Source organism: Taibaiella sp. KBW10, from assembly GCF_003852495.1.
Classification (GTDB): domain Bacteria; phylum Bacteroidota; class Bacteroidia; order Chitinophagales; family Chitinophagaceae; genus Edaphocola.
On the sequence record NZ_QAJI01000007.1, the window covers coordinates 1 to 115,343 of the forward strand.

96 protein-coding genes and 2 tRNA genes (1 of these 98 running past the window's edge) are annotated in these 115,343 nt (G+C 42.4%); 35 read left to right on the forward strand and 63 right to left on the reverse strand.

The features are described from left to right. Window positions 1–2,147 (reverse strand): SdrD B-like domain-containing protein (locus DBR32_RS13955; protein WP_148089217.1); only part of this gene is annotated, 2,147 nt, incomplete at its 3' end. 335 nt (window positions 2,148–2,482) lie between these two features. On the opposite strand from DBR32_RS13955, the gene DBR32_RS13960 reads away from it, so the two are divergent. Beyond that, a complete protein-coding gene (locus tag DBR32_RS13960; protein WP_124636985.1) occupies window positions 2,483–2,677 on the forward strand; it encodes a hypothetical protein in 195 nt (64 codons plus the stop codon). A 403-nt stretch (window positions 2,678–3,080) separates the two neighbouring features. Beyond that, window positions 3,081–4,742, forward strand: coding sequence for a T9SS type A sorting domain-containing protein (locus tag DBR32_RS13965; RefSeq protein WP_124636986.1), 1,662 nt, complete (start codon window positions 3,081–3,083; stop codon window positions 4,740–4,742). Between the two features lie 353 nt (window positions 4,743–5,095). Here DBR32_RS13965 and DBR32_RS13970 read toward each other — a convergent pair. The 29 genes from DBR32_RS13970 to tssO (DBR32_RS14110) form a co-directional block, all read right to left on the reverse strand. Further along, window positions 5,096–5,167: transfer RNA gene (locus DBR32_RS13970), tRNA-Met, on the reverse strand. A 174-nt stretch (window positions 5,168–5,341) separates the two neighbouring features. Then, the gene (locus DBR32_RS13975; RefSeq protein WP_124636987.1) at window positions 5,342–5,791 is read right to left on the reverse strand and encodes a DUF4274 domain-containing protein; all 450 of its coding nucleotides are present in this window, start codon (window positions 5,789–5,791) and stop codon (window positions 5,342–5,344) included. A gap of 13 nt (window positions 5,792–5,804) precedes the next feature. Next, the gene (locus DBR32_RS13980) at window positions 5,805–9,938 is read right to left on the reverse strand and encodes a DUF6531 domain-containing protein (protein ID WP_124636988.1); all 4,134 of its coding nucleotides are present in this window, start codon (window positions 9,936–9,938) and stop codon (window positions 5,805–5,807) included. Between the two features lie 17 nt (window positions 9,939–9,955). Continuing rightward, complete coding sequence (locus DBR32_RS13985; protein WP_124636989.1) at window positions 9,956–11,293, reverse strand: hypothetical protein; 1,338 nt, start codon at window positions 11,291–11,293, stop codon at window positions 9,956–9,958. Window positions 11,294–11,295: 2 nt separating this feature from the next. After that, window positions 11,296–13,470, reverse strand: coding sequence for a type VI secretion system Vgr family protein (locus DBR32_RS13990; RefSeq protein WP_124636990.1), 2,175 nt, complete (start codon window positions 13,468–13,470; stop codon window positions 11,296–11,298). Window positions 13,471–13,555: 85 nt separating this feature from the next. Continuing rightward, window positions 13,556–14,038 carry a hypothetical protein gene (locus DBR32_RS13995; protein WP_124636991.1) on the reverse strand — a complete coding sequence of 161 codons (483 nt, stop codon included), beginning with the start codon at window positions 14,036–14,038 and terminating at the stop codon, window positions 13,556–13,558. Between the two features lie 6 nt (window positions 14,039–14,044). After that, entirely contained in the window at window positions 14,045–14,512 is a 468-nt protein-coding gene (locus tag DBR32_RS14000; RefSeq protein WP_158606003.1) for a T6SS effector amidase Tae4 family protein, read from the reverse strand. 388 nt (window positions 14,513–14,900) lie between these two features. Next, entirely contained in the window at window positions 14,901–15,689 is a 789-nt protein-coding gene (locus tag DBR32_RS14005; protein ID WP_124636993.1) for a hypothetical protein, read from the reverse strand. A 2-nt stretch (window positions 15,690–15,691) separates the two neighbouring features. Then, a complete protein-coding gene (locus tag DBR32_RS14010) occupies window positions 15,692–18,739 on the reverse strand; it encodes a peptidoglycan DD-metalloendopeptidase family protein (RefSeq protein ID WP_124636994.1) in 3,048 nt (1,015 codons plus the stop codon). A 20-nt stretch (window positions 18,740–18,759) separates the two neighbouring features. Beyond that, window positions 18,760–19,260, reverse strand: coding sequence for a DUF4280 domain-containing protein (locus DBR32_RS14015; protein ID WP_124636995.1), 501 nt, complete (start codon window positions 19,258–19,260; stop codon window positions 18,760–18,762). A gap of 59 nt (window positions 19,261–19,319) precedes the next feature. Beyond that, entirely contained in the window at window positions 19,320–20,282 is a 963-nt protein-coding gene (locus DBR32_RS14020; RefSeq protein WP_124636996.1) for a LysM peptidoglycan-binding domain-containing protein, read from the reverse strand. A 105-nt stretch (window positions 20,283–20,387) separates the two neighbouring features. Continuing rightward, entirely contained in the window at window positions 20,388–20,783 is a 396-nt protein-coding gene (locus DBR32_RS14025; protein WP_124636997.1) for a hypothetical protein, read from the reverse strand. A 2-nt stretch (window positions 20,784–20,785) separates the two neighbouring features. Further along, window positions 20,786–22,219: a hypothetical protein gene (locus DBR32_RS14030; RefSeq protein WP_124636998.1), complete on the reverse strand. Its 1,434-nt coding sequence runs from the start codon at window positions 22,217–22,219 to the stop codon at window positions 20,786–20,788. A gap of 2 nt (window positions 22,220–22,221) precedes the next feature. Beyond that, complete coding sequence (locus tag DBR32_RS14035; protein WP_124636999.1) at window positions 22,222–24,111, reverse strand: type VI secretion system Vgr family protein; 1,890 nt, start codon at window positions 24,109–24,111, stop codon at window positions 22,222–22,224. Between the two features lie 255 nt (window positions 24,112–24,366). Then, window positions 24,367–24,774 carry a type VI secretion system tube protein TssD gene (gene tssD / locus DBR32_RS14040; protein ID WP_124637000.1) on the reverse strand — a complete coding sequence of 136 codons (408 nt, stop codon included), beginning with the start codon at window positions 24,772–24,774 and terminating at the stop codon, window positions 24,367–24,369. 290 nt (window positions 24,775–25,064) lie between these two features. Further along, the gene (locus tag DBR32_RS14045) at window positions 25,065–25,574 is read right to left on the reverse strand and encodes a hypothetical protein (protein ID WP_124637001.1); all 510 of its coding nucleotides are present in this window, start codon (window positions 25,572–25,574) and stop codon (window positions 25,065–25,067) included. Window positions 25,575–25,687: 113 nt separating this feature from the next. After that, complete coding sequence (locus tag DBR32_RS14050) at window positions 25,688–27,040, reverse strand: DUF5458 family protein (protein WP_124637002.1); 1,353 nt, start codon at window positions 27,038–27,040, stop codon at window positions 25,688–25,690. 48 nt (window positions 27,041–27,088) lie between these two features. Next, on the reverse strand, window positions 27,089–27,691 hold the full coding sequence (locus DBR32_RS14055) for a type VI secretion system contractile sheath small subunit (protein WP_199724516.1): 603 nt from the start codon (window positions 27,689–27,691) through the stop codon (window positions 27,089–27,091). Window positions 27,692–27,716: 25 nt separating this feature from the next. Then, window positions 27,717–28,859 (reverse strand): hypothetical protein, encoded by a 1,143-nt coding sequence (locus DBR32_RS14060; RefSeq protein WP_124637003.1) that lies wholly within the window; start codon window positions 28,857–28,859, stop codon window positions 27,717–27,719. 29 nt (window positions 28,860–28,888) lie between these two features. Continuing rightward, window positions 28,889–29,809, reverse strand: coding sequence for a TssN family type VI secretion system protein (locus DBR32_RS14065; RefSeq protein ID WP_124637004.1), 921 nt, complete (start codon window positions 29,807–29,809; stop codon window positions 28,889–28,891). Between the two features lie 37 nt (window positions 29,810–29,846). Further along, window positions 29,847–30,800 carry a hypothetical protein gene (locus DBR32_RS14070; RefSeq protein WP_124637005.1) on the reverse strand — a complete coding sequence of 318 codons (954 nt, stop codon included), beginning with the start codon at window positions 30,798–30,800 and terminating at the stop codon, window positions 29,847–29,849. Window positions 30,801–30,805: 5 nt separating this feature from the next. Further along, window positions 30,806–32,692: a type VI secretion system baseplate subunit TssF gene (locus tag DBR32_RS14075; protein ID WP_124637006.1), complete on the reverse strand. Its 1,887-nt coding sequence runs from the start codon at window positions 32,690–32,692 to the stop codon at window positions 30,806–30,808. Between the two features lie 25 nt (window positions 32,693–32,717). Next, window positions 32,718–33,158 carry a GPW/gp25 family protein gene (locus DBR32_RS14080; RefSeq protein WP_124637007.1) on the reverse strand — a complete coding sequence of 147 codons (441 nt, stop codon included), beginning with the start codon at window positions 33,156–33,158 and terminating at the stop codon, window positions 32,718–32,720. After that, the gene (locus DBR32_RS14085) at window positions 33,151–34,020 is read right to left on the reverse strand and encodes a lytic transglycosylase domain-containing protein (protein ID WP_124637008.1); all 870 of its coding nucleotides are present in this window, start codon (window positions 34,018–34,020) and stop codon (window positions 33,151–33,153) included. The genes DBR32_RS14080 and DBR32_RS14085 overlap by 8 nt, the downstream gene beginning before the upstream one ends. 11 nt (window positions 34,021–34,031) lie before the next feature. Beyond that, window positions 34,032–36,518, reverse strand: a complete 2,487-nt coding sequence (locus DBR32_RS14090; protein WP_124637009.1) for an ATP-dependent Clp protease ATP-binding subunit — start codon at window positions 36,516–36,518, stop codon at window positions 34,032–34,034. Window positions 36,519–36,521: 3 nt separating this feature from the next. After that, window positions 36,522–38,879, reverse strand: a complete 2,358-nt coding sequence (gene tssR, locus DBR32_RS14095; RefSeq protein ID WP_124637010.1) for a type VI secretion system protein TssR domain-containing protein — start codon at window positions 38,877–38,879, stop codon at window positions 36,522–36,524. After that, window positions 38,879–39,793, reverse strand: a complete 915-nt coding sequence (locus DBR32_RS14100) for a PKD domain-containing protein (protein ID WP_124637011.1) — start codon at window positions 39,791–39,793, stop codon at window positions 38,879–38,881. The genes tssR and DBR32_RS14100 overlap by 1 nt, the downstream gene beginning before the upstream one ends. 17 nt (window positions 39,794–39,810) lie before the next feature. After that, a complete protein-coding gene (gene tssO, locus DBR32_RS14105; RefSeq protein WP_124637012.1) occupies window positions 39,811–40,338 on the reverse strand; it encodes a type VI secretion system TssO in 528 nt (175 codons plus the stop codon). Window positions 40,339–40,379: 41 nt separating this feature from the next. Then, window positions 40,380–40,904, reverse strand: coding sequence for a type VI secretion system TssO (tssO, locus tag DBR32_RS14110; protein WP_124637013.1), 525 nt, complete (start codon window positions 40,902–40,904; stop codon window positions 40,380–40,382). Between the two features lie 153 nt (window positions 40,905–41,057). Between tssO (DBR32_RS14110) and DBR32_RS14115 the strand changes: the two genes are divergently transcribed. From DBR32_RS14115 to DBR32_RS14130, 4 genes are all read left to right on the forward strand, one after another. Next, complete coding sequence (locus DBR32_RS14115; RefSeq protein ID WP_124637014.1) at window positions 41,058–41,717, forward strand: LuxR C-terminal-related transcriptional regulator; 660 nt, start codon at window positions 41,058–41,060, stop codon at window positions 41,715–41,717. 847 nt (window positions 41,718–42,564) lie between these two features. After that, a complete protein-coding gene (locus tag DBR32_RS14120; protein WP_124637015.1) occupies window positions 42,565–43,908 on the forward strand; it encodes a hypothetical protein in 1,344 nt (447 codons plus the stop codon). 348 nt (window positions 43,909–44,256) lie between these two features. Beyond that, the gene (locus tag DBR32_RS14125) at window positions 44,257–44,763 is read left to right on the forward strand and encodes a Crp/Fnr family transcriptional regulator (RefSeq protein WP_199724518.1); all 507 of its coding nucleotides are present in this window, start codon (window positions 44,257–44,259) and stop codon (window positions 44,761–44,763) included. 64 nt (window positions 44,764–44,827) lie between these two features. Continuing rightward, window positions 44,828–45,835, forward strand: coding sequence for an NAD-dependent epimerase/dehydratase family protein (locus tag DBR32_RS14130; RefSeq protein WP_124637017.1), 1,008 nt, complete (start codon window positions 44,828–44,830; stop codon window positions 45,833–45,835). Between the two features lie 340 nt (window positions 45,836–46,175). Here DBR32_RS14130 and DBR32_RS14135 read toward each other — a convergent pair. After that, a tRNA-Met gene (locus tag DBR32_RS14135) sits at window positions 46,176–46,247 on the reverse strand. A gap of 95 nt (window positions 46,248–46,342) precedes the next feature. On the opposite strand from DBR32_RS14135, the gene era reads away from it, so the two are divergent. The 4 genes from era (at window position 46,343) to DBR32_RS14155 (ending at window position 49,303) form a co-directional block, all read left to right on the forward strand. Next, window positions 46,343–47,224 (forward strand): GTPase Era, encoded by an 882-nt coding sequence (gene era / locus DBR32_RS14140; RefSeq protein ID WP_124637018.1) that lies wholly within the window; start codon window positions 46,343–46,345, stop codon window positions 47,222–47,224. Continuing rightward, the gene (locus DBR32_RS14145) at window positions 47,214–48,104 is read left to right on the forward strand and encodes a 1-aminocyclopropane-1-carboxylate deaminase/D-cysteine desulfhydrase (protein WP_124637019.1); all 891 of its coding nucleotides are present in this window, start codon (window positions 47,214–47,216) and stop codon (window positions 48,102–48,104) included. The genes era and DBR32_RS14145 overlap by 11 nt, the downstream gene beginning before the upstream one ends. 64 nt (window positions 48,105–48,168) lie before the next feature. Next, window positions 48,169–48,912 (forward strand): hypothetical protein, encoded by a 744-nt coding sequence (locus tag DBR32_RS14150; protein ID WP_124637020.1) that lies wholly within the window; start codon window positions 48,169–48,171, stop codon window positions 48,910–48,912. Window positions 48,913–48,970: 58 nt separating this feature from the next. Then, window positions 48,971–49,303 carry a dihydroneopterin aldolase gene (locus DBR32_RS14155; RefSeq protein WP_124637021.1) on the forward strand — a complete coding sequence of 111 codons (333 nt, stop codon included), beginning with the start codon at window positions 48,971–48,973 and terminating at the stop codon, window positions 49,301–49,303. On the opposite strand, the gene DBR32_RS14160 is transcribed toward DBR32_RS14155, so the two are convergent. The 8 genes from DBR32_RS14160 to DBR32_RS14195 all read right to left on the reverse strand — a co-directional run bounded on the left by DBR32_RS14160 (window position 49,300) and on the right by DBR32_RS14195 (window position 56,927). Next, window positions 49,300–50,313: a VWA domain-containing protein gene (locus tag DBR32_RS14160; protein WP_124637022.1), complete on the reverse strand. Its 1,014-nt coding sequence runs from the start codon at window positions 50,311–50,313 to the stop codon at window positions 49,300–49,302. The two genes, DBR32_RS14155 and DBR32_RS14160, sit on opposite strands and share 4 nt — an antisense overlap. Next, on the reverse strand, window positions 50,313–51,212 hold the full coding sequence (locus tag DBR32_RS14165) for a hypothetical protein (RefSeq protein WP_124637023.1): 900 nt from the start codon (window positions 51,210–51,212) through the stop codon (window positions 50,313–50,315). The genes DBR32_RS14160 and DBR32_RS14165 overlap by 1 nt, the downstream gene beginning before the upstream one ends. A 60-nt stretch (window positions 51,213–51,272) precedes the next feature. Then, on the reverse strand, window positions 51,273–52,142 hold the full coding sequence (locus DBR32_RS14170) for a DUF58 domain-containing protein (RefSeq protein WP_124637024.1): 870 nt from the start codon (window positions 52,140–52,142) through the stop codon (window positions 51,273–51,275). Window positions 52,143–52,218: 76 nt separating this feature from the next. Beyond that, window positions 52,219–53,178 (reverse strand): AAA family ATPase, encoded by a 960-nt coding sequence (locus DBR32_RS14175; protein WP_370453706.1) that lies wholly within the window; start codon window positions 53,176–53,178, stop codon window positions 52,219–52,221. A 243-nt stretch (window positions 53,179–53,421) separates the two neighbouring features. Beyond that, window positions 53,422–54,735: a M48 family metallopeptidase gene (locus DBR32_RS14180; RefSeq protein WP_124637026.1), complete on the reverse strand. Its 1,314-nt coding sequence runs from the start codon at window positions 54,733–54,735 to the stop codon at window positions 53,422–53,424. A gap of 52 nt (window positions 54,736–54,787) precedes the next feature. Next, window positions 54,788–55,384, reverse strand: a complete 597-nt coding sequence (folE, locus tag DBR32_RS14185) for a GTP cyclohydrolase I FolE (RefSeq protein ID WP_124637027.1) — start codon at window positions 55,382–55,384, stop codon at window positions 54,788–54,790. Window positions 55,385–55,396: 12 nt separating this feature from the next. Beyond that, the gene (locus DBR32_RS14190; RefSeq protein ID WP_124637028.1) at window positions 55,397–55,807 is read right to left on the reverse strand and encodes a 6-carboxytetrahydropterin synthase; all 411 of its coding nucleotides are present in this window, start codon (window positions 55,805–55,807) and stop codon (window positions 55,397–55,399) included. A gap of 142 nt (window positions 55,808–55,949) precedes the next feature. Continuing rightward, window positions 55,950–56,927 (reverse strand): T9SS type A sorting domain-containing protein, encoded by a 978-nt coding sequence (locus tag DBR32_RS14195; RefSeq protein WP_233559750.1) that lies wholly within the window; start codon window positions 56,925–56,927, stop codon window positions 55,950–55,952. A gap of 164 nt (window positions 56,928–57,091) precedes the next feature. Here DBR32_RS14195 and mqnB point away from each other — a divergent pair, with 164 nt between their 5' ends. From mqnB to DBR32_RS14215, 4 genes are all read left to right on the forward strand, one after another. Then, complete coding sequence (gene mqnB / locus DBR32_RS14200) at window positions 57,092–57,775, forward strand: futalosine hydrolase (RefSeq protein ID WP_158606005.1); 684 nt, start codon at window positions 57,092–57,094, stop codon at window positions 57,773–57,775. Between the two features lie 30 nt (window positions 57,776–57,805). Continuing rightward, window positions 57,806–58,231, forward strand: a complete 426-nt coding sequence (locus DBR32_RS14205) for a DUF2007 domain-containing protein (RefSeq protein ID WP_124637031.1) — start codon at window positions 57,806–57,808, stop codon at window positions 58,229–58,231. 8 nt (window positions 58,232–58,239) lie between these two features. Then, entirely contained in the window at window positions 58,240–60,171 is a 1,932-nt protein-coding gene (gene dnaG / locus DBR32_RS14210) for a DNA primase (protein ID WP_124637032.1), read from the forward strand. Window positions 60,172–60,233: 62 nt separating this feature from the next. After that, a complete protein-coding gene (locus tag DBR32_RS14215) occupies window positions 60,234–61,376 on the forward strand; it encodes an NAD(P)/FAD-dependent oxidoreductase (RefSeq protein WP_124637033.1) in 1,143 nt (380 codons plus the stop codon). Window positions 61,377–61,601: 225 nt separating this feature from the next. On the opposite strand, the gene DBR32_RS14220 is transcribed toward DBR32_RS14215, so the two are convergent. The 5 genes from DBR32_RS14220 to gpmI form a co-directional block, all read right to left on the reverse strand. After that, complete coding sequence (locus DBR32_RS14220) at window positions 61,602–62,702, reverse strand: lipase family protein (RefSeq protein WP_124637034.1); 1,101 nt, start codon at window positions 62,700–62,702, stop codon at window positions 61,602–61,604. Between the two features lie 150 nt (window positions 62,703–62,852). After that, window positions 62,853–63,569, reverse strand: a complete 717-nt coding sequence (locus DBR32_RS14225) for a phytanoyl-CoA dioxygenase family protein (RefSeq protein WP_124637035.1) — start codon at window positions 63,567–63,569, stop codon at window positions 62,853–62,855. A gap of 307 nt (window positions 63,570–63,876) precedes the next feature. After that, window positions 63,877–64,377: a YkgJ family cysteine cluster protein gene (locus DBR32_RS14230; RefSeq protein WP_124637036.1), complete on the reverse strand. Its 501-nt coding sequence runs from the start codon at window positions 64,375–64,377 to the stop codon at window positions 63,877–63,879. An 11-nt stretch (window positions 64,378–64,388) separates the two neighbouring features. Next, window positions 64,389–65,192 (reverse strand): type I methionyl aminopeptidase, encoded by an 804-nt coding sequence (gene map / locus DBR32_RS14235; RefSeq protein ID WP_124637037.1) that lies wholly within the window; start codon window positions 65,190–65,192, stop codon window positions 64,389–64,391. Between the two features lie 17 nt (window positions 65,193–65,209). Further along, window positions 65,210–66,736 carry a 2,3-bisphosphoglycerate-independent phosphoglycerate mutase gene (gpmI, locus tag DBR32_RS14240; protein WP_124637038.1) on the reverse strand — a complete coding sequence of 509 codons (1,527 nt, stop codon included), beginning with the start codon at window positions 66,734–66,736 and terminating at the stop codon, window positions 65,210–65,212. A gap of 261 nt (window positions 66,737–66,997) precedes the next feature. On the opposite strand from gpmI, the gene DBR32_RS14245 reads away from it, so the two are divergent. From DBR32_RS14245 to DBR32_RS14255, 3 genes are read left to right on the forward strand one after another with little or no spacing between them, the layout of a single operon-like run. Further along, window positions 66,998–68,038 carry a serine hydrolase gene (locus tag DBR32_RS14245; RefSeq protein WP_124637039.1) on the forward strand — a complete coding sequence of 347 codons (1,041 nt, stop codon included), beginning with the start codon at window positions 66,998–67,000 and terminating at the stop codon, window positions 68,036–68,038. Between the two features lies 1 nt (window position 68,039). Continuing rightward, complete coding sequence (locus DBR32_RS14250) at window positions 68,040–68,534, forward strand: SRPBCC domain-containing protein (RefSeq protein ID WP_124637040.1); 495 nt, start codon at window positions 68,040–68,042, stop codon at window positions 68,532–68,534. Window positions 68,535–68,594: 60 nt separating this feature from the next. Beyond that, on the forward strand, window positions 68,595–69,377 hold the full coding sequence (locus DBR32_RS14255) for a hypothetical protein (RefSeq protein WP_124637041.1): 783 nt from the start codon (window positions 68,595–68,597) through the stop codon (window positions 69,375–69,377). Window positions 69,378–69,451: 74 nt separating this feature from the next. Here the strand turns inward: DBR32_RS14255 and DBR32_RS14260 are convergent, their stop codons facing one another. Further along, entirely contained in the window at window positions 69,452–70,138 is a 687-nt protein-coding gene (locus tag DBR32_RS14260; RefSeq protein WP_124637042.1) for a redoxin domain-containing protein, read from the reverse strand. Between the two features lie 19 nt (window positions 70,139–70,157). Beyond that, window positions 70,158–70,718, reverse strand: a complete 561-nt coding sequence (locus tag DBR32_RS14265) for a TlpA disulfide reductase family protein (RefSeq protein ID WP_124637043.1) — start codon at window positions 70,716–70,718, stop codon at window positions 70,158–70,160. 190 nt (window positions 70,719–70,908) lie between these two features. On the opposite strand from DBR32_RS14265, the gene DBR32_RS14270 reads away from it, so the two are divergent. Both DBR32_RS14270 and DBR32_RS14275 read left to right on the forward strand, forming a co-directional pair. After that, on the forward strand, window positions 70,909–71,217 hold the full coding sequence (locus DBR32_RS14270; RefSeq protein WP_124637254.1) for a helix-turn-helix transcriptional regulator: 309 nt from the start codon (window positions 70,909–70,911) through the stop codon (window positions 71,215–71,217). 7 nt (window positions 71,218–71,224) lie between these two features. Beyond that, on the forward strand, window positions 71,225–71,722 hold the full coding sequence (locus DBR32_RS14275; RefSeq protein WP_124637044.1) for an SRPBCC domain-containing protein: 498 nt from the start codon (window positions 71,225–71,227) through the stop codon (window positions 71,720–71,722). A gap of 73 nt (window positions 71,723–71,795) precedes the next feature. Here the strand turns inward: DBR32_RS14275 and DBR32_RS14280 are convergent, their stop codons facing one another. From DBR32_RS14280 to DBR32_RS14300, 5 genes are all read right to left on the reverse strand, one after another. After that, window positions 71,796–73,196, reverse strand: coding sequence for a phosphoglucomutase/phosphomannomutase family protein (locus tag DBR32_RS14280; RefSeq protein ID WP_124637045.1), 1,401 nt, complete (start codon window positions 73,194–73,196; stop codon window positions 71,796–71,798). Window positions 73,197–73,227: 31 nt separating this feature from the next. Further along, window positions 73,228–73,950, reverse strand: a complete 723-nt coding sequence (gene dapB, locus DBR32_RS14285; protein WP_124637046.1) for a 4-hydroxy-tetrahydrodipicolinate reductase — start codon at window positions 73,948–73,950, stop codon at window positions 73,228–73,230. 5 nt (window positions 73,951–73,955) lie between these two features. After that, on the reverse strand, window positions 73,956–74,693 hold the full coding sequence (locus DBR32_RS14290) for a DUF2071 domain-containing protein (protein ID WP_124637047.1): 738 nt from the start codon (window positions 74,691–74,693) through the stop codon (window positions 73,956–73,958). Window positions 74,694–74,798: 105 nt separating this feature from the next. After that, entirely contained in the window at window positions 74,799–77,240 is a 2,442-nt protein-coding gene (locus DBR32_RS14295; protein ID WP_124637048.1) for a PIG-L family deacetylase, read from the reverse strand. A gap of 31 nt (window positions 77,241–77,271) precedes the next feature. After that, the gene (locus DBR32_RS14300) at window positions 77,272–79,812 is read right to left on the reverse strand and encodes a M1 family metallopeptidase (protein ID WP_158606006.1); all 2,541 of its coding nucleotides are present in this window, start codon (window positions 79,810–79,812) and stop codon (window positions 77,272–77,274) included. A 58-nt stretch (window positions 79,813–79,870) separates the two neighbouring features. Between DBR32_RS14300 and DBR32_RS14305 the strand changes: the two genes are divergently transcribed. The 3 genes from DBR32_RS14305 to DBR32_RS14315 are packed head-to-tail and all read left to right on the forward strand — an operon-like array spanning window position 79,871 to window position 84,097. Further along, entirely contained in the window at window positions 79,871–80,920 is a 1,050-nt protein-coding gene (locus DBR32_RS14305) for a hypothetical protein (RefSeq protein ID WP_158606007.1), read from the forward strand. Beyond that, window positions 80,889–83,315, forward strand: a complete 2,427-nt coding sequence (locus tag DBR32_RS14310; protein ID WP_124637051.1) for a hypothetical protein — start codon at window positions 80,889–80,891, stop codon at window positions 83,313–83,315. The genes DBR32_RS14305 and DBR32_RS14310 overlap by 32 nt, the downstream gene beginning before the upstream one ends. Before the next feature lie 5 nt (window positions 83,316–83,320). Further along, window positions 83,321–84,097 (forward strand): polysaccharide deacetylase family protein, encoded by a 777-nt coding sequence (locus DBR32_RS14315; protein WP_124637052.1) that lies wholly within the window; start codon window positions 83,321–83,323, stop codon window positions 84,095–84,097. Window positions 84,098–84,206: 109 nt separating this feature from the next. Here the strand turns inward: DBR32_RS14315 and DBR32_RS14320 are convergent, their stop codons facing one another. Beyond that, window positions 84,207–85,376 (reverse strand): AIR synthase-related protein, encoded by a 1,170-nt coding sequence (locus DBR32_RS14320; RefSeq protein WP_124637053.1) that lies wholly within the window; start codon window positions 85,374–85,376, stop codon window positions 84,207–84,209. Between the two features lie 152 nt (window positions 85,377–85,528). Between DBR32_RS14320 and DBR32_RS14325 the strand changes: the two genes are divergently transcribed. From DBR32_RS14325 to DBR32_RS14345, 5 genes are all read left to right on the forward strand, one after another. Then, the gene (locus tag DBR32_RS14325; protein ID WP_124637054.1) at window positions 85,529–86,974 is read left to right on the forward strand and encodes an MBOAT family protein; all 1,446 of its coding nucleotides are present in this window, start codon (window positions 85,529–85,531) and stop codon (window positions 86,972–86,974) included. Window positions 86,975–86,976: 2 nt separating this feature from the next. Then, window positions 86,977–87,957 (forward strand): hypothetical protein, encoded by a 981-nt coding sequence (locus DBR32_RS14330; protein WP_124637055.1) that lies wholly within the window; start codon window positions 86,977–86,979, stop codon window positions 87,955–87,957. 33 nt (window positions 87,958–87,990) lie between these two features. Further along, a complete protein-coding gene (locus DBR32_RS14335; protein WP_233559751.1) occupies window positions 87,991–89,010 on the forward strand; it encodes a quinone-dependent dihydroorotate dehydrogenase in 1,020 nt (339 codons plus the stop codon). 32 nt (window positions 89,011–89,042) lie between these two features. Further along, the gene (fbp, locus tag DBR32_RS14340; protein WP_124637056.1) at window positions 89,043–90,047 is read left to right on the forward strand and encodes a class 1 fructose-bisphosphatase; all 1,005 of its coding nucleotides are present in this window, start codon (window positions 89,043–89,045) and stop codon (window positions 90,045–90,047) included. A gap of 165 nt (window positions 90,048–90,212) precedes the next feature. Beyond that, window positions 90,213–90,911, forward strand: coding sequence for a fibrobacter succinogenes major paralogous domain-containing protein (locus DBR32_RS14345; RefSeq protein WP_124637057.1), 699 nt, complete (start codon window positions 90,213–90,215; stop codon window positions 90,909–90,911). Between the two features lie 171 nt (window positions 90,912–91,082). Here the strand turns inward: DBR32_RS14345 and DBR32_RS14350 are convergent, their stop codons facing one another. From DBR32_RS14350 to DBR32_RS14380, 7 genes are all read right to left on the reverse strand, one after another. Next, window positions 91,083–92,282, reverse strand: a complete 1,200-nt coding sequence (locus DBR32_RS14350; protein WP_124637058.1) for a bifunctional 3,4-dihydroxy-2-butanone-4-phosphate synthase/GTP cyclohydrolase II — start codon at window positions 92,280–92,282, stop codon at window positions 91,083–91,085. A gap of 176 nt (window positions 92,283–92,458) precedes the next feature. Continuing rightward, entirely contained in the window at window positions 92,459–95,578 is a 3,120-nt protein-coding gene (locus DBR32_RS14355) for a DUF2723 domain-containing protein (RefSeq protein WP_124637059.1), read from the reverse strand. Window positions 95,579–95,775: 197 nt separating this feature from the next. Then, window positions 95,776–96,555: a LytTR family DNA-binding domain-containing protein gene (locus DBR32_RS14360; RefSeq protein ID WP_124637060.1), complete on the reverse strand. Its 780-nt coding sequence runs from the start codon at window positions 96,553–96,555 to the stop codon at window positions 95,776–95,778. Window positions 96,556–96,619: 64 nt separating this feature from the next. Then, window positions 96,620–99,526: a histidine kinase gene (locus DBR32_RS14365; protein WP_158606008.1), complete on the reverse strand. Its 2,907-nt coding sequence runs from the start codon at window positions 99,524–99,526 to the stop codon at window positions 96,620–96,622. A 345-nt stretch (window positions 99,527–99,871) separates the two neighbouring features. Beyond that, window positions 99,872–100,516: a hypothetical protein gene (locus DBR32_RS14370; RefSeq protein WP_124637062.1), complete on the reverse strand. Its 645-nt coding sequence runs from the start codon at window positions 100,514–100,516 to the stop codon at window positions 99,872–99,874. Between the two features lie 35 nt (window positions 100,517–100,551). Continuing rightward, on the reverse strand, window positions 100,552–101,097 hold the full coding sequence (locus DBR32_RS14375; RefSeq protein WP_124637063.1) for a hypothetical protein: 546 nt from the start codon (window positions 101,095–101,097) through the stop codon (window positions 100,552–100,554). 75 nt (window positions 101,098–101,172) lie between these two features. Continuing rightward, window positions 101,173–102,420: a metallophosphoesterase gene (locus tag DBR32_RS14380; protein ID WP_233559752.1), complete on the reverse strand. Its 1,248-nt coding sequence runs from the start codon at window positions 102,418–102,420 to the stop codon at window positions 101,173–101,175. 132 nt (window positions 102,421–102,552) lie between these two features. On the opposite strand from DBR32_RS14380, the gene DBR32_RS14385 reads away from it, so the two are divergent. Further along, window positions 102,553–103,380, forward strand: a complete 828-nt coding sequence (locus DBR32_RS14385) for a DUF2911 domain-containing protein (RefSeq protein WP_124637065.1) — start codon at window positions 102,553–102,555, stop codon at window positions 103,378–103,380. A gap of 277 nt (window positions 103,381–103,657) precedes the next feature. Next, the gene (locus DBR32_RS14390; RefSeq protein WP_124637066.1) at window positions 103,658–104,056 is read left to right on the forward strand and encodes a DUF6252 family protein; all 399 of its coding nucleotides are present in this window, start codon (window positions 103,658–103,660) and stop codon (window positions 104,054–104,056) included. Window positions 104,057–104,155: 99 nt separating this feature from the next. Here DBR32_RS14390 and DBR32_RS14395 read toward each other — a convergent pair whose 3' ends face one another. Both DBR32_RS14395 and DBR32_RS14400 read right to left on the reverse strand, forming a co-directional pair. Then, window positions 104,156–104,653 carry a hypothetical protein gene (locus tag DBR32_RS14395; protein WP_124637067.1) on the reverse strand — a complete coding sequence of 166 codons (498 nt, stop codon included), beginning with the start codon at window positions 104,651–104,653 and terminating at the stop codon, window positions 104,156–104,158. Window positions 104,654–104,793: 140 nt separating this feature from the next. After that, complete coding sequence (locus tag DBR32_RS14400; RefSeq protein WP_124637068.1) at window positions 104,794–105,564, reverse strand: rhodanese-like domain-containing protein; 771 nt, start codon at window positions 105,562–105,564, stop codon at window positions 104,794–104,796. Window positions 105,565–105,688: 124 nt separating this feature from the next. Between DBR32_RS14400 and DBR32_RS14405 the strand changes: the two genes are divergently transcribed. The 6 genes from DBR32_RS14405 (at window position 105,689) to DBR32_RS14430 (ending at window position 113,356) form a co-directional block, all read left to right on the forward strand. Then, window positions 105,689–107,053 (forward strand): NAD-dependent succinate-semialdehyde dehydrogenase, encoded by a 1,365-nt coding sequence (locus tag DBR32_RS14405; RefSeq protein ID WP_124637069.1) that lies wholly within the window; start codon window positions 105,689–105,691, stop codon window positions 107,051–107,053. Between the two features lie 128 nt (window positions 107,054–107,181). After that, a complete protein-coding gene (locus DBR32_RS14410) occupies window positions 107,182–107,955 on the forward strand; it encodes a cyclase family protein (RefSeq protein ID WP_124637070.1) in 774 nt (257 codons plus the stop codon). Window positions 107,956–108,002: 47 nt separating this feature from the next. Continuing rightward, window positions 108,003–108,347, forward strand: coding sequence for a DMT family protein (locus DBR32_RS14415; protein WP_124637071.1), 345 nt, complete (start codon window positions 108,003–108,005; stop codon window positions 108,345–108,347). A 66-nt stretch (window positions 108,348–108,413) separates the two neighbouring features. Further along, window positions 108,414–111,353, forward strand: coding sequence for a pitrilysin family protein (locus DBR32_RS14420; RefSeq protein ID WP_124637072.1), 2,940 nt, complete (start codon window positions 108,414–108,416; stop codon window positions 111,351–111,353). Window positions 111,354–111,515: 162 nt separating this feature from the next. Beyond that, window positions 111,516–112,286, forward strand: a complete 771-nt coding sequence (locus DBR32_RS14425; protein WP_124637073.1) for an MbnP family protein — start codon at window positions 111,516–111,518, stop codon at window positions 112,284–112,286. Between the two features lie 2 nt (window positions 112,287–112,288). Beyond that, on the forward strand, window positions 112,289–113,356 hold the full coding sequence (locus DBR32_RS14430; protein WP_124637074.1) for a cytochrome-c peroxidase: 1,068 nt from the start codon (window positions 112,289–112,291) through the stop codon (window positions 113,354–113,356). A 94-nt stretch (window positions 113,357–113,450) separates the two neighbouring features. Here the strand turns inward: DBR32_RS14430 and DBR32_RS14435 are convergent, their stop codons facing one another. Together DBR32_RS14435 and DBR32_RS14440 are read right to left on the reverse strand one after the other, a co-directional pair. Next, a complete protein-coding gene (locus DBR32_RS14435; RefSeq protein ID WP_124637075.1) occupies window positions 113,451–114,017 on the reverse strand; it encodes a hypothetical protein in 567 nt (188 codons plus the stop codon). Window positions 114,018–114,077: 60 nt separating this feature from the next. Continuing rightward, window positions 114,078–115,343: the end of a transglutaminase domain-containing protein gene (locus tag DBR32_RS14440; protein ID WP_124637076.1), read on the reverse strand. 1,350 nt of this gene lie beyond the right edge of the window; 1,266 of the gene's 2,616 nt are visible here — the last part of the coding sequence; its start codon lies beyond the right edge, outside the window — the gene reads right to left on this strand; it ends in the stop codon at window positions 114,078–114,080.

Sequence of the window (115,343 nt, forward strand, 5' to 3'; positions counted from 1 at the left end):
TCATTACCCGTCACTCCACCAACCTGTTCTCCTGTATTTACCCAGTTTGAAGGCAAGGCAACCGATGGATTACTGCTGCCTATAGCGGCATTGGTGGTGCTGATAACGGCTGTATAAGTAGTGTTTTCAGCGGCCTTGTTGAAGGTAAAGCTACCGGTAGCCGTCACTGTAGCAGTATCGATGATAAGCCCGGCGCTATTGAGCAGGTAAGCATATAATTGTTGACCGGAGGGCTTATTGATACCGCTACCATCTACCATGTCATTGCCATTCATAGCATCAACATCATTAAACACATTACCTTTAATAATACCCAAAAAAGGAAGATCCAAAATCGCGGCATCGCTTGATTCTTTGCCTGCATTATCCGTTATTTTAAAACGGATTCTAACCTTAGAAGGTCCTGCAGAGGAAGGGTCAACAGCAATATTTTGTGTGGGCTGTCCCTGTGCATTTGTTGGAATAGAAACCCCATCAGCAGGAAAGTTTGCTGCCGTATAAGTTACATTGTTGATCGTAATGCTGGTAATGCCAAAGGGGAAAGTAATGATGCGTAATGACGTTAATGTACCCCCGTCCGGATCGGTACCACCGAATTCGGTGGCCGGTACTGTTGCGCTATTGGTACCGCCGGGGTTATGTTGCGCAGCGGCAGTATTACTTGTAGGTGTTGGGAGCTGTTCTATACCAAAGTCTGCATTGCTGATGGAGGTACTGCTAATGGTTATGGCAAAACTTCCATTTGCAGTACCATCTCCGGCTGTGGTAATGCCTTCAGCAGTATTAGCCCAACCGGAAGGTAAAGAAGCCGCCGGTGCCGCCTGCCCTACCGTACCTGCAGTCGTACTTAATATTATGCTATAATCGCCGGGAGTTACATTGGTAAACTTATATTGTCCGGAAGTATTAACCGGGACGGTAGCCACTACATTTCCAGCTCCATTGACCAAGAGTGCATTTAGCGCATTTATAGCATTAGTAGGGATACCATCAATTGTACCCCCATTAATGTCATTATATACCGTACCACTTAGGGTTACCAGTGTATTGTAATCAACCGTGATGGTAGCCGCATTGGAAGTCAGTTTGGCATTATCCGTTACCGTGTAATTGATCGGTGTAGGATTAGCTGTAAAACCCGATTGTGGTGTGAATGTAACCGCACCGGTACTGCTGTTCAGTGCCCAGGTACCCTGATTAGGTACGGTAAAGCCGGTTACATCGCCCTGAGCATCGGTAGTGATACCCGTTGCTCCTGATGGTGCCACCAAACTGAGGCTGTCTTTAGACAATGTTCCGCCGTTAGGGTCACTATCATTGCTCAGTATATTCGATACCGTAGCAACAGTACCTGGTGTCTGGTTATTCAGGTTGTCATTCGTAGCGGTCGGTTTATAGTTCAGACCGAAGTTGACACCTGATACATTACTGTTACCTACGGTTACATTCGTACTGCCATCAAGTGGTGTCGCATCGGTAGAACCTACATTATTATAACCTCCGCCTACACTTAACACTACGGTATAGTTACCCGGAACCAGGTTGCTGAAGGTATAATTACCACTTGCATCTGTTGTATTAGCACTAGCATATACACCATCTTTCTGAAGGGTTACACCTACATTAGGGAACACCGTACCGTCTGGCGTACCGGCATTGTTATCATCATATACTGTGCCGGAAATTTCTGCATTCTTAAGTAATCCCGCATCTTTGTATAAATATGTTGCGGTAAAATTATGGGTACCGGTTTTGCCGGTGTTTACATTACAAGCCGACCATTGATCTTGCGGTACGCCCGCGGCACCTTGTGTTGTATAGCCTGTATATCCCGCGGGAACGGGAATGGGAAATTGTACAAAGTACATGCCTGCCGTAACATTATTGAAGGCGTACATGCCATTGGCATCTGTAGTGGCTGTCGCAGTTGGCGTAGCATTATCAGCCACATTATCTCCATTCGCATCTGCAAACAGTTTTACCGTTACGTTGCTTACTCCGGGCTCTCCACTATCTTGCCGGCCATCGCGGTTTACATCGTACCATACCCTGTCTCCTATGGTAATGGTTTGCGCCTGCACTTTTTGTTGCGATAAGCATAATAAACTTGTAGCTATCAATGCAGCTCTGATCACTTTTCTTTGCATAAAGGGGGGGGCTTTATTTTATAATATTCTGATTTGATAGATATAGTATTAATTTCCTTAAATAGCTACCAGAACATAGTCGTCAAATCGACAAATTATCTTAATTACTAATTCACAAAATTGAACTATTTCAAAGAACCTGACAATCACCCAACAGGGTGAAAATGGTTGCCAGTATGTTAATAAAAAAGGTAGCGACTTTGCGAATAGCTCTCCCCTATTGTTTTAGAGACAAAGTGTTTTTAACCAAATACCAATACCCTTTATTGCAAATCCGGAGTTCAAAACCCATTGACAAAATACGCTTTCAATGGCACTACAAATAAATACCGTACATGTTGAATATGGCGAGCAATCAAAATGAAGCAGCCGGTATACTTTTGCCTTTTCTGTTATTTGATCATAGAATTTTAAAAGACGGCAGCTATCCCGTAGCGATTACCGAATACATAGATTGTACTATACGGATTATCGGGTATAAACGTGCCCGGAAAAACCACTGTAGAATGGAAGAAAAGACAGCTACATGATGTTAGAAAACACAATTGAACGGATGTCGTAGCGAGCCATATCTATGAATGCTGCTACGGGGGTGAAACGAGCTATTATTGGCTTGATATTGAAGGGTATCAAAAAAAACAAAATCTCTATATAAAAGGTTCAGAACCTCATCGCAATCTGCCTTTATTCAATTTTGCCGGCTATTCTTTATAAACGGTATATAATTTAAAGCTTCCCAACCACCTCGGTTATTTTATTGTCTTGTTTAATGTACTATCATATTCACAAATTTGAGAATATTCTATTTATCATAATATAATCATACTATGCTGAGACCTGCTATATTGAACCGTTCCCCTTGAGCATTTGTGATATTTATCCTTCAAAAAATTGCTCCCTTCAAAAACATGTAAACAACCAAAAACGAAATTCATGAATAGATTTAAATTCTCCCTTCCCCTTCTGCTCTTATCCATAAATTCACTTTCTGTAACGGCACAAACCTTTATCCCTCCGGCGGCACCTTCTTTCCTAAATGGTATATTCGCAGGTGCAAGACCAGAGATGACATCCTGCTATTCTCAGCGGAATATCAACACTGTCCAATTTGGAATGACGGATCTGTATGTAGGCAGTTGGAGTACAAACGATCCGGGTCTAACAAACAGCGAAGTCACTTACTGTTTTTCTGTACCAGGTACACCTGGTACACCAATTGCCTCGCTCACGACCGGCAGGATCCAATATACGCAGCCAGTTGCTGACCTTGAGGTAGGTATGGTGTATGATAATAACTATGGCGAGGATGTTTTGCTGGTAGCCTATTATGAATTTGGAACCGGCCATCAGCTCGACATTTACCGGATCAATGGCCCGGCATCCAGCCCGTTTACTAAAGTATCTACTATTCCACTCTCTTCATCTTCTTCTTATGGGCGTATTCGGATGGATAGCCACTTAGGGTATGGCGTCGTTATTGTCTGGGAGCATCCCGGTAACGGTATAGAAACAATAGTATGTAATAATGGTAATTGGAGTGGTACAGCACAGCTTGCAGGAACTTTGGATGAAATGGGACCAGACGTTGCTTTCAGCCACAGTACGCCAGTTTTAAATTTACACTTTGTATATAAGAACAGAAATACCAACGATATAACAGAATCTGTCCTTCCATGGTCTCAGGTATTGGCTATCCCGTTTGGGAATACCATTAATTTGACCCCGCAAATAGAAGACGTTAATACTGCACCAGCAGACATATCAAACCTTACAATAGATTGCCCAGATCACTATAGCAATGAAAACTGGGCTTATACTTATACAGATGGCGCTAGAGTATACGTGAGATTTGTAAATTACTTTGCAGCGGAAACTCCTACTACTGAAATAATCAACCCCGACCTGGTATCTTATTGGAAGGCAAGAACCCCTACGATTCACTATGGTGATGGCGCCTTGACAGGACAGTCTGGAAGGGTTATGGTGGCATGGTACAGTCCGTATAATGGTGGCGACTCCCATTATTTGGCTCAGGAGTTTGATGAAAACCTAAATGTGCTTAATCCTACAACGCCAAATGAATATTACAGACTTCCGAGTAGTGTTGCTGCATGGACTTACACCAGATCGGGAGTTGCATTTAGTAAAATGAGTGATGCTATAATGGTGCCTTTGTACCTGTACACTACCTATATTACTGAAGTATTGAACAATGGGACTTACCAGCTTCACCATGCCTTCCATGACTTTGCTACCACAAATGCTTTCAGAGGGCAGCCGATTGCCCAAACGCCATACGAAGTATGTAAGCAACATAGAACCAAGGCAATTGTCAGGACAATTAATACACCTGCGTATCCCAATCCTTTTTCGCATGGCTTCAATAATAGTTTCAGCTTAACGGAAAGCAGCCAGATTACCCTACAGGTTGTAGATATCAAGGGATCGGTATTAAACGAGCATACTGAGCATAGACCGAGCGGCACCCATACTATCAAAATGGATAATATGGATAAGCTGGCAGCCGGCACTTATTTTTTAAACACTTTTATTAATGGTAAAAAGACAGGTACCCAAACGATTATTAAAAACTAATTATCAGTCATAATATTAATGAAATAGGGCGCTCTTTGAGTTGCCCTATTTCATTAATATTATTCGACTTATTTTAGAAATTGAATTTACACGCTCCTTGGATCAGCGTATATAGGCGTCTTCCCGCATTGCCATACTTCTATAGTGGGGTATCCAAAATCAGACACGGCATTTTAACTTAAATGAGATAAAGGCCACTACTGTGCAGCAGATAGTCTTTTTAATGAGGATGAAAAATAAGTATAATTAGGTTTATGCCGCTGATATTAAAAGTCTACCGAGCTTGGCTAGCAATAAATTAAAGACATAAAAAAACCGGAAAAGTGAATTGTTATTTCACCTTTCCGGCTAAGTAGCGAGGGCTGGAATCGAACCAACGACCTTCGGGTTATGAGCCCGACGAGCTACCGCTGCTCTACCTCGCGCTGTTGAGAGTGCAAAAGTAGGACATTTTATCGATAATACAACACTCCGTAAAAAATAATCAGCATATTTAAATTTGCAATATAGCATTACGCGCATGTAAGCACCCATTTGGTCTGTCCTTTTGTTATGTACAATAGGGATATACGCCACAGGCCTGGGCTAGCGATTATCCGCTAATCATAAAGGTCTTCAATTTCATTAAACAAATCTTCGGGTATACCCTCGATAAAGCCCTCGGGATAGGGCACTTCTTCGCCAGACAGTTTTTGATACATTAATTGCGGTATTGTATTTTTCGCTTCTTCTTTTACGTAAGTCGTCCAATCATCCCCTTCATCATCCTGAGGATTGAAAGCAAAAAAATGCTGTTTGTAATAACCAGTACGGTAATTTTCTTCTATACGTTTCTTATTTGAGAAATCCCTACCCGGATTGGATTTCCAATAGATCATCAATATGGTTGCCTTATCTGTATCGGGATTAGCGACCAACCAGTCTATGAAAGACATATAGTTATCCCAATTCCAATCTATGACCATCTGATGCCATACTTTAGGGTTTTGTTTTTTTGCGAAATCAATGATCTTATTTAGAGCGATTTCTTCTATTTGCTTTTCTTCCATAAAAAAATAAGTTTTAATGGCACTTAATAGGATTACCCGAATGAGTTCTTTTACTTAATCTTGCTCTTTCAGCCTTCTGAATTTTACTGATCTCTTTTCGTGCTTTTGTTTTACTAATCTGATTATTATTAAATCTATCAGAAACAGATTTGACTTTAAGTTCCATATCATCATTAATATCAGGATGTGAGCCTCTATGATAATAATCAAATCCATGTTGGTTTGCAATGCCTTCATTTTTGGGTAGATACACGCCATTGTTGGCTAAGTCTTTTGCACCTCCTAAACCAATATCGTCAAAAAATTGCTGATTGCCTACCCATACTTCATGTGGAATGACATGATGCGCTTGAAAATCGCCTCTAACAAAGGGATTCATGTTATGCGTCATGCCTGCCTTATTCATATTCCGACCCAGGGTTCCACTACCCTCGCTTAATCCCAAAACATCTAACCAGTTATTGGTATCGTGTACATATCCATAAAGCGCTAATCCTCCCCGTAACCTAATCGGATCCTGACTCAGGTATAATCCCGAGTTTGGATCATAATAACGGAAGCGATTATAACATAATCCCGTCTCCGCATCAAAATACTGCCCCTGGTAGCGCATAGCTACAAAATTGGCAATACCCGTTTCTTTCCTGACACCTCCGTATATATTCAGCTCCCGCTCCCAGATCAGTGCTCCATTACTATCAAAAGCCTGTATAGGTGTACCTAAATAATCAGATACTATACTAAACCTTTCTCCATTTATTAGTTTCGCTATCGGGCTAAAATTCCCCTCTTCATACACCCAGGTGGTAATATTTTCTGTTGGCTCTGCTTTATCGTAAAACAACTCGCCCAGTGCACCAACCAATAATTGCGGCCGCTCGGCTGTATCGTAATCCCACTCTTGCAACAGCACATTACCCTCCCAAAGATAACGGATTATTCTATTTCCGGTAATCTTGGCGGCGCGCCGTCCCAAAGCATCATACTCGAAGCTACAGCGGCTGCCATCGGGCTTTTGCACGCATTTGAGCATCCCGTTGGCATACCAGGTATAGTGCCGGCAGCCGGGCTGCCATTTTTTACCGGGATCTTTGCCGTGCAGGGGGAAGGGGCTTTGCAGCTCGAGGTTACCCAAGGTATCATAGTAGTAATGCCAGCGTTGGTCTTTATCCAGCCGTCCACCCCGGGTATAAGCCCTGTCGGTACGATCCGGAGTCTCATACAGGTTACCTACTTCATCAGGTGTCTTAAATTCTATTTCGTTGCCACCCGGTTTTGCACTCACCAATTGGTTAAGCGCATCATAGCCGTAGGTAATGGCCTGCCGGTTAAGCTGGTTGATGCTTTGTACCAGTTGGTTGGCAGCATTCCATTGGTAACTGCGTTTATAGCTTTCTCTGCCGGTTCCGGTTTGTACGGTATGGGCTATGGGCCTGCCGCTGCTATCGTATGCAAAGTTGCTGTGTACACCACCGGTAAATGCGTAGGCGGTGGCCTGGCCGCGGGTATTGCGGGTTATATGCGTTTCCCATAGTTGTTCCCCGTTCCTGGCCTGTATATGGTTGAGTTGTCCCAACTGGTTATATTGCTGTGTTATATCGGCACCCAGGGTACTGCCTATGTGCCCGCGCTGTCCGGCATCATCATAAACACTGGTAATGGTATGTCCTTTATCGGCTATACCCCGGCGCTGGGTTTCGGATACAATACGGCCGTTGTTGTCGCGCTTCAGGGCAATATAACTGTGTTCATTTTGTGCCGCTATGAGCAGACCGTCTTTATCGTAACTATAGCTTTCCCAGCTGCCATCTGCATATTCGGCATAGCTGATCTGCCCTTTGCCATTGTAACGGTAGCGGGTATGCTGCCCGCCCGGGCCTTTAATACCTAAGACCCTGCCGGCTGCACTGCGCAGGTAATGCCGGGTAAGCTCGTCAAAGCCGGTCTCGGCAATAATATCGCCGGCGGCATTGCGGCTAAAGGTATAGGTTTCGTGGTGCTCGTTAACCACTTTGGTGAGACGTTCCATCTTATCATATTGGAAACGTACCTGAGTACCTCCCTGCCGGCTTTTTACGAGGCTGCCAAGTGGTGTGTAATCAAAGGTGGCTATAGTTTCGCCATTACGATCCAGCTCTGTTACCTCATCGTAAGCATTGTAGTGCAGCTGCTGCTGGTTGCCATCGGGTTGTACAATGGCTATTACCCTACCAAGATCATCATACCGATAGCGCAATATGCTGCCCTCAGTATCTATGACATGCAATACCTCACCTAAAAGGCTGTACTGCCATTGCGTGCGCAACCCGGCCTCATTACTCAGCTCAATCAGGTTGTAAAACCGGTCGTAGTGCAGGTTTAAGCTTTGTACTCCTCTGCTGATGTGTTCCGGCAGGCCGGCATCGTTATATTGGTATTGTGTTACGGATCGGTCGGGATGTATGACCGCCCTGACCAGTTTACTATCTTCATAATAGGTAAATACTTCCTGGCTGCCCCCGGGACTGATATTAACGAGCAGGCGATCCTGCTCATCATACAGAAATTGCTTCGCAGTGCCATCGGGATAATGAATGCCACTCAGGTATCCTTTATCAGTATAGGTATAGCCGGTGATATTACCATCCTCATCTACTTCCCTATAATGCTCCATATACTCGGTATACTGGAATATTTTTGTGCCTCCGAGAGGATTAACGATGCGCTGCACCAACTGGTTTTCGTCGTAATGATAGATAGTTGTGGCCCCGGTAGCATCGGTAATTTTATTATATCCTTTTTCGGGATGGTATTCGAGCCAACCTTCCTGCAGGCCGCCATCGCCCCAGGTATGGGTACAACGCCCCAGCTCATCATAGACCCAGTAGAAGCTTTGGCCGTTACGATCGGTCTTTTTCACCATTTCATATCCGGTATACTGTATACGGGTGCTCTGACCAAGTGCATCGGTGATCGTGGTCATATTGCCGGCTGCATCGTAAGCATAGGCAACTTTTCTTTCCTCCAAGGGACCTATAGATATGGTAGCCGCCAAAATGCGCCCACTGGCATCGGTATCGATCATGATATTGCGGCCTGCACTATCGGTGATTTTCTTTAATAGCTTGCCCTGATATTCCAGGTGGATCGCACAATTGCTTTCATTCGTTATCCTTGTGAGTTTATAATAGCCGGTCGTTTGCGGTGTAAACAGATAGCTAAGATTTTCTTCATGATGAATGGCCTCAAAATGGTCTGTATAACGTTTTAAGGTAACTTTTTCCTGGCGCAGGTAAAAGGCATCTCCCACAGCAAGGTTGGGAAAAGCGACTACCCTTCCGTCTGGCATACGCAGACCCAGGGCCTCTTCTTCGGGATAGTATTGAATTTCCCTGTCGTATTGCCAATGACATCCATGACCCAACATGCCTTGATAGTCTGAATCGGAATACCAGCTCCGTTTCCAATCAAAGGGAATGGGCCCGGGCAGGCTAAAGTCGGTACCATCGTATACTACAGCACCGTTTACAAAATTGACGGGCTCGAAGCCTGCATGGCAGAGCGCACGGCTAAGCCAGTTGGGGCCGACCGCATTTTTAAGTAGTTTGTTGAATAATTTCTTGCCATATTTCATAATGGCACCGAAGCCAAAGCCCATGACCATGTTCTTCAGCATACCTCCCCAGTCGGGCACATAAGGGCCTCCCACATTTACAGGGGCGCCGGTAGGGATGGGCAAAGAAAAGGAAGTAGGAGCAAACAAGGTGGGCACTACTTTCCAGAATTTTTTCTTACCCGGCTGCAGTGATAAGGGGATACCGATATCGTTACAAGTCATGACCATATAGCCTTTGGGCGACAGGCGGCTGCCGTCTGCATAGCTATTCTGGCTGGCAAAGAAGTTGGTTGATTCATGCCCGATAATGGGTGTCATTACCCAGGGTGGTGTAAATAGCGGTATATGCACCAAGGGAATGATAATCCCGCTGGTATCGGACACGCCTCTTTTTATACCATTTACATGTACGGTGCCGCCGATAAAAGGCACATAATCCATAGGATCTAATACCAGCCCGATGTACGGGTGGAAAGGATTGAAAGGCGGCAGTGTGGTAAAGTGTATGTCAATACCTATGACAGGCGTAAAATGATTATCTGTTAAGAGCATGCTGACAATAGTTTTATTTATGAAACATATTCTTCCGGCGCTACTGCCAGATGCTTTTTGGCATTTCGCTGCCAGTCTTCAGTATAGAGCCAAGCCATGCGTTGCTCTATCTCCTTTTTTTCCGCTTCCGGCAATACATTCTTCTGCAAATAATAATAGGCAATGACTGGAAAACCGGAAGTACGTAACAATTCATCTTCTAATGGATAAGCCATAAGAAACCCTTTGTCCGCAAGATCCTTTACCAGATCCCGTTCATGCTTTCCGGCCACCAAAAGGGCATTTTGATAGGCGCCTATGGCCGCCACGGTCTGTTCATACCGCTCGAGTATATCGGCCTGTGCCCGAAAACTGGCAATACTTTCTTTATATTTTTTCAGGATGCTTAAGTAGGCTCCTTTGTAGCTATGGAACTGCGCAATCATACCAACGGCCGACAACCTGGCCTGTTCATCATCCAGCATCGATTCGCAGATCTGCAGGCCATTATTCAGTAGTTTTTCAATCCGCTCACTTTCCTTAAAGCCAAAGAGGAAGCCTGCATATACAATATGGGCTGAGGCCCAGAAAAGCTTATTACCACTACTCTGTGTGGCCAGCAAAGCTTTGTCACCCCATTCTTGTACACCGCTTAACCGGCCTGCTTTAGCGGCCGCTCCCATTTCAAACAGACAGGTTCTGAACATTACCTGCGGATCGTCAGGGTTGCCAGAAGTAGCCAAATTCCGGTAAATATCACCGGTATCAAAAAGGCCTTCTGCTTTTATGCTGATTCTGTCCGGAGTGTTTTTTCCAAAAAGATAATCGTATTGTTGCGCTCCGGGATCATCTATCAGCATAAGGGCCACGGTCTCCGGTAACTGCCGGTATAATTTCAATATCCATTCAGCAAACTGGATATGGTCCGTAACGGCATAAGGCATAAGCCCCACAACCATTTTTGCCGGCTTTCCTTCATAGCGTTTGAAACTATGTAACATATCGGCCAAAAGTGTGATCTGGTCACTTTCGCTTGCATTGGCGGGTAGTGCTGCCTGGCGGATTTTGAAATCGGGGTAATCGACCCAATCAGGCACTTTACCTTGCTCCAGGTCGGTACCAAATATATGTAACCAATCGCTGAGCAGTGCGCTGCCATAGCTGTCTGAAGATTCGAATGGCGTCAGCATGACAATAAAGCTTTCTTCCAAACTACCATGCGGGGTTGATTCTAATTTTAAAAACCCTTTAAAAATATCAATATCTTTTTTTTCGACCAGCCATCTTACAAGCTTGTACGCCCGATCCACTACAGACCGGTTCCACTGTTCCTGAAGCCGCGAAATGGCAAATGCTATGGGGTTATGCTCATTCATGATTAATTGATATTAACGGTAGCCCCTTGCACTGCGGTAATTCCATCTGCTTTTACCGTCGTAACGGCGCCCTGGGCCGTAAGCGACCCTGTTGCTTTCACATCTGTCGTACCGCCGGAATCGACGGTAGCTTTGGTATCGCTTTTCACGGTTACATCATTCTTGCCGGACAATAAGGTTTTCAACCCTTTTATTTCTATCTTGGAGGAGTCGCCACCAGATTTGGCGATCTCAATCTCGTCTGCATAGATCGTGATCTTATCCCCTTCCAGGGTAATGCTGGCTTTTCCATTTGTCAGCTCAACTGTTTGAGAAGAAGTAACGGTCACTTTATTGTTCCCATCCACGACTACGGAATTGCCTCCTGTTTTATCTACAATAGATATGGCACCGCCATCATTAAGACTTACGGTATGCCCGCTTTTGGAACTAAAGCTCTTTACATTATTTTCGCCGCCGCCGCCGCCGCCTACTTTTCCGGTGAACATGCCCCCCATAACATAAGGCCTGTCCGGATGGTTGTGTACAAAGCCCACCATTACCTGGTCCCCCACTTCGGGTATCGCCATAAATCCACGGTTCTTACTTACTTTACCACTGCTGCCGGCATCCGGTGTCATGACACGAATCAGCTCAGAATAGGCGTCGCCCTGCTGCCAGTCGAACTGTACCTGTACCCTTCCCTGATTATCTTTATCGGTATTGGACTTTATGGTGGCCAGTTGTGGCTCAGCTATCGGTGTCTGGAACCTGGGACGGGGCATATAGCCCGTATCGGCTCCTATGGCTTCAAAGTAGCCCACATAATTCCCTTTTGTATCTACAGAATGTACGACCTCAATAATCATCAACCGGGTGAAATAGTTACTTTCTTTGGCCCCGGCCTTGCGCATTTCCATCTCTACGGTACAGCCAGGGTATAAAAAGGGTACCGAGGTTCTGCCCGAAGTGGTAAATACATTTACGGCAGCACTACCGGCCGTACTCTTCTGCGCGGCCTCTACATCTTTACCTGTGCGTGCTTTTATCGGTGCTACACGTAGCGAAGGGGTTGTGAATACTTTTTCTGAAATGCTCTGTGCATCTTTTCCTAATGTGGATTGGTGGCTGATACTGGTTTTACCCGCGGTCAACTTCTCATCCTGGGCACTGTTATACCCATAAAAACTCGGGGATACATGCACCGCCTTAATGTTAACTTCTATTTCGTCTACATCCCGGCCAAAAACCAGCTTTATGGCTTTTTCGGGTGGGGGCATTTTACCAAAATGCAATATCTTTCCGTCGTAATAGAACTGCTCCCCATACGCTTCTGCAGTGCGTGCAAGAAAGTTGTAATGTGTCTCATCGTATTGGCAACTATAGCCCACGGTATCATAAGCAGGCTCTACACGGGTTTCATAATCGCCACCCAGGCCTTCTTTCAGTACAGATTGTACAATACTGCTCAGACTCATCGGGCTTGTACCTCCAAAGCTTTGTATATGTGGCGCGCCATCCAAAAGGTAGGTAGGACTATAGCCGGAAATAACTATATTTCCCATATTCCCATGCTCCCGGCTGAGCCCAACCCTGGTCACGATACCTATAAAATCACGCTCAGGGCTACCTGTCAGGTTCTTATAGGAGAGGGTTACGGTAATACGTTTACCCAACATGCCCTGCGCTTCGGCCAACTGATGGTCTTGGGGCGTACCCAATGCATCATAATCGAGCGTGAGGGAAAAGCTATGATGGTGTACAGCACTTTGGCTCATTTGAAAATGCTTGTAATGACGGATCATTTGCCCGTCTATAACGATTTTTAGCAAAGTAAGGTGCGATACGCCCAGCATATCGGCTGCTACAGCGGCAAAGCTATCGGCCGTATTAGGAACAGGATTCCCGCTATTCATCGTGCTATCGCCACCGGGATTAATTCCGCCACCTGCAGGATTAAATCCCGATGGACTTGTGTTTGCAAAAGCACCCGCCGCCTGCTGCGCCATACCTGTATATCCAGCCACCTGGCCGGCTATCTGCGCACCCTGCTGTACCTTTTCTTTTGCAGCTTCTGCTTTTTCTCCTGCGGCCTCGGCCGCTTTATCCACTGCCTGGTCTGCAGCGATACCGGCTACCTGTCCAGCCAGATCCTTAGTACCCGGTAAGGGCTGTCCTGGTTTATTATCTTGAAACATAAGCTTTTTGTTTTAGCGTTTGTGTTTGCTTTAATCACTTATTATTGATGCCTTATGCGGGCAGGTATACGCGGGGTAGTTATGGTCAGGGTTCAAGGGAAAAGCCATCTTCAGCATAGTAAGGATCTCTATGGGTCTTCAGGTCTACCGGCTTGTTGTATCGTTTCCGCAATTGTATCTTCTGTCCATCCAACTGCAGGTTCAAATGTTTGTCTTCTGCTTGTAGGCTTGCCCCAGATTTGTATTGGGCATGGCTTCCATAGGTAAGGGCTTGTAGCGACTGATACGTTTTGGCAGCATCACTCCATACAAAGTCGGCATCCAGGAAAAGCTCCGTGCCGATCTTATATTTGACCAGTATGGTATCTCCTATCACGGCATCTATACGTATGGCCTGCACCTGTTCTTTACGAGTAGTATCGCCTTGTGTGCCATCAAGTGTATATACATTTCCCACAAGGTCTTTATTCACCTTTTGTGCTGTCGCTTTGCAACTGGAAAGGCAGCCCAATATCAGGCCTATAATACCACAGATAATCATTTTCCCGATCGGCATTTCCAACTTCATGTTCTGTTATCTTTTATGGTTTGCAATGTATTTACCGTCTATATATTCCCAAAAGTATATGAGCTTGTTATCATAAAATCCGCTCCCGATTACGCCATTGGAGATCACATCTATATGTCCCGGCCCATCGCCGCCCCTGTTGGGATGGGCAAAATAGATGATCCCGTTTTTGGTAATAAAATCTATCTTCTTCCACTGCCCTGTGGGATGCTTATACTCTTTGGGCGCTCCGAGCCGGTCTGTACCCGATAGCCAGTCGGCCAGTGCCTGTGCGCTAGGCTGGTGCACAATACCGTCTGTATGACTATGGGTTTCCCGAAACCGGGAAGAGCCCGAAACACTAATTTTATTTTTGTGCAGTGTGATACTCATGCGTATACCGCACTCATTATCCGCCCTGTTGCAGTGTTCGCTAGGTGTAGCAGGATAATGCGCCATAAGCTGTGACGGAGCGGGAAATGTACTTTTTGACATAGTATGCGGGTTGGTCATTCAACAATAAATATCTCTCAAATATGTCTTATTATTCTATACGAAGTTAACAATTAAAATCCTATGGAAAAGCTAAGAAACCTTTTGTTAATCCAAGATTTGATTGCCTCAATAATATCGTTGTTTCCAGATTGATAATTTCAAAAAAGGTTGCTCCCCTTCAGAGGTGATCTAAATTGTGATAAGGTCTTTTTTATATTGTATATATGATTTCTGGCCTTGATGCTGTAGCGTGTATCGTATCAATTTTCGGTGCTCTTGCTTGTGTCAATATTTTCCTGTTCATATACTGTCCTTTTCCGGTTGCTTTATCTTTTGAGGAAACGCCAAGAATGGTGTTCGCATCAATATCGAAGGTCTAATTGCAGCATTATTGATTCTTCTTTAGCTTGTAGCTTGTAATTTCACCCGTGATTTTATTCAGTAGGTCACTGGTAAGCATAACCTCATCATTTTTTCTTGTAATTGAAAATTTTGAGTTGATGTTATCCTTTTCGCGTAAAACGATTTTATTTGGATTACGCTCCAGAATAAGCAAATCTTTATCTAAAATCTCCTTATAGCTATCTAATCGAAAAGTTACTTTATTACCTTCAATATTAATATTAATCATCGCGTATGCACGTGGATCAGCAGATTCTTCTTTAATCCGAAGAAAATTGCATTCATATTTGCCATTCCAACTTTGACTTTTCGCACTGTTATTCAATGCAAAGTCCCATTTTTTTAAAACTTTATCTTTATCCAGCAATAAGATTGAATATCCCTCTTTTTGATTTCTTGTTTCGACTTTATGATTTGCAGCATTATACCCATTAAATTCAAAGACATCAATTATTTTATACAATTCCTGATCTTCATTTGACAGCAACTTTTCTATACTGAACAAATAGCGCTCTTCATTATTTTTTTTATAAATAGAATAAGTTAAGCTATCATTCTCCTGTATCTTATCTGATTTGAGAGAAGTGTAGGTATTGAGTTCATCACCGGAATAAAATTCCTTTCCAACATAAAGTTCCTCTTTACGATCTGTTTTACTGATTTCTTTAGCAGCAATAACTTTCGCAGGATCTACATTTTGGGCATTTTGTGCATTTTGCGCTTTACAATTAGTTAGGATTAATATTAAAAAAATCCACTTCAGTTTGATGATCATTTTCATGGTTGATTTTCTTGATTAGGAGTTTTATTAACGTCTGTGTCTAATTCTGAAATATTGCTAAGTGGATCTATTCGCCCACCAGTTCTTGCACTCGTTGTGCGTAATTCAAAGTGCAAATGCACCTGATTTGCATTGAGCGCTGTAGCCGAAGAGCCGGTTTTTCCGCTTTTCCCAATGGGATCGCCAGCTTTAACTTGCGTCGGATTACCACTGCTATCTTTTGCTACGATATCTACCGAACTTAAATGAGCATAGAAAAAATAATATGTAGTACCATTGTACTCCCCTTTTAGATTGATGCATTCTCCATAACTTCCTGAAGTATATATTTCATTGACTTCACCATCTACACAAGCATAAATCTGGGTTCCTGTCGGTGCATATAAATCCAAGCCATCATGTTTTCCTTTACTTCTACCGGGAATGTTGCTGCTGTGAATACTTCTTTCCGGTGCCCATACTGAATACCAACCACGTAATTGCGGATTGTCTACCGGATGGTGCCAATTGGAATCACCTGTAGAATTCCCGCCACAATTGCAAGGGATATCAAATGTTTTCAAAAATCCTTTTTCCAAATGTAGGGGACTGTTTCCGGCCAATTCATCGGCAAAAAATTCATCGAAATGTTCTAAAACTGTCTTCATTGGTGTTACAGGTTGTGGTTCCCCTTTAAATAAATACCTGCTGTTATCCCCTTTTTCCGGTAAACTTGCCCAAATTCTGCTGCCTCTGCCTCTGATAGAATTTTCCGTTTGACCACTCAATAATATACTCAATAAATCTGAACATCCGGGATGATGTTTCATTAATAAAACAGAAAATTTGTCTTGATTTTCTTTACTAAATGAGTTGATATTATACTGTGTTTTTTTCGCAGCGTATTGAGCATCATCCCATGTATCTTTCATTACCTGATAGGCTCCTGCTGCTGTAGATCCTCCATAATTTATTCTAGGATGATCACTTAAATCGGTAATTAAATTACCGCCAAAACCGGTGGTATATCCTTTCTCAAAATCATGCGGAACATAAATTGTCGCTTTTGTTACTTTATCTTTTGCTTTAATGATCTCACCTGTTCCCTCACCTACCCGCAGCGTTCTTAAGAAAGCTCTAATTCTTTCTTCACATTCACATTTTTTTCCTATCTCGAAATAAGCACCATCCTGTTTCAGGAATTCTTTATCATGTTGTTTTTCACCTTGCGCCTGTGCCTGCAAGTACAACAACTCTTTTTCTTTTTTATAGAGCTTAAAGGAGATGTTATCGCCCTGATTATAAGCTTTTATGCCCAATACTTTTTCTATGTCTTCGGCATATGCGATCTTACCTGCCTCTATTTTAGGATTTCCGCGCAAACCACCCTTCGCATTTTTAAGAACGCTACCGGCAATAGATTTCTTTTCATTTTCATCATCTATAGTTAGTGCCCCGGCAAAAGTATAGGTATAGGTTCCGTCTTCTTTTCCTTTCAAAAGCTTTTCCTTCCATTGTTCCAACTCTTCATCGGATTTTGGCCTCAACTGTATTGGTATTTTAACCATGCCGTTCTCTACCGTTCCGGTAAAGGTGCTTTTTTCTGTCCCTTCCACTTTCGCCTTACTGTCTTCCATCTGCTGTTCTGTAATTTCCAGAACAGGGAGCGCTGCGCCTGCAGAACCTTTGAGTATACCGTCTTTTTCTTTAATGGTTATCGTAGCCTGCTTGCCGTCCAGCAAATAGGTGGTAGCCACCAGGTAGACCTTATCTTCCAGTGGTGCACTTTGAATCTTCTTGAATTCCGGCCCCAGTTTATAAGTGGCAAAACTGACCTTATCTCCTTTGTTGTACGTATCTTTTGTCAGGGCTTGTTTTATGGCTTCGGCAGTTGTGTATTCCTTTTTAGCCGTCAATGCTTTAAGCTCCGGCTTATTGAGGATGATACCGGCAATGCGCTGCTTTTCCGCATCCGTTGCCGTTTTATTTGCATTGCTTCCTATAGTGTATTCAAAGGTTCCTGCCGCTTCACCAGTCTGTTTGGTATATTCTTTCTTCGCAAAATAAGCATTAGTCAGCCCTTCTATTTTTTCTTCCTGTACTGTTGTGGCACTCTTTCCACCTGTTGGCGCTGGTGCCGGATCAACACCCAGACCCGATGCCGGTACGGTGGTTTGCTGCTGAACCGGAGCAGGGCCTGTAGTACTTGAAGCACCCGGCTGTGCCGGAGCAGTAGTCTGCGGTTTATTTGCAGCAGCCGGCGGGTTAGGCCCCTTTGCCGGGGTTTGCGGGGCAGGAGTTGGTTGCGCCGGTAAGCGTGATTGCTTTGGAGCGGCTTCTGTATGTTGCGGTGTATTATTATTTTGCGCGGGTGCTACCTCATCGGTAACTTCCTGCTGGTGACCATATTTTGTTTTCGCGCCATAGCCTTTTACCAGTAAGTAATATTCATGTGTTTCCCCTTCAAAAAGGCTTTTATTGGCTTTGATGGCCCAACCGGGATCAAGCACAAAGCTGAAAGAAACAATCCCATTTGCCTGGCTTACTTTATAAGATTTGTCTGCTCCCCAGATATTTTCATTGTCCGCGGCACTATGGCCGGTATCGGATACCGTATCCCTTTCCCAAAGACCGACCTTCAGGGTTTCTCCCAGCATATTGATGGTCTCTATCTCTGCTTTAACCGTCTGGCCATATTTTGGCGGTTTACTAAACCGCTGACCATTAGTATCGGTCAGGGTGATCCGTTTGATACTGCGTTCCCCCGGCACAGGCATCACGATCATGCCCGGAGGCTCTTTAATCTCGGGCTGATCTATAAATGCTTCCACTAAAAGCTTTTTTCCATACCATTTTTGCGGAAAAGTAAAGGATACCCTGCGACCATGCTTCTGCGTGCCCCTGAGTTCCCGCCACTTACCGCTATCTTCCTGCGCATAGAGCTTCCATTTGATGTCCTGTTCATTTTTAACGACTGTGCCGGGATATAAAGCGGCTACTTCATAAAAATGCTCCTGGTCTATCCGTGGTAATTTTTCTCCTCTTATAGATGCAATACCTTTCATAAAGCCTGTTATGTTTTAGTTTAATAGTACTCAGCTGTATCGTCTGTCCTTTCTTTGAAGTCTTCCATATTGACCAGTGGATTGATCTGCTCCATCGTTGTATTGTCTGCCTGCTGTACGTTTTGCTTGCTCATTTCGGGTCGCTGACCATGATCCTTTACGGTAATTTTTCCGCCTACGGTACATTGCAGTTCGGATATTTCGGTAAGGCAGGTGTTGCCCATAACTTTAACCGGTTCGTATGTCTTCTGCCAGGTACCGGCCGGAGCATAAGCGCAAGGCAGATAACCACCGGAACTGGGCCTGAGCTTACATTTACCAAAGCTGGGACCGGAGGGTTGAAACTGAAGATCTTTATGGGTAACGGCCAAATAACCGGCATCGCCAGCCTCATCATTCCAATAATGCTTCTGGTGGGTGCTTACCTTGAATTGGGGAAACTGATCTCCCTTGTCGCAACAGGCCTTACCTTTCTGAATGACCAGGTGCTTGCCGGTATGTTCTGATGAAGCGTCTGCCATATGTTTTCTTTTTTTAGGTATGTTAATTTGCTTTCTGATGCGTGGTTCGATGACATCTACTACTCCGCTTCCAGTTCTATAAAGCTTTCCTTCTGTATGTCTCCGGAAAGGGCGCGGGTATGTACATTGGCCGACCAGATGCTTCCGTCTTTCCGGCTGAGTATATACTTCCCTTCGTAGAACAGGTTTGCCTGATCATCGCCGAATGTAGTACCGGCCAGGGATTGGAGGAGCGGTATGCTATCGGTATAGTCCAATGTGGCTACTTCCTGCTGTATGCGTACAGGCATCCCATCCGGCGCTAAGTTCAACGAGAAGAAAGAAAATCCCTTATTAAATGTTGCCCTTATCGGGGCAAAAAAGGTCTTTATAAAGGGGTCTTGTCTCATTCTTCTGTCTACCAGGTGCTGTTGAAACAATACGTAACCCAGATCTTCTATATACGCTGCAGCATAGGAGTCAGGAAAAGCATCGGACAATGCCGTCTTTATTTCCGGCCATCGTCCCAACACCTGTGTATCAATACCGATTTGCTGCAAGCCCCCTTTTTGGTTAAGGGTAATCAGCAAAGGATTGATCGCCTCGCTACAGGCACTGGCCAGCTGGCTGATTTTCGTCTCTTTACCAAACCGATAATGACTCCGGGACCAGGAATACTGCTGGTAACCGTGATCTGAGCGAAGCCATTGCAATTGCACGCGATATTGAAAACTGCCCTTATCCTGCCCTTCAATGTTGTTGCGCACTTTTACCTGATAAGTCCGGTTAAGCTGCTCTGCCTTCCATTCCAGAACCGGATTTGCTTCGGGAAGCCAAAACGGTGCATCCCTCCGGGCATTATATTGTTCTATTTCGGTGAGCTTGGGAATCAGCAGCCGTTTGCCCGGCTCCAACTCTTCTGTAATCCTGTCCGGTGGCAAACATTGTGTATTATTATATTCTTTAAGATACACGGGGTTTTCCAAGCCGATTTCCTGCGCCAGCCTGGCCAGTGTATCCCCGTTTTTAATATAGTGAAACATAGTAAGCGCTTTTAAATCTCCAATAACATTCCGATACTGTATGTAAGCTATTTAACTAATCTTCTATTTTCTTAAACCAAAAATCGATTTTCCTAAACCTGAGGACTATAATTTATCCAGATAAATAAGGCCCAGGTCTGTGGTATCTTTATCAGTAGTGGGTGTATGTTTCCTATAGTTCCTTACATCAATCATGACCTTTTTAAAGCCCTTTTTTTCGATAAAAAAGTTATAAGATACCTGCCTTTGCAGGTGCATATCCTTGTAATTATTTACGGTCAGCTTTCCTACAAAAAAATTGCCATCATTTTTTGTGCTGATTGTATCAAAAGCATTAAATGCATTTTTATCTACATATATTTTCACATTATCAAGGGGTGTTTTATCCGAAGACGATACAATCTTTCCTTTCACCGGCTCGATAAGCAGGTATTGCCTGCTTATACAGGCACCTGTAGAGAGGAACATTATACCTATCAATATGGTGGATACTTTTCCCATTGCTATTTTATTTTTATTTTGGTCAGCCAGATTACTTTCAGAAGATCGAATTCAGAAATTACAGTTCTGGATATATCGTAATAGTCGTGATAATATTTCATCAGGTCGATTTCTCCTGACTTGGGTATGTATGTCGCGTCTTCATCCGGATCCTGTATGATCATACTCCAGTGGGATGTACCCTTATGGGTTTTGGAATAAACGCCTCCGCCATAAGCCAGCAAGATCTCATGACCGATTTCATGCGCAGCAACCATTTTGAAATCATCAATATCGGCAGTCTTGTAATACCAGCCTTTATTTTTGTATAGTGCTTTGTTCTGATCTGATTTTTTCCAGTCACCATAGTATAAGTACCCCTCGTAGAAATACAGGATTCTGGACATTTCCCAGTTACGGGACCGCCCTTCTTCGGTATTGGTCTGGTAAATAATTTTCGGTGCGGCAAGCCCTTTGCTGTTGTCTGTCTGCGCCGTTACAGAAACCTCATAAAGCTCATTATCAATACGCACACCTTTCCCTATATTTCCGGCATTCCGGGACCAAAACCGGGCTATACCATCCAGTGCAAGCTTTTCTATATCAGCATAGGCTCTCTGAGTACTTAAGGGGACTCGGTTATAATAGGCAAGTGCTTCGGCAGAGACCTTATTTCCCCTATCCAGACCCTCGTTTCCCCCATCTTCCAAATCCACTTTCAGACTGGTTTCTACCTTTTTATTAGTCTTATCTATTTTCACATCCACCCAGTTTACGCCTTTACGGGAGACATGAAAGGTCGCTTCTTTGCTTTTGCTAATACCACCCTTTTTTCCGGTAACCTTTGCTGTTAAGGTTTTATCATTGAAAATACTGCTGTCATAGATGCCCTGATTATCGAAACCATCCCAAAGCAAGACATAAGTGCCTATCTTGGTATAATCGTCTACCGATACATTAAAGGAAGCATACACCGGTTTCCAATCCCATATATTTTTAGGATTGGTGGGATCAAATTCCGGCTTCTGTTCTTCTATCTTTTGCATTAGCAAAGGATACTTCCTGGCCGTTATCACTATTTCCGGAAGATTGGTGATCGCATATATTTCCTTACCATCGGCATCCAGTATTTCAAATTTCAGGGTATCTACATTGCTCTGGCTCAAAGAAAAATTAAAGGCGAAAAAGGCATTTTCGAAGTTTCCCTCAAAATCGAGTATTCCTAAAGGCACGACGGTAGTATGCGGACCATCTTTCTTTAAAGAGAACTGCATATCAAAGTCTTCATTTACATTACTGCCCAGCCGTTCATAATCACCATAAGAAACACCCTCTTCCTGCCCTTTTTCCCGTACTTCATCAGCAGCATTGGTCACGATACTGCCTTCGGCCGAGATATTATAATCTCCGCCTATTATTTTGGTGTACTTCCCTTTTACAATCCTGATCCTGGACATGATCAATAATTTTTGCTTTTTTCACCACTGTTGTTTTTCACTACCGACTGTGCATTTTTGTGTATGCTTTTGCCGGAGCTGAATTCAATATCTTCATGTGATAGCTCATTCCGCTCTTTCTTGGTCTCGCTATGCACATCACCATCAATGATCTCCATAAGCTTACCGGTAATGAACATGCTGGTATCACCCAAAACCGTCGTGGTCTTCATCATCCCCACACTTTGGGTATTGTTCATCCCTACCGCCTGCGCATTATTCATCCCTACTGTAGTACTCATATTTTCGCCAACATTGATGAACATATTTTTACAGTTCAAGGTCATTGTTTCGGGCGCTGTAATGGTAATATTACTACCTGTGGTATCCAGATGTATCTCATTACCGCTCTTGTCGGTGATTACTATACTTTCATCTTCAGTAAAAACGATCCGGTGCCCGCTACGGGTTTGTATGGACTTCACTCTATTATCGGTATTTCCCCCCAGACCGGTACGGCCATGAAAGATACCTCCCATTACAAAGGGACGGTCGGGATGCTGGTGTACAAAACCTACCATCACCTGATCACCTGCTTCCGGGATAAAAACATGCCCCCGATTCTGGGTGATCCGGTCGGTACCGCCGGCATCGGGCATTACGACCCTTATCCACTCGGTCTGCTCATCACCCTGCTGCCAATCCATTTTTACCTGCACCCTGCCCTGTCCCAGCGGATCGGCATTGGATAATACCTCTGCGACCTGAGCTTCTGCTTTGGGCAGGTGATAATCCTGGCGCGGTAAGAATCCGGTATCGGCTCCTATGGCTTCAAAACTTCCTTTATAATTGCCGAGTATATCTACTTCATGGTTTACCGAGGTGATCATCAGCTTTGTAAAATAACTGGTGTCTTTGCTTTCTGCCTGCAGCATCTCCATCTCGACCAAACAGCCCGGATAAAGAAACGGAACGGTAGTGGTACCACTAGTGGTGAATACGTCTACAGACCGGCTTCCCGCAAGGTGCTGTTGGGCGGTGGCAATATCTTTATGGGTATGCGCTTTAAGCGGTGCAATACCCAAAGCGGGTGCTTTAAATACGCTAGAGCGCTCATAAGCCTGCTTGCCGAGTGAGGAAACATGGGTAATGCGGCTTTGACCGGCACTTAGCTTCTCATGCTGGCTGCTGTTGTATCCATAATATTCGGAATTGACATGCAGCACTTTCATGGCTACTTTTATATTGTCTACTTCTCTACCAAAAGCAAGCTTTACGGGCTGATCGCCGGAGGGCAGCTTTCCAAAATGCAAGGTCTGTCCGTCATAGAAAAATTCTTCTCCATAACAATCAGCCAGGCGTTGGAGGTAGTTGAAATGTGTTTCTTCGTATTGGCAACTGTAAGAAAAGTTGGCGGTATTGTTGCATTCGATCCGGTACTCATATTTACCATTGTCCCAAGCCTGCTTGATAACAGAATCGACGATGGTGGTGAGTACAACCGGCTCTGCACCACCGAAACTTTGTATATGTGGTGCGCCATCCAACAGTATTGTAGGGCTGTATCCTTTTAAAATAATATTACCGCGGTTACGATGGCTGCGGCAAAGCCCCACTTCGGTGATCACACCCACAAAATTGCGTTCCCCGCTATTAGCAATATTTCTATATGCAAAAGTGATATGAATACTTTTTCCCAATAGTTTCTGCGTACTGTTGAGATCTTGATTTTCGGGACTACCCAGAGAATCATGATCCAGCATCAGCTCAAATTCATGATGGCCTCTTGTGCTTTGATTAAGGTGCAGGGACTTGTAGTGTTTAATAGCATTCCCTTCTACCACTATGGTCAGTTGGGTAAGTGCGGCTAATCCCAATCTGTCGATACCCGAATTAGAGTGTTGTGGATACATAAGCTTGTGTTTTCGGTTTAGTGTGAAACTAAGTATCTTTTGTTTTGACTTAGAAAATTAAGCTATAAGTTCTAAAGCACAAATCATTAAAAGTCAATTTTTTTATAAAATTGGATATGCAGGTATAAGAACCTGAACAACTAATCGTATAAAACCGAAAATAGCTGCCGGTAAGTACATCGGAGCTTATACTCCGGATACTTAGCAGCAGCTATAATTGGGTAGTTTCTGGCTACTTTTAAGTGTACCGTATACTTACGCTCCTGGCCATACACCTTCGTAAGCTGCTGTACCGTAGTTGATTCTCTCAGCGCTAATCACAAAGCTAATCAACATGGAATTGCTATCTACGGCATCGAAGTCCAACTCATGGTCTACAACATAGCCATTTTCCCAGTTCAACGTGATAAGTGTACCTTCTTCATGAGATTTGTTGAAAGTAACTTCTCCGTTTGTAGGTTTGTACTTCCCGTTCAGTAAACTTTCCAGGATATCAGATTTGTCTGTGGCTTCGATCGTAACTTTGATCAGCGCATTAGACGGATCGGAAGCCACACGGCCGGATACATCTACAGAACGTCCTACTTTGTAGGTCATTTTTAATACTTTTGATGCTTCACCGCCATTGAACTTTAATACGGCTCTTGAATTGTTCTCTGCCATTTGATTAAGATTTTAAAAGGTTAGTGTTTTGGATATTTCCTAAAGTAAAGATACATTTTACCCTACCCGATTTCCAAAATACAGAGGCCTTTTCTCATATTTTGTAGTAGAATTACTATATTATATTTCATAATATATCAAACAAAACAAGCCATGGATAAGCATTTCGCTAAAAAATGCTATTTATGTGATAAAACAATACTTCCCTTATCTGTGCTTAATGTGAAGTATGGTATCGATATTGCAAAAGGAGGCTGTAAGGCATTTAGGGAGCACTTTTGAGGCGTATGCTATCCTTTTAGCACCGGTGCTTTTTTTAGCCAGCGGTATTTGAGGTTAGCACTTTGACGCAGTACGCTTTTGGGAGACAAGGTATCCAGAAAAATATAAACCGGCTTATTTTTATAGGCGCTAAAATCCAGTCTTTCGGTGGCGATAAACCGCAAAGGAAATTTGATTATCGTTGCGGTGTCAGACTTGAGCATGGTCTCTGCCTGGTTTACCTGATACAGGTATTGCAGACCACCCCTTCCATCCGTGCTGTCTATTGTCACTATGGAAGTAGTCAAAACGACCACGGCACTTCGCTGTATAGCTTCCTCTTTGTTCAACCTTGCGGCAGGATGTTGAGCTGTATGTTCTTCTGTAAACAATTGATATTTATTGTCAACCGGTTTCTGCTGTAAGCGGTCATTTCCGGAATTACAGCCAAAGCCAAACACGAGTATACCGCAAAACAGGAAAGGTTTTGAAGCTTTACACAGGATCGTTATACAGGAGCTAAGGGCATTATTAAACATCGCAAAAAGACAATAATATTTGAAGCACAATGTAATGAAAAAAAAGGAGACAGGAACGATATCCCTGCCTCCGTTTTTTTATTTTTATTTAATGATCGTTTGGAGCAAATGCTTTACTCCTGCTCATATTCAGAGGACCATTCATTGCCATCATCACCTTTATGACCATCGAGCTTGATCACAAAACTTTTTGTTGGGAAATAAGGGGTAAGCCTAATGTCCAGCCATACGCGATCTTTCTGCACTTTATCTTGTTCAAAACGTACGATCTTGAATTTTTCAATAAGCTTATCAGGGCCTTTAATATCATCTAAGAAGCGCACAATCTGCCTTCTCAAATCATCTTCATTTTTGGCACTCCAGTTTTCAAATGCTCTTCTGTTCAGGAAGTCCAATAATACTTTGGTTACATAGTCGAATACGCGCACCACTGAATAGGTCTGCAGACCGATATTGTCGCCGGAAAACAGTGTTTTGGCAGAAAAGGCCATGATCTTACCATATTCGTTCACCATAGGTACCAGACCCATTTTTTCTAATTGGGAGATCTCACTTTTTTTCAGTTCAAATTTTACGGCATCCACTTCATTGATGCTGCCATGCTTCTTACCTGCTGCTACCTGAGACATTAGTGTTTTGTGTATCTTACCTGCCAGCGATGTGGAAGGGGGTACATATACATTGTCTTCTTCTCCGACCTCTTCTGCTTTGCCCCTGCCTACAAGCCAGTTGCAGGTCATGATCACATTACTTCTATGCAGCTCACCACCGGTAAGGTTTGCATCATGAAATAGATCTACGACATCATCCGGCTTATCTAAATCGGCAAAGTCGGTCACCAACATCACTTTGTTCTCGTTACAGACTTTGGCCCATTTTTCAACAACTTTATTAGAACCTAAGTAACCCGGAAGAACCAGGACAGAATAGTTGTCGCGGAGGTCGAGACGGTCATAATATTGTTTGAGTTCGGCACCAACATGGTCTATAAACAGCGGGTTATCCAAGTCCGTAATCTGATCCATGCTCGCATTCACAATATTGACATTATCGACTTTGTCTAATTCTGTATTTTTATAAAACTGGGCTACGGTTCTGTAAGAGGTTTCCAGCTCTCTGGATTGCTCCAAAGCATTCTTCAGATTTTTCTTCAGCATCTGATCTGCCGACTGCGCTTTGCTCTTGCAGCTTTCTACCATATCTTCTACCGCCTGATTGCCGTCCAGCAATTCCAGCCAAAGGTTTATTTTTTTCAGTAGGTCTTTACGTTCTTCTTTTTTATTACTATCCGTCAGGAAAATCTGTTTCCGGGCTTTACGATCCGGATTCATATTGGCGACGCCGTCTACCACAGATTCTACAAAACTGAACCCTCCTACTTTAGCAAGGGGATTAGGGCCCGTTTTCTGTTGTATTTGCTGCTCCTGGTTTGGATTATTAGCAGCTTGTTGTTGCGGGTTAGACATATATCTTATGTTTAGTTTTATTAGTAAATAGGTTTAAATAATACGTGATTAACCGTTTTGCTCCAATTCTGCTGCCACTGCTTTCAGTGCCTGTATCAGGGCTTCTTTAGATCCACCATCGGCCAGTACATTACGCAGCACTTTATTGTTGCGCAGCTGACGGATGATCTTATTGAATTGCTCTTCTTCCAGGCTCAGGTTGCTCAGGTATTCAGAATTCTGGGTCATATTTTTTGGGGTAAAATCACCTAAGTTTTTAAACCGGAATTCTTCACTAACCGTAGTACCATCCTCACTCTCGTGCTCTACAGAGATGGCGGGCTGAAAACGTTTAAATACATCTTCTACTGTTTTCAAGCCGGTAACCACCTCGGGAACAAAAGGCTCGTCTGTAGTCAGCTTGCTGACCAGAAGGGTTTTGTTTTCCTGAATATCCTGAATTGCTTCGTTAGCGTCAACTTTCACTTCGTTACCACCAACACCGTAGTTGTACATTGCCATAGTTGTTGTTTTTATTTTATGATGTGATATATTATTATTGTTACTGTTATCCAGATCGTTTACGGTCTCTTTTGCGCCATCCGGTTGCGCGGTTTCCGGCTTATTGAAAAGCCCTGAAAAATACCGGATCAGTTTGTCCCAAAAACGCATAGGCTAATTTATTCTTATGCCGCTGCTAATCCAGTACACTCCATCCTCTCGGGTTCTTAGTATTAGGCGTCACATTCTGTTCATTAACGATAATGTTCTCTTTACGCTGTCCGATATAGTCAAGATCGCTCAGGCGCTTAAAAATTGTTTCCACACTTTTAAGCATGTTGTCTATCTCTACAAAATGCCGGGCGCAGTCGTTATGGTTATACCGTATTTCGGCTACTGCAGACAGCTGGTTCACCAGCGCATGCGGGGCGATCTCACTCCATTCAAAAGTGTAATGCAACATCTCTTCCAATTCGGCAGGAATGATCGACTGTGTGGCGTTGTACAGATGAAGGGCCTGCTGGGAAAATACATCAACCAGAAATACCGGGGGCTGATGCGGTACGATATTCCGGTAGCCAAAATAGATATTGGCAAAATGACTGATCATCGTATGGCAGAGCAGTTTTACATTTTTAGCCAGGCTCGAATTCTGATTTACATTGGCGGTTTTCTGCACAATTTTAAACGCATACTGCTGTATATTGCCCATTTTTTTGGCAAAAGCGCTGTAATAGCCTAGTAAAGCCTGATGGCTTTGCAAGCTGGTACAGGGCGGAATAAAGGTCTCATCTGCCTGTACAATATTGTGCCGGATAGATACTTTACCGATGACCATATAGCTTCCTCCTACCATACCGGCTTCGAAAGTGGTGACGGGTACTAATTCCACATATAAACGGCCTGTCGCATTAGGCCTGCGGGGCGGTGTCTCGTCGGGATCCAGCTCGCCTATAGCGACTTTTTCAAAAGGATTGACGGATACTAATATGTAGTAATCGCTGTCTGTGCTTGCGCTTTCCAGATTAGCGGTAAAACCAAGCGATTTGATGCTGGTTGTATAATCGGCAACCTCTATGCGGTAGCCCGCTGCTGTGAGCCCGCTACAGTTCTTTACAATCAGCTGCACATCATTCGTGGCAGTGTTGTACACTTCAAAAACAGATCTGTCTCCGGGATTAATCTGTGGCAGCAGTCCGTAATTATAACCGGTTACAAACAGGGAATTGGCATCCCTGATCGTATCTAAAAAATAATTTTCCTGCGCCTCAAAATGCTTTTGGGAAATTTTCATCCCATCTACCCAGTTCACGGCCAAATGTTTTACCGGCTGTATCATATAAGATATGTTTAATATAAAATTAGTTATTATTCATCAATATTTTGAGAACGAAATGTGAAATTATGCTCCTCTTCATGCTGAATGACCCGTTTGCAAATGATTACATCATTCTCAATAATCTTATTGACCGTTACGTCTTCGTCAAAATCAATATACTTTCTAAAATGAAAAATTGATTTTTTGACATAAAAGATCCATGTATACGGCTCCTCGTTTTCATTAAACATTTGTATCCTCGTTCCGGGATTTTTATGATTATAGTCATCTACGAATTTAAAGAACCAGTCCCCAAAACTCAAGCCACTGGAAATGGTCTTAGCCTTAACGCGAAACCTGTTTCCATCTTCAATATTCTTGGTGAGCTCAATATTAAGCACCATTAATTTATTGAAATCAAGCCCGTCAAAATCAAATGCTTTTTTATAGGGATCCAACTGCCAGGTCTTATAAATATTAAAGGGAATATTCATAAACTGTACATAGGCATAATAAAAAGCAAGCGGCACCAGGAATACGAGCATACTTGTAGCAGACATCACCGCATATCCTTCGAAGGGGCTTAACCAATCAAAGATCAAGACAAAAAGATAGGCACCCAACAACATACAGGAAATAGTAATAAGCAGCTCGAATGCAATAATAAAAGCCACCGAGCGCTGCACTTCTTTAAAATATCTTTTGAGCGTATTGACATGCAGCACTCCTAAAAAACCATAATAGAGCATGGCCAGCAGGTACCACAGCGGACTGAACTGACTGCCGGAAAAGCCTAAAAAACCAGGCAGTGCCAGTAATAGTGCACCTAACAGCACATAGACGATCAGCACTTTTGCTTTGATCTTTGGCACTTTTTTCCTCATTTGCTTCATCACCATAGCCATTACCAGCACGATCAAGGGCATCAATAGGTATCTCAAAAAAAATCCTTTTATCATTTCTACTTCCATACTAAATCTGTTCTGTTTTTATAAATAATTCATGGTGTTATACAAAAGTCGAAAAACCTAACCTTGAGGTATCCAACTCTTCGGAGAGCCGGAATGCTTCCGGCTCATTTTCGGTGAGGAATACTTCCTCCACATCTGCCGAAACAGGCAGGCAATACCCGTAAAGGGTTTCGAGCAGGCGCCTCAAAGGGCTTTCGGGTACATAATCGTTCAGCTTTTCAAAGGGCAGCGGCCCATAATTGATGATCCAGTTGCGCGCGCCATCCATATGGTCGCCGGTAAGTATCGTAGATACACCCAGCTGCATTTGCGACAATACCAGCGCGTCTGTAGCTATTCTTCCGGCCAGATTATGATGCGGGCCGAAGGTTACCTGGACGGGCACTTGCAGAAATGCTGTGAGGCATTTTTCAAACCAAAACCGGCTGCCTCTCACGGCATGAAAATGCGGCAACAGGTAAGCAAAAACTTTGGCATCTGCAGCCGAAAATTCTTTTAACAAGGGCCATAGTTCTACCAGTGTCCCTATTAGGATATCATTCTCCTGAGACAAGTCATAGTCACATTCCGTCAACAAAGAGTTCAGTTCTAAGTAACTGGCCTCCAACTCAAAAGGATAAAAAAACTTTCTCGCACTAGCTTCCTGCTTTCGCTGTACCCTGATCTGGTGAACGATCTCCTCCACATTACTGTTCGCATGCCCGAGTGAAGGCGGATGAAAAACACCCTCGGGCAGGAAATCATAAATGCCCTCCCGGAAAGTATCTATAGAAATGATCTTTTCGCCCAGCTCAAAATACTCTTCCCTTACCGCCTTAATATCTTTGTTAAACGTACGGTCGTTATTCCCCAGACGACGGATCAATACTTGATCTACCTCCTGCCTGTATTTATACAAGTTGAGGGCAACCACCTCTGCTTTATAATCTGTGTAGAGATTGTTGTACGTTATTTGCTTTTCTATCTGTTCAAAAGTCAATGCGGTTGTCATACTCCTTATTTATAGTCGTCCTGGTCCATAATATGAACAATATATTCAATTCCATCTATAGCACGGCTTACAATCTGGTTTTTTAAGGCCATAGCCATATCTGCCCAGTAGTGTTTTCCATATTGCCGGTATGTGGTAGGTACAATAGAGATCTCTACACTCCTGATAAATCCTTCTTTGGGTTTATCGCTGATGATCGTTCCCCGCTTTACCTCTACCGATCTGAGCTCTCCTTTTAAAACCAGCCTGCAATAATTCTTTATATCTTCTGCCGATACTATTTTATCGCGGGTGGTGAGCGCATACTTATAGGCCTGTATGGCATCGGTGCCTTTTTGCTCATCGCTTCCGCCCGTGGTTTCGGTCAGCAACACAATGTTTTTGTTGACGTTGGCCAGGCTTATTTTCTGTTGTACAAGCCGCGTACCCGGTCTCAGGTTATTGGCTAAAGTTGTATGGGTCACCCAATAGGCTGCCCGCACATGTTCCATATCCCCGATGGGGTCAATAATAATATAATTTGTATTTTCTCTGGCGGCTCTACCGTTATTCTTCACTTTCTGCTCCAGCACTTTCATTTGCAGTGTCATATTTTTCAATGCTTCCACCACCTTATCCCGCTCCAGTGCACCAAAGGCGGCCACTTCATCCCGGGTCAGTTCCAGTACATAGGCAATCATATCTACCGCATTCCTGTCGCTGAACCGCTCCATACCGCCCGAACGCACGGTAAAGTATCCTTTCTTCAGGCTATCCGTTTTGGTAAAGGGAATCTCGCTATACCTACGGCCAAATCCATCTACCACTTCTTCTACATAAAGATAATGCTCTCCGAGCTGTGTAAATAGGGGAATATTATTACCCATAACATCCAGGGTACATTCATTGCTTTTCCAAGCCCTGTTCAGCACGGGGAAAGCATTGGTCGTAAAAGAAGATCCGTCTATGATCTCAGAAGTGAACTGCGGAGGGAAGCTGGCCTCGATCCAGAGTATTTTCTTCTGTTGCAGCAAGGTGCTTACTTCCCGCTGTGCGGCAAGGGAAGATAAAGGCTCGGGTATCCCTCCCGGTACTATTTTTTCCTGCGAAAAACCCTGTAATTCTATAAATTTATGGCTATAGGCACTTTTAATGTTTTCCACCATTTGCTCGCGTATGGAAAAATCATTGAATACTTCATCAAAGCCTTCTGTCTTTAGCTCGCGCTCATAACTTAGTCCTTTGCTGACGGCGAGTAGTTCCCCACAGGTGCTGAAAGACACATAAGGCAAGAGCTTATATATAAAATCAAGGTGATCGTAAGTGGCATTGGTATAATAAAAGCTAAGTGCTTCGGGTAGCTGCTCTTCTCCATACTGGGTTACATCAATACCGATAAAGAGTTTATTATGCGGTATCGCATAATTGGGCATCCGGGCAATGGGTATCCTGTTCTGGTTCTCGTCCATCATGTAACAAGTATGGGCAGAGACGAGTAGGGAAACATTAAGCTTATGCAGGCGTACATTATCAATGGGGGTAAACGGAATTTCCAGCTGTACATCAGAAACGGCTTTTATCGTCGACGCAAACTGCTTTTTGATAAAAAACTCGCTATGGTGTGGCAGCAGTTCCGTTGGCTCCTGTGGCATGGCAAAGGCAATAGCATGAGCCGGCCTTGGAGTGGTATAAATAGAAGGGGTCAACAGCTTGGCCACCCGATCCAGGATGCGGGCATTAACCGTATGCATCTCATTACTTACCTTAAAGATTTCCGTACTAAATGCATCTATCAGCAATACGACAAACGGATCCAGGGAATGCTGGCTTTTCAGGCCCCATATCCTGGCTGCATTTTGCAGCATTCTTGCTTTGATCGCTTCTTTAGAGTATGAATTATTTTTTCCTATCATTACCTGTTCGTGCTACATAATATGGTTAATCTATAGACATGGGGCTCAGGAATAGTTCGGTAGCAAAACTGAACTGTTCCCCGCTTTCTTGTATCCGGGCATTAACCCCGATCTTCACTCTCTTTTTAATTTCCGTAAACTTACGCGTATCGTAAGAATGCTCTACGTATTCTATATGTGCCTCTATCCGCGGATTAATAATCCGGGGTTCATATAGCTGTATCTGCTGTTTCAGGCTTTCTACAAATATATGTTCCCACATGACCGTGGTAATGGCATTATCAAATTCAATATCCCAAACCGCGTTGCCATAATCAGGATCATAGCGGTTTTCGCGTTTCTTCGTTGTGACCAGCAGCATCAGGTTTTGTGCAATGCTTTCTGCTTCACTGCACATTTTCATGTTGCCCCCTTCAGACATGAGCTCTTCCGGATCGAAAGGCATGTTATAATTCAGGTTATTCATGGGCCGGAATTTCTTTTTTAAGTGAACGACTAAGAATCACATTTTTCTGCAACTGGAAGTCCGGCATCAGGTCTACCGGCAGGTAGATTCTTGCAATACCTTTTTCCTGCAATTCGGTCTTAACGGAAGGATTCCAGCGGTTAAAATCTGCGGCACTAATGTTCAGTACTTCTATGATCACCTCTGTATCAAATGCTCCGTTCACCTCACAATAAGTCAAAGAAGGATCTGTCGGATGTCCTTTTGTATTTTGCCGGCGCGGGCTTTTGATCTTATAGCCTGCGGTATGGTAATCTGCTTGTAATAAGGAAAGCTCATTGGTCGCCTGGCAAGCCGCAATGAACTTACGCACATGTCCAATGGTTTCTTTAGGCAGATAGGTATAATATAAATGGTAGCGGTCCGATTGCGCCGTCCGCATGGCTTTGTCTACATTGCCTTCGCCACAATTATAAGCCGCCACTACGGTAACCCAGTCATGGTATTTGGCATACAGATCTTTAAGACTCTTCACGACCGTCTGGGTACTTTTGTATATATCAAAACGGTCTTTAGACTGAAGACCATAATGATCGCTATGTGCTGTGGTGAACTGCCATACGCCTCCAGCCTGGGCAGAAGATACAGATTGTTTATTGAATCCGGACTCAATCAGCGCCAGATTACGCAACATGCGTGGTAAGCCATTGCGCGTCAACGTATGCTCAATAAATTGAACGATCTCCTTATTCTCCCGGATTACGGAGCGATAATAATTAGCCTGATCCGCACTTACCTGGAACAAACCATTAAACTGCGTCCCGCTTGCCGGGAAGCTGAGTAAGGCCACCATACCTATAATATACGCGAGCAGTTTTTTCATAAATGTTTATTTTATTGTCCGATCTTCCAAAACACAGTCTGTGAAGCCTCATCCCAGTCGACTGATATTGTTTCGCCGGGTTTTACCTCTTCCCCAACGATCTTCTTCGAAATAGGCCTTGCCAGCTGTGTGCGTACTACGCCACCGATCTGCCGCGCGCCATACTGGCTACTAAAGCCGGACACAGCCAGGTTGCGTAGCGCTCCGGGACTAATATCGAATCCTATGCCCAGGCGGGTAAGCGCCGAGGTCAGGGATTTGAGCTGTATCCGGAAGATCTGCTCTGCCATTTTTTCGGTAATCGGGGCAAACGGAATAATCTCCGTGATACGCGCCAGGAACTCTGGACGGAAATTGCCGGACATAACCTGCATCAATTCGGAAGAAGACGGAATGGTATCTTGTTCAAATTTTTCGACAATATGGGCACTGCCGATATTGGAGGTAAACAGGATGAGCGCATTGCTGAAATCACCTTCTTTACCCAGTTTATCATGTACTTTACCCTCATCCATAATCTGCAGGAATACATCAAATACGGAACTATGGGCTTTTTCAATCTCATCGAAAAGCACCACTGCGTAGGGTTGCTGTCGGATCTTATTCACCAGCATACCACCCTCTTCGTAGCCTACATAGCCCGGAGGAGCCCCATAAAGCAGGGCCGCTGAATGTTCTTCTTTAAATTCCGACATATCAAAACGAATCATCGCTTTTTCATCGTTAAAGAGCAATTCGGCCATGGATTTGGCCAGCTCTGTCTTACCGGTACCCGTCGGCCCCAGCAAAAAGAAGGACCCGATGGGTTGCCCCGGTTTGTTCAAGCCGCTTCGGCTTTCAATAATTGCATCGGAGAGTACTTTTAAGGCATGATCCTGCCCTATTACCCTTTTCATCAGGTACGATTCCATATTCAGGAGCCGGTCTTTTTCCTGCGCTTGTATTTTCCCAATCGGGATATTGGTTTTGGCCGCCATTACAGCCGCCAGCTCCAGCTTCCCTACTTTTTCTCTTTTAATGCTTGCATATCCTTTCAGCTCTTCATACACACCGGCAATCAGTTCTTTTATTTGTGCCGTACCGGCATTAGGATCTAATTCGGGCTGTTCTGCCAGAGAACCCCATAGAATAGGACTGATCCTGTTTCTAAGTTGACCATACATCCATTGCAGATCCAGCACAAGATCCGCCTCTTCTGCATAAGGCGCTGCCAGCAGTTGATCATATTCTGTTTTCCAGTGCTCCAGTTCCTTTTCAGACAGTTCGTCAAGCATTTTGATGGCGGCCATCGTCCTGTCAAGCAGATCTATCGCGGCATCCGGAAGCTTTTTCCCTTTAGCATACCGTTTTGCCAGGCGCACGCATTCCGGAATGGCGTCTTTGTCTACCTCTATACCATGGTGCGCTTTATAGCGGTCTACCAGCACACTGATCATTTTGGCACAGGTATTGATATCGGGCTCTGCTATGCTTAAGACTTCAAACCTGCGGTTAAATGCCGCTTCCGGTTCTATAATCTTGCGATACTCCTCATGGGTTGTGGCGCCGATCACGGTGATCTCTCCACGAGCCAGTTCGGGCTTCAGAAGGTTCGCCACATTACCGGCGGAACCTTTGCTGTCGAGCAGGCTGTGTATCTCGTCAATAAATAATATCGCTTTGTCCAGCTTTTTACAATCATTAATCACTTTTTTAAGGCGGTCTTCGATCTCTCCTTTATAAGAGGTACCGGCCACCAGCAAGCTGGTATCCAATTCTAATAAAATAGCATTGGCCAGTAACTGGGGTACTTGCCCTTTGATGATCTCATGGGCAAAACCCTCTACCAGTGCCGTTTTACCGACTCCGGGCTCGCCTACAATAATTACATTAGGCTTACTCCTCCGGCAAAGTACTTCAATAAGGTTACGGGTTTCCTGCTCTCTGCCGATAATGGCATCCAGACTGCCGTTACGGGCTTGTGCCGTGCGGTCGATGCAGTAGCTCTGTATCGCTGCATAGTTTCCTCCGCTTTTGGGTAAGTTGCCATTCAGCAAATTGCTCTGCTCCGGTGCTACAAAACTATCATGTTGTGTACTGTACAGATTGTATATTTCAGACTCCCGCAAGGGCAGCGATTTAAGCTGCTCGGCCGAGAAGGCTATATTGGGTTTTACGATTGCCGCGAGAACACATAAAGGCGTGATCTCATCTAGTCCAAGGCGAAGGCGTACGTCTTCCGCCTCATCCATCAGCCTGGAGATTGCTTCATCCTGCCCGATCTCGGAAGGCAGTACAGAAGCCGTCGGATATTCTTCTACACGTACATCTGCCCATTCGTATATATATCCAGGGTCTTTACCTATGGCACGCAGGAAATCTAGCAGGTCTATATCTTTATGCACCAAGGCTTGCAGCACATGCGCTGCCCCGAATTTTTCATTATAATTTTCGCGGGCAAGTGACTGTGCTATATGAAAGAGCTGCTTAACCGTCTCGTTTGATATAAGGATTCCCATAAATTACTGATTGTTTTGTACTGCCGGTAAATAATCCTGATTCAGCCAATAATAGACTTTTCCATTATGGCGTATTTTAATGGCCGTGCTGTTTTTATTAGACGATAATTTATTGGCCAGGAGCTTGTAACGTTCAAAATAGCTGATTACTGCCGCGCTTTCTACCTTGCCGGAACGCCATTGTTTCAGGGAAATATTGTTGAACAAGGGGTCCTGGTTGATGAAGCCTGATCCCATTTTTACGCTGTAAGCCATCGGCTGGCGATTCAATTTACCTTTCCGGAGCTTTACATACCCGGGCCTGCTATTGGCTGTGATACGGACATATCTGCGCAGCGCTCTTTTACGGTTAAAGTTTTTATGACTATAACAGTCTTTGGATATTTTGTAATAGTATTGGTATAAACGGTCATATTCTTTCTCGTCCAACAATACGCCATTCTCTATGCCATTATAGGAAAGATCTAGTGAATCTCCGATAAAGCCATTGGCGAGCAGCACTGCTTTATTATCTAATAGGTAAGCTGCCGTCCGGGCGGGCAATACCCCATTGATGTCTTCAAAACGATCTTTAAAGTCTGCATTTACGGTTGTAAGGTTGGCTCCTATATCAGATTTAAAATAGGCATTAAGTGAGCTGTCTATCCGCTGATTATCGCTGGTCACCTGGCCGATCAGGCTATCGATAGCGCCTTTAAGCAATTTGGCGGGCAGCGTTTCCCCTTTGTTGGGAAACAAGACAAAGCCCTGCATCATGCTGCTGTTGGGAAAATCCAGATAAAAAACACCTTGTTCTCCTTTGTTCAGGTTAAAGTTATTGCTGATCAGAAAATCATCCTGGTTTACGATCTTTTCTTTTTTCAGTTCTGCTACATTGGCGGCACTGTTGGTCAGTACTTTTTCGGCCAGCAATACAAAGTCATTATAACCATCTGCCGACTTGGCCTGTGTTTGGAAGAAAATCATCCTTGCGTTGACGCGGGTCATGGCCTGGATCGCTTCATTGGTCTGACCTGCTTCATTGGCTGCCGTACCCATTACCACGATGATATTGGTCTCCCCCGCCACCGGCGTCAGGAGTCTCGACGCTTCGATAAGGCCATTATTGACCGGCTGGGCATAATATCCGTCTTCGCAGGTAATGCTGTTTAATTTTTGCTCAAAGAAGGTGGCTACATCACGGTAATTATTGCTTAAGCCAGAGCTGAGTTCTCTTACACCACAGGTATTATCTTTAAATACTACGCCTCCAAACTTCACGCTTTCGTAATAAGAAGGTGCGATAAACTTAAGCTGTAGTTCCTGCATGAACGATTTCACGTAAGGCAGGTACAACCGGTTGCCATGGCTTACATCTACCACAAAAACAATGTTTAGTTTCCGGTTGTCGCTTAAAATTTCCCTGAAGCGGCTATAATAAATCGGATTGCCCAGGATATTATAAATCTTGTTGGCTTCATAGTTCAGTGGATTGACCAGGAAGTTGGTATGTGTATTCCTTGCAGTTTTGTTGTAAGCAGTAACCGGCATAATCTTTTCAAATGAAGATCTGCCCAAAAGACTGCCTTCTGTCAGTACCGGTGCAATCTGGCCTGCACTTGCGCTGTCTTTAGTCAGGTATACCTTGGTGGTGGCTACATCTTTTACTCCCATTTTGATTGCGGTTTGCTCTCCCCATAAGGAGATCATATCCCGGCTCACCCAGCCATAGATAATTTTTTGTGCGCTGTCGATATCGAAAGTGGGTTTACCACCGACAAGGTAGCGTGTTCCGTCTTCGGATTGTTTATAGATATAGACGACATCGCCCACGGGCAGCTTTACCGAAGCGGCATTGGTCAGTGAAGGTGCCGTAAAAACCTTTACAGAGTCATTTTCCAGATACTTGTCAATATTAAGCAGCACATCGCTGGTGCGGGAAACCAATACGGCTTTGGGTATATTGCCCGAAGCAGCGGCCGGTAGCCCGTTATTCCAAAGCAGCAGCTGTTCTTTTGAAGCCCAGCCTACTTTTTTGATGGCTTTACGCTTTACCATTCCTTTATTGACCATTCCGGCCTGGTACTGGGCCAGTTTAAGCATATTGCCTTTTTCGTAAAGTACCAAGTATGGCTCGAGAAACCGGCCTTTGCTGCTGACTGCAGAAGATTTTCGGCTGCGCAGATAAGTGACGTTTTCTTCCCGGTCCGAAAACAGGATCCAGGGTTGCGGTTGCTGCGCATAGCCTTCTTTTACTTTCGTTTTTTCGATCGTGCCATAGGTCTGCGGTTTTGGCGTTAAAGATGTTTTTACAACGGCACATCCTCCTATAAGGACGGACAAAGATGCAGCAAATACGGTGGGTAATAGATAGTGCTTCATTATTTACTTTGGATTACATCTACTTTGGTTACACAATTCATATTATCATCAAAACCGACTTTCACCGATTGTATGGTCACGTTTTTGTCGAACTGAAGCCCGGCGCAATAGTAATAAAAGCTGTTAGACTTTTGTTTATCGTCTTTGACAACGGCATTCTCATTATTACAGAGGTATTTATTGAGCAGGTAATTATAATGCTCATTAAAGTTATTGCCGTTTGCGATCTGTTGCAGGTGATAACGGAAGTCATCGTCTATTTTTTTGTACATATCATCTATCGTGGCGGCAGATGTGGAATCTACTACGGCATAGCCCGGTTTGATCGTGATGGTATGTGTAATAGGATAAGCAGTCTCTTCTGTTTCGAGTACTACGGTATAGGTTCCCGGTTTTTTATAGGCATAAATAGGGTTTTTCTCTCCGGAGTTAAACATACCGGATTCCCCAAATTTCCACCGGAAGATTTTCGCTTTGGTTGTAATCGCACGGAACTCTACATTCTCCATAACCATGGCTTCTTTTGGCCCTTCAATCTGGGTCACAAAGGTATCGGAAGCTACAGCCAACTCTTGTTTCGGCGTTACCTGAACGGAAAATGTTTTGGTATATTTATCATTCAGGGTAATGCTCACCTGGTAATAACCGGGATGTGCATAAATGTAATAACCGCTATCATTTACGGACACGTTTCCGTCTCCGAAATTCCATTTCTTGATCGCAGAAAAATCCGTTTTGTCTTTGTAAAACAGGGTATCTCCTGCAGTTAATACAAGTGGGGTCACTTTTGCATCAATATCATCTACACTGTGGAAGAACCGGCTTTGTAACCAAAAGATAAGGGCTGCCAGAACGAGTACCGCTCCGGCCGAGATGGCAATAATCTGCTTTTTGTTTCTTTGAAAGTAGGACATCGTTTGTAAGGTGGTTTTTATTTTGCGCTTCTGGATAACATGGCATTTTTCATTTGAGACAATCTTTGCTGATTATCTTTAAAGCCCGAAAGACATTCGTTCAGCTCTTTTTCGAACCGGGCAATATTTTCTGTTTTTTTAGCTACTAATACTTTATCAGAAAAGTACATTTTCATAAACTGTGCGATCTGGTAATAGTCTTCTTTACGGGAATCATATATTTCTACGCCTTCAAAGGCATTGGCCACCTCATTGATACTGGTTTTAATATCGCTCTCCACAAAAGGTTGAACGGAATCTTTGGAGAGTACAATTATTTTTCGAAATGTATTTTCGACCAAGGGTGAAACAGCTGCCTGGCGTGCAGTAAATTTATTTCTCTGCTCGAGCATCTGCAGGGACAGTGCACCGTCCCGTGCAAAAGGAGAGTCGAATTTTCTGAGGAAAAGTAGGGATAGCACCAGTAACACCAGCGCCAGGAGTCCCAGCAGGTAAAAAAACTGGTATCGTCTTTCTTGTTTGGAGAGGGAATGGTAACCTTGCATAGCTTTAATATCTTTTTGTTCTTAGAAAATAAAAGGGAAATCTATCTACCGCTAAAGCTTCTTGTCGGATCTTGCGACAAAGACTGGCGTATCTGGCGGTTCTGCCCCATACATTCTTGCAGATCAGCTTTGGTTAATTCAAATCGGGCACTGATATTCATCACCTCCAGTTTCAGCTGCATCATGCTGTCTAACCTGTTTACAAGATAATAATAATGCTTAAATTCAGCACTATCCTTACCAATCACTTTTTTCACCTCCTGGATGTTGGTATAGATGTAGTTTGCAAGGAAGGCGTTGTTAGAAACCCGGTCGGTATTCATCACCGACATCTGGTAAAATAAAGAGTCTAGTTTTGGTTTTAAAACCTGTTGCTTATTCAGCACTTCTTTATAAGCAACAATATTATCTTCTATTACTTTTCGCTGCTTGCTGTAGCTGGATGCGAATAGATACAGGCACAGAAAACTAATGCATACCAGCACTAAAAAAAAGCCGATAAACTTCAAGAGCTCTTTTCGTATTTCTACTGCGTTTTGTTTCTTAGATTTTATATAGTTCATCATATCGTTCCTTATTATACACTCAGGTTATTCCAATAAAAAATGAATTTTATGTTTTTGTTATGCATAATTCACAAACATATCATCTAATTTCAAATCAATATATTTGTACACATAACGCGTTGACTCAACCAAACCACCGATAAAAAGTATACTATGAAAAAGATTAGATTTTCCATAGCAGACGCCGATTTCTACTTCAAACAAATGCTGATCAGTTCTATCCTGAATGATCCTAAGATGATGCTGACCAGCAATTGTAATAATGGTCATGAGCTCATCCGGCAGATACATCTGAGGCAAGAAAATATCTTTATTATCGACCTCTTTATGCCCATCATGAGTGGCATAGAGGCAATAAGATACATCCGGTCTGCAGATACAACAACACCCATTATCGCCTACTCTCCCACCTACCAGGAAGACATGGCCAATATACTGCTGCAACTACCCAAAGTCTATTACTGTCAGAAAAGCAGCAATGTCATTATAGATATATTAATGAATATGGTGCTGACGCCTCTGAAACGGTACCAGGACTACAGGACAGTCTGGGAAAAGCAATCCCTCGCGGCGCATACCCTTGTGCAACAAAACCCGGTAAAGGAACAGTATGACCTGAGCCTTCTAGAAATCCGGATGATGAAATTATGTTACGAAGGACTAAGCAATAAAAATATCGGGGAAATACTCAATCTTTCTGCAAGAACTATAGATACCTATATCAAACGACTGACGGATCGACTAGGACTAAAGAGTAAAATAGACCTGATACGATTCTGTGTAGAACATGGCTATTATAATTCCAGTTTATAAGAATAATTTCATTACCGACAGCTTATCCTTTGTAAAAAATTCATTGTTTTTTTTAGCAGGGCTGGTTTTATCAAAGATCTTTCAAAACCGCTGTTCAGGCGGCTCGATTTGCTTGTTACTAGCACAAATTAAGTAATTTATCGCATTCAAAACAAATTCATTTCTCGGGTTTTTACATATTATTTTACTGTTAAGCGCTAATCTATTATTATCTACATAGGGAATTATATCTCAACCGGCTCGTTTAAACATAGTGCGACAAGCAGAGAAATATGCTTCAAAACACTCTGCAAATTCGTTTTACACATTAGCAAACTTTATGTTTTGTCATTCATAATATATCGTAAATAATGACATTTTAAATGTTGTATTTTCTTATACTGCACAGCAGACATAACTCTCTTTAATAGAATAACTTACGCTTGTTTATACCTCGCTTTTTTACCAATATCTTTTACTGATTTTTGCGCTGTTGTACACAAAACGGCTTTATGCACATTTGCGCTGAAATAAGCAGCATGATCGCGATTAATATAATTGAGGTTTAGCGCAGAAATCAAAACAACAATGATCGATTTCGTACTATACGGACATCGGCTGAACCTGAATAACAGATACTAGTGTAGCTGCTTATTACGGATTGGGTGAACTCAAATGACAAATAGGTCAACCGAAATGACGAGGGCGTGAACTGATCCTTTTTTATCACGACAAGGCGGATTAAGTTACAGCGTATTTCGCGAATACGAGAAAAGGAAGCTGCATCAACAACCTATATAAATCCGATGTCCGCTGAATCACAACTCTATGGCGGTGAGACAAGAGTAATAAATTACAACAAGATCCAATGATTAAAAAATTATTGATTTTTGCTTTTCTTTCCTATTCGGTTATGTCCTGCAAAAAGCCTCATACAGACGGTCAGCGTGATATGGGGAAACTCAGCACATTGTCCGGCCAATACAATTTCTCTAATTATCCGCAGATAGATAGGGGGCGGTTAGTCTTTACGGATTATAACCATTTTGATGCATACCTCACATTTTTAGGAAAGGCCGTTGAAGGCGCTCCGGATGAGCATATAATCCTACAGGAAATCGAAGATGGCCTGGGTTTTACCTCGTTACGTAAGATTGCACATGATCAATTTATACAGCTCAATCAGGTTGGATGGTCTACACTACGCGAAATACCGGACGAACATTTTGTAGTAGGGTCTGACCTGCGTTCTATCCTGAATACATCGCTGGACATGCAAATCGGACAAGAGATTATACATTACGTCAATAAAAATTTTGCAGTAGTCGTTAAAGAGGGACATGAAGATGTATTAGACCAATTCAAAGCCCTGAATCCGGAGACTTCGACACTAAATGATCTGCTTACCGTTGATGATGGTAGAGAATACTCGGGGGTAATCCGTTTAACCGGCGAAGGATATATTCCGATGAAAGGAACCGGGACGCCCGGACTGCATGGACCAACGCTGTTTCAGGTCGGTACCTGCACCGATCCCGGTGCTTACTATTTTAGAGATATCTATGCATTTGACGGTAGCAGAGTGAAGTCCTGGGTAAAGGTCGATTTCGATGATGGTTCTGCTTTGGGATATTATGGTCCGGTGCTCTCATTAGCCGGATGGAAAGTAGAAAATTTTACGCATACATTCCCAACACCCAATAATGTCAATCACTATAACATAAAAATGTATGCTTATGATAACTCAAACTACACCGGAACACCGTTTGATCAAAAAACCGTTCCACTTACGATTACGATTCCTCCGTCTTGTTTGCTGGCATTTAAAGACTCTGACTGGCATTATTTAAATGTCCCTTCAACGGACAGATGGGTAAGTGGAAAATTGGTGATGCAGAATATCGGAGGTAGTAATAATCCGAGATTAAGGGTAGTTGCTTATTCGAGGTTAATTAAAAAATTGGCCAACGGAAATTACACTACATTTAAAGGAGAAATGTACGTAACACTGGCATGTGATGCTAAAGACCCTACCAACTGTAGTACGGTTGATCAGTTAGTGGGAGACGGATGGGATTCTTATGATGATGAGCAAACCCTGCACCGTCAAGCAGCTCCGGGCGCTGCTTGGTATACGGCCAATTCCACTCATGGATATAAATACAATGGTACCTGGTATACCCTACCCATTAATTTAAATGTATGTAACTAATTAGTTTATTAGGTTTAAGCATTTATTATACAGTGTAAATCCCGGAAATACTACATTTCCGGGATTTACCTTTTCTAATCCGAAGTACAAAATTTACGATATGTTATTTCAGATTTTCAAGAAAACGATCTAAAATTTTTATAAGGCTGCTAAAAGAATATGTCAAAAAAAAAGGGTAATTTCTACTTGATAGTTAAAGCCGTGATATACTAACAATAGCATTGCGCAAACCAAGCACGATGTAGTGTCGTATCGTTTAAAGTTTTTTACCTTCGCAGTATGCACAATCAACTTATCCATCTTATAACACAAAGTGTAGCACTTTCGGATTCAGAAAGAAATTTGTGCATGCAATACTTTGAACCCGTTTTGTATCCCAAAAATCGGGTGATTGAAGAAGAAGGGAAAATACCCGGCTATCTGTATTTTATCGTTTCTGGTTTTATCCGCTTATTCCATTTTAATGATAAGGGCGAGGAGCTAACAACACACATAAATTGCCCACCTGGTTTCATCACATCTTATTCTAATTTTGCTACTCAAAAGAAGTCTGATGAAAATTTGGAATGTGTTACGCAATGCGAGCTATTAAGGATTACGAAATCTGATCTCGATACATTTATAGAACAAAGCGCCGCCTTTAAAGACTTCAGTATTCGGGTATTTCAGCAGTCATTATCCTATAATGAAACCCGTGCAAAAGAACTGGCTACGCTTAACGCAGAACGGCGGTATTTAAAACTAATGGAAGAACATCCGGAAGTACTACAGAATGTTCCCATGCAATACATCGCTTCTTTTCTGGGCATGAATCCTAAAAGTTTGAGCCGCATCCGCAAACAGATTATTAAGTAACATTTGCGAAGTGATCCTGACGGAACAAAGCTGAATTTTGCCATATCATTTAACATCAAAGGATATGACACATAAAAATTTAGCGCTGGTATCTGGTGCCAACGGACATTTGGGTAATAATTTAGTTAGGCTACTGCTTAAAAAAGGAATTCCGGTACGCGCTTCCGTTCGCAACAGTTCAAATACAGCACATTTCAAAGATTTAGATTGTAGCGTCGTTCAGGCAGATATAACGGATAAGGCTTCCTTTAAAAGAGTCTTACAAGGTGTTGATACTTTTTATGCGGTTGGTGCCGCTTTCAAATTATGGGCCAAAGACCCCAAAAAAGAAATTTACGATGTAAATATGCAAGGAACGCGCAATACGATAGAAGCTGCAGCCGAAGCAGGGGTAAAAAGAATTGTCTATGTGAGTTCTATCGCTGCATTGGATTATACTCATCTACCTGCAAAAGAAAGCAATGGCTACAATCCAGACCGCAGGGATATGTATTACAACTCTAAAAATGATGGTGAAAGGCTCGCTTTTGAACTGGCTAAAGAATTAGGCATTGAATTGGTATCTGTAATGCCTGGAGCAATGATAGGAAGCGAAGCATTTGCTCCTCTGAATGTTTCCTATGGTATACTAAAACTAATTTTAAATAAACAAATTCCAGTCGATACCAGAATTACCCTGAACTGGATTGATGTGAAAGATGTTGCTGAAGGTTGCTTTTTGGCCGCACAAAAAGGTCGTTCTGGCGAACGTTATATTCTCGCTAACGAAGAATGTATGACCATTACCGATACAACTAAATTAGCTCAAAAGCTATATCCCGAGCTGAAACTAAAAATACCGAGATCTGTGCCAAAATTCATATTGCACGCTATTGCAGGTTTTATGGAATGGTCCGCTAAGATGCGTGGAAAGCCACCTGTACTGACCACTAAAGACATCGCCATGTTTTCAGGATTGCAACAGAATTTTGACATTTCTAAGTCTAGAAATGAACTTGGATTTAATCCGAAAAACAAGGAGCAAGCAGTGAAAGAAGCATTGGCATACCTTATGAAGCATCAGATCATTTAAGGATTTTTGAAAAGTTAAGCACTGCCGGCAGTGATGCTCCTATGCTCCCTTCAATATCGGCTTTTGAGGTCCATTTCGCTGATAGCTTTAACCATAATAGGTTTATAATCCATTTTTCAAGACGGTTCGATTCCGCTTGCCCCACCCTGACCGGAACATCCGTTTTTTACCATAAAATACCGAATCAACTATATGAAAATCAATTAAAATAATCAATGATTTCATGATTTGGACATACCAAATCTGCATATTTTTCTACGAAATCCTAATAGATTGAAATGAGGTAGGCATAAAATAATACAGCGGAAAATCTATTAGATTTTCCGCTGTATGTGGTTCGTAGCGAGGGCTGGAATCGAACCAACGACCTTCGGGTTATGAGCCCGACGAGCTACCGCTGCTCTACCTCGCGCTGTTGAGAGTGCAAAAGTAGGACTCTTAATCTGATTGACCAAACTTTTTTTATAATTATTTAAAAATAAATTGCTTCCGCTATCTTTGCATCACATGGATACACAACACAAAGCAGGATTTGTCAACATATTCGGCCCCCCAAATGCCGGTAAGTCTACCTTACTGAATGCCCTTATCGGGGAATCTTTGGCGATTATCTCTCCGAAGGTACAAACGACTAGGCATCGTATCTTGGGCTTTATCACTGAAGAAAATTATCAAATTATTTTTTCCGATACCCCGGGCATTATCAATCCCAAATACAAGTTGCATAGCAAAATGATGCAACAGGTAAAAAGTGCTATGGAAGATGCGGACGTAGCCTTGCTGATGGCAGATGCCACAGAAAGCATTGATGGCTTCGCTGAAATCATTGCGACCTTAAAATTAAAATCACCCACGATCTTACTGATCAATAAAATAGACCTGATCAAGGATAAAGCAGAGCAGGAAAGACTATTGGCGGCCTTTGCCGAAAAAATAAAACCAACCAAAACGATAGCCATTTCGGTAACGAAGAAGATCAATATGGAACAGATTCTTCCGGCTGTACTGGAATACCTGCCCCCCAATCCTCCTTTTTTCCCGGAAGATGATATCTCTGATCGCCCTACCCGCTTCTTTGTATCGGAACTGATCAGGGAAAAAATATATTTTCTGTATGATAAGGAAATCCCCTACCATACCGCAGTTCTCGTACAATCTTTTAAAGACCTGCCTCATATTGTGCGCATCAGTGCAGATATTGTGGTGACCCGAGAAACCCAAAAAATAATTATGCTTGGCGACAAAGGCAGTATGATTAAAAAGCTGGGTACAAAAGCAAGAGAAAGTATTGAACAGTTTCTGGGTAAAAAAGTGTTCCTTGAATTATATATTAAGGTAAGACCTAAATGGAGAGAAAACGATACCTATCTGAAAGAGTATGGCTATTGATCTGAACCTTGAATTTAAGCAGTCGATTTTTCATCATGAATTATTAGCTCAAAAAGGCATTCAACTCAAATTCTTAAGGCTTGATACCATTCATCCGGTAGTATCGGGTAATAAATGGTTTAAACTAAAAGAATATATCGCTTTATTTCAAGACGGTTCTTTTGACCAGATCATTACGTTCGGAGGAGCCTACTCTAATCACCTGATTGCAACTGCCGCGGCCTGTCAGTATCACAATATCCCCTGTAGGGGTATCGTAAGGGGCTTCCACGGACAAGCAGCCATAACCACTACCCTACAGCATTGCAGGGATTTGGATATGGAACTTCATTTTCTTTCCCGTGCTGCTTATGCAACTAAAAATGAGCTTGATTTTATCGAGGAATTGCAACGGCAATATCCAGGGGCACTGATCATACCAGAAGGTGGTAGTGGGTCTTTAGGCCTAAAAGGAGCCCGGCAGATTAATGATTATATCGATGCTGAAACGGAGTTAATTTGCTGCGCGGTAGGCTCTGGTACTACATTTTGTGGCATAGCAGACGGATTACAGGCACATCAATCTGCCATCGGATTTACCGTTATGAAAAACGGCAGTTATATGCAGGAGGGCATACAGGCACAGATATCGCATCCGCGATGGCGCCTCGAAACCGATTATCATTTCGGTGGATTTGCCAAACATACTCCTGAACTAATCGCGTTTATCCATACGGTAAAAAGGACACAGGATCTTCCACTTGACTTTGTCTATAATGCTAAAATGTTGTGGGGTGTACTAGACCTCATTGCTACCGATAAAATCAAAGAGCGCCATATCTTATGTATACATACCGGGGGCTTACAGGGCAACCAAAGCATCCCATCTTTGCAACAATAGCAAAGGTTTTACTAAAATATAAGCGGCATATAGAAATCTATTAGTAATTACTTATTTTTGAACCATGAAGATATTGCGCCTATCCGGCATACTCAGTCTTGTATTCCTCTTTGTTGCCTCGACCAATGTTTGGGCACAGGATGATGCCCCGCCACCGACCCTACCTGAATTCAATGCAATTACAAAAGACGGGATAAACATATTATCGTTTACCAATCCTTATGAGAGTGGAGTAAAATTGATTGCGGTGCAACGTTCTGCAGATAGTAATTATAATTTTACCACTATCGGTACTGTACCCAAAATCACTAAAGGCTCGGCTGTCTATGTCGATCCACATCCGATGGTGGGCAAAAACTGGTATCGCATTGTGCTGGTCTTTAGCTCGGGGATTGACTTTAAAAGTAACCTGGGTGTGTTGGATGTCGATAGTTCGGCGATTGCCAGACAAAAACTGATGCCCTCCTCAGAGGAATTGCAAAAGATCGTCAACCAGGGGAATGAATCTTCCAAACAAATTATTAAAACAGTGGAGAAGCAGGCAGAAGCCGTATCTTATCCAAAATCAAGATATGTGTTTACGAATCCATTCTCGGGCAATATTAATATAGAATTACCGGATGCCCTGAGCGCAAGATATACGATTGATTTTTTTGACGCGAGTAAGAAAAAGGTGTTAAATATCCCCAGGGTAAACGAGAAAATAATCATCCTGGATAAAAGAAACTTTAACCAACTGGGCGTATATCAATTTACGATATACAAAGATCAGAAAGAGTTTGAGAAAGGTTATATAACTATATTCTAAATTTATTCATGGGAACAATACTGTTCCCATTTTTTATCATTTAAAAACACAAAATCCCATGCTTACGGTTTCCGTGATGAATGCCCTCTTTAATGCTCCTGTAGGTTTATACCCACAAGAGGCACATACGATGAATAAAATACAGATTGACCTTAAAGTGAGCACACCTGCGGATATACAAAGCTTGCCGATGATTGACTATACGGTCTTGTATGCGATGATTAAGGAAGTTATGCAGGCGCCTCATAAGACGCTGGAAACGATTGTGACAGCGGTGTATCACAAAGTAAAAGCCCTGCATAAGGAAACAAGTGTCAGCATCCATGTACGCAAATTGAATCCACCAATCAGTGGTATCCTTGATTATACAGAGGTAAGTTTTGCGGATTAGGTGATACTTTTAAATACCGTATAAGAAAGTGCAACTTCTATAATCAGCAGCAACACCGCGATCAAAGCAATGGGCAGGTACCATTCTTTATACTGCCGGAAAGCATTCACTTCCATTTTATTTTTCTCCAGACGGTCGATTTCCTGATAAATGTGTTGTAGGGAAGCATTATCTGTTGCTCTGAAGTATTTACCACCGGTCTCTTTGGCAATACGCGTGAGTAAGGTTTCATCAATTTGCACGGGTATGACCTGTTTCTGCAAATGACCGTTACCATCCGCCACCGGGTACAGGGCATTTCCCCGCGAGCCTACCCCAATAGTATAGACGCGAACCTTATACGTTTGCGCTATTTTCAAAGCCGTTTCCGGATCAACAATACCGGAGTTATTCACTCCATCGGTCAGCAAAATCACGACCTTGCTTTTACCGGCAGTATGTCGAAGGCGGTCTACTGCAGTAGCCAGTCCCATACCTATGGCCGTACCATCGGTGAGCATGCCACTTTGAAGATTATTCAGTTGTTCTATAATGACATTGTGATCTATAGTAATCGGCGACTGGGTAAAGCTCTCCCCGGCAAAAACCACCAGACCGATACGGTCTGCCGGCCGGTCGAGCACAAATTTTTCCGCCACTTCTTTAGCCGCTTCAATCCGGTTGGGTTTAAAATCTTCTGCCAGCATACTTTTGGACAGATCCATGCTCAGCACAATATCAATCCCTTCACTATTCATATCATCACTCACATTCGTTTGCTGCGGACGGGATAAAGCGAGCACCAACAATACAAATGCAGCCATACGCAAATAAGTTAGGTAAGGCCGGTATGTCACTTTCCAGCCGGGATTATTAGCGCCTTTCAATCCTTTGGTCGTAGAAATATGAAAAGCAGTGTTCCGCGATAAATGATACTTTTTTTGTAACCAAAATAATAATGGAATACACAACAGCAGCAATAAATAAGCCGGACTATGCAAGATAAAATTAGGGATTCCCGGAATACGCATTATGATACCAAGCCCTCCTCTTGCTGTGCTTTAGTCTTATTAATAATTTTGGTTGCAGCATCCATACAGGCCATATGTTCGGCCTGATCGGGCGATGCTTTGGCAAATTTCGCAAGATCTGCCGTAAGGAATATTTGCTTCAATTCTGATCTTATTTTCTTCAGGTCCCGTTGGTTTTTCGCCAGTTTAAGCAATTCATCGGTCGTCAGCTCTGCCGCCGCAATGCCAAAACGGTCTTCCATGTACATCCTGAGTACATTCGTAAGGTCAGTATAATATTCTTTGATCTTGCCTTGTTCGAAATAATCAGTCCGAGCAATTTCAGCCAACATCCGTAAGGCCTTTTCATGCGCTTTTTCAGGTGCGCGCTGCTCTTTTACCGCTTTTACTTTTCGGTGTCGCCACAGGTAAATGAATAACACAATTAATGCGACAGCAGCCAGGCCACCGGCCACCCAGGGCCAGTATTCCCACCATTCTTTTGCAACGGGTATAATTTCTTTAATGGGTTTAATCGCTTTTGAGGTATCTACTGCTACCGTCTGCACCCCGATTATAAAACTATCGGTATCATACGCTTTTGCATCACCTTCTGCCGGAACAACTTTAAAAGACATTTTTGGAATCGCATACACACCGGAATCAAAACCGGTAAGCGTCAACTTCTGTTTATATAAGATTTCATTTCCGGAAACAGCGGAATCTACTTTTCCCGTATCTACAATTTCAAGGCCTTTGAGCGTCGGCAAGTCAGCCCAAAACAATTGTCCGTCTTTGGGATGATGCTTTACTTCAATAAACAGATGAAACTGGTCGCCAAGCACTATTTTCTGTGCATCCGTCTTTGCAGACACAATAGTCTGCGCCCTTACACTGCTCCCTAAAAGGACGAATAGCATAAGCGTGAAACATTGTTGTATAGCGTATCGCAATGAGGTCATATTTCTTTAAATCGAAAATTATATTCTTGCTCTGAAAAAGCTTTGTAATGTTTTAATGTAATCCTGGTCGGTACGCACCGATAAAAGTTGCGCTCCTGAGCGTACAAAAGCATCCGCATTATATTGCTGCTGTTTTTTAAACGTAGCGGTATAATGGATACGAGTGGACTTATGTGCCGTATCAATCCATTGCTGATGGCCTGTTTCCGAATCCTGCACCTGTAATAAGCCAACAGAGGGCATTTCCACATCTAAGGGGTCATATATCTGCAAGCCCACCAGATCGTGTCTTCTGGCCGCAAGTTTCAGCGGCTGATCATAAGCATCGGCAATAAAATCGCTGATCAAAAAGCTAATGGCTTTTTTTCGGCAAACATTATTAAAGAATTCTAGACAGGCCCGGATATCGGTACCGCTGTTTGGTGCCGGCTGCATGGTGATCAGTTCTCTGATAATTCTGAGGATATGCGATTTCCCTTTTTTGGGTGGAATGTATTTTTCGATTTTATCACTAAAAAAGATCACCCCTACTTTATCATTATTGGTATTGGCTGAAAAGGCAAGCACCGCACAAATCTCCGTGATCATTTCTCTTTTATTGATCTGAGCCGTACCAAATAAGGAACTGCCGCTTACATCAACCAACAGCATTACGGTAAGCTCTCTTTCTTCTTCAAATACTTTCACAAAAGGTGTAGAGAAACGGGCCGTTACATTCCAGTCAATCGTCCGTACATCATCTCCGGGTGAGTACTCCCGCACTTCACTAAAGGACATACCGCGCCCCTTAAAGGCTGAATGATATTCTCCGGAAAAAATATGGCTGCTCAGTCCTTTAGTCTTGATCTCTATTTTCCTTACTTTTTTTAATATTTCGGCAGTGGTCATGACGTGCGCTGTTATCGATTATTACGGGCGAGGCTTGATAAGGTAAACTCCTTATTCCGGCAACGGATGCTCTGGTCTAAGGTACCTCTACCGCATTTAAGATTTCATCTATAATCTGTACTGAAGTAATATTTTCGGCTTCCGCCTCATAGGTAATGCCTATGCGGTGCCGCAATACATCATGACATATGGCACGAATATCCTCGGGTATTACATAACCTCTGCGTTTGATAAAGGCATAGGCTTTTGCTGCAATAGCCAGGCTGATACTCGCTCTTGGAGAACAACCGAAGGCTATATACGCCTGTAGTTTCTGTAAATTATAATCTTTAGGATAACGGGTGGCAAAAACAATATCTAAGATGTATTGTTCTATTTTCTCATCCATATACACCTCTCTTACCAATTGCCTGGCTTCGAGTATTTCTTTGGAAGAGACTACTGCATTGATTTTAGCAGCACCCCCGGGTTCTATGTTTTGACGAATGATAAGGCGCTCATCTTCCTTTTCCGGATAACCGATCACTACTTTCAGTAAAAAACGGTCTACCTGTGCTTCAGGCAAGGCATAAGTCCCTTCCTGCTCGATCGGATTTTGGGTAGCCAGTACCAAAAAAGGTTCTTCTAATTTATGGGTCGTATCACCAATGGTGACCTGCTTTTCCTGCATGGCTTCCAATAATGCAGACTGTACTTTTGCCGGTGCACGGTTGATCTCATCTGCCAAAACAAAATTGGCAAAGACCGGTCCGCGGCGTACCTCAAAGGAATGCTCCTTTGGATTGTAAATCATGGTACCCACCACATCGGCAGGTAACAAGTCGGGGGTAAACTGTATACGGCTGAATTTAGCATCTATTGCGGCGGCCAGCGATTTGATCGCTAAGGTCTTCGCAAGACCCGGCACCCCTTCCAGTAAAATATGTCCGTTTGCCAAAAGGCCGATCAGTAAACGCTCGCCCATTTGTTTTTGTCCTACAATGGCTTTACCCAGCTCCTGGCTCAATGTATCTACAAACGCACTTTTCTCATTGATCCGTTCATTTAGCGCTCTGATGTTAACTGAATAGCTGCCCGCAGATAATTCCATAAATAATGTTTGATTAATATTGCTGTATAAAAATTAAAGTTTGCAATCCTTGCACCAGCTTGCAATTTATAGTGTTTAATCTAAAAATTGTAATAAAATTTTACAAAAAAAATACCTCGCCGCATCCAAGCCCAAAACGCAAAAAGTGGATAACAAGGTATCCACTTTTCAAATTTAAAATAGCCTTAACTATTCGTATGTTTTCAGTTTAGTTTTGTATTCCGCAGATTTTTCCGGGTTATTTAAGGCTGCATGTATTTTGCCTACCGCCTGCAGGGTTTCTAAAAAATACCCTTTCTCTTCCGTACTGATTTTATTTTCTTTTTGCTTAGGCTCCAGTATTCTTTCTGCCGCTTCAAATGGTGCCAGGGCTTCTTTCAGATAACTGTTTCTGAGGGTAACGAAACCATCATATTTCAGGTTATCGGCTTTCGTACTACCTAAGGCGTTCATTTTAGTCGCAATGTAGTCAGCTTTTTGAACAAACATATTACCTAACTGATATTGGTAAATAGCATTACCCGATTCCAACTGAACCGCTTTCTTAAGACTGGTTTCTGATTTCTTATACAGCTCTTCTGCGTTTTCAGGCACTTTCCCCTCTTTTCCCATGGCCATATTGCGATACAGGATACCCAGATTGCTCACAAATTGTGCATTATTCGGATCTTGTACTACCGCTTCTTCAAATTTCTTGGTCAACAGGTCTTCTTTACCTTGAACCACATAATAATTCAGCTCATCTGCAGCAATATCTTTGTTGCCCGGGAACTTCTTTTTTGCACTTTCGATAAGCGCTAATTGCTTCGCCGTATTCTTTTGCTCTCCGTAGGACATGGCCGCTACTCTATATATATCTACGCTGCTAGTGGTAATCGGATTAGCGATTGCCGCCTCCAACTTGGGAATGGCCTCATCGTATTTCTTACTATAATAGGAAGAGTAAGCGCTATACATATTAGATTGCGCCAATACTGTATCAAATGCTTTGTTTGCCTTGATATATTCTCCGTTTTTGTGACCAAAGCTTCCCTTTACAATATCAAAAGCGCTGATGGCCGCGTCATAATTACTTTTATTAAAATCATTGATCCCGTCATTAAACGCAAAAATCCCCGCATTTTGGAGCACATTATCGATACCGTCTGTTTTCCCTTCAATTTTTGGATCTAAAGTGATTGCTTTTTGAAAAGCTTCATAACCGGTTTTATACGTTTTTCCCGCCTGGTAGCTTTCTATTTGAGACAAACTAATATAAGTAACCGCTTTTGCCATCCACGCACCGGCATTAGTGGCCGTTTCCGCATTAGCAACCGCTTCATCAGCAGCAGCTTTAGCTTTAAGCAATAATTTTTCCGCTTCCGGTTTATTGCCCAGAATTAGTGCTTCTCTCGCTTTGTCATAAGCGTTGTTGGCTTCTTTGATCTTAGATTTTTGTGCATAGGTACTTCCTGCAGATGCTGCAAGCAATAGCCCTAATGTTACAATATGCTTTTTGTTCATAACAATCTTTTTACTGTTTTCTTATTATTCAGAATTAAAAAATCATTGCAATTTATGATAATTCCGTTGAAATTAATCTTAAAAATTCGGAACGGGTTTCATTTTGCAAAAACTGCCCGCTGAAGGCAGAAGTTGTGGTACTGCTGTTTTGTTTTTGTACGCCACGCATCATCATGCACATATGTTTGGCCTCAATCACCACGGCAACACCCTGTGGTTGCAGGGTCTCTTGTATGGCCGCCAGGATCTGATCGGTAAGGCGTTCCTGCACCTGCAGTCTTCGGGCAAATACATCGACCACCCTGGCCAATTTACTTAAACCGGTAATATAACCATTGGGGATATAGGCAATATGCGCCTTCCCGATAAAAGGCAATAAATGGTGTTCACACATAGAATATAACTCGATATCCTTTACGATCACCATTTCATTATAGTCTTCTTTAAACTTAGCTGAATTCAATATTTCATGTGCATCCAGTTGATACCCCTGTGTCAGGTATTGCATTGCTTTCGCCATGCGCTCCGGTGTTTTCTGTAATCCCTCCCGCTCTGCATCTTCTCCTAAAACCGAAATTACCGATTTGTATAATCCGGAAAGTTCCTGTGTGGTTTGTTCATCGTATGATTCTATTTTTTTATACGCCATCTTGCTGCTTTTTTACCCGTAATATTCTACGTATATATTTTTTGTTTCTAATAATTTAACGCAATGTAACACTGCCCCATCTGCCTCAATATGAGGCTTTAGCTGATCCCAGATACCTATAGCCAGATTTTCAGCGCTGGTAAATTTCCCTTGCATAAAATCGACATCCAGGTTCAGGTTTTTATGATCGATCTTTTCGATGACCGTATCCTTTATAATCTGCCCCAATACTTTAGCATTATAGACAAATCCAGTTTCCGGGTTTGGATCTCCCTTTACGGTAACGTGTAATTCGTAATTGTGCCCATGCCAGTTAGGATTGGAACATTTATTGAATACCTCAAAATTCTGTTCGTCTGTCCAGTTGGGGTTAGATAGTTTATGGGCCGCATTAAAATGCTCTACTCTTGTAAGATAAATCATGTATGCCTACACTAATTAAGTCGTGTGGGGGCAAAGTTAACCCGTTTTTCTTTTATGATATTCTTAAATCTTTATAAAACGGCTGCAAAAAGCCAATGTACAGAAAGTACATTGGCTTCAAAAACATATTCTTTAAAATGCCCTACCGGAGCACCACTTTCTTATATACAGACCCTTTGTCTTTAGTAGTGATATGCAAAATATAGGTGCTTTTATCTAAACCACTTACATCCAATACCATATTATCACTTACCGATTTATTTGTTTGCAGGAATACCCGGCGACCAAGCATGTCCAGTATTTCCACAGATTGTATTGGTATTTGTGACACAGAAATATGAAGGACATCTATTGCCGGATTGGGATAAACGGATAACCGGTCTGCTAAATAACTCCTATCCTTTAGGCTAAGCGGTAAAAGAGGAATAGAATCGCAGGCAATGGATGCATTACCAAAATGTATATCAAAAGTATTATCCTGATAGCACCTTAGCTCATAGGTTTCATAGTACGCTTCCGGAACATAACTGATCTCATATTCCGCAAAGGCACCTTTAAGCTGACCAAAATACTGGCCATATGGACCCCGCAGACCTATGCTGTTGAAAGGCGGCCCGCCGGTATGATGATAGACGACTTTTAGGGGTTGCCCATTATACATTCGGGTAGGAATACTGTCTACTACCATTTTCCATATGGTATCAGTTCCGGAAGCATAGGCTGCCGGTACACGATGCGCCATGGTATCTCCCGCAGCCACATTGAAAATATATAAAGGTAGAAAACGATTAAAATCCGTGTTATAATAAAATACCGTGTCGGCCGTCGCATAGACAAAAAAGCTACTTATCGGCATACTGACGATGTTATTATTCTGAGCATTACGCGAATATGCAGTACGCCGCAATTTCCTCGCGGTCACAGAATGGATGAGGGTATCTGATACAGACTCCTGCAATACATATCCATTATAATGTCGGCCTTCAGCCCCCACATTTAATGCATTCCATTGGTAATACCATTTAGCGCCAATGGGTGCAAAATCAGCCTGTGCAAAACCAGTTATGGCAGCGCCGATATATATGAGGAGCATATGCAAAAAAAGAAGCATTTTTTTCATGAAATTCATTTAAAGGGTTATGCAATGCTAATGTACACAAAAAAGCTAAAAAAGAATAAAAACGCACACATTAGTGATTTACTTTTTCTGCATTGAGATGGGTACAACAGCACGATACAGAAGCAAGGATGTCTATTCCCAAATTAAGCGCTAATTTTGAGGCTATGACACATGTACTCATCATAGCGGCTACTGATTTTGAAGTACAGGGCTTGCGGAATTATCTGAGCACCTATTACCAACATATGGGAAACCATGTCTTTAAAAAAGATAAATACCAGATTACATTGGCCTATACCGGTATTGGATTGGTTGCGACCAGCTACCATCTTTCAAAAATAATCGCCGCAGGTCAACCGGATGTAGTAGTACAATTGGGTATTGCGGGGGTCTACCAAAGAAACATGGCACTGGGCACAGTGGTCCAGGTAAAGCATGACCAGATTGCCGATATGGGTGCCATCGCTAAAGACGGTACGTTTCTGAATATAAGCGCCATGGGACTTAGCGAGCCCAGTGCGGCGCTATTCACAACAACACCGCCTCTGTATTTTCAAAAAACGGTAGCAACCTTGCCTAAAGCATTGGGTTTATCGGTCAATTGTATTACCGGTAAGCCGGAGCAATCAAGCCTTCATCCCACAGAAGGAATTGACTATGATTGTATTATCGAAAGTATGGAAGGAGCGGCCATGCATTATGTATGTGCACAGGAAAACATACCTTGCCTGCAGCTCCGGAGCCTGTCTAACTATGTAGAACCACGCGATAAAAGCCAATGGCAACTCAAGCTGGCGATCGATAATCTTAACAGCTTTGCCCTTACACTACTGGAGAATATACCTTAACTTTGAGCACCAAACTATTGTTGGATATTTATGGATAAGATTGTGACCATTCGCACCTTTAACGATTACTTTTCAGCACATGTCATGCAGCAGATTCTGTTGGAATCGGGCATTGAATGTATGTTGCTGAATGACAATTCGGGTACCGTGCTTCCTTCCCTTACGGTAGGCGGCATCCGGTTGCAGGTGCTACAGGCAGATGAGCAAAGAGCGCAAAATATTTTGAACCAGATCGAAACGGAAGCTGATGAAGAGCAGGATACGCCTGCCTATTGGGAACAGGACAAAGAAAACCTGCATCCCGATAACAGGGTATGTGTTTATTGCGGCAGTAAGAATACCTCAACCGTAGATGCCACGAGAAAAACTTTTTTAGGAAAGAAGCTATTCGATATGGCACCTGGTTTATTTGACAAGGACAAATGGCATTGTTTTCACTGCGGTAAAGATTTTTAGGATAACAGATGATCTCGAACGAAAGCATACAAAAGGTTTTAAACCATACAGACATTGTTGAGGTGATCGGCCATTTTATCAGCGTCAAGAAAAGAGGCGCTAATTATATTGCCAATTGCCCGTTCCACAATGAAAAGACCCCTTCCTTTAATATCAATCCGGCCAAGGGCATTTTTAAATGCTTCGGTTGTGGTAAGGGTGGCGATGCTGTGGCCTTTATTGAAGAGCATGAGAAGTTTTCTTTTGTGGAGGCTGTGCGCTGGCTGGCCGATTTCTATAAGATAGAACTGGAAGAAACAGCGCCCAGCGAGTCTTACGTAGCACAACAGCAGGTTGAAGAAAGCCTTAGGATTGTCAATGAATTTGCCGCTAATTATTTCCACGACATTTTATTACAACATGAAGAAGGTCAAAATATAGGTGGTAGCTATTTTACCGAAAGGGGCTTTACCAAAGACACCATTGCCAAGTTCAGGCTGGGTTATAGCCTCGATCAATGGGATGCTTTTGTACAAGCGGCCACCGCAAAAGGGTATAGTCCCGAACTACTAGAGAAAGCAGGGTTGATCAAAGTAAAACCCGAACGTACTTTTGATAATTACCGGGGACGGGTGATCTTTCCTATTTTCGGCAATACCGGTAAGGTGTTGGGCTTTGGTGCCCGTATCTTAAAGAAAAATGACAAAGCACCTAAGTATGTCAACACGCCGGAAAACGAATTATATGTAAAAAACCGGGTCTTATACGGGCTATACCAGGCCCGGAAGGCCATTAATGATAAACAGGAATGCTACCTGGTTGAGGGATATACCGATGTCATCTCTTTACACCAGGCCGGTATCGAAAATGTGGTGGCCTCAAGTGGTACTTCCCTCACTACCGGCCAACTCAAACTCATTGGCCACCTGACCAAAAACCTGACCATCTTATACGATGGCGATGCCGCCGGGATTAAGGCTGCTCTTCGCGGGCTGGATATGGCCTTAGAAGAAAATTTTATTGTAAAACTGGTTTTATTGCCTGAAGGAGAAGATCCCGATAGTTTTGTACAAAAAAATGGCAGCAGCGCCTTTGAAACCTATATTAAAGAGCAGAAAAAAGATGTAATCGATTTTATGATGGAACTGGGACTGAAAGAAGCCCAGAACGATCCCTTCAAAAAATCGGGATTGGTCAATGAAATTGCGGAATCAATTTCTAAGATCGACAAGACCAAAAACCTGGGTTTACAACTCCATTATATTAAAGAGGCTGCGCAGAAACTGGGCGTGGAAGAAGAGGCTTTTGTCGGCATTGTCAATAATTTTATCCGCGACAAAGTAAAACAGCAACAGAGAACGGAAGCAACGAAAACAACAGAACCGCAGGATGCCTATTTTAATCCCGACGATCTAAGTGTTACGCAGGAAGCTTCGCTGAATCTTTTTCAAAAAGAATATAAGGAAGAATGGCAACTGATCAAGATGCTGATTGAATATGGCAGTAAGCCCTATGCTGAAACGGGCACAGTGGCCGATTATTTTTATGAAAATATTGATATTGCCAGTTTTGAAAATGCTTTGGCACATGATATTGCCATGGCTTATTATCAGTACTGGTCTGAGAAGAAAGAACACCCTGCCCTACAGTTCTTTGTGAATCATCCCATGAAGTCGATCAAAGAAAAAGTGGTAGACCTGATTCAGGTAGAGCATCAGCCCAGCGAAAACTGGTTAAAGAAATTCAATATTGAATTGCCTATACCGGAAGAGCTTTATGAGGAGGATGTTAAAAGTTCTTTTGCCTATTTTAAGCTAAAACTCTTAAAAAGATATTTGCTGGAGAATCTGGAACAACTCAAAAACTGTACCGCCCCCGAAGAAATTGAGAAATTAATTCGTACCAATTTACTCCTGAAACAACAGGAAAAGGAGTTAATGAATATTGTGATTGTACGTTAAAATACAATAATTGTGTTTCTCTTTATGAATGACAATACATAACTGTAATAGACTGACCTGATATGAACAATCATTTGTTAGCCCATAAAAAAGTAGCTATTATCGGAGCCGGTCCTGTCGGGCTGACCATGGCGAGATTGTTACAACAAAACGGCATAGACGTAACCGTTTATGAAAGAGATCAAGACCCTGAAGCCAGAATTTGGGGTGGCACGCTTGATCTGCACAAAAGTTCCGGGCAAGTAGCAATGAAAAAAGCAGGTTTATTAGAAACTTATTATGCTTTGTCGCTACCTATGGGTATACGCTTTGCCAACGAACAAGGCCACATATTATCTACAAGAAAGCCTACACCCGAAAACCAGCATGACAATCCGGAGATCAACAGAAATACCTTAAGAAAAATGTTGCTGGATAGTTTACAAAGCGATACGGTTGTGTGGGACCGTAAACTAACCGGGCTGGAAGAAGTGAAGGGGAAATGGCTTTTACATTTTGAAGGCAAACCCGATGAAACCGCAGATCTTATGATCGTCGCCAATGGGGGTATGTCAAAAGCAAGAAGTTTTGTGACCGATACGGAAGTGGTAGAAACGGGAACATTTATTATACAGGGAGATATCCCTGAACCGGAGATCAACTGTCCGGAATTTTACCGCTTATGTGATGGAAACAGGCTCATGACCGCCCATCAGGGCAATTTATTAGTGGCAAATCCTAATAATAACGGGGTCTTATCTTATGGGATCATTTTCCAGAAACCGCCCGAATGGGAAGCGGATAATGGATTAGCGGTTCACAATACCGACACTACGATTGCGTTTCTGTTACATAAACTCCAAAATTGGGAGGAGCGATATAAGCAATTGATTCGCGCCACAACTTTTTTTGTGGGCTTACCCACGAGAAAATTACCCTTGGGCAAACCCTGGAAGAATGATCGTCCACTGCCCATCACCCTGATCGGAGATACGGCTCATCTTATGCCGCCTTTTGCGGGACAAGGGGTCAATACCGGACTTATGGACGCCTTAACTTTGTCTGACAACCTCGCGAACGGAGCATTTGAAACAATACAAGAGGCTATTAAGGATTACGAAGATAAAATGTTTATTTATGCATCAGCGGCACAACTTGCCTCCAGCGAGAATGAGGTTGAGATGCATCGTCCCGACTTTTCATTTCAGCAATTAATGATGGATTAACCGCAGTTAAGCCCTTAAACGTTCAATTCCGTCTTTCGAATGAACAACCTAATAATCAGCAAATTAATCAATAGCGCAATCTGCTGCAATATGTTATATCAGACATACTGAAGGATAATACCTAAATGCTAAAAAAGTCCTTTCACATTACAAAGAGATCACCCTTAAGGGTGATCTCTTTGTAATTAATATCATTAAAATCTGTAAATAAACGATATACAACCGCTACTTTAACTTGTCTAGCAGATATAGGTATGGTTCATGTAAATGATTAATAAACACATTGGTCTGATTTACATTCGGATACTTGGTAAAATAATCAGCATCCGGATATAGTACGATATACGCCCCGGTACGCACATAGTCATTACTATGATAATATTGCGGGGCTTTAAATTCTTTTAGGCTCTTTTGCACCAAACCGGCGGTCTTTCTACCTAAAAAGCGCTCGTAATTACGTTGTGCTTTTCGGGTCGGACGTTCCAGTTTATTAAACATATAGTTGAGTACGGTACGCTGCAGGAAAGGTTGTTTCCGGATCATTTTTTTGGCATCCTTAAAAGGATTAACCACATTAAAATCGTTCAGGGTTTGTATCGACATGGGGGTTTCCGGCACCCAATCCGCCGCATTTACTACATTATAAGCCCAACCGGCCTGTGTTTTTGATTCGTAATCATACGCAAAATATAAGTTACCGGGTTTAGGACCGGCACTACAGTAGGTCTTAAAACGGATGTCTGCAGGCAATAAACCTTTGGACTGTAAATTATAAAAATACGCCGTCACCAAATAGGCAATCGCTCCCCCCTGACTATGTCCCATAATCACGACCTGTTTGATTCCACTACGATATACAGAATCGAGTTTGGGCATTATATCTTTGGAAAGATAGCCCGTACTCAATAACCAGCCTACATGTACTGCTGCGCGGGGGTCCGTTGAAAGCTCATAATCGAAACGTTCCGTTCCGGACAATTCTAAGCTTCCTTTGGCAGGCACCATGGCCGCATAGAAATTATTGACCCAGCTCTCGGCTTTTTGTGTGGTACCCCTCAGGCTGATAACGGCAACGTCGCCACTATTGCTGATCCAGAAATCCCAGAGATTGTCCAGCCCCATAGGTGCCGAGCGGTATACCATACGATAATCAGGAGCAGGAATATGCGCATAATATTCAGGATTACTGCCTCCTGTACGGGCAGAGATGTACATCATTTGCTTATACTCCTCTTTATCAAAACCTGGTTTAAGCTTTTGCGCCGTCACCGCTTGGCTCAGCAAACAAATAAATAAGAAGACGAACGAGTGGATACGTTTAATCATATCGAAGTAGTTTATTATTAGAAAATAAGGTAGGCATTGTAGGTAAAAATAACTAAATCTATTGAAAACCAATAAAGTAAGCTATATTTTATTATCGTTATCGATCATATCAGGCTACACATTTACAGGGAACGCATACGGCTTAAAACGCTAGAAAATCAGCTGTTTTTCTGCCCATTCCAATCCGCATGGCAGACCTAAATCGGTACATTCAATATGGATAACCCTTCTCCTTTTTTGATTTGTTGCGCGAGAGGAACTATGTACTAATAAGGGCTTCATCAACATAAGGCCACCTTTCGGAACAGCACATATCACTTCTTCTTCTTGTTGCCAATCAATAGTTTCTGGTCGGTAAATTCCTTTTCTATGAGAACGGGGAATGACTTTTAGTGCCCCGTTTTCTGCATCAGTATCATCTAAATGGATCCTGATTGTCAAAATATTATCGAGTATATCTAAACTCGGTTGCACCGAAAACCGGCCTTGCTTTAGTGTCCAGTGGCTAAAACCGCCAATTTCTATCTTTCTGTCTACTTCAATTTTAAGGTCTTGGTGATAAGGTACATACCAATTTGAACGCTCCGGTTTATCAAAATAAATGCTCTTTATTACAAACTGCTTTTTGCCGGATACTTGCTGTATCAATTCCTTTAGCTCGCCATTAAAAATATGGGGTATGCTTTCCGGAAGCTCCATAAGAAAATGACGGACCGCGAAAAGGTCTCCCGAATTTCTAAAGTTTGCTTTTGCTTGATCGGCCTTATCAATAATTTCAATAATACGGGCAAGCGCGCTTTCATCGTAGCATTTATCGATAATAGCAAAACCCTGTTCTACGAGTTGTTGCCTTGGGTCTGTACACATCAAGAAGATATAAAATTTACATATAAAACAACAAAAAGAATACAATCATTATATTATATAGGTATACCTAAACAATAAAATTATCTATAGCCGATTTCTTTTGCTTTGAAGAAAATCCCATTACCGTGTTTATTTGGCAGAGGTATTACATTTCATGGACATGCGGAAATTAGTTGATAGCGCCTATCTGTGGGAATGACAACATTGAAAAGAAATCAATGTCCTTGTGACCATACATATAGACAAAAAAAGTAAGGCTAAACAATCAATAAAATAATCATTATCAATAGCTTAAAATCTATATCTCCTAAAAATCATACTCCGTTTCAATACGCGTTTTTAACCTTTTCACTAGGTCGTACGTTGCAGGGCAGCGGTGTACATTTTGAATAAACGTATCATTATAGTCATCAAAAGGCTTTTTATCATGATGCGGAAACTCGGCACAATCTATCGGCCTTACGGCATAAATACTGCACATATTATCGACCAGAAAAACACAAGGGAAGACCTTGTTAATGGTACTTCCCGTATCTTCTTCGACTTCAAGATATTTTTCAAAAAATGCTTCAGATGAAATGCCTAAATGATTGGCTATGCGATCCGTATCTTCCTGAGTAAATATTGGCGTCATGGTCTTGCAGCAATTAGCACAAGTCGTGCAATTAACTACTTCCCAGGTTTTCTTGTCTTCCTCAGCCACTATTTGCTCCAGATCGGGCGGCACGATTTCATCAAACTTCTGCAAAAAGGCAATCAATTGTTTCTTATCTTTTTGCGCAGCTTTTAGCGTTTTCGCTAAATCCATATAACGATCGATTAATAATAGGAACTGTTCAGGTTTATATTTTGCTTTTCTGCAGCTTCGATCGGGGCATAGTCAGATAGAAAAATCGGGCTGCCTTGTTTCACACAAACATTATGTTCGAAGTGTACAGAAGGTTTATTATCACGGGTTACAATCGTCCAGCCATCTTCCAGGGTCTCTACATGGCGGGTGCCGAGGTTGATCATAGGCTCAATAGCCAAAACCATATTTTCAATCAGGCGCTTTCCACTACCTCTGCTACCATAGTTAGGCACTTGTGGGTCTTCATGCATCTGACGACCTACTCCGTGGCCTACTAATTCGCGTACCACACCATATCCATGTTTTCCATTTGTATGATTTTCAATAGCATATGCAATATCACCTGTTCTATTACCCACTACCGCTTGCTTGATACCCAGGAACAGGGATTCTTTAGTCACCCTGACCAGGTCCAGGATTTCTTTGGAAACTTCACCAATGATAAAGGTATAAGCGTGGTCACCATGAAAGCCGTTTTTATAAAAACCACAATCAATTGATACGATATCACCTTCCTGTAGTTCATAGGCACTTGGAAAACCGTGTACTACTTGTTCATTTACTGATATACATAAAGAGTAAGGGAAGCCATGAAATCCTTTAAAAGAAGGCTTTCCACCATGATCCTTAATATATTCAAAAGCGAATTCATCTAAAGAAAGTGTGGTAATACCCGGCTTCAAAATTTTAGCAACCTCGGTTAGCGTATTGCTAACCATCATACAGCTTTCCCTCTGAATTTCAACTTCTTCGTTTGATTTATATAAACTCATTTCTAGATTTTTTTTATTTAATTAGTTAAAATATTACCCGTCATTTCTTCGGGTATAGGCAAGCCCATATAATGCAATATGGTCGGTGCAATATCACCCAACTTACCATTCTTTAAAGTTCCGTTATAATCATTTGAGATTAAGAACAAAGGAACGGGGTTTAAGGTATGTGCCGTATTGGGAGAACCATCCTCATTAACCAAGTAATCAGAATTACCATGATCGGCCGTCAGGAACACCGCATAGCCGTTTTCCAGCGCCTTGGGAATGATTTCCGACACACAGCCATCTACTGTTTCTGCCGCTTTTATGGCCGCAGCCCAAACTCCGGTATGCCCCACCATATCTGTATTCGCAAAATTAAGGCAGATAAAGTCCGCCGACTGCAACTCAATTTCAGGAATAATGGCCTCTTTAAGGTCAAAAGCGCTCATTTCCGGCTTTAAGTCATAAGTAGCCACTTCTTTGGGAGAGGCTTTTAAAATCCTTGATTCTCCATCAAAAGGCACTTCTCTTCCTCCGGAAAAGAAGAAGGTGACATGTGGATATTTCTCTGTTTCTGCTATTCTAATTTGCTTTTTGCCTGCATCTTGCAATACTTCTCCTAAAGTATTTTTCAAATCATCTTTCCGGAAAATAACGGATACATGTTTGAAGGTAGCATCATACTCTGTAGCCGTGACTAAATACAGGGGCAAAGGATGCATATTAAATTCCTGATACGCATGTTGGCTCAATACCTCTACAATCTCCCGGCAACGGTCGGTCCTGAAATTAAAACAAACGACCACATCATTCTCTTCTATATTGCCTATCGGGCGTTCATATTCATCACATTGCACTAAAGGCAGTAAGAACTCATCGGTAATATGCGCTTCATAAGAGGCTTCGATACTTTTTACAAAATCATTGGTACACGTACCAATACCTTTGGTTAATACATCATAAGCCTTTGATACTCTTTCCCATCGTTTATCCCTGTCCATTGCATAATAGCGACCGATCACCGAAGCGATCTGTCCCCTTGTTCCTTTTAAATGCTGGCTTAGATCTGCAATAAAGCCCGCTCCACTTTTGGGGTCAGTATCTCTACCATCAGTAAAAGCATGTATAAAGTAGCGCGGTACGCCTGCATCTTCGGCATAGGTACACAAAGCTTTCAAATGATCAATATGGGAATGTACCCCACCATTACTCACCAAGCCGATAAAATGCAATTTACCACCGCGGTTTTTAGCGGTTTCAAAAGCGGCAACCAAAGCTTCGTTATGTTGTAAGCTCCCGTCTTTAATAGCTACATTCACCCGCTGCAACTCCTGGTATACAATACGACCGGCACCGAGGTTTAAATGGCCTACCTCAGAATTACCCATCTGTCCGCCCGGCAAGCCCACGACTTCACCATAAGTAATGATCTCACTATTAGGGTATTTAGTGTAGAGGCTATCTACAAAAGGGGTGTTTGCCGCACGGATGGCATCGGAAGCCGGCACCAGACCTTTTCCCCAACCATCCATAATGATTAACATGGCTTTTTTACTCATAAGCTGCAAAGTTATCATTACTTAGGTAATATTAAAAATATGTACTGATTTTTATAACATTTACTTTAAAATCAATAGTAAACGAATCTGCTTATCGCCAAAGGCAAGCCATACAAAAAAACAAAAAAGGATGCCAATTCCAGACCCGGCCATAAGCCTGGTTTGCGGAAAGTACTTATATTTGAAAGCGAAACATTAAAGCCGCCGGTATCGCAACAAGCGGCTCCAAACGGCGCTTAAGCCATCAATTGAATCCTTGACATGAAATACCTTTTCCAACTCTTCTTATTGATACTCCTGATGAACTCGGGTTGTGTTTCCCATGCGCAACAAAAAGACGATTACACGACTGCTATAGACAGCCTCCTCCGGCAAAAGGACCCCAGACCTTTCAACGGTGTAGTGCTTGTATCCCAACAGGGGAAGGTCAAATACGCAAAAGCTTATGGTTATGCAAACGTAAGCCGCAAAACCCCTTTGGCATTAGACAATGCCTTTGAGATCATGTCGAATAGTAAACAAATTACAGCAGTACTCTTGTTGCAGGAAGTAGACAAAGGGCGGGTGAACCTCCAGGCACCCATCAAACAATACCTGCCTGATCTGGCTCAGCGATGGGCCGATACGGTAACGGTGGCGCAATTGCTCAATCATACGCATGGCATTGTGGACCTGGAAAAACCATTGGCTTTTAAAGCCGGTTCTGATTTTAAATATGGCAATTTATCTTATAGCTTACTGGGCAAGATCATTGCATTTTCTTCCGGAAAATCATATGCTGAAATGGCTGCCAATCTTTTTAAACAGCAAAAAATGACCCATACTTATTGCGCGACAACAGGGAAAAGGCCAAAGCAAGTTTCAGGACATTTCAATACAAATAATACCTTCAGCGTACTGGACAATACACAGATCAATCTCAATTCTCAACCGGCAGACGGTATCGTATCCACGGCAGCAGACCTGGCGCTGTGGAATCACAACCTGCACCAAGGAAAAATATTAAGCCGGGAAAGCTATGCCTTAATGTGTACCCCTCAGGTTTTGGCGCAGCATGATGTGTTTGGAAGCGCGCCTATTGGTTATGGCTATGGCATAAGGATTAATGATCAATCCAGTCCGAAATACCGGGCGCATACCGGATTGGGCGACGGATTCGCCGCTCTGAATGTTTATTTTCCGGAAGGCGATGTCAGCTTAATCGTGCTGGAAAACCAAATGAATGAAAATGCTGCTATAAATTACTACTTTGAAACAGCCATCCTCAATATATTAAGAAACAGCAAACTAAACCACAAATAACATGGATCAATTTAACTGGACAAGCTTTACCCGAAAAATTGCGATTCAATCCAGCCTTTCCGGGCTGTACGATGCCTGGACGAAGGCTGCTGAAATAGAAAAATGGTTTTTAAGCAAAGCCGTATATTTTGATATCGAACAAAATCCAATCGCGGCAACGGAAAGCATTAGTGGCGGCCAAAGCTATGATTGGCAATGGTATACACAAGAGTACCGGGAACAAGGTAAAATCTTGGAAGCCAATGGCAAGGATTTGATCCGGTTCACCTTTGCAGGAGCCTGTATCGTTGAGGTAAAACTATGGGAGGAAGATGGCTTTATCATTGTAGCACTGACGCAAAAGGATATTCCAACAGACGATGCTTCTAAACAGAACATCCGTTTAGGCTGCGCTTCGGGCTGGTCTTTTTATCTTGTCAATCTAAAATCGGTGTATGAAGGTGGCCTGGATTTGCGCAATAAAAATACGGCCTTTACTGCAATGGTAAACAACTAGGCCCGACAAAAAGGAGAGCGTTACACTTATAGTTAACCCTATACCAATCATCTTATAATTATGATCAAATCAGGCATTTTACTCCTCTCATTTATCTTTACTACAGCCCGGCACCTTAGCGCCGGAAGCATTGCCACTCCCCGCTTAGACGGCTTGACGGAACATCAAAATACGGAAGACAATATCCTTTTGGACAAGGTACTGGAGCAACTAAAATGTAGCAAATCGGAGATCCGGGAAGAATTATATACAGAAAAAATATGGCCTTACGATCCCTCGCTGACCATAATGGTGATCCCTAAAATAGCCCAACAGGAATTAGATGCCTATGGCAACGGCAGTTATGTGATGGATTCTTATGTATTGCTGGTTGATCATAAAACTGCGACAATCAAGAACCTTTTTTATGAAGCCGAGGCATGGAATTCTGATGCCATGGTACTCTCGGAAATTGTAATTGATACTGCACCTTATCAGCTCAACAATGATACCCGAGGTTTCGGAATCCGGATTAATTATACCGGAAGCAGTCGTCCTAATCCTTATAACCAAACTCTTTTCACTTTATTTATCCCGGAAGGAGATCGCTTAAGACCTTTGCTCAAAGACTACGAAATCGACCGTTTTACCGGAGAATGGGACACGAATTGCGCCGGCGCTTTTGATGATCGCGCTTCGGTTATTATGATTGATAAAGCCCAAACAAACCATTTCAACAATATTATCCTGAAGCAAACGCTTAGACACACCCTAAATTATAAAGTCGGGGAAGATTGTGAAGAGAAAGTAAGCACTAAAAAGAAAACGGTACTACTGAAATTCGATAAGAAATCATACCGGTAATAATTAAGACATAAAAAGGTGCGGAATGAAGATCATTCCGCACCTTTTATGTAGTACAGGTAAAGCTTTACCGCTTACTCTGCTCTTTTATCTTTTATGCTGCAACCAATTGCTAAAGTGGTATTTTCTTCAATGGGTTTTCCGGCCAGTAAAGCATCTACGGCCAATTCGGCATATTTCTTTTTCACCTCTTTTGGATGTTCGTAATTATCATCGATCGCACCGATGTATTTCACGATATTTTTGCCATTTTCTTTTTGTAATACAAATACATGCGGTGTTTTGGTCGCACCATATTTAGGATACACATCCTGCTTTTCGTCGATCAGGTATGGGAAGGTATATTTTTTCTCTTTAGCCAGTTTTTGCATTTCTTCATAACTGTCTTTGGGTTCTAGTACCGGATCATTAGGACTTATGGCAATAACCGGATAACCTAAGGAAGCATATTTTTTGTCCAGATCTACAATACGTTGTTCATATGCTTTGGCATAAGGACAATGATTACAGGTAAAGACCACAATATATCCTTTTGCTTCTTTATAATCGGCCAAGGACACTTGTTTGCCATCGACATTTTTAAGAGAGAAATCTGTAGCCTCATCCCCTACCTTATAGCCACTGACGGCCTTCTCCGGCGTTTTTGTGGTGTCTTTAGGGCTTTCTACTGCTGTTTTGTCTTTATTATCTGTTGTGTTTGTGCTGTTACAGGCGGTAAAAGCCAGCGTTGCGGCACTTAACAAAATAACTAGTTTGTTCATGTTTATTTGTGTTTAGGGGTTATTGAAGATGAGGTTTGATCAGGTTGTCCAGGGCTGCTTCGTCCATTGACCCTTCATGAAAGGCTTTTTTCTCACCTTGTTTATACAAGATCGTTACGGGAATAGCGCCGGTCCAGGATTTATCGAATTTCGGAATCCATTCGTTCATGCGCCCATTATCATCCAGCAGATAATGCTCTGCCTGGATATTTTTCTTTTTAAGAAAAGGAATGACACCTTCTTTAAGGTTAGCCCCTTCGTCCAGGGAGACCATAATAAATTTGAAAGGCCCGTTTTTATATTTATCATTTATCGTGACAAAATGGGGCAATTCCCGCACACAAGGCCCACACCAGGTGGCCCAGAAATTAACGACGTAAAGTGTATCATTCTTTTGTTGCAGGCGCGCCATCAATTGTTCATATTTGACCACTGTTACTACCGGGTCGACTACAGATGCTGCCTCTTCAGCACCATTCTTTGCCGCATCCGCCGCTTTAGCGTTATCGGTATCATTACAGGAAGCAATAAACATCGGAAATGCTCCAGAGAGCAAAAGGGGAAACACAAATCTTTTCATTAGATTGAATTGAGCTTTAAAAATATTAAAACAAGGCCAAAGCCCATAGCGATCTGTATTTTTATAACATAAGTTTAAGGCTAGATCAGACAAACGAAAAAATAAAATCTCTTTTTTTTAAATAAATTTTGCGCAACCGATTAATTGCATTTATATTTGCAATAGATTGGTTGCACAAATAAATATTATGATGAGAAGAGATGTATTTCAGGCAGTAGCAGACCCTACCCGCAGAGCGATTATAGGACTTATAGCCCTACAGGCCATGACGCCCAATGCGATTGCGGAACATTTTCAAACGTCGAGACAGGCCGTTTCTAAACATATTAAGGTATTAACGGAATGCGACCTATTGACGCAAGAGCAATCGGGAAGGGAAATATATTATCATTTCAATCCTCAAAAACTGAAAGACATTGCCGATTTCGTAGAGCCCTTCCGTAAAATGTGGGAAGAGCGCTTCGGCCAGCTAGATCAATTACTCAACACTCTAAAATAAATGTACAATGGAAAGCAACAACAAAACCCAGGTAAACAAAGACCTGCAAGCCAAAACAATTCATGTTTCCCGGACCTTTAACGCTCCGCTGAAAACCGTATGGCGCGCTTATACAGAGCCCGAATTGCTCGATCAGTGGTGGGGACCAAAACCCTGGAGAGCCGAGACGAAATCTATGGATTTTTCTGTGGGTGGCTACTGGCTCTATGCTATGGTCGGACCTAATGAAGAACGGCACTGGGCGCGTGCAGATTATACTGCGATCAATGCACCGGAAAATTTCGCAGCAAAAGACGGCTTTTGTGATGAGCATGGCGTCTTGAATGAGGAAATGCCCCGAAGTGCCTGGGAAAATGTGTTTACGGAAACACCGGAAGGCACGCTGGTATCTATTAAAATTGTCTTTGAAAAAGAAGAATACATGCAAGCGACCTTAGATATGGGCTTTGAACAAGGATTCCTGATGGGCATCAGCCAACTGGAGGAATTATTGAAAACACTTTAAGTAGATTAAGTGCATAAAAAAAAGAGTGCCTGTATTTATTGCTACAGGCACTCTTTTTTATACTATATAACGCTTACAGGATGGTTTCCTTCACTACTTTTAAGATATCTGCGGTTTCTGCTTCGCTACCCCCTTCTGCATAAATACGCAACAAGGGTTCGGTACCGGAAGCACGCAACATCACCCATCCGCCATTGGCTAAGTGATATTTGACGCCATCTATTTTTTCTACATGCGTTACGGCATAAGTGCCAAAACCGGCATTGTACTCATCGTTCTGTGCCGCATTGATGATGCGCTCCTTTTGTTCATTAGGTAAGGTAAGGTCATCGCGTTGATACACAAATGCACCTACCACCTCATATACTTCCTGGATCAATTCTTTCAAAGATTTTCCAGTGGCTACCATAAACTCAAGTAATACCAAACCATCATAAATCCCGTCACGCTCCGGAATATGTCCTTTTACGGCAATTCCGCCACTTTCTTCTCCGCCCACAAGGACATCTTCGGTAACAATCTTTTCACTGATATATTTAAAGCCGATCGGCGTTACTTCTACCGGTAAGCCATATTGCGCGCACATGCGCTTAACCCTATCGGTCACGGAGAAAGCAATGATTACCTTTCCGGTCATGTGTTTATACTTCGCCAGGTAATGCACCAACAATAAGAGGATATGATGTGCATCCACAAAATTACCTTCTTCATCGTATAATCCGATACGATCTGCATCACCATCGGTTACCAAACCTAATTTCAGCTCTGGTGTATGCTGCATCATCGCCGACAGTTCTTTTGTATTTTTATACAAAGGTTCGGGGGCAATACCCATAAAGGTTGGATTATGCTCGCAATGCAGCAAAACAGCAGAAGGCATCAGCTTTCTGATCACATTCTGCCCGGCACCGTACATGGCATCATAAGCCATTTTAAAGGCGGCATTGTTTAAGGTTTCAAAGTCGAATTTTGTTTGCAGATAGTCCAGGTACATTTGCTCCAGGTCTACAAACTCCAGTAAACCCTGCGCAGCATAATGATCTAAACCATCGACAGGAACGGTATAAGTATCCGGAATCAGTGCTTCCACTTCCGCAATATCGCCTGGGTTGGTGGGACCGCCATGAGCGCCTTTTAATTTATACCCGTTATAAGCAGGCGGATTATGTGAGGCAGTAATGACCACACCTTGATCTGCTTTTAAATGCAAGACTCCGTAAGAAACCATTGGGGTACTCACAAAGCCTTTGGCGATATACACTTTTACGCCATGCGCACATAATACCTGCGCGACGGTTTCAGAAAACAGTTCGCCACCAAAACGGCAGTCATGCCCGATGACCACAGACGGGGTTTTCGTTTTTCCATGCAACCAATCTGCGAGTCCTTTAGACACCCTTGCCACATTTTGTACCGTAAACTCTTTTGCGATGATGGCGCGCCAACCGTCTGTACCAAATTTAATTTTTTCCATCTTGTATAAATATGTTTATTTTTTTTAGATTTTATTTACGGGGAAATAATACGTCCTGCATGGTGTAGAGCCCTTGTTTTCCAACCAGGAATTCTGCCGCTAAAACGGCTCCTAAAGCAAAGCCGTCACGGTTATGCGCGGTATGTTTGATTTCGATATCGTCTATTTCGGAATGATAGGTTACTACATGGATACCGGGTACCTCATCTACACGGAAGGCTTGGATCGCAAGCTCCTCATCATTATGCGCTTCTTCTTTTACCCATTTATTTTTTCGTTCCAGCTGCTGCACAATCTGCTCAGCAATTGTAATGGCGGTTCCGCTGGGTGCATCCAGCTTTTGCGTATGATGTGTCTCCGAAACCCCTACCTGATAAGTATCCTGGTGGTTCATCATTTGTGCAAGTTGTTTATTCAGCTCAAAAAAGATGTTTACCCCAATACTAAAATTAGAAGATTGTATTAAAGCGGTCTGATGTTCGGCACACAAAGCCGCGGCTTGTGGTACGCTTTCATTCCAGCCTGTTGTACCGCATACTACGGGTACTCCGGCTTTAAGCGATTGGGATACATTATTCAAAGCGAGTTCCGGTCGTGTGAATTCAATTACGGCATCTGCTTTTTGTATATTTTCTGTTATATAGTCTTCCGTATTTTTTGAACCAATGGTCAAAACTATTTCGTGGCCACGGCTCTGGGCAATACGTTCTATTGTTTTACCCATTTTACCATATCCGACCAAAGCAATCTTCATATTGTTTATTTAATTAAAAATTTAGGCCAAAAGAGTTTTTGGATTCCGGGGGAATAGTGTATAAAATCGGGTTGAGTGATCAGTTCCAGGCCACCGTACATAAACTTGGACTTAAACTTTTCCAGATACACTTCTTTGAATTTCCATTCGATATGGTGTACACTGTATTCGTACAGGTTACCTTGTTTTTCATGAAAATACTTGAAGCGATTAGTCAGCCAGGATTCAATTTGTGTTTTAGGAATATCAGTTCCGAAACGGTATTTCAAACCAAGTTTAAATCCTGAGAAATCGTTCTTTGCAAAAAATTTATGCTCCTCTCCGGTGCTTTCGCGCACAATCTCCGTCTCGCCCTGCTTGAGTTTGAATATTTTTTTATACAGATTTTTGGTAAATGATTTCTCCAGCTCCTGATTAAAAATATAAAGCCCCGGTTTACCATTATGGATCACATAGGTCTGCATGATCACCTGATCGAAACTAAAGCCTTGTTTGATCAGCGTAAAAAAACGATTGGTGAAATTATCGACACTGGCCACGCAAATAGTGACCCAAGCCCCTCCTTCAAAAGTATCGATCGATAATTCTTTAGGCAAAATGCGCTTTACGGTACTGGCGCCTACTTTCCAATGTAGCATCAATACATCTTTCCATTCACTTAGCACCACCCAGTCCTGGTTAGGCATGGGGAAAGAACGATGCAAAGTGTGCTTTAAAATTTCTTCGGGTTTATATACTTCCATTACGCTAGGGTCATACAGTGATACTTCGTAAGTTCGGAAGGCAAAATTATCTCTTATAAAAGTTCTCAACAAGATTCGTTCAAAACTTTAACAATAAGCTAAATGCTACTTCCCAACGTTGAGCAAGTTAATAAATAATCTTATAGCACCAACATTTCCGGCGGGCAATTGTCTAAAAAACACCAGGCCGGAATACACAAAATGTCCTTTACCATAAGGTGCATACAAGATACCACTTTTCAAAGGATTTTCCCCTTCATCATTCATAGACAGTACAGATGTGTATTTTTCATCCCAGGATGCCGGATAGTAAATCCCGCGCTCCTGTACCCAACCCTCAAAATCTTTTTGAGTGATCTTATTCGGTGTTTGTAATACCGGATCTGCAGGATTCAGAAAGGTCACCGCTGCATTTTCATCCGTTACACGGTCTCTGGATAAGGTGATCGGCAAAGGGGAAAACTGCGGCAGTTCCAATCCCATACTGGTATTATATTGCATCAGCACATTACCCCCTTGAGCAATGTAAGCCCAAATATTAGGCAGGTATTGCTGAATGTCTTTGCGCACATTAGCCGCTCTGACCCCAAATACGATAGCATCAAATTTAGCCAGAGCCGATGGATTAGATAATTCTGTGGTGCTCAATATCGTTACTTCAAATCCAAACTGCGACAATACATCGGCCACTTTATCGCCGGCACCTGTAATGTATCCGATATGCTTTACCTTGGTCTTCCAATCCTTCACCACAAGGGTCGACTTTGCAGACTCGAAGTACTGTAAGGTGGGCAAATGATCATACTGAATTAGTTTTAACGTTTTATCGAATAACTGATCGTTTACTTTCAGCACATATTTTAATTCGGATTGACTTTTGGTCAGCTTTAAGTCTTTATAAGGAATTTCGATACTCAGCACGCGCTGCTCCTCTTTCGACTGCCCATTAATCTTATTTTCATAAACCAGTTGCTTGCCTTGATAGACCATCAACTGCGCCTCGCTTATCGCTTTTCTTGCATTAATACGCAGTGCAAATTTCAAGGGCTCGGCCGGACTTGCCACAAGCATACTTTGCATGGGCTCTATATCGGCTATGGGCAATACCCTTACCGGTTCTATCACATCCCCTTTTGTCGGATTCAGTTTTTTATTGGATACCGGTACGGCTATAGAGAAATCCTGATCCCCGATGCTGAGTGTCAGGTTTACAGAAAACGCATTATGGGTCAGGGGTTCATTATGATAAGGTGCAGGATAGACAAACTGGTTGTTCTGCACTTCGCTGCGCATCCAAAAGGGTTCTGTCACCGCTGTTTTCGTATAAACGGGGAGTTTAAAAACGGTGGTTACCGTACTATCATTAGGCAGTTGTAGGGCAGCCGGCGTATACGTTTTACCGCTCGCATCCTGAATCCCTGTTAATTGAATTCCCGAAGCCCTGGCAATAATATTAAGGCTAATAGCCAGGCTGTCTCCAATCGTTGTTGCAGCTTGCGTACTCAATGCTTCGGCTTGTATACCGGCACATTGCAGGATGATATGATCTATTTCAGCGCTCTTTGTATTAATCCAGAATTGGTTTTGTTTATCCAATTGCTGAATCATTTTTTTTATGTTCAGTAATTCGGGAATGCTGTTTTGTGGTCTGGAAAAATCAAATTTTCCAATTACATTCTGAATGAAGATCCCGATTGCTTCACGCCCTACCCTGTTCCAACTGGTGTCAATACCATCATATATAGATTGGCTCATAGGTGCTCCGGCCATCAATTCAAAATTCTCATTGGCGATACCATAGGATTGCGGCGTACCGGCACCCTGGCTTTTATGTTCGGAGCGGCTGCGGCCCGCCATTTCCCCATAACCCTCTCCCAGTAAGGGATCATATTGATTGATCGGCAGCAAAAACTGTCCGTCCTTAATGGTATTGCTGGAGCCGAAACGGAAGGCATTAAACAGGATGCGTTTTGGTACCCATACAGCAGGATCTTTACTCGCCTGTAATTCTTCAAAAGCCTGTTTGGCGGCTATGGCAGAAGCCGTATGTTGCCCATGGCCTCCTTCTCCCGTGGTGGGAAAGCGGCAGATCAACACATCGGGGCGATATTGCTGGATCGCATTTTTCACATCTTCCACTACTTGTTTCTGATTCCAAAAAGCGAACGTTTCTTTTGGTGATTTCGTAAATCCAAAATCGACAAAACGGGTAAACAGCTGACTGGCGCCATCTATTTTACGCGCCTGCATCATCTCATTGGTACGAATAAGCCCTAAGGCGGGTCCTTGTTCATTACCCAATATATTTTGCCCGCCATCACCCCTGGTCAGGGATAAATAGATCGTTTTTACATGATCATGATGTACGAGATAAGCGATCAGCCTGGTATTTTCATCATCGGGATGTGCCGCGATATACATTACGGTACCCAATCGTTGTAATTGTTGTAATTCCTGATAAATAGTACTGGAAGAGCCGGGTCGGTATTGTTGTGCCGAAATGATATTGCCATACAATATCGAGATCAAAAATAGAATGCGTTTCATAAAGGGTTACAAATGTACGTTAGGGTTTGGGCTATTGCGCCGATAAGGTATTTTTTTTCTCTTTTGCCAGGTTCACCTGCGCCTTGTCTTTATTAATCGTCAGGATCTTGTCCATTTCTTTATTCAGCGCAGCTAGGAGTTCTGTTATCGTTTTCTGATTTGCGCCTTCATTGACAGTAGCGATTTTTTTCAGAAAGGCAATCCCTTTATTATAGCTATTAAGGTCTTCTGTATGGATCAGGTATTCGGCAAACTGATTGATGAATCCGGTTCTGATGCCATCATAATTGTCGTTGATTTGCTTCACCAGATAATCATAATCAGCGGCATTTGCGTTTTGCGCCAGGATCATGAATACCGTGTTTAACAGATTGGCCTTTGGGTCTTTAGTTTTAAATTCTGAAGCCCTGTCATATCCGAGTTTGCGGTTATTACGATAGATGGCTATTAAGGCATTGGCCGCTACCATATAAGACTTACTTTCCAAAGCCTGCTCATACAAGCTGCTGTAGGCACTGTTATCAACCGCACTCAGGACCAGTATCGCTGCCGCCTGTACTTTCGTATTAGGATCGTTTGCGGCCAGGGCGTGTACTTTATTTTCTATTGTTTTGGGCAAACCCTTTTCGGTAAGATTCAGTTGTTGCAGGGTGAAGGTGCGCACCGCAGCGATGGTATCTTGTAAGGCCAATAGAATAGCCTCATGACGCGCTGTTCCCAGGCTTGTGTTTTTCTTCGTAAACAATGTGCTTATCGCATTCCGTTTGGAAATAAAACTCCCGGTTTGCCTGAGGATCACAGAAACCTCGGCTACGCTTTGCTCAGGTACCTTGAGTTCACCCGGTAGCCAGTGTAAAGCATCCGGTACAAAAACAGGGGCTTTCCCATTTTGGTACGGATATACAAAGACTTGTTCTTTCTGCGCTTTTACATGCCAGTCGATTACTTTATCGTCTTTCCCGAGTAGCTGTGCTTTTAAGGGCAGGTCATACAAACCCACACTATCGCTTTGCAGCTGTTTTACCGTTACTTTTAGCTGCTGTGCCGCATCATCATAAGTGTACTGAATATTTAGTTTGGGATGCCCCCCTTTATAATACCACTGATTGAAAAACCAGTTCCAGTCTTTACCGGTCACTTTTTCAAAAGCCAGTCTTAAGTCTGTTGCTTCTGCAGTGCCCAGCTTATGTTGCGTCAAGTATTCTTTGAGTCCGGCAAAAAAAGCATCATCTCCCATTAAGCTCCGGAGGTAATGTAAAGTACGTCCTCCTTTATTATAGCTTACGCGATCAAACATTTCTCCGGCGGAGCTATACACGCAACGCACCAAAGAGGGATCATTTTTTTCGGCTTGTTGTAGATAGCGGGTTAAGGCGTTTTGCCATACTTCTTCGGCAGCATTAGGGCCATATTTATATTCCGACCAAAGGAACTCACTGTAATCGGCAAAGGATTCATTGACGGTCAGGTTGCCCCAGGATTCACAGGTTACATAGTCGCCAAACCATTGGTGGAACAACTCGTGCGCCACGATATAGTCGTTATTAGCATCAGCCAGTTCGCGTTCGTTTTTCAGGTTAAAGGACCCAAATACACTTGCCGTTACATTCTCCATCGCTCCCGATACGAAATTATAGACGGCCACCTGGCTGTATTTTTCCCAGGGATAAGGTACGCCTAAACGCTCCGAAAAAAAGTTCATCATTTCGGGTGTATGGTTAAAAATCTGCTTTGCCGTGCCGGCATACTTCGGGGGTACATAGTAACTCACTTCTTTACCATGCCATTGCTCTTTTACTACTGCAAAATCACCTGCCGCCATCATAGCCAGGTAAGGTGCAAATGGCAGGTCTTGTACCCAGCGATCGGCCCGCATACCATTGGCCTCTTTTACGGCACTTTTCAGCAGTCCATTGCTCAGGGTCTTAAAACTATCAGGTACATGCATGGTCAGATCAAGGGTCGTCTTGAAATTAGGACTGTCAAAGGTTGGAAACCATTTACTGTTGGCCTGAGTCTCACCCTGAGTCCAGAATTGTATCGGTTTTTGCGGTTCTTCCTTGCCGGTATTGATAAAGAATAGTCCCCTGTCACTGCGAATCGACGAGGTCCCTTTATCTATAAGCGTATTAGGCTGCGCACTGTAATCAATAATGATTTGAAGGGTTTCTTTACGGTTATATTTTTTAGGTAGCCGGATCTTCAATTGTTGTTGATCATATTCATAAGATAAGCTTGTATTTCCCGGCAGCATTTTTACCGATGCAATCTGCATACCCACGGCATCCAAAACAACAGAATCGGTATCATAAAAATATGGATTCATGGATAGGGTCGCCAAACCTTTGACTCTTCTTTCCGGAAGCTCAAAATGAAGATCCAGTGTGGTATGCACCAATTCCCATTCCTTGGTTCTGGAGGGCTGGTAAACCGGCGGATTGCTTTCTTTTGCCGCGAGGGGCTTTACCGCGGGTAGATTCCCCTTTTGCATTTTGGACACCGAGCAGGCAGTCGCGCATAAAACCATGCCGGACAATAGGCCTAAGGACTTGATCAAGATATAATTTCCCAATGAAAATAGTTTTGAAGTAAACAAAAATATACTTTTGTATGCTAAATTGAAAACAAAAATGATCTGCCACAGAAAAGCATACCACAGCCCCTTTGTGCTGTTTGTGTTGCTACTCGCAGCAAGTTTCTTTTCCTGCAAAACCAAAAACCGGCAGGTGCAGCGTGGCATGTATTATTGGAAGACGAACGTAAGCCTTTCTGTATATGAACAAAAAGTGTTGGATAGCCTTGGATGCAAGAACTTGTATGTGCGCTTTTTTGATGTGGATTGGAACAGCAGCAGTAAACAAATTGTGCCTGTAGCCGGTAATACCGGCCTGGACAGCCCGCTGAAGCAACAGATCACTCCGGTCGTGTTCATTACCCAAACGGCGCTGAATAACCTTGCCTGGAATACCACCGCCACCTTGGCACAAAACATTGCAGGCTTACTGGAAATGAAATGCAACAAGTCGGCAATCCTGCCTAAGGAAATACAAATAGATTGCGATTGGACGGTCAATAATAAGGATATGTATTTTGATCTGTTACAAAAATTGAAACAACAGCCTTTTTTCAAACAGAAGGTGCTGAGTGTGACGATCCGCCTGCATCAGGTAAAATATATTACTAAGAATGGCGTTCCGCCGGTAGATAAAGGATTGCTCATGTGTTACAATATGGGTAAGTTGAAAGACATTAAAGAAACCAACTCCATCTTAAATGTAGCCACCGCCCGTACTTATTTGGGCAACATGAAAAACTATCCTTTAAAGCTTGATGTAGCCTTACCCATTTTCTATTGGTGTATTCTATTCGAAAAAGAACAGTTCAAGGGCATTCTGCGCGACATCGACATCGATCAGCTGCAGGATCGACAAGTGTTTACCCCTAAAACGGATCATGTTTACCTCATTACAAAAGATACGCTATGGAATGGTTTTGAGCTGAAAGAGGGGCAAATCGTTCGTTACGAAAATAGTAATACGGAAGAAGTACAAAAACTTGCTACTTTTGTGGCTGCGCAGCTCCGTAATGATTCTGTACAAGTACTCTTATATCATTGCGACCGCAAAAATTTCCTAAAATACAACTCAAATGAATTGGAAAAAATATATACTCGTTTTTAGTAGTGTGACCGCGCTGGTGGCATCGGAGCAAATTATTCATGCCTGTGCCGACTTTGACAATTATGATACTTATCCTTCTTTTTTCGGAAATAAAGCTCCGGATAAACCTGCCTATACCCCCTTCTTTTATGTAGGTTATGATCTTTATTATGATGACTATAATGAAGAGGATTTCCAATCGGGCCTGTCGCAAACAGACATTATCAACAAGCAATATATTCTAAAAGAATGGCAGGAATACACCAATAATCAATGTACACTTAAAGACATTGAAGCCGTAGTGTACGGTGCCGATGCCAATAGTATAAGCCAGCTGGGCGAGGGCACCCTTGCCGGTTTTGAAAAAAACCAATTTGCCCAATGGCTGGGTAAGGGTAAGAAAAAGGATGTGCTGCAATATTTGAGTTATGCAAAGTCTTGTGAAATCAATGCCCTGACTAAAGTGGACAATTGGGATACCACCAAAGCGAAATCGACTACAACTAACCAGCAATTAATGGATGAAGGACTTAAATTAAGAAAACGGACCAAAGACGATTTCTTAAAAATGAAGTACAATTTCCAGATTTTAAGAATGGCTTTTTATGATGAGCAGTATGACGGCGTATTATCGCTGTTTGAAGAATTGACCGGCAATACTGCTGATAAGAGTGTCGCCTATACCCGATGTCTGGGATTCAAAGCGGGTGCTTATTACAAAAACAAAGATAAGGTTCAGGCGGGCTATTATTATAGTAAGATGTTCCAAAACAGTGATGCGTATAAAAGTGATGCCATGGTCTCTTATGAATGGTGCCGGACGACTTACGATCCGGATAAAGGAGAAAAGATAAAGGATTATACGGATGCTATCTATAATTTATGCAAGAATGACCAGGAACGTGCAGTCGTTACGGTGATGAATGCCCTAAGGACAACGGACGATGCCCTGCCCCTTATCGAAAAGGCTTACCGCCTGGATCCTAATGTAGCCGGCATTGATGTGCTGGTGAACCGGGAGATTAACAAGATCGAAGAGAATTATTTTGACGATATCGTATATGGTGAAAATAAATTGCCGAATAGCTCAATGTGGTATTATAATATTCGCAATTACGATTATGAAGAGAGCCGAAACAATAAAGATTCTGTAAATACGATATATACCAGTTATCTAAAGCAGTTAAATACATTTAACCGCAAGATGATTGCAGAAAACAAAAATGCCTCTAAGGCATTTTGGTATTTATCATCGGCTTATATCGCTTATATGCTGCAAGATAAAAACAGTATGAATACAGATATGGCCGCAGCCAAAGCTTCGGGTATGAACCGCAATGAGGAACGCTTGTACAATGTAGTGGAGATTTTAGCACTGCTAAAAAACAATACCACGATCACCACACAAGTAGAAACGGATCTTTTACCCAAACTAAAATCATTAAATGCATTGGCGGTAAAAAACTACAGTGCCAACAAGACCTTCAGGGATGTAATGCAGCACCTGATCGCAGGCAAATACCTGCAACAAAAAGACACCATCAAAGCGGTTTATGCCATGGCACATGCCAGCACCTACGACAGTGCCCGCAATAGCTTCAATGCAGACCAATCATTTAAAGATATACAAGGGAATGTACTGGATGCCATGTCGGTTGCACAACTCAACAAAGTACAGGCTTTTGAGGCTTCTGCAAAGAAGTCTGCTTTTGAAAAATGGTTGGTAGCCGGTACTTACTATACTGCCGATGTGCTGAAAGACCTGGAAGGCACCAAATATATACGGGATTACAAGTTTAAGGAAGCGGAGCAGATTTTCGCTAAATCGGGTGCTGGCGGCGAGTTTCCCAACCCTTTTATGCCGCAGATCAACGATTATATTGAGATCTATAAACAAGACACTTTACGCACCTTCAGCAAGCTGACTTTTAGTAAACGCATGGCGGAACTGCAGGACATCATCGCGAAAAACCCTAACGATGCCGGTGCCCTCTATGGCTACGCTGTAGCGCTCTACAATATTTCTTACTATGGCAAGGCGTCTAATATGGTAGATTACACGCGGGATTACACCAATGAAACTGCTTATTATATCTCGGATGCATGGCGTAAAATGTCCCGTCCCTTCCAGGAGTATTACGGGGTGTATACTGCGGAACAATACTTCAATAAAGCCGCCGCCGCGACCAGCGATCCGGAACTTAAAGCCAAATCAATCTGGGGTGCTGCCAAATGCTGGGAGAAAAGATGTCCCGGAACACCGGAAAGCCGCTATTCGGCCGATGATATGTATTTTGTCAATGCGTTGAAAAATCCATATTTCAGAAAGTTAAACAGTGGTACAGCATCTAAATACCTGAAAAGTGTAGAAAGCACTTGTGATTATTATGGTGCTTACCTCAGTAGAAATAAATAAACCGGATGCGCTTCAGATATTTTATTATTGCTACGCTTATCGTGATCGCACACCTGGCGGCAGGCGTATATTATAACGGTTATCCACTCTGGTGGATTGGCTGCACCCTCATGGCTTTTTTAGGAATTACGATACTGGCTTGTATAAAGATCCAGTGGAATTTTTTCCTGACTTCTGTAAACCGTATTCCACTTAGTTTTAAACAATTGTCAGAAGGTACCACACCCGTGGCACTGACTTTTGACGATGGGCCGCATGAATTAACGGAATCCGTTTTGGACATTTTAAAGGCAGAACAGGTGAAGGCTACTTTTTTCCTGATCGGCAAAAACATTGCCGGCAGAGAAGCTATACTCCAAAGGATGAAGGATGAGGGGCACCTGATCGGGAATCATTCTTATGAGCATAGCGTTCATTTTGATTGGCAATCGACCAAAAAGATGGCTCTGGAACTACAAGCCTGTAATGAAGCCATACAATCGGTTACCGGTTTTACGCCGACGATTTTCCGCCCGCCTTTTGGGGTTACGAATCCTAACCTGGCAAAAGCGGTAACGCAATTAAATATGCAAAGCATTGGCTGGAATGTACGGAGTATGGATACCGTTGCTAAGGATGCTTCGATCTTAAAAAAGAAAATCCTTTCCAAAACCCGTGCCAATTCGATTATCCTGCTGCATGACCGTTGTGCGGTAACCGTCGAACTGCTTCCCGAACTTATCAGGGCATTAAAAGAGAAAGGATACAGCTTTACCTTTCCGTCTGGAACCGAAATCCGCTGAGTTGGTATGAACCGCATTGTGCCTACAGATCATAAAATCTAAATACGGGATAAAATAATAAGAGCTGCTTTTAGGCAGCTCTTATTATAAATATATTTATTCCTTTAAATTAGTATGTATAGGTACCAAACTCTCCTTCAATGATCAATTCATTTTTCGGAGCCGCTTCTACCCTGCCACTAATCTGCGCCTCAATATTAAAGTGCTGTGCGATAGCGATCAGTTCATTTGCAGTAGCCTCATCCGTGAAAATCTCCAGGCGCTGACCCATATTAAAGACCTGATACATTTCGCGCCAGTCTGTTCCGGCGGCTTTTTGTATCATTCTAAAAATCGGAGGCGAGGCAATCAGGTTGTTTTTCACCACACGCAAGCCTTCCGGCATATAGTGCATACATTTAGTCTGTCCGCCACCGCTGCAATGAATGATCCCGTTGATCTTATCAAAATGCTTTTCTAATATTTTTAATAATAAAGGCGCATAAGTTCTGGTGGGCGACAAGATCATTTTACCGGCATCCAAAGGCGTTTCCGTTGGATCGGTCAGGTGATAGATCCCGTTATAAACTACTTCTTTTGGTAAATTCGGATCTACACTTTCTGGATATTTAGTGGCATAATCATGGTGTAATAATTCATGACGGGCGCTGGTCAGTCCGTTAGAACCAATACCACTGTTATAGGCCGTTTCATAAATTGCCTGTCCGAAAGAGGCAAAAGATACAATCACATTGCCCGGTACAATATTATCGGTTGTGATGATCTTTTTGCGCGGCATACGGCAAGCCATAGTACCATCTACGATGATCGTACGCACCACATCTCCTACATCAGCAGTTTCGCCACCCATGAAATGTACCTCGATACCATATTCCTTTAAGGTATTAAAAAACGATTGGGAACCGTTGATCACTTCGGCAATAACCTCACCCGGTATCAGGTGCTTATTTCTTCCGATGGTGGAGGAATAGGTATAAGGCCCTACGGCACCCACACACAGCATATCGTCTGTATTCATCACAATCGAATCGACAGCGATGCCTTTCCATACACTCAGATCGCCGGTTTCTTTCCAGTACATATAGGCCAAAATCGATTTGGTACCTGCCCCATCGGCATGCATAATATTGCAGAATTCCGGGTCATTACCCCAGAAATCGGGATAGATCTTACAGAATGCTTTTGGGAACAAGCCTTTATCTAAGTCGGCTACAGCTTTATGTACTTCTTCTTTTTGGGCAGAAACGCCACGTAGGGCATAACGGTCTTGTGGATTCATATCGAAATGGACTAAAGCTGCAAAGGTAAATTATTTTTGTTGTAGATGCATCGTTCTGCCGGTACGAATATCTGTGATTTAGCGCAACTGTTGCAATACCGCACAATTATTCTATATCTTTATGCGCAAATTTCAAGCGCTGTTTCTTAAGGATGTTATTTAACTCTTTTTCTTTTGCTTTATTTCTACCGGTCGTCTTTGCCTTATATTGGTTTGTTTTTAATAAAAACCATAAGGCACAAAATATCCTGTTGCTGCTTTCCAGTTACTTTTTTTATGCCTGCTGGGATTGGCGATTCCTGTTCTTATTGATTTTTTCCACTGCTTTGGATTATTATTCCGGTATCCGGATTGCCCGGGCAACAAAACAAAAAAACCGTAAAATCTGGTTTTGGCTCAGCATTGGGATCAACATCGGCTTTTTAGGCGTCTTTAAATATTACAATTTCTTTGCCGAGAATATGGCTGCACTGCTGGCCCAATTCGGTATGAAAGCCCATCCCACACTGCTACAAGTGATCTTACCCGTGGGTATTTCTTTCTATACTTTTCACGGTCTTTCGTATGTGATCGATGTATATAAAAACAGGATTAAAGAGGAGCGCAATTTTGCCGATTATGCGGTCTTTGTCAGTTTTTTCCCCTTACTGGTAGCCGGGCCTATAGAACGTGCCACCCACCTTCTGCCGCAAATCAAGAAAACAAGGTATTTTGATTATGCCTATGCGGTAAGCGGCCTTCGGCAGATCTTATGGGGACTGTTTAAAAAAATAGTAATTGCAGATAATTGTGCCGAAATGGCGAATGAGCTGTTCAACTATACTTCAGGGCACAATGGCAGTGCCTTATGGCTGGGCGCGCTATTCTTTACCTTCCAGATTTATGGTGATTTTTCGGGTTACTCGGATATTGCTTTAGGCACGGCACGGCTATTCGGGATTGACCTCCTGCGCAATTTCGCTTATCCCTATTTCTCGCGGGATATTGCAGAATTCTGGCGTCGCTGGCACATTTCCCTCTCTTCCTGGTTTAGAGATTATGTGTATATCCCGCTCGGTGGCAGTAAAGTAGCCTTGTGGAAACAAATCCGGAATACCTTTATCATCTTTATCCTGAGCGGCTTTTGGCATGGTGCCCAATGGACTTTTATTGCCTGGGGGGTATTAAATGCACTGTACTTTATGCCTTTGCTCCTATTCCGGAATAACCGAAAGCATATTGACATCGTTGCGCCCAATAGTCTCTTTCCGGGTTTCAGGGAAGCACTTTCTATTGCACTTACCTTTATCCTTACCATGATCGCCTGGGTATTTTTCCGGGCACAGGATATGCAGCATGCCTGGCTTTACCTGAAAGGAATGTTTTCGAAAACGATTTTTCAGGTACCGAATATACAAAATATGCCTAAAGCCCTGATGGTATTGGCATTCATTGGTCTGTTTACCGGCATCGAATGGCTGGGCCGCAGACATACATTTGCCCTTGAAGGCTTAACAAAACAGACAAAGGGCCTGCAATATCTTATTTATCTCACGCTGATCCTTGTCATCTTTGTATTTGCCGGCAGTCCGCAACAATTTATCTATTTTCAATTTTAAGTATGAAGCGCTTTCTGAAACATACACTGTGGGTGCTGCTGCCTTTGATTGTACTGGCTTATCCTTTAGACCGGTGGTTAAGCGCGCGCCTAAAGCAGTCGCATACCCTTGCCAATGGGGAATACCTGGTTTGGAATGATATCTATGACCGACAGATCAATAGCGAATTGGCAATTTATGGCTCCTCCAGGGCATGGCGGCATTTCGATCCGCAGATTTTGGAAGATTCGCTGGGCATGAAGGCCTATAATTTGGGCATGGACGGCTATGGCTTCTATTTACAATATATGCGGCACCTGGAATACCTTAAATACAATCCCAAACCAAAATACATTATTCTTTCTTTGGATCTGTTCACCTTCGAAATGCCCAAGGGGCTTTATAATTCGGGGCAGTTTATTCCATATATGCGCTCAAGTGCATACATGAAGCAGTATTTACAACCTTTGCAAGGATTTAGTGTTTATGATTATTATGTGCCCCTGCTGCGCTATTTCGGCAAAAAAACAGAATTGAAGGAAGCGCTGAAAATAGGTTTCAAAGGAGAGCAACAGCCTGCTTTGAGAACAAGGGGATTTGCCGGGAACCCTGAATCCTTTAATGAAGATTTTCAGAATGCCGCCAAAATGATCGAGAAATATACGGTGCTTATTGATAGCCCTTGTGTGCAACTCCTGCATCGTTTTTTGAGCGATTGCAAAAAGGAGGACATACAGGTGATTATGGTCTATTCTCCACAGTACACCGCTATTAAACAATTCCTGGTGGGAAAAGAAGCATTGGTCGCATTATATCAAAAATTTGCGGCGACGTACCAAATCCCTTTTTTAGATTATTCAGAAGATGTACTTTGTTTTGACCAATCCAATTTTTACAATACTTCTCATATGAATACTAAGGGGGCCACCCTTTTCTCTCAAAAACTGGCCCACTTTTTAAAAAGGAATACTCTTTTGTCCAAAAATCTGCCGGTTAAACCCTAGAGATATGGCAGGGGAACTGTATCTTTGCAGGCGATGATGTACCGCTTACTCAAATACTTTTTATTCAAAAAAGACCCGGAATATATCCATTATTGGGCCATGCGTATGCTCAACAGGGCATCCGGAATCACTTTTGTGCGCAACTTCTTTAAAAAAGAATGCACCACCAATCCGAACCTGGAACGCGAACTTTGGGGCATTAAATTCAAAAATCCTGTAGGCCTGGCCGCAGGTTTTGATAAAGATGCCAAGTTTATTGATGAGTTGTCTATGCTGGGTTTTGGATTTATCGAAATTGGCACTGTAACTCCTTTACCCCAACCGGGTAATGATAAGCCGCGCTTATTCCGCTTACCCAAAGACAATGCACTGGTCAACCGCATGGGATTCAACAATGATGGTGTGGTGGCTGCAGCAGAACGGCTGCGTCAACGCAAGTCGGATATTGTGATCGGAGGCAACATCGGAAAGAACAAAGTCACGCCCAATGAGGATGCGGATGATGATTATGAAAAATGTTTCCGCGCTTTGTACGATGTGGTCGATTATTTCACGGTTAATGTCAGTAGCCCCAATACCCCAAACCTGAGGGCTTTGCAGGAAAAAGAACCGCTGCAAAAGTTGCTGACTCGATTACAGATCATCAACTCTCAGTTAGGCAAAGAAAAACCGATTCTACTCAAAATAGCACCCGATCTCACTTTAGAGCAACTGAATGACATCATAGAGATCGTGGAAAATACCCGTATACACGGGTTGGTGGCCACCAATACTACTATTGACCGTAGCGGATTAGCCTCTTCCCAGGCAGAGATCGATGCGATCGGCGCCGGTGGTTTAAGTGGTCAACCGATGAAAGATAAGGCAACAGATGTGATTCGTTATATTCACCAGAAAAGCCATGGCAAAATACCTATTATGGCGGTCGGTGGTATCTTTACCGCTGCCGATGCCCAGGAAAAACTGGATGCCGGCGCTAGTCTGGTACAGGTCTATACCGGTTTTATCTATGAAGGGCCACTTATCGTAAAAAATATTTGTTCCGGTTTATAATTTCAATCAAAAAAAAATACAATCCCAAAAATATGGCGCTAAAACTCGTTACCCTTGACGATTTCACAATTAACCAAACCCGTCAATTCCCTAAAGCTACCGGCCAACTGTCTTCTATATTAAGAGACATTTCCCTGGCGTGTAAAATCATTAATAAGCAGGTAAACAAAGCCGGTCTGGTCGATATTATCGGTCAGTTCGGGGCTACGAATATCCAGGGTGAAGAACAAATGAAACTAGATGTATATGCGGATGAAGCATTGATCAATGTACTGAAACGCAGTGAACACTGTGCCGGTATTGCATCTGAAGAGAATGATGATTTTGTGGCCTTTGATGATGAATTTTCCATCAATTCTAAATATGTGGTTTTATTTGATCCTTTGGATGGATCTTCTAATATTGATGTGAATGCATCTATCGGAACCATCTTTTCGATCTATAAAAGGGTTAGTGAGATTGGTCAGCCGGTTTGTGCCAAGGATTTTTTGCAGGACGGTACCAAATTAATGGCGGCCGGTTATGTAATCTACGGCAGTAGCACCATGTTGGTATATGCCACACGCCTGGGGGTAAACGGGTTTACTTTAGAGCCTTCTATCGGTGAATTCTGTTTATCACATCCGAATATGCAGGTAAAAGAAAATGGCAAGATCTATTCTCTGAATCAGGGCAATACGGTAAAATTTGAAGAAGCGACCAAACAATTCCTGGAGTTTTGTATGGAAGACAATAAAGAAGATTGCCGCCCTTATTCGCACCGTTATATCGGTTCTATGGTAGCCGATCTGCACCGTACTTTGATCAAAGGCGGGATTTTCCTGTATCCTGCGGATAAGAAAAACAAGAATGGTAAGTTAAGGTTACAATATGAATGTAATCCTATGGCCTTTATCGTGGAAGCGGCCGGTGGACTGGCCTCTACGGGTACGCAACGTATTCTGGAGGTGGAGCCAACAGAGCTACACCAAAGGGTACCGATCTATATCGGGTCTAAGAATATGGTAAAGAAAGCCTTGTCTTTTATCACGGAATAAGTTTCTATATAAAGTATCTCAAAATCGCCTTGAATATCTGGTATATTCAAGGCGATTTTATTTTAAACAGGGGAAAACACCAAGCATATTTGGGGTATTTTCCTCTATTTTCAGCCCTTTTCCTGCATGATCTTTGGGGTATTAATCACCAAATAATAATAAACCATGAAAAGCATAAAATTCAATAGAAGCACGATGATGTGCTGCATCACCTTACTGAGCCTTACTGCAAGTATGACCAGCTGCGCCAAAAAAACATCGAAACCCACAGACCCTGTTACGGTAACCGATGTGGATGGTAATGTATATACTACAGTACGCATCGGCACGCAACTGTGGATGACAGAAAACCTCCGTACCACGCGCTATAAAGATGGCACGGCCATCCCTACAGGCCTGAGCAATACGAGTTGGGGAGATGCCAGTGCAGGTGCTTTCGCCATATACGCCGAGAATAATGCCCATAATACCACCTATGGCAAATTATATAACTGGTATGCAGTTAATACCGGAAAATTAGCCCCCGAGGGCTGGCATGTGCCTAGCCGCGCAGAATGGGAGACACTGGTGAGTAATCTGGGCGGGTCGTCTGTAGCGGGTGGAAAATTAAAAGCAATCTCGTCTTTATGGAATGCGCCTAACCTGGGCGCTTCTAACAGCAGCGGCTTTGCCGCCTTGCCAAGTGGTTATAAAGGCACAAGCGGCGGATACGAACTGATGGGCGAATCGGCTTATTGGTGGGCGTCCTCAGCGCGCAATGCCAGCCAAGCGGATTACCTGCGTGTGGATGATGATTTAGCCGGGGCTGCAATAAACGGGGCAACCAAACAATTCGGATATGCTGTTCGCTGTATCAAAGATTAAAAAATCCCTATTATCGCGAACGATAACATCTTAAAAAAAAGGAAACGCCCATGAACATAATGTTATGCTCATGGGCGTTTTCCCTTTTTACGTTAGCTTCTATAATTGAGCAGTCATTGTGCACAAAACAAAAGCAATATCTGCCCTATATTTTATGACATCAGTGCCGATTTATTTTAAAATATCATGGCCTAATTTATCTCTTTTGGTCTGCAGGTATTTTTCATTATGCGGATTGGGTACAATCTCCAAAGGCACTACATCTACGATCTCAATACCATAACCGAGTAAACCGGCACGTTTTCTAGGGTTGTTGCTCATCAAACGCAGTTTAGAAATGTTGAGGTGGCGTAAGATTTGTGCACCCACACCATAGTCGCGCTCATCCATTTTAAAGCCTAAGGCCAGATTGGCCTCTACGGTATCTTTTCCTTCTTCTTGTAATTTATAGGCTTTCAATTTATTGATCAGTCCTATACCACGTCCCTCCTGATTCATATATAATACACAGCCTCTACCTTCCTGTTCTACCAACTCCATAGCCCTTTGTAATTGCTCTCCGCAATCACAGCGTAAAGAATGTAAAATATCTCCGGTAAAACAAGAGCTATGTACCCTTGTCAAAATCGAATCGCCATCTTTCCACTCTCCTTTGATTAGGGCTAAATGTTGCTCACCGGTATTTTTTTGACGGAAGGCCACTAATTTAAAATCACCGTATTTGGTAGGCATATCCACGCGCACTTCTTCTTCAATCAGGCTTTCTTTCTCTAAACGGTAAGCGATCAGGTCTTTGATGGAGATGATCTTCAGGTCATATTGTTTGGCAATTTCCAGTAATTCCGGCAAACGGGCCATGGTTCCGTCATCGTTCATAATTTCTACCAAAACACCGGCCGGTTCCATACCTGCCAGACGCGCCAGGTCAACCGTCGCTTCCGTATGTCCGGTACGTCTCAGTACCCCACCCGGTTTGGCTCTTAAAGGAAAAATATGACCCGGTCTGCCCAAATCTTGTGGTTTGGTGGCCGGATCGATCAGTGCCTGTACCGTCTTCGCTCTATCCTGCGCAGAAATACCGGTAGTACAGCCCTGTCCGATCAAATCTACGGATACCGTAAAGGGCGTTTGGTGTAACACCGTATTATCTTCTACCATAAGGTTCAGATTCAAGGCATTGGCACGCTCTTCGGTAATCGGCGCGCAAATAAGCCCTCTACCGTACTTGGACATGAAATTAATAATCTCGGGAGTTACATTGGCCGCTGCGGTAACAAAATCGCCTTCGTTTTCACGGTCTTCATCATCTACAACAATAATGAGTTTACCTTTTTTTATATCTTCTAATGCTTCTTCTATTGTATGTAGCATAAATTAAATGTTTATCATTTTTTTGATCGTGCAAAAATACATGATATTATTTGTTTCCTGTTGTTTTGCAATAAACTATTGCAATATTCTAACAAAAGCATAAACCCGATTGATAAGGGTATCAACCGGGTTTATGCTTTTGTATTTGTGAACAAGGTTATCGCTTACATGCTACCTTATTGTTGACGTTGTTGCATTTGCTGCATATATTGTTGCATATATTGCTTGAATGGTTCTGATTTAGCTTCCAGTTTTTGGTTCATCGCCATCATGGCATCGGTCCATTTTTTTACCAGGTCTTCCTGCTTGGCTTGCTGGGCAATTCCGGTAAGGTTGCGCATAACCTCTAAATTCCTAAAGGCAAGCTGCACCGTTCCTTCTTGTTTACGCTCCGAAAGGTCTACATAATAATTGGTGAAATCAGCGGCATATTTGATCAATTTATTCGCTACTATTTCTGCTTTTTTAGGATTTCCGGCGGTCATATAAGCCTGAACAAAAAGCATACCTGTTTGTTCATAGAAGGTAATCTCTGTAGGGAAAGAAGACTCGGAAATCTGTGCAAGAGATCTGTCTAATATTTTCACCGCATCATCGCTTCTGCCTGCCAGGGCCAATTGTATGGCTAAACCGGCTGCATCGTTACGATAACCATAGAAAGTACGTTTGTTAGACTCATCATAATAAACCTTGTCTGTATTCGCCTTACCGAAAGTATATACTTTATTAAAGAAGTTGAAGCTCTTGTCTAAATTATCTACCGGAGTAAAACCGCCCACAGCAGGTCTTATATTATTCGGAACAAATTTCAACAAAGTACCTTCTTTACGCAAATAATTCTCTAATCCGGCTACAGAACCATCTCCTAATACACCGTTACATACATAAAGTGGTCTTTTCCAACCTTCTCTGGCAATACCAGCAATAATATTCATCATAGACAGGTCAGAACGGATCAGATTATTTCCTTTTACCGTCATCAGTATAGAATCCGGTATAGATACGTTTGTATCGTTTGCCGCAATCAATCCGCTCGCTAATACCGCTTGTTTATCTACTGCAATGTACATATTACGCGCCGGTACAAAACTGGATTTTCTTTCTGTTGGTAACATCGAAGCAACTGAATGGTTTGGATCCATCATAAACTGCATCACTTCATTAAAGTTAATGGCTTTACTGGCTACTCTCGGATCTTCCTGAACGGAGTAGGAATTATCATTACCAAAACCACCTACATATTCTTTGGTCCAGATCATCGGTACGGCTGCACCGTCATTTACCCTGTTGAACATTTGTAAGTTCTGCCAATCGGTACCTAAGAGATTATAGTTAAAGATACGCACATCGGTACGATAGCCTTCTACCTCTTGGATGTACCATAAAGGATAGGTTTCATTATCACCATTAGTAATTAAGATCGCATCTTTATCGCAGTTTGCCAGCATATTACGGGCATGGTCTAAGGCTAATGTCTTATTGCTACGGTCATGATCATCCCATTCCTGAGAAGCCATCAGCATCGGCACGGCGATCAGGCCGATTACCGTTGCCAAAATAGCGTTAGAGCTCTCGTTTTTCACAAGCTTAGATAACCATTCTCTGATCATCAATACCCCAAAGCCGATCCATATTGCAAAGGCATAAGCGGCTATATACTGGTAATCTCTTTCACGAGGTTGGTATGGTGTATTGTTAATGTATAACTGTACGGCAATACCGGTAAAGAAGAATAAGGATAAAACCACATAAGCATCCAGCTTATTCTTTTTAAATTGGTAAATCAAACCGATCAAACCAACAATGAATGGAATAAGGTATAATTTATTGTGTGCTTTATTATTTTTATAGGAATCGGGCATTTTGTTAAAGTCCCCGCGTCCCATTGCCTTATCAAGGCCGTTGATTCCGGAGATCCAGTTACCGTTCTGCGGCTCTCCGCCATTACCCTGATAATCGTTTTGACGTCCGGCATAGTTCCACATAAAATAGCGCCAGAACATATGGTTGATCTGATAATCTAAGAAGAAGCTGAAGTTATCCCTTGCGGTAGGCGGCTCTCCATCGGCCAATCCGAGATTGCTCCGGTAATAGCTCACGTGGTTTGGCTGGGGACTCCATATTCTCGGGAACAGATGACGCTCTTCGTATACATAGTCAATATTCTCGCCCACTACATTATAGTGATCTTTTCCGTCCACTTTTACGGGCAAATAATTTTCGCTCGTCATTTTGTAATCAATAGGCTTGGTATCAAAATACTGCCCTGTAAGGAAGGGCTGTGTACCATACTGCGTACGTTGCAAATAAGGAATCAAAGACATTACATTGTCCGGATTGGTCATGTTGATGGACACGCCTGCTTTGGCACGAATGATCGTGGGTACATAGCAGGTATAACCAATCGTCATGAATACCATCGACAAAGTGGATAAGTGTAATAAGTATCTGTTTGATTTTTTGGCATATAAAAGTACGCCTGCCAGAATAGCCGCAAATAAAATCAGGAAGAATATGGCTCCTGAATTGAAGGGCATATTAAAGGAGTTTACAAACAGCAATTCAAATTTAGAGGCAAAAATCGGAATGTATTGGATCACGCCATATTGCACCACCAAAAGAACAACACCTCCTATAAAATAGGCTAAAAGACCACCGGTCAAGGTAGGTTTATAGCGTTTGAAATAATAGATAAGGGCAATAGTAGGAATGGCCAATAAGCTTAATAAGTGCACCCCGATGGATAAACCGATGAGATAAGCGATTAAAATAAGCCAACGATCGGCATAAATATCACTACTTTCTTCCCATTTCAAAATAGCCCAGAATACTACAGCTGTAAAAAAGGAGGAAGTTGCATATACCTCTCCCTCTACCGCAGAAAACCAGAAGGTATCTGAAAAAGTATAGGCTAAAGCTCCGACAACACCGGCACCGATAATGGCCAATATGTTGCCTTGCGCTAAGGTTTCATCATTTTTGTAAAAAATACGTTTTGCAAAATGGGTAATAGACCAAAATAAGAACAGGATCGTAAAGGCGCTGGCAAAGGCACTAAGGGCATTGACAAACATAGCAACCTGCTGCGGAGCCGGTGCAAAAATCGCAAAGATTCTGCCCAAAAGCATAAACAGCGGGGCCCCCGGAGAGTGACCTACTTGTAATTTATAGGCACAAGAGATAAATTCTCCACAATCCCAAAAGCTTACGGTAGGTTCCATTGTCATTAGATAAACAATCAATGCAATTGCAAAAACCGCCCAACCTGTGATGTTATTGATTTTCTTAAAACTCATGTTGTAAACATTAATGTGTGCGCAAATATAAAGTATACATTTGATAATAAAAACACTCTATGACAACAAAGACGGGCAATAGCCGGATATTGTTGGCGTCTTTGCATGTAAAATTTCAGGAAGGCAATATAAACGGTTGCCCTAAGGGATCGGCGCCGGTATATTAAGCCTGAATTATCCTTTATGAGGATGGTCTTTTATTGCTGCAAATATTCCAGCAGTTCTCTGATCGGAAGCGCCACATTAATCTTTTCTCCACTATACAGAGTAAGCAGATTGCTTTGACTGTCATAAGAAACGACCTGTGCCTTATTAACGATATATGATTTATGCACTTTAATAAAGCCAAGGCTTTCATTGAGTTCTGCACTGACGAATTTCATATTTCTGCTGTGTGTGATTTTCTCTCCATTGGTCAGCAAAATATTACAGTAACTCCCATTCGCTTCCAGATAGGCAATCTCGCTGATTTTAATAATCCTGAAGCCATTTCTATTGGGAATGACAATAGTATCTTTTTCGGAAGACAGTCCCTCATGACCGCGCAATTCGGCGCTGTCTACATTTTCTTTAGCAGCTACCCTATCCGGTAAGGTACACTTCTCAATCGCGATCTTAATTTCATTTATGGTTATAGGCTTCAGCAAATAATGCCGCACATGCTTATAATTAAATGATTTGTAGGCATGCGCCTCACTGGCGGAAACAATTATAATATTATCGGCAAACTGTTCCCCCAGTTTATCCAGCACTTCAAACCCGGTTTTATTACCGATGCTGATGTCTAAAAAGAGGATATGCACTCTTTTTAAGTTAAATAAAGTAACCGCGCTATTAAAATCCGTCGCTTCTAATATCGTTATCTGTTCATTATTATAGATATATTTCAACAGCCCTTTAATATTATCTATCGAAGCCTGTTCATCGTCGACAATGCCAATAACGATATCAGGAATAGTCCTCTTTTCTTCACTCATTTAAATATAGTTTTTTTAGCGTATAATATTTCATAGGTATAGTGTTTCAACAGATATGGATCGATTATTTTTTCAATCTTTGGTCGATATCCAAAGGTAAAATAAATTTACATTGGGCACCCATCGCGCCATTCGCAAAGGTGATTGTTCCCTGTCCGAATTGTGCCGCAATCAGGGCCATTTTATGGGCGACAATGCCTAATCCCCTGTTTTCATTTGGCCGGACATGCCCCTCAAAGCGGCTGCCCGAGTTTTCAATAATAATAGTAAGGGTATGATCATCTCTATTTTCTACTATAGAAAACCCGATGATATTCACGGCATCTTTTTCTTCTGAGAAACCATGCTCAATCGCATTTTCGAAAATAGGCTGTAAAATCATTGCCGGAAGTTTTATGGCGCCGGGCTTGCGCAGTAAATGAAAGTCTGTAATGACACTGAATTTACCCGGATAACGGCATTCCTGTACGTATATATATTGCTTGATAAAGACCAGTTCCTCTTCCAAAGTGGTAAAATCAACATCAAAGTTCTTAATCGAATTGCGCATCAGCTTACTAAAATGTTCGAAATACTGTAGCGCATTTTCTTTATTGTCTTCCAGTATATACTTCTGTAAAGGGTTTAAAGCATTAAAAATAAAGTGCGGCTTCAATCGCGAAGATTGCAGCTTGTTTTTCACCAAGAGCAGCTCATGTTGATTTTTCAGATGGATATACCTTTGCCGGCTGCGTCTTTTTATAATGGCAGTAGTGATCAAAATAACCATTGCCAATACCATCAAAAATCCGGCAACCTGTACCTCTAGCCTTTGCCACCACAGCGGACTGATCATGAGTACCAGTTCTTTGGTAAGATACCCTTTAATCTGAAAGGCGCTTACCTTGATCCGATAGGTGCCCGGACGGAACAAACCTATATTTAAGATATGCGCTTTATCGGCACTGCCCTTCTTGAATAATTTATCATCCTGGTCATATACCTCATAAATGATATTGTACTTTTCGGTATTAAAATCCAGGATGTCTACTACCAATGGAATATCCAGTTTAGCGGAATAGGTATAACGCAGGGTATCTGCGAGCGGGCTGTTATTCTTCCGGGACAACTGCCGGATAAATAGGGGAAAAGACAAACGCTGTGATAGCTTATCTTTTTGCACCTTTATAATACCCTTCGTCATACCGATCCAGAGATAATGAGTATCAATCGAGAAGCAATTCATTTTTGCATCATCAGGCATCTCTTCGTTAGATAAAAACAGGGCCCCGTTTTTGGTGCGGATATTGTATTGCAGAATCCCCGTATTGGTAAGTACATATATCATGCGGGTCTGTTCATCCCAATCAATTTGTTTCACATCATTACCTGAAATATTTTTGAGCAATTCAAAATTGGCTTGCCCCAGCGGTTTGATCCATATCTGTTGCGAGTTCAGCAAGACAATATTGCCTTCATAGTTCCGCAATTTAAGTGCCCTGAAATCCGCTCCGTAGATAATTCGTTTATCGTTGAGATATAATCCCGTCGTATTGGCAATGTAATATCCGCTGTCGGGGAATGCACTACATTTTGCCAATATCAAATTATAGGGGTTAATCGCCGCTTGTTTGACGGGGATGGTATCCAGTTGAAATTTGTCTTTATTAATCTGCAAAAAGAAGGTGCGTTTGACAATCGCAATGTAATCTTCCGCTTCTTCATAGGCATCTTTCACCACAGTAGTGCTTAGCTTACCAGGCGCATGAGCATCCGTAAATGTGTATAGATTACCCTCATCGGAAATCAACATGCCTTTGCCGGCCGGGTTGACCAGCATCATTTTGGTTTTACTGTTATCTGTATTGGTACCGGCAATATACCGGCTTACCCGGTCTATTTTGTCTTGTTTGCGCCATAAGACATCTGCTACGGGCCTACGGTAACCGGTGATGATCCTGTCCTTTTTTACATTTAAATAGCAGATATCAGGTTCATAGTACAAGCGTTTATCCGTACAATCATCGTAATAATGCTGCGCTTCGGCAGGACTGATCCGCAATAGCCCATTGGACAGTGTGCTCAACCATATATTCCCCTGCCCATCCTTCACCAAACCGGAAACGCAAATACCATTCAAATGGTGTGCAAAGGGTGCAAATACAGCAGTACGCTCGTCTTTCTTTAAAATCTCCAGGCCATAAAAACGCCATGCAATCCATTTTTCATTATTTACATTGAGTACGCCTAAGATATAATCTCCTTTGCGCACATGATTATTCTGATAATAAGCCCAGGAGGAATCTCCTTCTGCAGTCTTTGCGCGATACGCATAGTTTTTGCCGGAAGAAAATCCATCCTCATAAAAATTCATTTTATGGAGTGCTACATTAACCCATTCGGGCAGCAGCGCAAGCATAGACGGGGATTCAATCTGGTATTTCTCTTTTAGCGCGTCGGCAATAACATTGATAAACTCTTTTTTATGGGAAAAAAGATGGATGTTTTTGAACTTGTCCGTTTCACGCTGATAAAAATCTGTGGCAGGCATAAAAAATGATTGCCCGAAATAACGCAGGAAATAAAGCCGGTCTTTAATCCTCAAAAAATTTTTAAATGTATTATTGGGCTGATCCCAGGGCGGGTTGTAATTACGCAGCAGGGCTATTTTTCTGGTTTGGGTATTAATATGGATGATATCCCCGTAATAACTCATACCAATGAGATAGGCACCGTCTTTAAAAAGACAGACGATTTCCCCATCGTATCCGGGTATATCTATCGATTCAAAGTCATTGCCATTATACACCTGCAGCCCCCTATCGGTTGCTACCCATAGATAGCCCTGATCATCAAGCTGCAATTTGTAACATACGTTGCTGGCGAGCTTATGCGCGCCCTCTGTGTAATTGATATATTTTTTGCCCTGCGAGATCTCGGCATAATTAAATTGGGCGGTAGCCCTTATTCCTGCCAGTATCCCGATAAACAAACAAATTATTTTTTGTATTATGCCCCTCATAATTAAAAAAATGAAGCCGATCTCAGGTAAGCTCCGACTCACAAAGAGTCCGGTATCTTTCCTATCCGATCCATTGCCACTTACGCAACTTCGTGAAAAATGTTATAAAGTGCGTTTTTTGACCCATTTATTATTTCTCAGCCTCGCTATTGCCCTACATTATTGACAGATTAATGACCATACACACGCCTTTACGAAAGATAAAACAGGGACTGGAGCCGTAAGCTTAGCTACCCTAGGGCCTGATAGCCTCATAAAAAAAATCCCGACTGGAAAAACCAGTCGGGATTTTTTTATGAGCTTGTTCTTTAAAACTTATTTAGTTTTTTTAGGCTCTACAAATTTCTTGAAGTTCATTGGCTTCATATTTGGCATTACTTCTTTTCCTTCTGCTTTGATGCTCAAGCTATCGCCGCTTAAATGCAGGATTTTGAATTTCATCGTATCTTTAGGAATATTCGCACCATTAGCCGCAGATGGGTTCATGAATAATAAGATCTCTTTTTTCTTAGCATCTTCTTTCCAACCAGTAGAAGTATCTACTTGATTTAAATTATCGGTAGCATACATTTTAACCAAACCATTTGCTTGGAAATCATATACTACTACACGTGTTTTTTCCATCTCGTCTTGTTTTTTCTTTCCTTCAAGCATAGAGGCACGCGCTTTCATTTTGAAACTGTCCAGATTAGTTGTTTTCAACATTTCTACTGTTTCTGCAGGAATTTGTTTTAACTCTTCTGGCTTCATTTTAGCCATTTGTTCTTTCATCATTTCAAATTCAGCAGGAAATGCTGTCATGGTATCAATGCTGGTTAACTGAGCCTTGAACATGGAATCTTGTGTTTTGGAATCAGGAACAATCTGCCATTTCTGAGCTAATTTTCCAGAACCACCTTCTTTACAGGCAGCCATCGATAACATCCCTAAAGCACTTAATACTAAAATTGATTTACGCATTGTATTGTTTTTTTATAATTGTTTAAGTTATTAATTTATTTTTTATGCCTGACATAATAAAAGGAATCCACGATTCTTCCCTGAGTCCTGGTGAGCAACAAACTATCCTTGGCCGTGGGCACGATATACAGGCTGGTACTGTCACTAAAACCCCAATCCGTAAAATGCTTCTTATTCGGCACCAATATCAGGTTAAGGTTGTTATCCTCTATGCTATACTGATAGACGGTATCGGTCTTATGCTGTTTTAAATTAGAAGAAAGTAAGTATCCGTCTTTGGTAAACTCCCAAACGAAAGATTTTGCCGGTTGCATGGCCATATCATAGTCGGCTTTAAAACTCTTAATCTCCAATGCCTTGATCGAATCTAAATCGGACACTCCATATTTAGCGATCAGAAATTCAGGCGCATTGGTCAGTTTATTCACCTCCGCCACATTATCCTGATAAGCCTGCTCAATCTGTGCTGTTTTTGCAGGAGGCAAGGTCATTAACCACTGCCCTACCAAAACACTTTTCTTTTTGCCGCAGGCTCCGAATATCAACGCAATACATACCGTAACCAGTACTCTCTTTTTCATAATAATTTGCAAAAGTAACAATATTTTGATATAGTAGAATATTTTAATGAAATATTACTATAAAAAACCATGTCTTTACGCAAATTCGATAATAGTGATCTCGGGAAGAATGCCTAAACGACCCTGATAACCCAGAAAGCCAAAGCCCCGGTTTACATATAAATGCTGGTCCTGATCTGTATAGAGACCAGCCCATTGTTTGTACATATACTGTACCGGGCTCCATTTCATCCAGGGTAATTCTATACCAAATTGCATTCCATGGGTATGCCCGCTTAGGGTCAGGTTAATATCGGGATACATTTGTTTTACCTGTGCATCCCAATGAGAAGGGTCGTGGCTCATCAAAACCTTAAAAGCCGTCTGCCGGGCTTCAAGACCTTCATAAGCCTTTTTCAGCAGGCCATGTTTTGGAAAGCGGTCTTTTGCACTCCAGTTCTCTACACCCAGCAAAGCAAATGCAGCGCCCCCTTTTTCCAGTACAACATGCTCATTCATCATCAGGTTCCAGCCCATTTGTTTATGATAAGCCTTCAATTGGTCCAGGTTTGCCTTCTTCTCTGCATCACTATTCCAGGTCACATAATCGCCATAATCATGGTTACCCAAGGTAGAATATACACCCAATGGGGCGGTTAGCTTGCTAAAAACGTCCAGATAAGGCTCTAGTTCTGAGGCACGGTCATTCACCAGATCTCCCGTAAATAAAACCAGGTCCGGTTGTTGCTCGAGAATCAGGTCTACGCCATGTGCCACAGCTGCTTTGTTGTCAAAACTACCGGAGTGTACATCTGAAATCTGCGCAATTTTAAAGCCTTTGAGGGCATCCGGTAAACCGGCAATAGAGAGTTTTATCTTTTTTATATGATAACGGTATCGATTGGTTGTACCCCATACAAATCCACCCATGATCAGGCCTCCGATCAGTAGGGATGCACGCGACAAAAATACGGAGCGGGAAATACGGTGCGGATCATCTGCAGCGATACTTTCTTGCGGTACGGTTTTAAAAAGACTGACGATCCATTGTATGAACCGGTAACCATCCCCTAAAAACAAAAGCACCATAATAATGATCTTCGCGACAAAAATGCCCATAATCAGGGCAATTGCAATCGCTTTAATGTTTTGCGGAAACTGAGGTCCCATGGTACGCATAAGTATCAGTCCCCCCCAGCCTAAAATCGAAATAAGGATATGTATAACGATTATGGATATCTTGAATTTTGGCTGCATCGATTTCGTAGCCATGCTTACAGCCACGTAACTATAATACTCGATGGCAAACAAGAGGATACCAATAAAAACAAAACTCCATTTCATTTTAAACATTTTGCAAATGTATACAGAAAGCGGGAATGTGAAATCAGCTATTTCATATTATTTAACATAAACTTCCGTAAAATATAGCGTAATATTGTGTCCTTCTTATTCTCAAAAAATATCATCAATATAATGAAAAAAATCTCCTTAGCATTAGCCATGGGTTTGCTTGTAGCCACAAGTAGCTTTGCACAAGAATTTAAAATGCCGGCGCCTAGTCCGACCGCTACTCTTTCTCAAGATTTCTCTACTTCTAAAATCGACATCTCTTACAGCAGACCATCGGTAAAAGGTAGAAAAATATTTGGAGATATCGTGCCTTTCGGACAAGAATGGAGAACCGGAGCCAATGGTGCGACAAAAGTTACTTTTGGAGAAGATGTATTTATTACGGGTAAATTGCTGAAAGCAGGTACCTACTCTTTGTATACCATTCCGGGTAAAGAAAGCTGGGAAGTGATCTTTAATGAAAGCACTGAAAACTGGGGCTTATCAGGATATGACAAAAAGAAAAATGTCCTTTCTGTGAAATTGCCTGCCATGCAGACTAACGTCATAGAAACGTTTTCTATTACCGTAGAAGACATTACTAAAAATACCTGTAACATCGTTTTGGCTTGGGAAAAAGCCCGTGTAGCCATCCCGGTAAAAGTAGAGAATGAAGCACGCATAGAAGCTTATATCGAAAAATCATTAAAAGGAGAAAATCCTCCTTATATGGTTGCTGCCAAATATTATCTGGAGCAGGGTAAAAACCTGAATGAAGCTTTGGGATATACGGATAAAGCGATTCAGGCTAATCCAAAAGCATTTTACATCCACTGGATGAAGGCTCAGATCTTAGAAAAACTGGGTAAAAAGAAAGAAGCGATTGCAGAAGCTAAAGTTGCAGCAGACGGCGCTAAAGGCTCTCCTTACGAAGCAGAATATGCTAATAACTATAAAGAAATCAGCAAATAATCCTGATTACAATACATAAAAAGAGCGCGGCTTATTATATAAGTCGCGCTCTTTTTATCTCCGGCCATTGTATTAGCCTGCCCATCAGATCATTTACCGGTGATCCCATAAAAAAACGGATTTACAAGGGATCAACTTCCAGTGGTTCATTTTCTTTATATTGAGTATCCACTTTTAGGAAACAAAGACTTAATTATTATTTTGGTTTCCATTTATAGCAACTGCTACCTTTTGCCTTGATGCAAATGGCGTGCATTACGATTATACACAAGAAATAATGAAACGGCAAACTTCTGTCGGCCTGTATAAATCGCCTACATTGGGTGCAAGATCCAGAAGTGACTCAGCCTTAAAATATGTGATACATGGGAGTAATAAAAATAGCTTTTTCAGCTCACCCGGAGCGGTTCAACTTCAGTTTCCCGTTAGTGGCATTCCCGCCAAAGATACTTTTATGATAGACGGGGTAAACGCTACTGCCAGCATTTGGTACTTTGGCCAAAGAGGCGATACTTACTTTGCCAAAGGAGGTAACCAAGGCAGCGGTAAAATCATTTTCTCCAAGAGAAATCCCAAAAGGCTAGAAGGCACTTTCGAATTTACCGCCATAAATCGTGTTGATAGCAGCGTCATAACCATAACTAATGGCAAGTTCTCTATTGTTCCCACTCCATAAAACTATTAAACATAAATACAATTAAAAAGCATAAAGACCACTTATAATAAGTGGTCTTTATGCTTTTTATGTCAGTACCTTATTCAATAAGGCCGCACTTTAGTTTGCTGTTGTAAAGTTTAAATACTTTTTAGCTGTACCATTTTCGTCATTTTGAGTAATAATGGCTACACTTTTCAATTCCTCTCTTTTAATCAGGAATTTATCTTCCGAAACGATCGTTCCGTTGAGGCAGATCCCATCATGAGGGGTATTTTTAATGGCATTGCTACCGGCAGCAAGCATTTTATAATCGGTAAAGCGATTGCCAAATACCGGCTGGGCAAGGATTACTCCACCTGCTGCATCTTTTCCATATAACTTAACTGCTTCTTCGCCTTTTACAATCCGGATGTCCTGTAAGACTATTTTATAGCGTTGAAAAGTAGCGTAATCGGTTTTAAAATCACCAATCACCACCAAAGGATTATTAAGGTCTGTATAAGATTGTTCTGTAACTGTTGCCTGACCCGTAACTTTTTGAGCAAGCACAGTAGTTGTTACACAAGCGCTGGCAGCGGTGATGCATAACATCAGAATTTTAGAAATAGTCTTCATATTAATTTGCCTGTTTTATATTTATAGAGGATATAAAATCTAAACAAATATATCAATTTATCTGTTCATTTCAAAGCCGGGATTAAAAAAGCGGTTGTTTCTGTGAAACAACCGCTTTTTTAATCCGTTTAAGGCGCTATTTAGTTCGCCATAAATTTACGGATATTATCTTCCGTATCCAGGCCAACCATTTGGTTTACTTTCTTACCGTTTACATACTTCACCACATAAGGCACACCCTGAATGCCCATATAAGCAGTCAATTCTTCAGACAAGTCAATGTCAATTTTTTGCACCGCTACTTTACCGGCAAATTCCTTTTCCATCTTTTCCAAAATGGGTGATAATTTCTTACAAGGCCCACACCATACGGCGCTGAAATCGACCACCAGCACCGGCGTTTCTTTAACCAATTTTTCAAAATCAGCTACAGAAAAACCTTCTCCGGCAGCACTTTTCGGACGACCATTCCCGGCAGGTGTTGCGGTTACCGCCGCTGTAGCTGTGGTAGCGGTAGACACCGGCAATTTATTACTGTTCCAGGCCAGCATGCCGCCTTCCAGATCATATACCTTTTTAAATCCGAGCGCCTTTAATTTGGTTGCGGCATCGGCACTACGGCCACCGCCTTTACAATAAACCAACACCGGTTTTTCCTTATCCAAATGTGCTACATTTTGATCAAAACCTGCGGCATCAACATTATTATTAACGGCACCCTCTATATGACCAGTCGCATACTCTTCGGGTGTTCTTACATCCAACAACTGAGCAGTGCCCTCTTCTTTTACTTTTGTTTCAAAAGCCGTTGCTTTTAATTTTTCTACAGAGGCCGCTGAGCCCCCCTGACAAGAACTTAAAGACATCAAAGACAGTACACCAGCCAGTAAGCTATATTTTAACCAATTCATCTATATTTATATTATGTTCGGAGCCAAAATTAAGGAAATAAATATTAGTTAATTGTGAAAGAATATAAAAGGCAACCAGGATAAGTTTATACCTTTATAATCCAATAAAAACACATTTATTGTCATGATCACTTCTATCAATCCCTACACAGGGAAATCCATTCGCAAATACAAAGAAGACACCCCAAAAATTATAGCCCAAAAACTGGAACGTGCCCATGAGGCCAGAGCGGCCTGGAGTGCACTCCCACTCTCTAAACGGGCAGGCTATTTAAAAAAACTGGCACAATATATACTGAAACATAAAGACACTCTGGGTGGCATCGCTACCGCTGAAATGGGTAAGCCGATTACCCAAAGTATAATCGAACTGGAAAAGTGTGCCTTTACGCTCAACTATTATGCCGATCAGGCCGCGACCTTTCTAAGTCCGGAGCTGGTGCAAACCGAGGCGAGCGATAGCTTTGTACATTTTGAACCTTTGGGCACCGTACTTGCGATCATGCCTTGGAACTTTCCGTATTGGCAGGTTTTTCGTGCGATGGGTCCGATACTCATCAGCGGGAATACCATGTTGCTGAAACATGCATCCAATGTAATGGGCTGTGCCAACGGGATTAAAGAAGCTTTGGATCAATGCGGCTTTCCGGAAGGCGTTTTTGACAACTTACAGATCACCTCAGGCAATACAGAAATGGTGATTGCTGATCCCAGGGTAGATGCGATTACCTTTACCGGAAGTACCGCCGCGGGTAAAAAAGTAGCCGCTGTGGCTGCGCAACACTTAAAAAAACAAGTACTTGAATTGGGCGGAAGCGATGCTTATATTATCCTGAAAGATGCCGACCTGGCGCTTGCGGTAAAAGCCTGTGCTACCTCACGACTGAACAATACCGGTCAGAGCTGTATTGCGGCCAAAAGAATGATCGTCGATAAAAGTATTGCGGCCAAATTTGAAAAGCTATTAGTAGCGGCTATGGAAGCCCGCACGTTTGCCGATCCGGCACTGCCCACGACCACCATAGGCAGTATGGCCCGTGCCGACCTGAGAGATGAATTGCATGACCAGGTAAACCGAAGTATTGAAAAAGGAGCGACCTTATTATGCGGAGGTTATATACCGGAAGGTAAGGCTGCTTGCTACCCTCCTACGGTCTTAACCGGCGTAAAAAAAGGTATGCCGGCTTATGAAGAAGAATTATTCGGGCCGGTAGCAACGGTAATTATCGCAGAGAACGAAGAAGATGCCATACGCATTGCTAACGATACCATCTATGGATTGGGCGGTGCTATTTTTTCTAAAAATGTAAAAAAAGCAACCCAACTGGCCACCTATGCTATCCATTCTGGTTCTGTTTTTGTAAATGACTATGTACGTTCCGACGCCCGCTTGCCTTTTGGTGGTATTAAACAAAGTGGTTATGGCAGAGAATTAAGCTATTATGGCATGCGTGAGTTTGTGAATATCAAAACCATCTACGTAAAGTAACGAATCATGTAATCATGATTTTCCATTTAAGGAAATAAGAAGGAATAATAATCCCAAAAGATGCGCTAAAATCATATGGTAAGAGCGCATCTTTTATTTTACCTTTGGTATGATAAAGCAGGATATCTATGAACATAATTGACCTCTCTAAACCCATACAATACAACAAGCAAGACCCATGGTTCATGCGGGTAAAAATCAAACATAAAGCACATAAAAGATCAAAATTACTGATTCGCTTATTGGGGCTACCATCCCGTTTGTTCCCTAAAAACTTTGAGGGTTGGGCAGATGACACGATTAAACAAATGGGGGTTCACGCCACTACTCATATTGATGCACCCTGGCACTATGCCCCTACAAGTGAAGGTAAGCCGGCAAAAACCATTGATGAGATCCCGCTGGAATGGTGTTATGGCAAAGGATTGGTTATCGACATGAAGCATAAGGCCGACTTTGATCCGATCACTGTTACCGACATAGAACAATTTTTACAGGCGCATGACTTACATATTGAACCCGGAATGATTGTGTTGATCAAAACCGGAAGAGATGTCTATAACGGCACTAAAGCCTTCGCGGAAAAAGGAACCGGCATGAGCGCAGCAGCCACACGGTGGCTTATTGACAAAGGGATAAAGGTAATGGGCATCGACCAATGGGGATGGGATCTTCCTTTGCGCTACCTGATCAAAAAGGCAAAAGAAATGAATAATCCCGATCTTTTCTGGGAAGCACACCTGGTCGGGCAGCAAAAAGAATATTGCCATATAGAACAGCTGGTAAATCTGGATGCATTGCCCTATTCCGGCTTTGACATTGCAGTATTTCCTTTAAAAATTGTCGGCGCTTCAGCAGCACCGGCAAGGGTTGTGGCCCTAATGAATGCCGCACAGGCTTAATCTGTTTATTCACTAATCATTACTGATCCTTTTTACCTTATTCTTTTATGAAGTTACTTACAGTAGTTTTACTCCTTATTGCCTCTAACATCATCATGACTTTTGCCTGGTACTGGCATTTGAAAGCCGGCAACAGCCATTTTCCCATCTGGAAGATTGTCCTGATCAGTTGGAGCATTGCATTATTTGAATACGCTTTTGCCGTACCCGCCAATCATTTTGGTGCCAGCTGGAATATCAAACCTTTCCAATTAAAAATCATACAGGAAGTAGTGACCCTCTCGGTATTTACAGTCTTTGCCATCACTTACCTCAAACAGGACTTCAGCTGGAATTATGTGTATAGTTTTCTCTTCATTTTAGGAGCGGTGTATTTTGCCTTCAAAAAATAAAGGGAAAGGCACAGCTTAAAAGGGTAAATATCCTATCTTTGGAACAATCAAAAAATTACAGATAACATGAATTTTATCAAGAACGTGACTGCGGCAGCATTGATTGTCGTAGGTAGTTTTCAGTTTTCTTTTGCACAGGATAGCAAATATCAGTGGAAAGAAAATACAGAGGGCGGGTATACCTATAAGTATGTGACCAATGATCCCTCAGGAGCCAGATTCTATACTTTAAAGAACGGTTTGACCGTAATTTTAAGCCCAAACAAGAAAAAACCACGTATCCAAACATATATCGCGACTAAAGCAGGTAGCAAAACGGATCCTTCTGATCATACGGGTCTGGCGCATTATCTGGAACATATGCTCTTTAAAGGTACTGATAAATTCGGTTCTTTGGATTGGGCAAAGGAAAAACCTTTATTAGATCAGATCGATGCCTTGTATGCTCAATATAATGAGACAACAGATGAAGCGAAACGTAAAGAAATTTACAAAGAGATCGACAGAATGTCCGGCGAAGCATCAAAATATGCTATTCCTAATGAATACGATAAGATGATGGCTGCTATGGGTGCCGAAGGAACCAATGCCTTTACCTCTTTTGAACAAACAGTATATGTTGAGGATATTCCAAGCAATGCGGTAGATAAGTATCTTGCCGTACAAGCGGAACGTTTCCGCAACCCGATCCTGCGTTTATTCCACACCGAGCTGGAAGCGGTATACGAAGAGAAGAACAGGGGTTTGGATGAAGATAGCCGCAAGTCTATTGAAACAATGTTTGCTGCTTTGTTCCCGAACAATAACTATGGTAAACAAACAACAATCGGAACGATTGAGCACTTAAGAAATCCTTCCTTAAAGGCGATCAGGGAATATTACACGACCTATTATGTACCCAATAATATGGGCGTAATTATGTCCGGTGATTTTGATGCCAATACGGTAATTAAAAAAATAGATCAGGCTTTTGCTTACATGAAACCCAAAGCGGTTCCCGCTTATGTATATGGTAAGGAAACAGAGATCAAAGCGCCTATCGTAAAAGAAGTGCTTGGTCCTAAACCTGAAAATGTGATGATCGGCTTCCGTTTTCCGGGTGCGGCAACAAAAGATGCCCAAATGCTGGAATTGGTGGGTAATATCCTAACCAACGGATCTGCAGGTTTAATTGACCTTGATCTGGTGAAATCTCAGAAATTATTGAGTGCATATGCTTTCCCTTATATCCTGAAAGACTACTCTATGCTGATTCTTCAGGGTAATCCCACGCAAGGACAGTCTTTGGATGAGGTAAGAAGTTTATTATTGGCTGAATTAGCAAAACTGAGAAACGGTGATTTTTCGGATGACCTGATCCAATCGATCGTGAACAACGAGAAGAAAAATGACATCTCACAAAACGAAGAATATAGCTCCCGAGCCAATAACCTGATGGATAACTTTACCTCAGAACTGGATTGGAGTACTACGATCAGCTATCCTGATGTAATCAGCAAGATCACGAAACAAGATATCGTTAATTTCGCAAAGAAATATTTGAATGATGATAACTATGTAATCGTATACAAAAGGAAAGGAGAAGATAAATCTATCGTGAAAGTGGAAAAACCACCAATCACTCCGATTACTTTAAATAAAGACGTTTCTCCCTTCGTAAAACAAGTAAATGCTTTGGCTGAAACGCCGATCGCACCACTTTGGGTAAACTATACGACCGATATTAAAAAAGGAAATGTAGGTCCTGCAGAATTACTGTCGGTTCAAAATAAAGACAATAGCTTATTCCGTATGTATTACCACTATGATATGGGTAAATGGAATAACAAACTATTGCCGGTTGCCGCAGGATATTTGGAATACCTGGGTACAAAAGACAAGAGCACTGAAGAATTCAGTAAACAATTCTACAAATTAGCATCTTCTTTCAATGTATCTACTGCCAATGAAGAAACTTATATCACCTTAGATGGTTTGAATGAGAATTTTGAGGCTTCTGTTGCCTTGCTGGAAAATTTATTGAAGAACTGTGAAGTGGATGAAGAAGCATTGACCGCATATAAAGCCAAGCTTAAAAAATCCAGAGCAAATGCGAAGGAAAACAAAAGCGCAATCATGGCGGGTCTGAGATCTTATGCCCAATACGGTGCACAAAATCCATTCAACAATGTATTGTCTGATCAGGAGTTAGATAAGCTTACCGCAAAACAATTGGTAGACATTTTACACCAAATGGTTAATTACAAGCACCGTGTTTTGTACTACGGACCAAAATCTGTAGCGCAATTACAAACAAGCTTAAAACCATTACATATTGTACCGGCTCAGTTTACGGCTATGCCTGCAGCAGCAAGTTTTACGGCAGTAAACACTACTCAAAACCAGGTTTTATTTGCTAATTATGATATGAAGCAAGCAGAAGTATTCTGGTTTAGAAACTCGGAAAAATACAATGTTGCAGAAGCGCCGACTGTGTCTTTATTCAACAACTATTTTGGTGGCGGTATGGGTAGCGTAGTCTTCCAAACCATCAGAGAGTCTAAAGCATTGGCCTATTCTACTTATGCGTACTTTGGTTTACCATCTAAAAAGGAAAACAGAAGCATCGTAGGTGCTTATGTAGGTACACAAGCCGATAAGATCAAAGAAGCTGTGGTGGGTATGAACGAATTGTTAAACGTATTACCGGAATCGGAAAATGCATTGAGCAATGCGAAATTAAGCCTGGCCAAATCATTAGCCAGTGAGCGCATTACCCAGGACGGTATCATCTTTAGTTATCTTGCCGCTAAGAAATTAGGCAATACTACTGATATCCGTAAAAATGTATATGAGCAAGCGCCAAAACTGACCTTTACCAACTTAAAAGCGTTCCACACTAAGGAAATGAGTAAAAAGCCTTACGTGTATTGTATCGTTGGTAACGAAAGTAGCTTAAAAGAAAGTGAATTGGCTCAATACGGAACATTCAAAAAATTAACTTTGGAGGAAATATTTGGTTATTAATCCCTTCGGAAAAACATAAAGACAATGGGCAGATCGGTTTCGATCTGCCCATTGTCTTTACAAAACATCCTATCCGGCAGCGGTGTCTTGCAAAGCAGCTGCGTCATAAAAATGTAAAATAAAATATGTATATTAGCGCATATTTAAAAAGAAAATATTAACATGAATAACAAAACCGCTAAGCAATATTTGTCCCTAACCGTAATGGCCGGGATTATGTTATTTACCTCCTGCGACAAAAAGAAAACGCCTGAGGCCGCAAAAGGAACCGCCACCGTACAAATCGCCAATAAAGCGGGCAGTCAAACCCTAGTACTGAATACAGGCACCTATCTCAATCAAAACGGAGATACGTTCTCTGTAAATATGTATAAATACTACATCAGCAATATTGAACTCATCAGAGAAGACGGTTCTTCTTATAAAGAAGACTATAGCTATCACTTGGTTGATGAAGCCCAGACTGCTTCAAAATCTTTCCAGTTAAAAGCCATCCCTGCCGGTACTTATACCAAAATGAAAGTTGTATTGGGCGTAGACAGTACCCATAATGTGTCCGGCGCGCAAACCGGTGATCTGGACCCCATACTCGGTATGTTCTGGGAATGGAATACCGGTTATATTATGGCCAAAATAGAAGGCCGCTCACCACAATCGGGTAATACCCAAAAAATCATTTCCTTCCATTTGGGTGGGTTCTCCGGCCAGTATTCTTCTGTAAAAACGGTTATGTACAATTTACCTCAGGCCCTGAACATTACGGCAACCGGCAGTCCTAAAATAAATATCGAATCCGATATCTTAAAATGGTTTTACGGGTCAAGCCTTATCAATTTCCAAAACTACAATGCCATTACATCCGTCGGCCGCTTCTCTTTTGAAATATCCGAAAACTATAAGAATCACTTAAGCGTAAAAAGTATAGAACCTTAAATATGCGTTTACCGACAACACATAAAAGAAAAATATTAGTGATTGCCTCTTTGCTCTCCCTGATCATTTCCACTCAGTTATTAAGCTGCCGCAAAAGTGAAATAGTTCTGGATGAAAATTTTGCGTTTATCATTCCTACCGGATGGCCGCAACCTTTTTACAATTTTGAGCAAAATCCGGTGAGTAAAGAACGATTTGAGCTAGGTCGAAAACTGTTCTATGACAAGCAATTGTCTATCAATAATTCAATATCCTGCGGCACCTGCCATCAGCAATTTGCTGCTTTTGCACAGATTGATCATGACATTAGCCACGGTATCTTTGACCGTGTAGGCGCCCGGAATTCTCCGGCTATTTTCAATATGAACTGGAATACCTCTTTCTTTTGGGATGGCAGGGCAAACCATATTGAAGTACAGCCATTGAACCCGATTACCGATCATAATGAAATGGGTGAAACCATCGAAAATGTTGTTGTTAAACTCAGTGCTGATGCCCGCTACAAACCCATGTTTCAAAAAGCATACGGAGATGAAACCGTCAGCTCCCAACGGATCCTGAAAGCCCTCGCGCAATTTATGGGCATGATGGTATCAGACCGGTCTAAATACGACCTGTACAAACAAGGCAAAGCCAGTCTGAGCGCTCAGGAACAAAGCGGATTGCTCGTTTTTGAAGCACAATGTGCCACTTGCCATAAAGCACCGCTGTTCTCTGACTTTAGTTTCCGGAGTAATGGCCTGCCTTTAATACTGAATTCAAGAGGGGTGATCGATAGCGGCAAAGCGGCTGTACCGCCATTTGCAGCAGAAAACCTGTATAAATTTAAAGTGCCCAGCTTACGCAATCTTAAATATACCAGGCCTTACATGCATGACGGTAGGTATACGACTTTAGAGCAAGTACTGGATCATTATGCACAAATCGACCCGAATGCGGTTAATCTTGATCCACTATTACAAAACAGGATTATCCTTAGTCCGGTACAGAGAGCCGATCTGCTGGCCTTCTTAAATACCTTAAATGATGAGGCATTTGTAAAAGATAAACGCTTTGCCGAGGTGCAATAAATTCATAAACAAAAGATTTCTACAAAAATGAGCGGGCTAATTGCCCGCTCATTTTTGTAGAATGCAGCCGAAATAAGTATCCTCTAAATATTGTTTAATTGCAGGAAAAAATCCTGCTGATCTCTTGACTACCCTTTGCTTTGTAGAGCAGATATGCCTCTTTTACCAAACGGTCGATGCCCTCTTCATCAGTTTTCGCCTGTTCTGAAGATTCTATTTTTTTGATCAATAGCCCATCATTAAAATAATAACGGCTTTCATATTTAAATTCGGTAGGGTTTGCGGCACCGCCATAAGTATTATGTTGAAAAACAAAAAATAGCTTCCCCGCCTTAAAGTAATATTCTTCTTTCCACTCGCCATGGTCTTCTGCTCCATCATTAAGAATTTTTACTAACTGATTACCTTCACGAAAATAAGTAACCAAACCCGCCATCGGAGGGGCATCGCAGGTCGTATCTGTTTCCCAGGTATAATTTTGAGGGGTCAGTGTAGCGCTGTTGATGCGTTGATACTCCAAACGGATCTCCTTTAATAAACGAGTCGAATCCTTCATCTCACTTTGATGATTGGAAATAGGAGCAGTTTTCGCATTCTGTCCCACGCAGCTATACGAAACCAGGCTAAGTACAGAAAGCCATAATAAAAGAATACGATTCATGTTGCCTTTATTTATGCAGGTAAAGAACATTATGCCACACCAGATTACGATATTAAACCACTATTGCTCACTGCCGCCATATCGCCAAAAACTGATCGTACGCAATGGATTCAGGAATTTCAAATTCCTTTGCTTTCGGGGTATTTGGCGGTTTAAAGCCATCAGGAAATGATGACGGTACTGCGTCACAAATGTTTGCTCCTCCGCGCTGATAGGCTGATGCCCATATTTCAGTTTCAGGTAAACCTGAATAAAAGCTGCATACTGCAAGGCATATTTTTGATCTACTGCTTCAGCAAATTGCAGTGCGGAACGGCTTCCCTTATGCAAACCATATTGATGTAAGTAAAACTGTGTAAAGGTATAATCCCAATAGGCTTGCTCCGGTAGCGTTTTGCTCCATCTCTTACGCAATTGAAGATAAATCCGGTACCATAGCGGAAGCAGGACAAACAAGATACCCAGCAGGATGATACCCGATAAAATAATCAGCAAAATTGTCCCCGTACGCCAATGTCTTCCTGTTTTGGCTTGCTCGGCTTGTTTCGCCACCTGCTCAGGTATTTTACTTTTGATATGCAGCTCGTCTATGGGTGCAGGTTTGGGGAAGCGTGCGGCCAGTTGGTCACCATTACTGTTCGTATCGGCCGTAATATTTTTAAATGCTTCTGCAAAAGATATGGCCGTAGCACTATCGTTAATCTTAATCGTATTCAGGGCCACCGTACTGCTGTCTTTTTGAATGGAAGCGATGCTTAGATCCAATTCAAAATCACCTGCGGTAGCCTGCTGGTATTCTTTATCTTTAAAGATCATTTTTTTGGCCTTCAGGTGCACCGATTTCTTCAGGGTATCAATCTGAGTGATGACTCCGTTCAAAGCCAAGACGGCATTACCAGGCTGTGTGGGCGGTGTACCATCCGGTTGCGGGCTTTCGCGCGCATCATCATTACCCACCGTGGTATCAAAATCTAACCAACCATAACCCGGAAAATACACCTGTACCCAGGCATGCGCCTGATCGGCATAATACCAATACCAGCCCTTATTATTATTCCCGCTTCGGTCCATCGTTAAGAAGCCCACCGTAATACGGGAAGGCACCCCAAGAGAACGCAACATAAACAAGGTCGCTCCGGCATAATAGGCACAATATCCTTTACGGTTCTCAAACAGAAAATAATCAAGTTTACTTGCACTGGGAATATCCGGAATACCGGGGTTATCGGAATATTTAAATAGCGGTTTCCCATTTTCATCTTTCGAAAGAAAATAGTCCCTTATCGCAATCATTTTATCAATAGCCGTCACCTTACCCTTCGTTAC

Excerpts from the sequence above, each read along its gene's own strand:
- DBR32_RS13960 (WP_124636985.1), top strand. The coding sequence starts at position 2,483 with ATGTTGAATATGGCGAGCAATCAAAATGAAGCAGCCGGTATACTTTTG.
- DBR32_RS13965 (WP_124636986.1), top strand. The coding sequence starts at position 3,081 with ATGAATAGATTTAAATTCTCCCTTCCCCTTCTGCTCTTATCCATAAAT.
- DBR32_RS13975 (WP_124636987.1), bottom strand. The coding sequence starts at position 5,791 with ATGGAAGAAAAGCAAATAGAAGAAATCGCTCTAAATAAGATCATTGAT.
- DBR32_RS13980 (WP_124636988.1), bottom strand. The coding sequence starts at position 9,938 with ATGCTCTTAACAGATAATCATTTTACGCCTGTCATAGGTATTGACATA.
- DBR32_RS13985 (WP_124636989.1), bottom strand. The coding sequence starts at position 11,293 with ATGAATGAGCATAACCCCATAGCATTTGCCATTTCGCGGCTTCAGGAA.
- DBR32_RS13990 (WP_124636990.1), bottom strand. The coding sequence starts at position 13,470 with ATGTTTCAAGATAATAAACCAGGACAGCCCTTACCGGGTACTAAGGAT.
- DBR32_RS13995 (WP_124636991.1), bottom strand. The coding sequence starts at position 14,038 with ATGAAGTTGGAAATGCCGATCGGGAAAATGATTATCTGTGGTATTATA.
- DBR32_RS14000 (WP_158606003.1), bottom strand. The coding sequence starts at position 14,512 with ATGTCAAAAAGTACATTTCCCGCTCCGTCACAGCTTATGGCGCATTAT.
- DBR32_RS14005 (WP_124636993.1), bottom strand. The coding sequence starts at position 15,689 with ATGATCATCAAACTGAAGTGGATTTTTTTAATATTAATCCTAACTAAT.
- DBR32_RS14010 (WP_124636994.1), bottom strand. The coding sequence starts at position 18,739 with ATGAAAGGTATTGCATCTATAAGAGGAGAAAAATTACCACGGATAGAC.
- DBR32_RS14015 (WP_124636995.1), bottom strand. The coding sequence starts at position 19,260 with ATGGCAGACGCTTCATCAGAACATACCGGCAAGCACCTGGTCATTCAG.
- DBR32_RS14020 (WP_124636996.1), bottom strand. The coding sequence starts at position 20,282 with ATGTTTCACTATATTAAAAACGGGGATACACTGGCCAGGCTGGCGCAG.
- DBR32_RS14025 (WP_124636997.1), bottom strand. The coding sequence starts at position 20,783 with ATGGGAAAAGTATCCACCATATTGATAGGTATAATGTTCCTCTCTACA.
- DBR32_RS14030 (WP_124636998.1), bottom strand. The coding sequence starts at position 22,219 with ATGTCCAGGATCAGGATTGTAAAAGGGAAGTACACCAAAATAATAGGC.
- DBR32_RS14035 (WP_124636999.1), bottom strand. The coding sequence starts at position 24,111 with ATGTATCCACAACACTCTAATTCGGGTATCGACAGATTGGGATTAGCC.
- tssD (WP_124637000.1), bottom strand. The coding sequence starts at position 24,774 with ATGGCAGAGAACAATTCAAGAGCCGTATTAAAGTTCAATGGCGGTGAA.
- DBR32_RS14045 (WP_124637001.1), bottom strand. The coding sequence starts at position 25,574 with ATGTTTAATAATGCCCTTAGCTCCTGTATAACGATCCTGTGTAAAGCT.
- DBR32_RS14050 (WP_124637002.1), bottom strand. The coding sequence starts at position 27,040 with ATGTCTAACCCGCAACAACAAGCTGCTAATAATCCAAACCAGGAGCAG.
- DBR32_RS14055 (WP_199724516.1), bottom strand. The coding sequence starts at position 27,691 with ATGCGTTTTTGGGACAAACTGATCCGGTATTTTTCAGGGCTTTTCAAT.
- DBR32_RS14060 (WP_124637003.1), bottom strand. The coding sequence starts at position 28,859 with ATGATACAGCCGGTAAAACATTTGGCCGTGAACTGGGTAGATGGGATG.
- DBR32_RS14065 (WP_124637004.1), bottom strand. The coding sequence starts at position 29,809 with ATGGAAGTAGAAATGATAAAAGGATTTTTTTTGAGATACCTATTGATG.
- DBR32_RS14070 (WP_124637005.1), bottom strand. The coding sequence starts at position 30,800 with ATGACAACCGCATTGACTTTTGAACAGATAGAAAAGCAAATAACGTAC.
- DBR32_RS14075 (WP_124637006.1), bottom strand. The coding sequence starts at position 32,692 with ATGATAGGAAAAAATAATTCATACTCTAAAGAAGCGATCAAAGCAAGA.
- DBR32_RS14080 (WP_124637007.1), bottom strand. The coding sequence starts at position 33,158 with ATGAATAACCTGAATTATAACATGCCTTTCGATCCGGAAGAGCTCATG.
- DBR32_RS14085 (WP_124637008.1), bottom strand. The coding sequence starts at position 34,020 with ATGAAAAAACTGCTCGCGTATATTATAGGTATGGTGGCCTTACTCAGC.
- DBR32_RS14090 (WP_124637009.1), bottom strand. The coding sequence starts at position 36,518 with ATGGGAATCCTTATATCAAACGAGACGGTTAAGCAGCTCTTTCATATA.
- tssR (WP_124637010.1), bottom strand. The coding sequence starts at position 38,879 with ATGAAGCACTATCTATTACCCACCGTATTTGCTGCATCTTTGTCCGTC.
- DBR32_RS14100 (WP_124637011.1), bottom strand. The coding sequence starts at position 39,793 with ATGTCCTACTTTCAAAGAAACAAAAAGCAGATTATTGCCATCTCGGCC.
- tssO (WP_124637012.1), bottom strand. The coding sequence starts at position 40,338 with ATGCAAGGTTACCATTCCCTCTCCAAACAAGAAAGACGATACCAGTTT.
- tssO (WP_124637013.1), bottom strand. The coding sequence starts at position 40,904 with ATGATGAACTATATAAAATCTAAGAAACAAAACGCAGTAGAAATACGA.
- DBR32_RS14115 (WP_124637014.1), top strand. The coding sequence starts at position 41,058 with ATGAAAAAGATTAGATTTTCCATAGCAGACGCCGATTTCTACTTCAAA.
- DBR32_RS14120 (WP_124637015.1), top strand. The coding sequence starts at position 42,565 with ATGATTAAAAAATTATTGATTTTTGCTTTTCTTTCCTATTCGGTTATG.
- DBR32_RS14125 (WP_199724518.1), top strand. The coding sequence starts at position 44,257 with ATGCAATACTTTGAACCCGTTTTGTATCCCAAAAATCGGGTGATTGAA.
- DBR32_RS14130 (WP_124637017.1), top strand. The coding sequence starts at position 44,828 with ATGACACATAAAAATTTAGCGCTGGTATCTGGTGCCAACGGACATTTG.
- era (WP_124637018.1), top strand. The coding sequence starts at position 46,343 with ATGGATACACAACACAAAGCAGGATTTGTCAACATATTCGGCCCCCCA.
- DBR32_RS14145 (WP_124637019.1), top strand. The coding sequence starts at position 47,214 with ATGGCTATTGATCTGAACCTTGAATTTAAGCAGTCGATTTTTCATCAT.
- DBR32_RS14150 (WP_124637020.1), top strand. The coding sequence starts at position 48,169 with ATGAAGATATTGCGCCTATCCGGCATACTCAGTCTTGTATTCCTCTTT.
- DBR32_RS14155 (WP_124637021.1), top strand. The coding sequence starts at position 48,971 with ATGCTTACGGTTTCCGTGATGAATGCCCTCTTTAATGCTCCTGTAGGT.
- DBR32_RS14160 (WP_124637022.1), bottom strand. The coding sequence starts at position 50,313 with ATGCGTATTCCGGGAATCCCTAATTTTATCTTGCATAGTCCGGCTTAT.
- DBR32_RS14165 (WP_124637023.1), bottom strand. The coding sequence starts at position 51,212 with ATGCTATTCGTCCTTTTAGGGAGCAGTGTAAGGGCGCAGACTATTGTG.
- DBR32_RS14170 (WP_124637024.1), bottom strand. The coding sequence starts at position 52,142 with ATGACCACTGCCGAAATATTAAAAAAAGTAAGGAAAATAGAGATCAAG.
- DBR32_RS14180 (WP_124637026.1), bottom strand. The coding sequence starts at position 54,735 with ATGAACAAAAAGCATATTGTAACATTAGGGCTATTGCTTGCAGCATCT.
- folE (WP_124637027.1), bottom strand. The coding sequence starts at position 55,384 with ATGGCGTATAAAAAAATAGAATCATACGATGAACAAACCACACAGGAA.
- DBR32_RS14190 (WP_124637028.1), bottom strand. The coding sequence starts at position 55,807 with ATGATTTATCTTACAAGAGTAGAGCATTTTAATGCGGCCCATAAACTA.
- DBR32_RS14195 (WP_233559750.1), bottom strand. The coding sequence starts at position 56,927 with ATGAAAAAAATGCTTCTTTTTTTGCATATGCTCCTCATATATATCGGC.
- mqnB (WP_158606005.1), top strand. The coding sequence starts at position 57,092 with ATGACACATGTACTCATCATAGCGGCTACTGATTTTGAAGTACAGGGC.
- DBR32_RS14205 (WP_124637031.1), top strand. The coding sequence starts at position 57,806 with ATGGATAAGATTGTGACCATTCGCACCTTTAACGATTACTTTTCAGCA.
- dnaG (WP_124637032.1), top strand. The coding sequence starts at position 58,240 with ATGATCTCGAACGAAAGCATACAAAAGGTTTTAAACCATACAGACATT.
- DBR32_RS14215 (WP_124637033.1), top strand. The coding sequence starts at position 60,234 with ATGAACAATCATTTGTTAGCCCATAAAAAAGTAGCTATTATCGGAGCC.
- DBR32_RS14220 (WP_124637034.1), bottom strand. The coding sequence starts at position 62,702 with ATGATTAAACGTATCCACTCGTTCGTCTTCTTATTTATTTGTTTGCTG.
- DBR32_RS14225 (WP_124637035.1), bottom strand. The coding sequence starts at position 63,569 with ATGTGTACAGACCCAAGGCAACAACTCGTAGAACAGGGTTTTGCTATT.
- DBR32_RS14230 (WP_124637036.1), bottom strand. The coding sequence starts at position 64,377 with ATGGATTTAGCGAAAACGCTAAAAGCTGCGCAAAAAGATAAGAAACAA.
- map (WP_124637037.1), bottom strand. The coding sequence starts at position 65,192 with ATGAGTTTATATAAATCAAACGAAGAAGTTGAAATTCAGAGGGAAAGC.
- gpmI (WP_124637038.1), bottom strand. The coding sequence starts at position 66,736 with ATGAGTAAAAAAGCCATGTTAATCATTATGGATGGTTGGGGAAAAGGT.
- DBR32_RS14245 (WP_124637039.1), top strand. The coding sequence starts at position 66,998 with ATGAAATACCTTTTCCAACTCTTCTTATTGATACTCCTGATGAACTCG.
- DBR32_RS14250 (WP_124637040.1), top strand. The coding sequence starts at position 68,040 with ATGGATCAATTTAACTGGACAAGCTTTACCCGAAAAATTGCGATTCAA.
- DBR32_RS14255 (WP_124637041.1), top strand. The coding sequence starts at position 68,595 with ATGATCAAATCAGGCATTTTACTCCTCTCATTTATCTTTACTACAGCC.
- DBR32_RS14260 (WP_124637042.1), bottom strand. The coding sequence starts at position 70,138 with ATGAACAAACTAGTTATTTTGTTAAGTGCCGCAACGCTGGCTTTTACC.
- DBR32_RS14265 (WP_124637043.1), bottom strand. The coding sequence starts at position 70,718 with ATGAAAAGATTTGTGTTTCCCCTTTTGCTCTCTGGAGCATTTCCGATG.
- DBR32_RS14270 (WP_124637254.1), top strand. The coding sequence starts at position 70,909 with ATGAGAAGAGATGTATTTCAGGCAGTAGCAGACCCTACCCGCAGAGCG.
- DBR32_RS14275 (WP_124637044.1), top strand. The coding sequence starts at position 71,225 with ATGGAAAGCAACAACAAAACCCAGGTAAACAAAGACCTGCAAGCCAAA.
- DBR32_RS14280 (WP_124637045.1), bottom strand. The coding sequence starts at position 73,196 with ATGGAAAAAATTAAATTTGGTACAGACGGTTGGCGCGCCATCATCGCA.
- dapB (WP_124637046.1), bottom strand. The coding sequence starts at position 73,950 with ATGAAGATTGCTTTGGTCGGATATGGTAAAATGGGTAAAACAATAGAA.
- DBR32_RS14290 (WP_124637047.1), bottom strand. The coding sequence starts at position 74,693 with ATGGAAGTATATAAACCCGAAGAAATTTTAAAGCACACTTTGCATCGT.
- DBR32_RS14295 (WP_124637048.1), bottom strand. The coding sequence starts at position 77,240 with ATGAAACGCATTCTATTTTTGATCTCGATATTGTATGGCAATATCATT.
- DBR32_RS14305 (WP_158606007.1), top strand. The coding sequence starts at position 79,871 with ATGATCTGCCACAGAAAAGCATACCACAGCCCCTTTGTGCTGTTTGTG.
- DBR32_RS14310 (WP_124637051.1), top strand. The coding sequence starts at position 80,889 with ATGAATTGGAAAAAATATATACTCGTTTTTAGTAGTGTGACCGCGCTG.
- DBR32_RS14315 (WP_124637052.1), top strand. The coding sequence starts at position 83,321 with ATGCGCTTCAGATATTTTATTATTGCTACGCTTATCGTGATCGCACAC.
- DBR32_RS14320 (WP_124637053.1), bottom strand. The coding sequence starts at position 85,376 with ATGAATCCACAAGACCGTTATGCCCTACGTGGCGTTTCTGCCCAAAAA.
- DBR32_RS14325 (WP_124637054.1), top strand. The coding sequence starts at position 85,529 with ATGTTATTTAACTCTTTTTCTTTTGCTTTATTTCTACCGGTCGTCTTT.
- DBR32_RS14330 (WP_124637055.1), top strand. The coding sequence starts at position 86,977 with ATGAAGCGCTTTCTGAAACATACACTGTGGGTGCTGCTGCCTTTGATT.
- DBR32_RS14335 (WP_233559751.1), top strand. The coding sequence starts at position 87,991 with ATGATGTACCGCTTACTCAAATACTTTTTATTCAAAAAAGACCCGGAA.
- fbp (WP_124637056.1), top strand. The coding sequence starts at position 89,043 with ATGGCGCTAAAACTCGTTACCCTTGACGATTTCACAATTAACCAAACC.
- DBR32_RS14345 (WP_124637057.1), top strand. The coding sequence starts at position 90,213 with ATGAAAAGCATAAAATTCAATAGAAGCACGATGATGTGCTGCATCACC.
- DBR32_RS14350 (WP_124637058.1), bottom strand. The coding sequence starts at position 92,282 with ATGCTACATACAATAGAAGAAGCATTAGAAGATATAAAAAAAGGTAAA.
- DBR32_RS14355 (WP_124637059.1), bottom strand. The coding sequence starts at position 95,578 with ATGAGTTTTAAGAAAATCAATAACATCACAGGTTGGGCGGTTTTTGCA.
- DBR32_RS14360 (WP_124637060.1), bottom strand. The coding sequence starts at position 96,555 with ATGAGTGAAGAAAAGAGGACTATTCCTGATATCGTTATTGGCATTGTC.
- DBR32_RS14370 (WP_124637062.1), bottom strand. The coding sequence starts at position 100,516 with ATGCGTAAATCAATTTTAGTATTAAGTGCTTTAGGGATGTTATCGATG.
- DBR32_RS14375 (WP_124637063.1), bottom strand. The coding sequence starts at position 101,097 with ATGAAAAAGAGAGTACTGGTTACGGTATGTATTGCGTTGATATTCGGA.
- DBR32_RS14380 (WP_233559752.1), bottom strand. The coding sequence starts at position 102,420 with ATGAAATGGAGTTTTGTTTTTATTGGTATCCTCTTGTTTGCCATCGAG.
- DBR32_RS14385 (WP_124637065.1), top strand. The coding sequence starts at position 102,553 with ATGAAAAAAATCTCCTTAGCATTAGCCATGGGTTTGCTTGTAGCCACA.
- DBR32_RS14390 (WP_124637066.1), top strand. The coding sequence starts at position 103,658 with ATGAAACGGCAAACTTCTGTCGGCCTGTATAAATCGCCTACATTGGGT.
- DBR32_RS14395 (WP_124637067.1), bottom strand. The coding sequence starts at position 104,653 with ATGAAGACTATTTCTAAAATTCTGATGTTATGCATCACCGCTGCCAGC.
- DBR32_RS14400 (WP_124637068.1), bottom strand. The coding sequence starts at position 105,564 with ATGAATTGGTTAAAATATAGCTTACTGGCTGGTGTACTGTCTTTGATG.
- DBR32_RS14405 (WP_124637069.1), top strand. The coding sequence starts at position 105,689 with ATGATCACTTCTATCAATCCCTACACAGGGAAATCCATTCGCAAATAC.
- DBR32_RS14410 (WP_124637070.1), top strand. The coding sequence starts at position 107,182 with ATGAACATAATTGACCTCTCTAAACCCATACAATACAACAAGCAAGAC.
- DBR32_RS14415 (WP_124637071.1), top strand. The coding sequence starts at position 108,003 with ATGAAGTTACTTACAGTAGTTTTACTCCTTATTGCCTCTAACATCATC.
- DBR32_RS14420 (WP_124637072.1), top strand. The coding sequence starts at position 108,414 with ATGAATTTTATCAAGAACGTGACTGCGGCAGCATTGATTGTCGTAGGT.
- DBR32_RS14425 (WP_124637073.1), top strand. The coding sequence starts at position 111,516 with ATGAATAACAAAACCGCTAAGCAATATTTGTCCCTAACCGTAATGGCC.
- DBR32_RS14430 (WP_124637074.1), top strand. The coding sequence starts at position 112,289 with ATGCGTTTACCGACAACACATAAAAGAAAAATATTAGTGATTGCCTCT.
- DBR32_RS14435 (WP_124637075.1), bottom strand. The coding sequence starts at position 114,017 with ATGAATCGTATTCTTTTATTATGGCTTTCTGTACTTAGCCTGGTTTCG.